Source organism: Pseudomonas sp. CROZ-RG-20F-R04-15, assembly GCF_022662375.1.
Taxonomy (GTDB): Bacteria; Pseudomonadota; Gammaproteobacteria; order Pseudomonadales; family Pseudomonadaceae; genus Aquipseudomonas.
On sequence record NZ_JAKNQL010000002.1, the window covers coordinates 227172 to 341731 of the forward strand.

105 protein-coding genes and 1 pseudogene (1 of these 106 only partly in view) are annotated in these 114560 nt (G+C 59.3%); 52 read left to right on the forward strand and 54 right to left on the reverse strand.

The features are described from left to right. Positions 1–88: 88 nt before the first annotated feature. A complete protein-coding gene (locus tag L8H52_RS05390; RefSeq protein WP_242205730.1) occupies positions 89–1069 on the reverse strand; it encodes a glycosyltransferase family 2 protein in 981 nt (326 codons plus the stop codon). Between the two features lie 266 nt (positions 1070–1335). Between L8H52_RS05390 and L8H52_RS05395 the strand changes: the two genes are divergently transcribed. From L8H52_RS05395 to fabF, 4 genes are all read left to right on the forward strand, one after another. Further along, positions 1336–3330, forward strand: coding sequence for a nucleoside-diphosphate sugar epimerase/dehydratase (locus L8H52_RS05395; RefSeq protein WP_242205728.1), 1995 nt, complete (start codon positions 1336–1338; stop codon positions 3328–3330). Between the two features lie 110 nt (positions 3331–3440). Continuing rightward, positions 3441–3776 carry a helix-hairpin-helix domain-containing protein gene (locus L8H52_RS05400; protein ID WP_242205726.1) on the forward strand — a complete coding sequence of 112 codons (336 nt, stop codon included), beginning with the start codon at positions 3441–3443 and terminating at the stop codon, positions 3774–3776. Positions 3777–3992: 216 nt separating this feature from the next. Further along, positions 3993–4796 carry an SDR family oxidoreductase gene (locus L8H52_RS05405; protein ID WP_242205724.1) on the forward strand — a complete coding sequence of 268 codons (804 nt, stop codon included), beginning with the start codon at positions 3993–3995 and terminating at the stop codon, positions 4794–4796. Between the two features lie 22 nt (positions 4797–4818). Further along, positions 4819–6093 (forward strand): beta-ketoacyl-ACP synthase II, encoded by a 1275-nt coding sequence (gene fabF, locus L8H52_RS05410; RefSeq protein WP_242205723.1) that lies wholly within the window; start codon positions 4819–4821, stop codon positions 6091–6093. Here the strand turns inward: fabF and L8H52_RS05415 are convergent. The 3 genes from L8H52_RS05415 to eat form a co-directional block, all read right to left on the reverse strand. Continuing rightward, the gene (locus tag L8H52_RS05415; RefSeq protein ID WP_150706475.1) at positions 6090–6644 is read right to left on the reverse strand and encodes a TetR/AcrR family transcriptional regulator; all 555 of its coding nucleotides are present in this window, start codon (positions 6642–6644) and stop codon (positions 6090–6092) included. The genes fabF and L8H52_RS05415 overlap by 4 nt on opposite strands. 137 nt (positions 6645–6781) lie before the next feature. Further along, positions 6782–6949 (reverse strand): DUF2897 family protein, encoded by a 168-nt coding sequence (locus L8H52_RS05420; protein WP_007908505.1) that lies wholly within the window; start codon positions 6947–6949, stop codon positions 6782–6784. A gap of 129 nt (positions 6950–7078) precedes the next feature. After that, positions 7079–8443 carry an ethanolamine permease gene (gene eat / locus L8H52_RS05425; RefSeq protein ID WP_007908507.1) on the reverse strand — a complete coding sequence of 455 codons (1365 nt, stop codon included), beginning with the start codon at positions 8441–8443 and terminating at the stop codon, positions 7079–7081. Between the two features lie 398 nt (positions 8444–8841). Between eat and kdpF the strand changes: the two genes are divergently transcribed. The 6 genes from kdpF (at position 8842) to L8H52_RS05455 (ending at position 17236) form a co-directional block, all read left to right on the forward strand. Then, complete coding sequence (gene kdpF, locus L8H52_RS05430; protein WP_007899818.1) at positions 8842–8931, forward strand: K(+)-transporting ATPase subunit F; 90 nt, start codon at positions 8842–8844, stop codon at positions 8929–8931. Between the two features lie 8 nt (positions 8932–8939). Beyond that, the gene (gene kdpA, locus L8H52_RS05435; RefSeq protein WP_242205720.1) at positions 8940–10634 is read left to right on the forward strand and encodes a potassium-transporting ATPase subunit KdpA; all 1695 of its coding nucleotides are present in this window, start codon (positions 8940–8942) and stop codon (positions 10632–10634) included. 10 nt (positions 10635–10644) lie between these two features. Then, positions 10645–12708, forward strand: a complete 2064-nt coding sequence (kdpB, locus tag L8H52_RS05440) for a potassium-transporting ATPase subunit KdpB (protein WP_242205719.1) — start codon at positions 10645–10647, stop codon at positions 12706–12708. A 456-nt stretch (positions 12709–13164) separates the two neighbouring features. Beyond that, entirely contained in the window at positions 13165–13710 is a 546-nt protein-coding gene (gene kdpC, locus L8H52_RS05445; protein ID WP_100847757.1) for a potassium-transporting ATPase subunit KdpC, read from the forward strand. A 130-nt stretch (positions 13711–13840) separates the two neighbouring features. After that, positions 13841–16492: a sensor histidine kinase KdpD gene (locus L8H52_RS05450; RefSeq protein WP_242205717.1), complete on the forward strand. Its 2652-nt coding sequence runs from the start codon at positions 13841–13843 to the stop codon at positions 16490–16492. Positions 16493–16540: 48 nt separating this feature from the next. After that, complete coding sequence (locus tag L8H52_RS05455) at positions 16541–17236, forward strand: response regulator (protein ID WP_242205715.1); 696 nt, start codon at positions 16541–16543, stop codon at positions 17234–17236. Between the two features lie 119 nt (positions 17237–17355). Here L8H52_RS05455 and L8H52_RS05460 read toward each other — a convergent pair whose 3' ends face one another. Further along, a complete protein-coding gene (locus L8H52_RS05460) occupies positions 17356–18393 on the reverse strand; it encodes a patatin-like phospholipase family protein (protein ID WP_242205713.1) in 1038 nt (345 codons plus the stop codon). A 217-nt stretch (positions 18394–18610) separates the two neighbouring features. Between L8H52_RS05460 and L8H52_RS05465 the strand changes: the two genes are divergently transcribed. The 3 genes from L8H52_RS05465 (at position 18611) to L8H52_RS05475 (ending at position 20767) form a co-directional block, all read left to right on the forward strand. Next, positions 18611–18889, forward strand: a complete 279-nt coding sequence (locus L8H52_RS05465) for a hypothetical protein (protein WP_064120270.1) — start codon at positions 18611–18613, stop codon at positions 18887–18889. 79 nt (positions 18890–18968) lie between these two features. Beyond that, positions 18969–19739, forward strand: a complete 771-nt coding sequence (locus L8H52_RS05470) for a CHAD domain-containing protein (protein ID WP_242205711.1) — start codon at positions 18969–18971, stop codon at positions 19737–19739. 233 nt (positions 19740–19972) lie between these two features. After that, a complete protein-coding gene (locus tag L8H52_RS05475) occupies positions 19973–20767 on the forward strand; it encodes an acyl-CoA thioesterase domain-containing protein (RefSeq protein WP_242205709.1) in 795 nt (264 codons plus the stop codon). Between the two features lies 1 nt (position 20768). Here L8H52_RS05475 and L8H52_RS05480 read toward each other — a convergent pair whose 3' ends face one another. From L8H52_RS05480 to L8H52_RS05490, 3 genes are all read right to left on the reverse strand, one after another. Beyond that, complete coding sequence (locus L8H52_RS05480) at positions 20769–21134, reverse strand: Mpo1-like protein (RefSeq protein ID WP_242205706.1); 366 nt, start codon at positions 21132–21134, stop codon at positions 20769–20771. Positions 21135–21347: 213 nt separating this feature from the next. After that, entirely contained in the window at positions 21348–22829 is a 1482-nt protein-coding gene (locus L8H52_RS05485) for a methyl-accepting chemotaxis protein (RefSeq protein WP_242205704.1), read from the reverse strand. 211 nt (positions 22830–23040) lie between these two features. Further along, on the reverse strand, positions 23041–23847 hold the full coding sequence (locus L8H52_RS05490) for a TatD family hydrolase (protein ID WP_242205703.1): 807 nt from the start codon (positions 23845–23847) through the stop codon (positions 23041–23043). A 236-nt stretch (positions 23848–24083) separates the two neighbouring features. Between L8H52_RS05490 and L8H52_RS05495 the strand changes: the two genes are divergently transcribed. The 3 genes from L8H52_RS05495 (at position 24084) to L8H52_RS05505 (ending at position 26610) form a co-directional block, all read left to right on the forward strand. Beyond that, on the forward strand, positions 24084–25505 hold the full coding sequence (locus tag L8H52_RS05495; protein ID WP_242205701.1) for a transglycosylase SLT domain-containing protein: 1422 nt from the start codon (positions 24084–24086) through the stop codon (positions 25503–25505). Positions 25506–25617: 112 nt separating this feature from the next. After that, positions 25618–26052, forward strand: coding sequence for a DoxX family protein (locus L8H52_RS05500; RefSeq protein ID WP_007908568.1), 435 nt, complete (start codon positions 25618–25620; stop codon positions 26050–26052). A gap of 249 nt (positions 26053–26301) precedes the next feature. Continuing rightward, positions 26302–26610, forward strand: a complete 309-nt coding sequence (locus L8H52_RS05505; RefSeq protein ID WP_242205699.1) for a class I SAM-dependent methyltransferase — start codon at positions 26302–26304, stop codon at positions 26608–26610. 6 nt (positions 26611–26616) lie between these two features. Here the strand turns inward: L8H52_RS05505 and greB are convergent, their stop codons facing one another. Genes greB through L8H52_RS05520 form a run of 3 tightly spaced genes read right to left on the reverse strand, consistent with a single transcriptional unit; the run spans position 26617 to position 30336 of the window. Further along, positions 26617–27114 carry a transcription elongation factor GreB gene (gene greB, locus L8H52_RS05510; RefSeq protein WP_003226818.1) on the reverse strand — a complete coding sequence of 166 codons (498 nt, stop codon included), beginning with the start codon at positions 27112–27114 and terminating at the stop codon, positions 26617–26619. 34 nt (positions 27115–27148) lie between these two features. Next, positions 27149–29653 (reverse strand): ABC transporter permease, encoded by a 2505-nt coding sequence (locus L8H52_RS05515; protein ID WP_242205697.1) that lies wholly within the window; start codon positions 29651–29653, stop codon positions 27149–27151. Next, entirely contained in the window at positions 29653–30336 is a 684-nt protein-coding gene (locus L8H52_RS05520; protein ID WP_007908572.1) for an ABC transporter ATP-binding protein, read from the reverse strand. The genes L8H52_RS05515 and L8H52_RS05520 overlap by 1 nt, the downstream gene beginning before the upstream one ends. Positions 30337–30346: 10 nt before the next feature. Between L8H52_RS05520 and L8H52_RS05525 the strand changes: the two genes are divergently transcribed. Next, positions 30347–30952 (forward strand): arylesterase, encoded by a 606-nt coding sequence (locus L8H52_RS05525; protein WP_150706461.1) that lies wholly within the window; start codon positions 30347–30349, stop codon positions 30950–30952. Between the two features lie 18 nt (positions 30953–30970). On the opposite strand, the gene hxsC is transcribed toward L8H52_RS05525, so the two are convergent. The 4 genes from hxsC to hxsA2 are packed head-to-tail and all read right to left on the reverse strand — an operon-like array spanning position 30971 to position 34166. Continuing rightward, entirely contained in the window at positions 30971–32134 is a 1164-nt protein-coding gene (hxsC, locus tag L8H52_RS05530; RefSeq protein WP_242206003.1) for a His-Xaa-Ser system radical SAM maturase HxsC, read from the reverse strand. Then, positions 32128–33585: a His-Xaa-Ser system radical SAM maturase HxsB gene (gene hxsB, locus L8H52_RS05535; protein WP_242205695.1), complete on the reverse strand. Its 1458-nt coding sequence runs from the start codon at positions 33583–33585 to the stop codon at positions 32128–32130. Before hxsB ends, hxsC begins: the two co-directional genes overlap by 7 nt. Then, entirely contained in the window at positions 33578–33880 is a 303-nt protein-coding gene (gene hxsD / locus L8H52_RS05540) for a His-Xaa-Ser system protein HxsD (protein ID WP_242205694.1), read from the reverse strand. Before hxsD ends, hxsB begins: the two co-directional genes overlap by 8 nt. Before the next feature lies 1 nt (position 33881). After that, positions 33882–34166, reverse strand: a complete 285-nt coding sequence (hxsA2, locus tag L8H52_RS05545) for a His-Xaa-Ser repeat protein HxsA2 (protein ID WP_242205692.1) — start codon at positions 34164–34166, stop codon at positions 33882–33884. A gap of 153 nt (positions 34167–34319) precedes the next feature. On the opposite strand from hxsA2, the pseudogene L8H52_RS05550 reads away from it, so the two are divergent. The 3 genes and pseudogenes from L8H52_RS05550 to L8H52_RS05560 all read left to right on the forward strand — a co-directional run. Then, positions 34320–34463, forward strand: a pseudogene (locus tag L8H52_RS05550) (arylesterase); the annotation flags it as partial. Positions 34464–34520: 57 nt separating this feature from the next. After that, positions 34521–34814 carry a hypothetical protein gene (locus L8H52_RS05555; protein ID WP_007908575.1) on the forward strand — a complete coding sequence of 98 codons (294 nt, stop codon included), beginning with the start codon at positions 34521–34523 and terminating at the stop codon, positions 34812–34814. A 198-nt stretch (positions 34815–35012) separates the two neighbouring features. After that, on the forward strand, positions 35013–35984 hold the full coding sequence (locus tag L8H52_RS05560) for a L,D-transpeptidase family protein (RefSeq protein ID WP_127929247.1): 972 nt from the start codon (positions 35013–35015) through the stop codon (positions 35982–35984). Between the two features lie 126 nt (positions 35985–36110). On the opposite strand, the gene oprI is transcribed toward L8H52_RS05560, so the two are convergent. Continuing rightward, entirely contained in the window at positions 36111–36362 is a 252-nt protein-coding gene (gene oprI / locus L8H52_RS05565; RefSeq protein WP_003199355.1) for an outer membrane lipoprotei OprI, read from the reverse strand. A 641-nt stretch (positions 36363–37003) separates the two neighbouring features. Between oprI and L8H52_RS05570 the strand changes: the two genes are divergently transcribed. Continuing rightward, positions 37004–37285 carry a GNAT family N-acetyltransferase gene (locus tag L8H52_RS05570; RefSeq protein WP_003226804.1) on the forward strand — a complete coding sequence of 94 codons (282 nt, stop codon included), beginning with the start codon at positions 37004–37006 and terminating at the stop codon, positions 37283–37285. A 60-nt stretch (positions 37286–37345) separates the two neighbouring features. Here L8H52_RS05570 and L8H52_RS05575 read toward each other — a convergent pair whose 3' ends face one another. Then, positions 37346–38422, reverse strand: coding sequence for a 3-deoxy-7-phosphoheptulonate synthase (locus tag L8H52_RS05575; protein WP_242205690.1), 1077 nt, complete (start codon positions 38420–38422; stop codon positions 37346–37348). A 143-nt stretch (positions 38423–38565) separates the two neighbouring features. Continuing rightward, positions 38566–39009, reverse strand: coding sequence for a PilZ domain-containing protein (locus L8H52_RS05580; RefSeq protein ID WP_034155250.1), 444 nt, complete (start codon positions 39007–39009; stop codon positions 38566–38568). On the opposite strand from L8H52_RS05580, the gene L8H52_RS05585 reads away from it, so the two are divergent. The 5 genes from L8H52_RS05585 (at position 39008) to cysB (ending at position 42980) form a co-directional block, all read left to right on the forward strand. Next, on the forward strand, positions 39008–39394 hold the full coding sequence (locus L8H52_RS05585) for a thioredoxin family protein (RefSeq protein WP_242205688.1): 387 nt from the start codon (positions 39008–39010) through the stop codon (positions 39392–39394). The genes L8H52_RS05580 and L8H52_RS05585 overlap by 2 nt on opposite strands. Beyond that, positions 39391–40362, forward strand: a complete 972-nt coding sequence (locus L8H52_RS05590) for a putative 2-dehydropantoate 2-reductase (protein WP_242205685.1) — start codon at positions 39391–39393, stop codon at positions 40360–40362. Before L8H52_RS05585 ends, L8H52_RS05590 begins: the two co-directional genes overlap by 4 nt. 22 nt (positions 40363–40384) lie before the next feature. Continuing rightward, complete coding sequence (locus tag L8H52_RS05595) at positions 40385–41290, forward strand: 5'-nucleotidase (protein ID WP_007908587.1); 906 nt, start codon at positions 40385–40387, stop codon at positions 41288–41290. 98 nt (positions 41291–41388) lie between these two features. Continuing rightward, positions 41389–41892 (forward strand): universal stress protein, encoded by a 504-nt coding sequence (locus L8H52_RS05600; RefSeq protein ID WP_242205683.1) that lies wholly within the window; start codon positions 41389–41391, stop codon positions 41890–41892. Positions 41893–42005: 113 nt separating this feature from the next. Beyond that, the gene (cysB, locus tag L8H52_RS05605; RefSeq protein WP_003183769.1) at positions 42006–42980 is read left to right on the forward strand and encodes an HTH-type transcriptional regulator CysB; all 975 of its coding nucleotides are present in this window, start codon (positions 42006–42008) and stop codon (positions 42978–42980) included. 9 nt (positions 42981–42989) lie between these two features. Here the strand turns inward: cysB and L8H52_RS05610 are convergent, their stop codons facing one another. Then, positions 42990–43472 carry a GreA/GreB family elongation factor gene (locus L8H52_RS05610; protein WP_137217767.1) on the reverse strand — a complete coding sequence of 161 codons (483 nt, stop codon included), beginning with the start codon at positions 43470–43472 and terminating at the stop codon, positions 42990–42992. 2 nt (positions 43473–43474) lie between these two features. Continuing rightward, entirely contained in the window at positions 43475–43885 is a 411-nt protein-coding gene (locus L8H52_RS05615; RefSeq protein WP_242205681.1) for a hypothetical protein, read from the reverse strand. Between the two features lie 124 nt (positions 43886–44009). Between L8H52_RS05615 and earP the strand changes: the two genes are divergently transcribed. Both earP and L8H52_RS05625 read left to right on the forward strand, forming a co-directional pair. Next, positions 44010–45152, forward strand: a complete 1143-nt coding sequence (gene earP / locus L8H52_RS05620; protein WP_242205679.1) for an elongation factor P maturation arginine rhamnosyltransferase EarP — start codon at positions 44010–44012, stop codon at positions 45150–45152. A 48-nt stretch (positions 45153–45200) separates the two neighbouring features. Continuing rightward, positions 45201–45770 carry an elongation factor P gene (locus L8H52_RS05625; RefSeq protein ID WP_007908599.1) on the forward strand — a complete coding sequence of 190 codons (570 nt, stop codon included), beginning with the start codon at positions 45201–45203 and terminating at the stop codon, positions 45768–45770. 189 nt (positions 45771–45959) lie between these two features. On the opposite strand, the gene L8H52_RS05630 is transcribed toward L8H52_RS05625, so the two are convergent. From L8H52_RS05630 to L8H52_RS05640, 3 genes are all read right to left on the reverse strand, one after another. Further along, entirely contained in the window at positions 45960–46379 is a 420-nt protein-coding gene (locus tag L8H52_RS05630) for an organic hydroperoxide resistance protein (RefSeq protein WP_242205677.1), read from the reverse strand. A 327-nt stretch (positions 46380–46706) separates the two neighbouring features. Next, the gene (locus tag L8H52_RS05635; RefSeq protein ID WP_242205676.1) at positions 46707–47162 is read right to left on the reverse strand and encodes a MarR family transcriptional regulator; all 456 of its coding nucleotides are present in this window, start codon (positions 47160–47162) and stop codon (positions 46707–46709) included. 73 nt (positions 47163–47235) lie between these two features. Then, the gene (locus L8H52_RS05640) at positions 47236–48192 is read right to left on the reverse strand and encodes a LysR family transcriptional regulator (protein WP_242205673.1); all 957 of its coding nucleotides are present in this window, start codon (positions 48190–48192) and stop codon (positions 47236–47238) included. A gap of 109 nt (positions 48193–48301) precedes the next feature. On the opposite strand from L8H52_RS05640, the gene L8H52_RS05645 reads away from it, so the two are divergent. Next, positions 48302–49051, forward strand: coding sequence for a sulfite exporter TauE/SafE family protein (locus tag L8H52_RS05645; protein ID WP_175553567.1), 750 nt, complete (start codon positions 48302–48304; stop codon positions 49049–49051). Here the strand turns inward: L8H52_RS05645 and L8H52_RS05650 are convergent. Then, entirely contained in the window at positions 49041–49895 is an 855-nt protein-coding gene (locus L8H52_RS05650) for a LysR substrate-binding domain-containing protein (RefSeq protein ID WP_007908606.1), read from the reverse strand. The genes L8H52_RS05645 and L8H52_RS05650 overlap by 11 nt on opposite strands. Positions 49896–49992: 97 nt before the next feature. Here L8H52_RS05650 and L8H52_RS05655 point away from each other — a divergent pair, with 97 nt between their 5' ends. After that, on the forward strand, positions 49993–50208 hold the full coding sequence (locus L8H52_RS05655) for a DUF1127 domain-containing protein (protein WP_242205671.1): 216 nt from the start codon (positions 49993–49995) through the stop codon (positions 50206–50208). A 79-nt stretch (positions 50209–50287) separates the two neighbouring features. After that, positions 50288–51514, forward strand: coding sequence for a winged helix-turn-helix domain-containing protein (locus tag L8H52_RS05660; protein ID WP_242205669.1), 1227 nt, complete (start codon positions 50288–50290; stop codon positions 51512–51514). Between the two features lie 98 nt (positions 51515–51612). Here L8H52_RS05660 and L8H52_RS05665 read toward each other — a convergent pair whose 3' ends face one another. Beyond that, a complete protein-coding gene (locus tag L8H52_RS05665) occupies positions 51613–52959 on the reverse strand; it encodes a 3-deoxy-7-phosphoheptulonate synthase class II (RefSeq protein WP_242205667.1) in 1347 nt (448 codons plus the stop codon). A 153-nt stretch (positions 52960–53112) separates the two neighbouring features. Between L8H52_RS05665 and L8H52_RS05670 the strand changes: the two genes are divergently transcribed. After that, complete coding sequence (locus tag L8H52_RS05670) at positions 53113–53868, forward strand: spermidine synthase (RefSeq protein ID WP_242205664.1); 756 nt, start codon at positions 53113–53115, stop codon at positions 53866–53868. Between the two features lie 107 nt (positions 53869–53975). Here the strand turns inward: L8H52_RS05670 and L8H52_RS05675 are convergent, their stop codons facing one another. Next, a complete protein-coding gene (locus tag L8H52_RS05675; protein WP_242205663.1) occupies positions 53976–54767 on the reverse strand; it encodes a crotonase/enoyl-CoA hydratase family protein in 792 nt (263 codons plus the stop codon). A 423-nt stretch (positions 54768–55190) separates the two neighbouring features. Between L8H52_RS05675 and L8H52_RS05680 the strand changes: the two genes are divergently transcribed. After that, positions 55191–56864 (forward strand): DEAD/DEAH box helicase, encoded by a 1674-nt coding sequence (locus L8H52_RS05680; protein ID WP_008088238.1) that lies wholly within the window; start codon positions 55191–55193, stop codon positions 56862–56864. A 105-nt stretch (positions 56865–56969) separates the two neighbouring features. Here the strand turns inward: L8H52_RS05680 and L8H52_RS05685 are convergent, their stop codons facing one another. Further along, on the reverse strand, positions 56970–57737 hold the full coding sequence (locus tag L8H52_RS05685) for a class III extradiol ring-cleavage dioxygenase (RefSeq protein WP_242205661.1): 768 nt from the start codon (positions 57735–57737) through the stop codon (positions 56970–56972). Positions 57738–57840: 103 nt separating this feature from the next. Here L8H52_RS05685 and L8H52_RS05690 point away from each other — a divergent pair, with 103 nt between their 5' ends. Continuing rightward, positions 57841–58488 (forward strand): thiopurine S-methyltransferase, encoded by a 648-nt coding sequence (locus tag L8H52_RS05690; RefSeq protein WP_242205659.1) that lies wholly within the window; start codon positions 57841–57843, stop codon positions 58486–58488. Between the two features lie 179 nt (positions 58489–58667). On the opposite strand, the gene htpX is transcribed toward L8H52_RS05690, so the two are convergent. Both htpX and L8H52_RS05700 read right to left on the reverse strand, forming a co-directional pair. Next, the gene (gene htpX / locus L8H52_RS05695) at positions 58668–59555 is read right to left on the reverse strand and encodes a protease HtpX (RefSeq protein ID WP_007908619.1); all 888 of its coding nucleotides are present in this window, start codon (positions 59553–59555) and stop codon (positions 58668–58670) included. 303 nt (positions 59556–59858) lie between these two features. Continuing rightward, positions 59859–61070, reverse strand: coding sequence for a pyridoxal phosphate-dependent aminotransferase (locus L8H52_RS05700; protein WP_007908620.1), 1212 nt, complete (start codon positions 61068–61070; stop codon positions 59859–59861). Between the two features lie 224 nt (positions 61071–61294). Here L8H52_RS05700 and msrB point away from each other — a divergent pair, with 224 nt between their 5' ends. The 3 genes from msrB to L8H52_RS05715 all read left to right on the forward strand — a co-directional run bounded on the left by msrB (position 61295) and on the right by L8H52_RS05715 (position 62742). Then, positions 61295–61690: a peptide-methionine (R)-S-oxide reductase MsrB gene (gene msrB, locus L8H52_RS05705; protein ID WP_242205657.1), complete on the forward strand. Its 396-nt coding sequence runs from the start codon at positions 61295–61297 to the stop codon at positions 61688–61690. Positions 61691–61798: 108 nt separating this feature from the next. After that, on the forward strand, positions 61799–62284 hold the full coding sequence (locus L8H52_RS05710) for a glutathione peroxidase (RefSeq protein WP_034155230.1): 486 nt from the start codon (positions 61799–61801) through the stop codon (positions 62282–62284). Further along, a complete protein-coding gene (locus tag L8H52_RS05715) occupies positions 62281–62742 on the forward strand; it encodes a MarR family transcriptional regulator (RefSeq protein WP_242205655.1) in 462 nt (153 codons plus the stop codon). Before L8H52_RS05710 ends, L8H52_RS05715 begins: the two co-directional genes overlap by 4 nt. Here the strand turns inward: L8H52_RS05715 and L8H52_RS05720 are convergent. Then, positions 62726–65047 carry a response regulator gene (locus tag L8H52_RS05720; RefSeq protein ID WP_242205653.1) on the reverse strand — a complete coding sequence of 774 codons (2322 nt, stop codon included), beginning with the start codon at positions 65045–65047 and terminating at the stop codon, positions 62726–62728. The two genes, L8H52_RS05715 and L8H52_RS05720, sit on opposite strands and share 17 nt — an antisense overlap. Positions 65048–65213: 166 nt before the next feature. Between L8H52_RS05720 and L8H52_RS05725 the strand changes: the two genes are divergently transcribed. Together L8H52_RS05725 and L8H52_RS05730 are read left to right on the forward strand one after the other, a co-directional pair. Further along, entirely contained in the window at positions 65214–66104 is an 891-nt protein-coding gene (locus L8H52_RS05725) for an ATP-binding protein (RefSeq protein WP_242205651.1), read from the forward strand. After that, the gene (locus L8H52_RS05730) at positions 66101–66583 is read left to right on the forward strand and encodes a GAF domain-containing protein (protein ID WP_242205649.1); all 483 of its coding nucleotides are present in this window, start codon (positions 66101–66103) and stop codon (positions 66581–66583) included. Before L8H52_RS05725 ends, L8H52_RS05730 begins: the two co-directional genes overlap by 4 nt. On the opposite strand, the gene L8H52_RS05735 is transcribed toward L8H52_RS05730, so the two are convergent. From L8H52_RS05735 to L8H52_RS05770, 8 genes are all read right to left on the reverse strand, one after another. Further along, complete coding sequence (locus L8H52_RS05735; RefSeq protein WP_242205647.1) at positions 66584–69529, reverse strand: HD domain-containing phosphohydrolase; 2946 nt, start codon at positions 69527–69529, stop codon at positions 66584–66586. It lies immediately after the preceding gene. 47 nt (positions 69530–69576) lie between these two features. Continuing rightward, positions 69577–73221 carry a transporter substrate-binding domain-containing protein gene (locus tag L8H52_RS05740; RefSeq protein WP_242205645.1) on the reverse strand — a complete coding sequence of 1215 codons (3645 nt, stop codon included), beginning with the start codon at positions 73219–73221 and terminating at the stop codon, positions 69577–69579. A gap of 8 nt (positions 73222–73229) precedes the next feature. Beyond that, positions 73230–73856: a response regulator transcription factor gene (locus L8H52_RS05745; protein ID WP_034155223.1), complete on the reverse strand. Its 627-nt coding sequence runs from the start codon at positions 73854–73856 to the stop codon at positions 73230–73232. 314 nt (positions 73857–74170) lie between these two features. Further along, entirely contained in the window at positions 74171–75499 is a 1329-nt protein-coding gene (locus L8H52_RS05750) for a deoxyguanosinetriphosphate triphosphohydrolase (RefSeq protein WP_127929223.1), read from the reverse strand. A gap of 76 nt (positions 75500–75575) precedes the next feature. Next, on the reverse strand, positions 75576–76739 hold the full coding sequence (locus L8H52_RS05755; RefSeq protein WP_242205643.1) for an EAL domain-containing protein: 1164 nt from the start codon (positions 76737–76739) through the stop codon (positions 75576–75578). 121 nt (positions 76740–76860) lie between these two features. Then, the gene (locus tag L8H52_RS05760; protein ID WP_242205641.1) at positions 76861–77199 is read right to left on the reverse strand and encodes a hypothetical protein; all 339 of its coding nucleotides are present in this window, start codon (positions 77197–77199) and stop codon (positions 76861–76863) included. Continuing rightward, the gene (locus tag L8H52_RS05765) at positions 77196–77582 is read right to left on the reverse strand and encodes a phage holin family protein (protein ID WP_016985474.1); all 387 of its coding nucleotides are present in this window, start codon (positions 77580–77582) and stop codon (positions 77196–77198) included. Before L8H52_RS05765 ends, L8H52_RS05760 begins: the two co-directional genes overlap by 4 nt. A gap of 3 nt (positions 77583–77585) precedes the next feature. Next, entirely contained in the window at positions 77586–77900 is a 315-nt protein-coding gene (locus L8H52_RS05770; protein ID WP_122591936.1) for a YqjD family protein, read from the reverse strand. Positions 77901–78205: 305 nt separating this feature from the next. Here L8H52_RS05770 and L8H52_RS05775 point away from each other — a divergent pair, with 305 nt between their 5' ends. Beyond that, positions 78206–79414, forward strand: coding sequence for an ammonium transporter (locus L8H52_RS05775; protein ID WP_242205640.1), 1209 nt, complete (start codon positions 78206–78208; stop codon positions 79412–79414). On the opposite strand, the gene L8H52_RS05780 is transcribed toward L8H52_RS05775, so the two are convergent. Next, on the reverse strand, positions 79411–81123 hold the full coding sequence (locus L8H52_RS05780; RefSeq protein WP_242205638.1) for a monovalent cation:proton antiporter-2 (CPA2) family protein: 1713 nt from the start codon (positions 81121–81123) through the stop codon (positions 79411–79413). The two genes, L8H52_RS05775 and L8H52_RS05780, sit on opposite strands and share 4 nt — an antisense overlap. A gap of 208 nt (positions 81124–81331) precedes the next feature. Between L8H52_RS05780 and L8H52_RS05785 the strand changes: the two genes are divergently transcribed. From L8H52_RS05785 to L8H52_RS05795, 3 genes are all read left to right on the forward strand, one after another. Next, positions 81332–81568, forward strand: a complete 237-nt coding sequence (locus L8H52_RS05785; protein WP_242205636.1) for a glutaredoxin family protein — start codon at positions 81332–81334, stop codon at positions 81566–81568. Between the two features lie 112 nt (positions 81569–81680). After that, complete coding sequence (locus L8H52_RS05790; protein ID WP_093435111.1) at positions 81681–81998, forward strand: transcriptional regulator; 318 nt, start codon at positions 81681–81683, stop codon at positions 81996–81998. Positions 81999–82068: 70 nt separating this feature from the next. Continuing rightward, positions 82069–82959, forward strand: coding sequence for a pseudouridine synthase (locus tag L8H52_RS05795; protein ID WP_242205634.1), 891 nt, complete (start codon positions 82069–82071; stop codon positions 82957–82959). A 79-nt stretch (positions 82960–83038) separates the two neighbouring features. Here the strand turns inward: L8H52_RS05795 and L8H52_RS05800 are convergent, their stop codons facing one another. Together L8H52_RS05800 and mobA are read right to left on the reverse strand one after the other, a co-directional pair. Beyond that, the gene (locus L8H52_RS05800; RefSeq protein WP_007908660.1) at positions 83039–83260 is read right to left on the reverse strand and encodes a YgdI/YgdR family lipoprotein; all 222 of its coding nucleotides are present in this window, start codon (positions 83258–83260) and stop codon (positions 83039–83041) included. 77 nt (positions 83261–83337) lie between these two features. After that, positions 83338–83940 carry a molybdenum cofactor guanylyltransferase MobA gene (gene mobA / locus L8H52_RS05805; protein WP_242205631.1) on the reverse strand — a complete coding sequence of 201 codons (603 nt, stop codon included), beginning with the start codon at positions 83938–83940 and terminating at the stop codon, positions 83338–83340. 81 nt (positions 83941–84021) lie between these two features. Between mobA and moaB the strand changes: the two genes are divergently transcribed. Further along, complete coding sequence (moaB, locus tag L8H52_RS05810) at positions 84022–84561, forward strand: molybdenum cofactor biosynthesis protein B (protein WP_242205629.1); 540 nt, start codon at positions 84022–84024, stop codon at positions 84559–84561. Then, positions 84545–85771 (forward strand): gephyrin-like molybdotransferase Glp, encoded by a 1227-nt coding sequence (glp, locus tag L8H52_RS05815; protein ID WP_242205627.1) that lies wholly within the window; start codon positions 84545–84547, stop codon positions 85769–85771. The genes moaB and glp overlap by 17 nt, the downstream gene beginning before the upstream one ends. Before the next feature lie 73 nt (positions 85772–85844). On the opposite strand, the gene L8H52_RS05820 is transcribed toward glp, so the two are convergent. Continuing rightward, complete coding sequence (locus L8H52_RS05820) at positions 85845–86153, reverse strand: hypothetical protein (protein ID WP_242206001.1); 309 nt, start codon at positions 86151–86153, stop codon at positions 85845–85847. A gap of 313 nt (positions 86154–86466) precedes the next feature. On the opposite strand from L8H52_RS05820, the gene yegS reads away from it, so the two are divergent. After that, entirely contained in the window at positions 86467–87384 is a 918-nt protein-coding gene (yegS, locus tag L8H52_RS05825; RefSeq protein WP_242205625.1) for a lipid kinase YegS, read from the forward strand. Here the strand turns inward: yegS and L8H52_RS05830 are convergent. The 3 genes from L8H52_RS05830 to L8H52_RS05840 form a co-directional block, all read right to left on the reverse strand. Next, on the reverse strand, positions 87368–88027 hold the full coding sequence (locus L8H52_RS05830; protein ID WP_116030550.1) for a response regulator transcription factor: 660 nt from the start codon (positions 88025–88027) through the stop codon (positions 87368–87370). The genes yegS and L8H52_RS05830 overlap by 17 nt on opposite strands. After that, positions 88024–88917 (reverse strand): sensor histidine kinase, encoded by an 894-nt coding sequence (locus L8H52_RS05835; protein WP_242205999.1) that lies wholly within the window; start codon positions 88915–88917, stop codon positions 88024–88026. The genes L8H52_RS05830 and L8H52_RS05835 overlap by 4 nt, the downstream gene beginning before the upstream one ends. Positions 88918–89405: 488 nt before the next feature. Further along, positions 89406–89873, reverse strand: a complete 468-nt coding sequence (locus L8H52_RS05840; RefSeq protein WP_242205623.1) for a hypothetical protein — start codon at positions 89871–89873, stop codon at positions 89406–89408. 454 nt (positions 89874–90327) lie between these two features. On the opposite strand from L8H52_RS05840, the gene L8H52_RS05845 reads away from it, so the two are divergent. Together L8H52_RS05845 and L8H52_RS05850 are read left to right on the forward strand one after the other, a co-directional pair. Next, on the forward strand, positions 90328–91263 hold the full coding sequence (locus tag L8H52_RS05845) for a chemotaxis protein CheV (RefSeq protein WP_007908676.1): 936 nt from the start codon (positions 90328–90330) through the stop codon (positions 91261–91263). Between the two features lie 194 nt (positions 91264–91457). Then, the gene (locus L8H52_RS05850; RefSeq protein ID WP_242205621.1) at positions 91458–92264 is read left to right on the forward strand and encodes an MOSC domain-containing protein; all 807 of its coding nucleotides are present in this window, start codon (positions 91458–91460) and stop codon (positions 92262–92264) included. 71 nt (positions 92265–92335) lie between these two features. Here L8H52_RS05850 and L8H52_RS05855 read toward each other — a convergent pair whose 3' ends face one another. From L8H52_RS05855 to L8H52_RS05890, 8 genes are all read right to left on the reverse strand, one after another. Then, positions 92336–92620 carry a pyrimidine/purine nucleoside phosphorylase gene (locus tag L8H52_RS05855; RefSeq protein ID WP_105227574.1) on the reverse strand — a complete coding sequence of 95 codons (285 nt, stop codon included), beginning with the start codon at positions 92618–92620 and terminating at the stop codon, positions 92336–92338. Between the two features lie 105 nt (positions 92621–92725). Then, positions 92726–93268: an exonuclease domain-containing protein gene (locus L8H52_RS05860; protein ID WP_242205619.1), complete on the reverse strand. Its 543-nt coding sequence runs from the start codon at positions 93266–93268 to the stop codon at positions 92726–92728. A gap of 70 nt (positions 93269–93338) precedes the next feature. Further along, positions 93339–95300, reverse strand: coding sequence for an acetyl/propionyl/methylcrotonyl-CoA carboxylase subunit alpha (locus L8H52_RS05865; protein WP_242205617.1), 1962 nt, complete (start codon positions 95298–95300; stop codon positions 93339–93341). 119 nt (positions 95301–95419) lie between these two features. Then, positions 95420–96217: an enoyl-CoA hydratase-related protein gene (locus L8H52_RS05870; protein WP_242205615.1), complete on the reverse strand. Its 798-nt coding sequence runs from the start codon at positions 96215–96217 to the stop codon at positions 95420–95422. Beyond that, positions 96214–97371, reverse strand: coding sequence for a citronellyl-CoA dehydrogenase (gene atuD, locus L8H52_RS05875; RefSeq protein ID WP_108562891.1), 1158 nt, complete (start codon positions 97369–97371; stop codon positions 96214–96216). Before atuD ends, L8H52_RS05870 begins: the two co-directional genes overlap by 4 nt. 30 nt (positions 97372–97401) lie before the next feature. After that, positions 97402–99018 carry an acyl-CoA carboxylase subunit beta gene (gene atuC, locus L8H52_RS05880; RefSeq protein WP_242205613.1) on the reverse strand — a complete coding sequence of 539 codons (1617 nt, stop codon included), beginning with the start codon at positions 99016–99018 and terminating at the stop codon, positions 97402–97404. A 3-nt stretch (positions 99019–99021) separates the two neighbouring features. Beyond that, positions 99022–99891, reverse strand: a complete 870-nt coding sequence (locus L8H52_RS05885) for an SDR family oxidoreductase (protein ID WP_242205611.1) — start codon at positions 99889–99891, stop codon at positions 99022–99024. A gap of 12 nt (positions 99892–99903) precedes the next feature. After that, complete coding sequence (locus L8H52_RS05890) at positions 99904–101688, reverse strand: acyclic terpene utilization AtuA family protein (protein ID WP_242205609.1); 1785 nt, start codon at positions 101686–101688, stop codon at positions 99904–99906. Positions 101689–101872: 184 nt separating this feature from the next. On the opposite strand from L8H52_RS05890, the gene L8H52_RS05895 reads away from it, so the two are divergent. From L8H52_RS05895 to L8H52_RS05905, 3 genes are all read left to right on the forward strand, one after another. After that, positions 101873–102496, forward strand: coding sequence for a TetR/AcrR family transcriptional regulator (locus L8H52_RS05895; protein ID WP_242205606.1), 624 nt, complete (start codon positions 101873–101875; stop codon positions 102494–102496). Between the two features lie 92 nt (positions 102497–102588). Continuing rightward, on the forward strand, positions 102589–103386 hold the full coding sequence (locus L8H52_RS05900) for a transporter substrate-binding domain-containing protein (RefSeq protein WP_242205604.1): 798 nt from the start codon (positions 102589–102591) through the stop codon (positions 103384–103386). A gap of 87 nt (positions 103387–103473) precedes the next feature. Next, positions 103474–104487 (forward strand): GNAT family N-acetyltransferase, encoded by a 1014-nt coding sequence (locus L8H52_RS05905; RefSeq protein WP_242205602.1) that lies wholly within the window; start codon positions 103474–103476, stop codon positions 104485–104487. Positions 104488–104622: 135 nt separating this feature from the next. Here the strand turns inward: L8H52_RS05905 and L8H52_RS05910 are convergent, their stop codons facing one another. Next, positions 104623–105177 carry an RNA polymerase factor sigma-70 gene (locus L8H52_RS05910; RefSeq protein WP_242205600.1) on the reverse strand — a complete coding sequence of 185 codons (555 nt, stop codon included), beginning with the start codon at positions 105175–105177 and terminating at the stop codon, positions 104623–104625. A 370-nt stretch (positions 105178–105547) separates the two neighbouring features. Between L8H52_RS05910 and L8H52_RS05915 the strand changes: the two genes are divergently transcribed. Then, positions 105548–114560, forward strand: the 5' portion of a protein-coding gene (locus L8H52_RS05915; protein WP_242205598.1) for a non-ribosomal peptide synthetase. Its footprint extends 3986 nt past the window's final position; the window shows 9013 of its 12999 coding nt (coding positions 1–9013); the start codon lies at positions 105548–105550; its stop codon lies off the right edge, out of view.

A 114560-nucleotide genomic window follows, 5' to 3' on the forward strand; every position in this document is an offset into this window, starting at 1 on the left:
CAGTCTGAGCGAAGGGTCGTCCATCAGTGAGTGTTTCTATTATCTTTAGGTGTATGCCAGTAAAAAGTTATTTGAGTTTTTCTTTGTATTATATTTTATTCAAGAGCACAGCCAAGAAAAGACTGATATTACCTTTTAACGTCTGGCGATAAATTCCAGATTTATTTGCGAGGCGCAATCGCGTCAGGATCGAGCTATTTCGACTTTGCGTGAATTCGTAAAGTGTCTTTTTACTCGTTTCTGTCAAATGATCCTGCAGATACTCAAGGATCGCGACGTTAGCATCGCTCCAAATTCTAAATTGCCCCTCGAACACTTTTCCAAGCCGCAAGATGCTATCTTTGAAGCCGATATTCGCGCCTATCACATTGGCACTATGCTGACGATAATCCAGCGTTGGCTGTACATCAAATACCACATTTCCGCCACATCCACTGGTTACTAAATAGGTAAGCCAGTCATGAGCAATAATATCCATATCTTGCGGTATGCAGCTCAATATATTTCGAGCGCGGCTGTTGATGAGCATGGTGTTTGCGCCTGCGATACTTTGAATTAGGGCATTCTGGAAAGTTGGCGGACGGGTGAATATTGGTGAGAAGCCAATGATGTTGTTTTCTTCATCAATAAGGCGAGTGCGGGAGCAGTACATCGCAGGTAGGTGTTGAGGTGATTCGTGTAATTGATGAATACTTCTTTCCAGCTTGTCTTTGAACCAAATATCATCTTGATCGCTGAATGCGTAGAAATCCGCATTTATCTCTGCGTTTCTGATCAGGGACATGAAGTTTTCCGCAAAACCTGCGCGTGGACCGGTAAATAGTCTGATTCGATTTTCTTCTATAAGCGCTTTGTATTCTTCCAGTATCGAAAGAGTGCCATCGGTGGAGCCGTCATCGGAAATATATAACGTCCATTTTTTGTGAGTCTGCTCCACGAAAGAGTCAATTTGCGACTTGAGAAATGCTTTTCCATTGTAGGTGCAAAGAAGGATTGCTACCTCGTATGCACAGGTCGGCTGTCTGGGTTGCTTGACGGAAAGTACCGCTTGTGCTTTTTGGTGCTCCATGCGTCCTCACATTGAAAAAAATTGAGTTGCAGATGGTAAACCGAAGCAGGGTGCTATCTATTAGCCATCTTTTGCGTGAAGAATACGCATAATGTGCTAATTTTATCCGCTTGGCCGATTATTTCTCTACTCTTTTGCGCTTTAATGGGGACCTGGTTAGCCCTAGTCTGATTCGGCAGTACCTATCGCATTGCCTCTTGCACAAGATGTAGTCCGATTGATCTGTCCGGTTCGGAGCAATAGAGGTAAAAATGGAACACCGAGCGATGGATAAATTACGACTATTCCTGCTGAGAATGCCGCGCCAAAGAAAGCGTCTGATTCAGGTAATCACGGACGTGTTTCTGGTATGGCTTTCGCTATGGGGATCCTTTGTGGTTCGCTTGGGGATCGAGGATGTACTTGATCCGTTTAAAACCCACCTATGGCTGTTTGTCTGTGCGCCGATAGTCGCAATACCTCTGTTCATCCGGTTTGGTATGTACCGCGCCGTCATGCGTTATTTTGGCAATGATGCGCTGATCGCCATCATAAAAGCTGTCAGCCTCTCTTCTCTTATCCTTGCTCTTGTCGTTTTCTGGTATAGCAATCACCAAGCAGTCGTCCCGCGTTCGATCATCTTTAACTATTGGTGGTTGAGCCTGGTCGTCATTGGGGGATTGCGTTTGTGCATGCGCCAGTACTTCATGGGCGACTGGTTTACGGCTGCCCAGCATGTTCCCTTTGCCAACCGCGACGACGGTTTCACCAAGGTAGCAATCTACGGTGCAGGCGTGGCCGGTAACCAGTTGGTAGCGGCGTTGCGTATGGGGCGCGTGATGCGACCGGTAGCGTTTATTGATGATGATCCAACTATTGCCGAGCGATCGATTTCCGGCCTTCAGGTTTATAAGCCTCAACACATTCAGCAGATGATTGATGAAACCGGTGCGCAGGAGATTCTGTTGGCACTGCCCTCTTCCACACGTGCCCGACGCAGAGAAATTTTGAATCTGCTGGAGGGCTTTCCTCTACATGTGCGAAGCGTCCCCAGTTTTAGTGATCTGGCCAGTGGCCGAGTCAAAGTTGAAGATATTCAAGAAGTCGATATCGCCGACTTGCTCGGTCGGGATGCAGTGCCTGCACAATCAGATCTTTTGGAACACTGTGTAAAAGGCAAGATTGTCTTGGTAACGGGAGCCGGTGGTTCGATTGGCTCTGAACTCTGCCGGCAAATTTTCGCATTGGCGCCAACAACTCTGATTTTGTTCGAACACAGTGAGTTTAACCTCTACACGATTGTATCGGAACTGGAGCGACGTGGATGTCGCGAATCGACCCCCGTGCGACTACTGCCGATGCTGGGTTCAGTTCGTCATCCGCAAAAATTGCTTGATGTGATGAAAACCTGGAAGGTTGATACGGTTTATCACGCGGCGGCTTACAAACACGTACCGATGGTCGAGCACAACATTGCCGAGGGCGTGTTGAACAACGTCATGGGTACGCTTAACACTGCTCAGGCTGCGCTGCAGGCGGGCGTGTCCAATTTTGTTCTGATTTCTACCGATAAGGCGGTGCGGCCGACTAATGTCATGGGGAGTACGAAGCGTCTGGCCGAGCTGACGCTGCAAGCGCTCAGTCGCGAAGTCGCTCCTGTATTATTCGGTGACAGAGCCAATGTTTCCAGAGTCAATAAAACCCGTTTCACCATGGTTCGTTTCGGCAACGTGTTGGGCTCTTCAGGTTCTGTCATTCCCTTGTTCCACAGTCAGATCAAATCCGGTGGCCCACTGACAGTCACCCATCCGAAAATAACCCGTTACTTCATGACAATTCCCGAAGCCGCACAGTTGGTGATCCAGGCCGGCTCGATGGGGCAGGGCGGCGATGTCTTCGTATTGGATATGGGCGAGCCGGTTAAAATTGTCGAGCTAGCGGAAAAAATGATTCATCTTTCCGGTTTGAGCATTCGTTCCGATCGTAATCCTCAGGGTGATATTTCCATTGAGTTCACTGGGTTGCGCCCCGGTGAAAAGCTCTACGAGGAACTGCTGATCGGCGATAACGTTGCCGCAACGCCACACCCCATGATCATGACGGCCAATGAAGATCATCTGCCTTGGGACGTCTTGAAAGTCAGGCTGAACGAGCTGCTCATTTCCGTTGAGAAAGATGACTATGCCCGAGTGCGCCAACTCCTGCGCGAAACCGTCTCCGGCTACACCCCCGATGGCGAAATCGTCGACTGGATCTACCAGCAACGCCGTCTCGAACCCTGATTGTTTCACATCCTGTAACGCTCGTATTTTTGACATACACCCACCATGACCTACGTTTGGAGAGCAGCTTCGGAAAAGCTGCTTTCTCAAACGATGATGGAGCGTCACAAATGCGTACTGGTTACTTCTACTCTCTGATCTTTGCTTTCCTCACCAGCGCCTCGATTGCCGCTATTGCTGCACCTGTTGGGCCAGCGGAGTCACCCAAAGCGCCGTTGGTGATGGACACAGCGGCAGCTTCCCAAAGTGCAAAAGTCGATCTCAACGATGCCGACGCGGCGACGCTGCAAAAGGAACTGGCTGGAGTCGGTGAGGCCAAGGCGAGAGCGATTGTTGCGTATCGTGAAACAAATGGGCCGTTTTCATCGGTAGATGAGCTGCTGGAAGTGAAGGGGATTGGCAAGGCGATCCTGGATCGCAATCGCGACAAGCTGGAAGTCAACTAAGCTGAGTGTTCAACGCCAAGAGGCCGGTCATTGACCGGCCTTTTTCATTTGGCGCAGTACTTGGCTGCGGGTAGCGGTGGAGAGGAAACCCGTCGGACGACTTAAAATTACGGCTATCATATTGCGCTTGGATTATGCCTATAATAATTTGCCGGTGCGTCGAGCCAGCAGGTCTCATCGGTAACTTCCTTCATCAAGCATTCCAGGAGCATTCACATGAATTCCGCACAATCCCAAGGTACTGCTCTGGTGACCGGCGCATCGTCGGGTATCGGTGCGATTTACGCTCAGCGCCTGGCGGCGCGTGGTTTCGATCTGCTGTTGGTAGCCCGTGACAAGGATCGTCTGGAAAGTGCTGCTAGCCGGTTGCGTGATGCCCATGGCGTTCAGGTCGAAGTGCTGAAAGCAGACCTGACGCAAAAGGATGATGTACTCAAACTCGAACAACGCCTGCGCAGCGATTCCAGCATCAGTTTGCTGGTCAATAACGCCGGTGTGGCGTCGGACGGTTTGCTGGCTAACGCTTATATGGACCAGTTGGAGCGATTGATCCAGTTGAACATCACCGCCGTCACCCGCTTGGCATCGGCGGCCGCCGCCAGTTTCGCCAAGGCCGGTCGTGGCACGATCATCAATATCGCCTCGGTCGTGGCGTTGTTTCCGGAACGCTTCAACGCAACCTACAGCGCCAGCAAAGCTTATGTACTGAGCCTGACCCAGTCGCTGAACACTGAACTCGAAGGCACCGGTGTGCAGATTCAGGCCGTTCTGCCGGGTGTGACCCGCACCGAAATCTGGGAGCGTTCCGGTATCGATGCCAGTGGCATTCCGGCAGAAATGGTCATGGACGCGGGCGAGATGGTCGATGCGGCGCTGGCCGGTCTGGATCAGGGCGAGTTGATCACCATTCCTTCGCTGCCTGACGCGGGCGAATGGCACGCCTTTGTTGCGGCTCGCCATGTCATGGCGCCGAACCTTTCCCGTAGTTCCGCAGCCCAACGTTACAAGTCCGGCAATTGAATTGATCAGAGGTCACCACGGTATGGATTCGCGTCGAATAGTCGTCACGGGCATGGGCCTGGTTTCACCCTTGGGCAGCGATCTTGAAGTCGTATGGCAGCGTTTGCTGGCCGGGCGGTCTGGTTTGCGTAACTTGCCTGAGGCAACGGTCGCTGATTTACCCACGCGAGTCGGTGGCGCAGTGCCGACGCTGGAAGAAGATGCTGAAGCAGGATTTGATCCGGATCGCGCCACGCCGCCCAAGGAACAGAAGAAGATGGACCGCTTCATTCTGTTCGCCATGGAGGCTGCGCGACAGGCGCTGGAACAGGCAGGCTGGCATCCGTCGGAGAGCGAAAGCCAAGAGCGTACCGCAACAATCATCGGTTCCGGTGTCGGTGGTTTCGGCGCGATTGCCGACGCCGTACGCACCACCGACAGTCGCGGTCCTCGGCGTTTGTCACCGTTCACTATTCCATCCTTCCTGGTCAATCTGGCTGCCGGGCATGTCTCGATCCAGCACGGTCTGAAGGGGCCACTGGGTGCTCCGGTGACGGCCTGTGCTGCTGGTGTTCAAGCGATAGGTGATGCCGCGCGTCTGATTCGAGCCGGTGAAGCCGACATCGCGGTGTGCGGCGGGGCGGAAGCCTGCATCGACCGGGTCAGTCTGGCCGGTTTTGCGGCAGCTCGAGCATTGTCGAGCGCTTACAACGACACCCCCGAGCGGGCCTCGCGTCCTTTCGACAGCGGTCGCGACGGCTTCGTGATGGGCGAGGGCGCGGGGCTGCTGGTGATCGAATCCCTGGAACATGCCTTGGCGCGTGGCGCGAAGCCTTTGGCTGAGCTGGTCGGTTATGGGACCAGCGCCGACGCCTACCACCTCACGGCCGGGCCTGAAGACGGCAGTGGTGCGCGGCGGGCGATGACGCTGGCACTGGCACAGGCGGGTATCAAGCCGGATCAGGTGCAGCACCTCAACGCCCATGCCACGTCGACCCCGGTCGGGGATCTGGGGGAGTTGGCGGCGATCAAAAGTGTTTTCGGCGAAGAGAATAAAATCGCCGTGACGTCGACAAAATCGGCCACAGGTCATCTGCTCGGCGCTGCCGGTGGGCTTGAAGCGATTTTCACGCTATTGGCGATTCGGGACCAGGTGGTGCCTCCGACGCTCAACTTCGACAATCCGGATCCGGCGAGTGCCGGTGTGGATATCGTCCATGGCGAGGCGCGGTCAATTCCGATCGAATATGCACTGTCCAACGGTTTTGGCTTTGGCGGGGTCAATGCCAGCGTATTGTTCAAGCGCTGGCAGGCTTAGTCCCGGTTCTTGAGGTGATCGCGGGTGACATCGAGGATGCGTTGCGCAAACCCGGCATCCGCGACGCTGCGTGACAGCAGCAGCGCACCGACCAGTGTCGACATGATGACGATGGCGCGGTCAGCGCTGTTTTCGCCTTCGAGGCTGTTTTCGATCTGTTCCAGCCGTGCGTTGAGGACCACGTCACTGGTGGGACTCGGTTGGCCGCGCAGGCCCAGCTCCGAAGAAATGGTCAGCAACGGGCAGCCTTCATGGGGCGACGTTTGATGCCATTCGGACAGGTACGTCTCGATAAAGGCATCAAGCGGATTATCCTGCGAAAAAATCTCGGCACATAACCCATCGACCTGGTTGCCGGCCTCCTGCAAGGCCTTCTCCACCAATTCGTCCTTGGACTTGAAATGCGAATAAAAACCGCCATGGGTCAGCCCCAGCGCTTTCATCAAGGGTTGCAGACCTGTAGCGCCGATGCCGTCCTTGCGAAAGCGTGCCGAAGCCTCCTTGATAATGCGCTGATGGGTTTGGGCTTTATGATCCTGCGAGTAACGCATCTGGAACTCTCCGCAACAATGTCCCCATCTTAACCACGGAAAATTAAATGGTGACTGTACTTCTACTTCTTAAAAGCGTGCAGATAGCTCCAATGGCTATAAAAAGCACAAACCCCGCCGATCAGGCGGGGTTGTGTTCAACGGTCTTGCGCGTCTTTGGCGTCCGCTTCGGCATTGCGTTGGGCAACGCGTCGGCGTTCTTCATCGGTCAGATCGACCTTGTTGGCGGTATCGCGCAGCATCATCAATCCGCCGACGATCGAGCCGATTGCAACCACCAGAATCAACCAGGCATACCAGGGCATAACGGCTCTCCTTAAGGACAGGTCGACGGGCGAGGATTTCGCCGCGCGACGCTGCATACCACGTTTGAGCGAAGTGACTTCGCAGTGGTTCCATTCTAGGCCGCTTGCACCGGGTTCACCCGAAATCCCTCAATTGCCCGTCAGCATCGCATCGGCCGGTGCGTTGGCACGTAGTTGCCCGGTCAACAGGAAGTACCCGAAACCCACCGCCATGAAGCCGAGGAAAATCAAGCCGATCAACGCATTGAACCACGCCATCGCCACGAGACACACCACCGCCAGCACCAAGGCAATCAGCGGAATCAGCGGATAGCACGGCGCGCGAAAGGTGCGCTCCAGATTCGGTTCTGATTTACGCAGTTTGAACAGGCTGAGCATGCTCATGATGTACATCACGATCGCACCGAACACGGCCATGGTGATCATCGCCGCAGTTAGGGTCATGCCACCGAGGTTGATCAGACCGTCGCTGTAGATCGCCGCTATGCCGATGATGCCGCCGACGATGATTGCCCGGTGCGGCGTCTGGAAGCGCGAGAGTTTCGCCAGTGATGCTGGAAGATAGCCGGCGCGGGCGAGGGCGAAGAACTGCCGTGAGTAGCCGAGGATGATCCCGTGGAAACTGGCGACCAGACCGAACAGGCCGATCCATACCAGCATGTGCAGCCAGCCGGAGTTGTCGCCGACCACGGTTTTCATCGCCTGCGGCAATGGGTCATTGATGTTGGCCAAGGTACGCCAGTCACCGACACCGCCGGCAAAGAACATCACACCCATTGCCAGCAGCACCAGAGTCAGAATGCCGCTGATGTAGGCCTTGGGAATCGTGCGCTTCGGGTCCTTGGCTTCTTCGGCGGCCATGGCGGCGCCTTCGATGGCGAGGAAGAACCAGATCGCAAACGGAATCGCGGCAAACATCCCGGCAATCGCCGGCGCTCCGAACACATCCGAACCGGCCCAGCCATTCAGGGCAAAGTTACTGAAGCTGAACGCCGGCGCGACCACACCCATGAACACCAGCAATTCGGCGACGGCGAGTACGCAGACGATCAATTCGAAAGTCGCCGCCAGTTTCACGCCCAGAATGTTCAAACCCATAAAGACGATATAGGCGCCGACTGCTGCGTGTTTCGGATCAAGCGCCGGAAACTGCACATTCAGGTAAGCGCCGATGGCCAAGGCAATGGCCGGGGGCGCGAAGACAAACTCGATCAGCGTTGCCAGGCCAGCAATCAATCCTCCTTTTTCACCGAAGGCCCGTCGGCTGTAGGCAAACGGCCCGCCAGCATGAGGAATCGCGGTGGTCAGCTCGGTGAAACTGAAGATAAAGCAGGTGTACATGGTGGCGACCATGAACGAGGTCACCAGAAACCCCAGCGTCCCGGCCACGCCCCAGCCGTAACTCCAGCCGAAGTATTCGCCGGAAATCACCAGCCCTACGGCGATGCCCCACAGGTGCAAGGTGCCCAGCGTGGGTTTGAGTTGTGTGTTCATGCGTTTGCTCCCTGAACGGTTTGGAAAGCTCAGGGGAGGGCGTTTGCAGTGGGCGTGCCAGTGCGCTGAAACAAGTCGTAATGAGTTGAAAGCTGTCGTATCGGGGATGTTCGCCGCTGGATGGGTGTTTTTTGTGCGCCAGTTGGGTGCGATGTTGTTAGTTATGCCGTCTTCGCGAGCAAGCTCGCTCCCACAGGGGATGCATTTCAAATTGTGGGAGCGAGCTTGCTCGCGAAGAGGCCCGGCCTGACGGCGCAAAAACCTGCTGTAACGCCCGCATAAACCCACTCTTTACGCTTTCTTTATGCCCAGCCAACACCCTCGCTCTCGTTCCTTTACAGCCTTCCTTCCGACAATGCCTGCACACACGGCAATACGCCGTAACACGGAGATCTTCCATGAGCGTTCTGGACGGGGTGTCACTGCTGTTGGCAGTGGGGCTGTTCATTTATCTGTTGGTTGCGCTGTTGCGCGCGGATCGGAACTAGGAGCGGCTATGCACAGTTATGACTATTGGCTGATCCTCGCATTCTTTGCGTTGGTCTTGCTGCCGGCGCCGTTCCTCGGGCGCTTCTACTACAAAGTGATGGAAGGCCAGCGCACTTGGCTGACCCCGATTCTCGGCCCGGTCGAGCGCGGTTGCTACCGTATCGCCGGGGTTGATCCGCAGACTGAACAGAGCTGGCAGAAGTACACGCTGGCGCTGCTCGCCTTCAACCTTGCCGGTTTCCTGCTGCTGTTCGCGATCCTGTTGTTTCAGGATCACTTGCCGCTGAACCCGCAGAACCTGCCGGGTCAGGAATGGACGCAGGCGTTCAACACCGCGGTCAGTTTCATGACCAACACCAACTGGCAGTCCTACAGCGGCGAGGCGACCCTCAGCTATCTGAGCCAGATGGTCGGTCTCACCGTACAGAACTTCGTCAGCGCCGCCACCGGCCTCGCCGTGCTGGTTGCGCTGTGCCGTGGCATCGGCCGCAAGTCGACGAAAACCCTCGGCAACTTCTGGGTCGACATGACCCGCGCTACCCTCTACGGGCTGCTGCCACTGTGCCTGTTGCTGGCGCTGTATCTGGTCTGGCAGGGCGTACCGCAAACCTTCGCGCAGTATGTGAATTCCGTGACGATGCAGGGCGTTGATCAAGTGATCCCGCTCGGCCCGGCCGCGAGTCAGATTGCGATCAAGCAACTGGGCACCAACGGCGGTGGCTTCTTCGGTGTCAACTCGGCGCACCCGTTCGAGAACCCGACCGCGTGGAGCAACCTGTTCGAAGTCGCTTCGATCATTCTGATCCCGGTGGCGCTGGTGTTCACCTTCGGCCACTACGTCAAGGACCTGCGTCAGAGCCGCGCGATCATCGCCTGCATGCTGGCGTTGTTCCTGATCGGCGGCGCGACCTCGATGTGGGCTGAATACCAACCGAACCCGACGCTGAACAACGCTGCCGTCGAACAGACCGCACCGCTGGAAGGTAAGGAAGCGCGCTTCGGCACCACCGCCACGGTGCTGTGGTCGGTGACGACGACGGCGGCTTCGAACGGCTCGGTCAACGGCATGCACGACAGTCTCAACCCGCTCAGCGGCATGGTCGCGCTGGTCAACATGATGGTCGGCGAAGTGATCTTCGGCGGTGTCGGTGCCGGGCTCTACGGCATGTTGCTCAACGTGCTGATCGCAGTGTTCCTTGCCGGTCTGATGATCGGCCGTACGCCGGAATACCTCGGCAAGAAACTTCAGGCGCGGGAAGTGCAATTGCTGGTGGTGACTTTGCTGGTGATGCCGGTTGGCGTGCTGGTGCTCGGTGCCATTGCCGCCGCAGTTCCCAGTGCCGCGGCGACCATCAGCAACCCCGGTCCGCACGGTTTCAGTCAGTTGCTTTATGCCTACACCTCGGCGAGCGCCAACAATGGCTCGGCGTTCGGTGGTCTGAGCGCGAATACGCCGTTCCACAATCTGATGCTGGGCCTGGGCATGTTGATCGGCCGCTTCGGCTACATCCTTCCCGTGCTGGCGCTGGCGGGCAGTCTGGCGATGAAGAAAACCGCACCGATCGGCCAGAACAGCTTCCCGACTCATGGCCCGCTGTTCGTGACCCTGTTGACCGTGACCATTTTGTTGGTGGGCGGCCTGACCTTTCTGCCGACTCTGGCGCTCGGCCCGATTGCCGAACATTTAAGTATGGGCTTCTAAGGAATCCATCATGAATATGCACGTTCCTGCAAAACCTGCAGAGCCGACCAAGTCGGCAGAAGCACCGAAAACCGCGATTTCGGCCCTGTGGCGGCCGGCGCTGGTGCAAGCTTTCGTCAAGCTCGACCCTCGGCAACTGAAGCGTTCGCCGGTGATGCTGGTGGTCGAACTGACCGCGATTTTCACCACCGTACTGTGCTTCATTCCCGATGCCGATGTGCCGACGTTTGTTGCCGCACAAATCGCCTTGTGGCTGTGGTTTACCGTGCTGTTCGCCAACTTCGCCGAAGCCCTCGCTGAAGGTCGCGGCAAGGCCCGCGCCGACAGCCTCAAGGCGGGCAGCGAAGGCCTCAGCGCCCGGCGCAAACTGGCCAACGGCAGCTTTCAAGTGGTGCCGGCAGCGAGTCTGCGCAAGGGCGATGTGGTGCGCGTCGAAGCGGGGGAGATGATCCCCGGTGACGGCGAAGTCATCGAAGGTATCGCGGCAGTCAACGAAGCGGCGATCACCGGTGAATCGGCGCCGGTGATTCGCGAATCCGGCGGCGACCGCTCGGCCGTCACCGGCAACACGCGGCTGGTCTCCGACTGGTTGCTGGTGCAGATCACCGCCAACCCGGGCGAGTCGACCCTTGACCGCATGATCGCACTGGTCGAAGGCGCCAAGCGTCAGAAGACGCCTAACGAAGTGGCGCTGGATATCCTGCTGATCGGCCTGACGTTGATCTTCCTGCTGGTGGTCGTGACCCTGCAACCGTTCGCCCATTTCGCCAACGGCAGCCTGCCGCTGGTGTTTTTGGTGGCGCTGCTGGTAACGCTGATTCCGACCACCATTGGCGGTTTGCTGTCGGCGATTGGTATTGCCGGCATGGATCGTCTGGTGCGTCTGAACGTGATCGCCAAATCCGGTCGCGCCGTGGAAGCGGCGGGCGACGTGCATGTGTTACTGCTCGACAAGACTGGCACCATCACTTTCGGTAACCGTCGTTGCAGCGCGGTGTATGCCGCGCCCGGTGTGAGTGGTCGTGATTTGGCTGAAGGTGCGCTGTTCGCTTCGCTGGCCGACGAAACCGCTGAAGGTAAATCCATCGTTGAGTACTTGCGCGGTCTGCATCCACAACCTGAGCCGGCGTCGGAAACCTTGACCGCTGTGCCGTTCAGCGCTGAAACCCGTTTGTCCGGCGTCGACTATCAGGGCCGTGTCTACCGCAAAGGGGCAGTGGATTCGCTGCTGAGTTTCCTTGGCCAGAAACGCTCGGATCTGGCCCCGGCGCTGTCGCGGGAAATCGACAAGATCGCGCAGAGCGGCGGTACGCCATTGCTGGTCTGTGCCGACGGTAAATTGCTCGGCGCGATCCACCTCAAGGACGTGGTCAAACCGGGCATTCGCGAGCGTTTCGCCGAACTGCGCAAACTCGGTATTCGCACTGTGATGGTCACTGGTGACAACCCGCTGACCGCTGCCGCGATTGCTGCTGAAGCGGGCGTCGATGACGTCCTCGCCGAGGCCACGCCAGAGAAAAAACTCGCGCGCATTCGTCACGAGCAGAACGACGGTCGTCTGGTCGCAATGTGCGGCGACGGCGCCAACGATGCCCCGGCGCTGGCTCAGGCTGACGTCGGCATGGCGATGAACGACGGCACGCAAGCAGCACGCGAAGCGGCAAACATGGTCGATCTCGACAGCGACCCGACCAAGCTGCTCGACGTGGTGCAGATCGGCAAGGAATTGCTGGTGACCCGTGGCGCGCTGACGACCTTTTCCATCGCCAACGACGTGGCCAAATACTTCGCGATTCTGCCGGCATTGTTCGCCTCGATTTATCCGCAACTGGGCGTGCTCAACATCATGCAACTGACCAGTCCGCAGAGCGCGATTCTCTCGGCGATCGTTTTCAACGCGTTGATCATCGTCGTGTTGATTCCGTTGGCGCTGCGCGGTGTGCGTGTGCAGGCGGCGAGTGCGGCGGCGTTGTTGCGACGCAATTTGTTGATCTATGGATTAGGCGGGATTCTGGTGCCGTTTGTGGGGATCAAGGCGATCGACATGTTGCTCACGGCGCTGCATCTGGTGTGAGGCCGGAAAGAGCCCCTCACCCTAACCCTCTCCCAGAGGGAGAGGGGACTGACCGAGGTGTTTGCGGGAGGTACATCGACCTGAAATACCGAGTCGAACTCAGGTTTTGAAAAGCACGAATATCGGCTCCCTGTCCCCTCGCGTTTTTAAGGGAGAGGGGACTGACCGAGGTGTTTACGAGAGCTACACCGACTTGAAATACCGAGCCGAACTCAGGTTTTGAACAGCACAAAGATCGGCTCCCTTTCCCTTCGCGAACTTAAGGGAGAGGGGACTGACCGAGGTGTTTACGAGAGCTACACCGACTTGAAATACCGAGCCGAACGCAAGTTCTGAAAAGCATAGAAATCGGCTCCCTTTCCCCCTCGCCCCCTTGGGGGAGAGGGCTGGGGTGAGGGGTAAAAGATCTCCCTGACACTCCACAAAAGTTTGCCCAACGAATTCGAGGATTATGAAATGTCCACAATGATACGTCCGGCCCTGAGCCTGCTGGTGCTGATGACCTTGGTCACCGGCGTCGCCTATCCACTGGTGGTAACCGGTGTCGCGCAAGTCGCGTTCCCCGCTCAGGCCAACGGCAGCCTGGTGCACGATGCCGACGGCAAAGTTCGTGGCTCGTCGCTGATCGCCCAGGATTTCGTCGGCGATGCGTGGTTCCATCCACGGCCATCCGCCGGCGCGTTTGCGACGGTTTCCAGCAGCGCCAGCAACCTGGCACCGAGCAATCCGGCACTCGCCACGCGGGTGATCGACGACGCCAACAAGTTGCAGGTTCCGGGGCAAGGTCCGGTGCCATTGGCCTTGCTGACCACCTCCGGCAGCGGCCTCGATCCACACTTGCCACCGGCAGCAATTGCCTATCAACTGGCGCGTGTCGCAGCGGCGCGAAATCTGCCGGTATCGACTGTGCAGCAATTGCTCGATGCGCACATCGAACAGCCGCTGGTGGGGCCGCCGGTGGTGAATGTGCTTGAGCTGAACATGGCATTGGAAAAATTGTAGATCGGCGGCGCGGCCATTCGCGAGCAGGCTCGCTCCCACAGGGATATGCGTTCCAAATGTGGGAGCGAGCCTGCTCGCGAAGAGGGCCGAAAGAACACCGCATAACTATCAGGAAGAGAGAGCATCAAGCATGAGCGACTCCGGCCGCGCCGACGCGCTGTTAGCAGATCTGCCCCGTGACGGCCGTGGCCGCCTGAAGGTTTTCCTCGGCGCCGCCCCCGGTGTCGGCAAAACTTACGCCATGCTTCAGGCCGCCCACACGCAGCTTCGCCAAGGCGTGAAAGTCCTCGCCGGCGTGGTCGAAACCCACGGCCGCGCCGAAACCGAAGCGTTGCTCGGTGGCTTGCCGCAGCAGCCGCTGGTGCGCTCCGAATACCGTGGCGTAATGCTCGAAGAAATGGACCTCGACGGCCTGCTCGCCGCCAAGCCAAAGCTTGTGCTGGTCGATGAACTGGCCCACAGCAACGCGCCCGGCAGCCGCCACGCGAAACGCTGGCAAGACATTCAGGAACTGCTCGCCGCCGGTATCGATGTGTTCACCACGGTCAACGTCCAGCACCTCGAAAGCCTCAACGACCAAGTGCGCGGCATTACCGGTGTGCAGGTCCGCGAAACCCTGCCGGACTGGGTGTTGCAAGAAGCCTATGAGCTGCTGCTGATCGACCTGCCGCCGCGTGAATTGCTTGAGCGCCTGCGCGAAGGCAAGGTCTACGTGCCGGAGCAGGCGCGCGCGGCGATCGATGCTTTCTTCACCCAGACCAACCTCACCGCATTGCGCGAACTGGCGATGCAAACCGCCGCCGCGCAGGTCGATAACGATCTCGCCCAAGGCTATCGCCAACTCGGTCAGGCCGCCCCGGCGGTGCGTGGCCGATTGCTGGTTGGCGTCGATGGCGATGCGCAGGCCGAACGCCTGGTTCGGCATGCCAGTCGAGTTGCTCAGCGCCGGCATCTGCCGTGGAGTCTGGTGCACGTCGATAACGGCGCGGTGCGCGACGAGCAATCGCGTTTGCGTCTGCAAAGTGCTCAGCAACTGGCGGAGCGCCTCGGGGGGGAAGTGGTTTTACTGCGCGCCGGTGAAGTCGCAAAAACCTTGGTCCAGCATGCCGCCGAGCGCCGTGCGAGTCTGGTGCTGGTCGGCCAGTCCCGGCCGAGTTGGCGGCGTCGACTGTTCGGCGGTGGCTTGGCCGCGCGTCTGTTGCGTCAGGCCCATGGCCTGGAAATCAACGTCCTCGACAATGATCATGAACGCCCGCAATCGCGGCCGCGCAACCCGCTGACACTGGTGTGGTTCGACTATGCGCTGGCGCTGCTCGCCACGGTGTTGGCCAGTGCCCTGGCGTGGGCGGTGTCGAGCGTGTTGCCGCTGCCGAACATCTCACTGGTGTTTCTCGCGGCGGTGTTGCTGGTGGCGGTGCGCAGCAGTCTCGGCCCGGCGCTGGCCTGTGCGGCGTTGTCGTTTCTGACCTACGATTTTCTGTTCATTCCGCCGAATTTCTCCTTCAGCATTCAGCGCGAAGAAGACGTGCTGACCTTGCTGTTTTTCCTGCTGATGGCAGCGCTCACCGGTAACTTGGCGGCGCGTCAGCGTCGGCAATTGCAGGCCTTGCGCGACACCCAGGAGGAAACCACCGAGCTGCTCGATCTGTCGCGCAAACTCACCGCCGCGACCGATCGCCAAGCGGTGGTCAGCGCCGCTGCACAGCACCTCAATGGCTGGAGCGATCTACAACTGTGCCTGCTCAATCGCGACGGCCAGGGTGGCTGGAAAGTCGAAACCGGCGGGCCGCTGCAGTTCACCGAGGCCGAGCGTGCCGCTGCCGATTGGGCCTGGCAACACGATCAGCCGGCGGGCATGGGCACCGGCACCTTGCCGTTCGGGCGTTGGTGGTGGTGGCCGCTGTCAGTCGAAGACGGGCCGCTGGCGCTGCTCGGTGTCTGCGCCAAAGAAGGCCAGACTTTGAGCGGCCAGCGTCGACGTCTGCTCACCGCGTTGAGCCAGCCACTCGCCCAAGCGCTGGCGCGCGCGCAGTTGGCCGATGATCTGGAAGCCGCGCGTCTGCACGGTGAAACCGAACAACTGCGCAGTGCGTTGCTGGCGTCGGTATCCCACGACTTGCGCACGCCGCTGACCGCCATGCGCGGCAGCATCGACAGTCTTTTGGCCCTCGGCGAAGCGATCCCGCTGGAAGACCGTCGTGAGCTGCTCGAAGGCACTCGCGATGAAGCCGAACGCCTCGACCGCTACATCCAGAATCTGCTCGACATGACGCGCCTTGGCCACGGTGCGCTGAAGCTGGCGCGGGACTGGGTGTCGCCCGCCGACATCGTCGGCAGTTCGCTCAATCGTCTGCGTGCAGTGCTGGCGCCGCTGCAGGTCAGCACCGATGTGCCGGCCGAGCTGCCGCTGCTGTTCGTGCATGCCGCGCTGATCGAGCAGGCGCTGGTCAACGTATTGGAAAACGCCGCGCGTTTCTCGCCAGGCAACGGTCGCCTGCAACTGAGCGCGGGAGCGAATGATGAAGAGATTTTCTTCTCGGTCAGCGACGAGGGACCGGGGATTCCCGAGGACGAGCGGGCGAAGATTTTCGACATGTTCTACACCGCTGCCCGAGGTGATCGCGGCGGTCAGGGCACCGGCCTCGGGCTGGCAATCTGTCAGGGTATGGTCGGCGCGCACGGCGGGCGCATCAGCGTCGCCGACGGCATCGACGGACGCGGCACCTGCATCACCTTGCACTTGCCCTTGCAGACGCAACCGGGGATGGACGATGAAGCCTGATGTCGACTGCGCTACTCTCTTGCCACTTCTTTGTGTTGATGTGAATTCATGAGCCAGACCGCGACTATTTTGGTCATCGACGACGAGCCGCAGATCCGCAAGTTCCTGCGCATCAGCCTCGCTTCCCAAGGCTACAAAGTGCTTGAAGCCGGCACCGGTGCCGAAGGGCTGGCGCAGGCGGCGCTGAACAAACCGGACTTGCTGGTGCTCGACCTCGGCTTGCCGGACATGGACGGCCAGCAAGTGCTGCGCGAGTTTCGCGAATGGGCCACGGCGCCGGTACTGGTGCTGTCGGTGCGCGCCAGCGAAGGGCAGAAGGTCGAGGCGCTGGATGGCGGCGCCAATGACTACGTGACCAAGCCGTTCGGTATTCAGGAATTTCTCGCGCGGGTTCGCGCCTTGTTGCGTCAGGCCCCGGCGGGGGAGGCCCAGCAAGCCGCGTTGAATTTCGGTCCGCTAACGGTGGATCTGGCCTATCGGCGGGTGTTGCTCGACGACGTCGAAGTGGCGCTGACGCGCAAGGAATACGCAGTGCTGGCGCAACTGGCGCGGCATCCGGGGCGAGTGATTACCCAGCAGCAGTTACTCAAGGATATCTGGGGGCCGACGCACACCGAGGACAGCCATTATCTGCGGATTGTGGTGGGGCATCTACGGCAGAAACTGGCGGATGACCCGACGCGGCCGCGGTTTATTGTGACCGAAGCCGGGGTTGGCTATCGGCTGTTGAGCGATATTGGCTGATCTGGCCCCTTCGCGAGCAGGCTCGCTCCCACACTGGATCTGCGTCGTTCACAAATCCCCTGTGGGAGCGAGCCTGCTCGCGAAGAGGCCATCAAACACACCCAAAAAATCAGGTCAGATCATCCCTGCTCACTGTCATACCGATCCAGCGTATCCCGGGCAATCTCGCGCCCCAACGCGATCAACTCCGGCGCCTTGTAGAACTCGAAAAACCGGCACACCCGCTTCGGCACGTTGATCAGGATATCCGGCGGATACCCGGCAATCTTGTACTGCGCCAGCGAGGTCTGCATTACCTCGAAACTCTGGTTGATCAGATCCAGCAACGAGGCCGGCCCGACGTTATCGATGATGAACGAACCGGTCGCCGATTTCGGCGCGCCTTCACGCTCGGGCGCGGCCGCTGGTTGCTGGCTCTCCGGCTCGGCGCCTTCCAGCCATGGGTTGATATCCGCCGCTTCGGCGCGCAGTGCTTCCTGTTCCAGCTTCAACAGCTGCTCAGCCTGTGTACGGCGGAACGGCATCTTCGACCCCAACGAATTGATCAGGCTGTCGAAGCGCGAGCGGAACGCCGGCGGGCGCTGGATCACCGGCAGTTTGTAATGGCGCTGGTTGGTCGAGTTGAGATTGACCGCAATGATCAGATCACAGTGACTCGACACCACGGGCACGATCGGCAGCGGGTTGAGAATACCGCCGTCGACCAGCATGCGATTGCCTTGCATCACCGGCGTGAACAGGCTCGGAATCGCCGCCGAGGCGCGCATCGCCTGATGCAGGCAGCCTTCCTGAAACCAGATCTCCTGCTGGTTGGTGAGGTCGGCGGCGACGGCGGTGTAGGGGATGCGCAAGTCTTCGATGTTGACCTCGCCGACGATCTTGCGAATCTGCCCGAAGACCTTTTCGCCGCGAATCGCGCCGAGACGAAAACTCACGTCGACCAGCCGCAGCACATCCAGATAGTCGAGACTTTCGATCCAGTTTTTGTAAACGTCGAGTTTGCCGGCGGCATAGATCCCGCCGACGACCGCGCCCATCGAACACCCGGCAATGCAGGCGATTTCGTAACCGCGTTTCTCGATCTCTTCGATGACCCCGATATGGGCATAGCCCCGGGCGCCGCCGGAGCCCAGCACCAGTGCGACACGCTTTTTCATCCAGCTTCCTCCCCGACAAGGTTCCACAATGCACCCATCGCCGGGCTGGCTCAATCGCCGTGGTCGTTGAGTGCGCCGGTGACGTCGTTTTTTCGATACTGCATGACCCTTCGGCGCTATCCTTCTCAGTTGCGCGGTTTCACCCGCCGGCAAGGCACTTTTTCGCAGCCTTACCGTCTTACCTGCACGACTGTTGACCTATTTTGAGGTGTGAGTGATGAAAGCCTGGATCTGTGTGCCGTTGATGGCTCTGGCATTGGCCGGTTGCGCCGGTAAAACCGCTTACCGCGACAGCTGTGGCAGTCAGCTCGATGCGGCGTGGCACGAGCTCGATCTGGCCAAGGCCGAAGGTTTTGCCGGCACTGTCAGCTACTCGAAAGCGCTGTCGCTGCTGACTGCCGCGAAGACCCAGCAACAATTCGAGGGCTTTGAAGGTTGCAGCAACAAAGCCGAAAAGGCGCGCTTCTACATTCGCGAATCCCGCGCCGGCCGCTAAGCTGCTGACGTGAAGCAAGGAAGCTGCGTTCACTGGGCAGCAGAATGATCTTCAAAGCCATTTGAATCAGGAGCAAGCGATGTCTGCGTTGGTTGACCGGTTGGTGGTTCATGTCCTGAGCCTGGAAGTACGGCTGCTGGCCTGTCAGGCGCGGCTCACTGCACGGACCGACCCCGAAGCGCTGCATGATCTGCGTACCACGGTGCGGCGCTTGCGTAGTCTGTTGCGGCCATTGCGCGGTTTGCCCGGTGTCGAACAACTGGAAGATGCCGCCTCGGCGGTCGGCCAATTGACCACCCCGTGGCGTGATCGCGAGGTGTTGGCGGCGTACTTGCTCCAGCATGATCAGCCTGAAGCTGCGCAACGGCGCATGGTGCAAATGGCCGAGGCCTATCCGGCGCTGGCGGCGAGTGCCGAGGTGGCTTCGTTGCTGATGATTCTCGACGCGTTCCCGCGATTCCTGCGGGCGTCGCAGCGTCAGGGCTTGCTCAAGGGGCTGGATAAACGCATCGAAAAACGTCTCGGCAAACAATGGCAGAAACTCGACCAGGCGCTGCACGATCCGGCCCACGACCGCCATCGCCTGCGCCTGTTGATCAAGCGTGTGCGCTACGGCATCGAAGCCTATCCCGAACTGGATCGCTTGCCCGCCCCAGCGTTGAAGCGATTGAAGGCTGCGCAAGGGGCGTTGGGCGACTGGCACGATTGCTGGCAGTGGCTGGCGAAAGCCGAGCTGGAGGCTGATCTGCAACCGTGCGTTGCAACCTGGCAGGCGACGATGGTCAACGCTGAAGTCGAGGCCGACCGAGTGCTTGAAAAACTCAGCGCTGCCTGCTTCAAAAAATCCTGAAATCACCACATCCCCTGTGGGAGCGAGCTTGCTCGCGAATGCGTTCTGTCAGGCGGTACATTTTTTCCTGACACACCGCTTTCGCGAGCAAGCTCGCTCCAACAGGGTGTTGTGTGTGTCGGGAAGTGCGCTAAGGCCTTTCTGTCAGCCCATTTGACCGGTATAGACGCTGCGGCGCTGTGCAGGTCTGGTTAAGATCCCTGCATTCCTTTCTCGTTTTCTGAGGTTGCCCCATGCGCTTTAGCGATCTGCTCGATGCGGTCCGTCGCCAACCGGAACTAACGATTCCTGCCGAATGGGGCCAGGGCCGTGCCAGTTTTGGTGGTCTGGTGGTCGCGCTGCAATACGAAGCCATGCGCGCGAAAGTATCGGCGGATCGCCCGGTGCGTTCACTGGCGATCACCTTTGTCGGCCCGGTCGAGCCTGAAGTCCCGGTGAGCTTCGAAGTGGATGTGCTGCGTGAAGGCAAAGCCGTCAGCCAGGTCATGGGCCGGGCGATGCAGAATGGTCAGGTGGTGACCATCGTTCAGGGCAGCTTCGGAGCTTCGCGGCCTTCGGAAGTCGCCGTTGAGGCGTATCCGGCGCCGGCAATGAAACACTGGGATGAATGCCAGGAGTTGCCCTACATCAAAGGCGTGACCCCGGAATTCATGCGCCATCTGGCGATGCGCTGGAGCGTCGGCGGCATGCCGTTCACCGGTAATCAATCGCGACTGATGGGCGGCTGGGTACGGTTACGCGGTGATGTCAAAGAAGAGCCGGTCAAAGAGGCGCATCTGCTGGCGTTGGTGGATGCATGGCCGCCGGCGCTGTTGCCGTATCTGAAAAAGCCCGCACCGGGCAGCACGTTGACCTGGACCATCGAATTCGTACAGCCGTTACGCGACTTGAGCACGCTGGACTGGTGCCAATATCTGGCCGATATCGAGTACGCCGCCGACGGCTACGGCCATGTCGCCGCCAAGCTGTGGAGCGCGGAAGGGGAGCTGATTGCGATGAGTCGCCAGACGGTGACGATCTTCGCCTGACTCAATGCCGACGGTGGCGCTCACGCCAGGCGCGCCACCAGCCGCCGCTGAGAAAGAAACGCGGAAAGGTCAGAAACTGCTCGACCAGCAATCGCGACATTGCATCTTTACGATCACTGAACGGCTCGGAGGCTTGCGCCTCCAGGCTATGGCCGTGACGCTGCAAACCCAGCGCCGCGACGATTCCGATCACGCCAATGGCCACGCTGGCCAGGCTCAGGCTGAACACCCCGGAGACAATCAGCAGAAACGCGACGATAAACAACGGCACGGCGATCAGGTGCAACACCAGATTGGTCGGGTGCTGATGATTGCCGGGGTACGCGCGCCATTGCCACGCGGGAAGATTGGGGTGACGTTTGCCCATGTTTTGTACTCCTCGATCCATGTTGAACTCATGGTGGAAGAATAGGCCCGGGCGGCGAGGGCGGCGAATCAAGGTTGGCTATTGAAGTGATAGGCGTCATCGCAGGATTCGATGCTGAATGGGCTGACGCCTTCGCGAGCAAGCTCGCTCCCACAGAGGATTTATGAGCACCCCAGATCCAATGTGGGAGCGAGCTTGCTAGCGAAGGGGCCCTCAGAGTTTCAGTTGTCCGATCGCCTTGCTCAACTCCCCAGCCAACGTCGCCAGCTCATTACTGGTCGTCGCCGAATCCACCGTCTGCTGCACCGTGTTTTCGGTCACATCCCGAATACTCACCACCGCCCGGTTCATCTCCTCGGCGACCTGACTCTGCTGCTCCGCCGCCACGGCAATCTGCGTGTTGCTTTCGCGCATCTGCGCCACCGCCCCGGTGATCTCCGCCAGCGCCGCGCCAGCCTCCTGCGCTTGCTGCACGCAGTCGTCGGCCTTGTACGAACTTTCCTGCATGAAATCCACCGCATCGCGAGTGCCGGCCTGCAACGCGGAGACCATTGTGGTGATCTCGTCGGTCGAGGTCTGTACGCGTTTGGCGAGGTTGCGCACCTCATCGGCGACCACCGCAAAACCGCGGCCCATCTCACCGGCGCGAGCGGCCTCGATGGCCGCGTTCAGGGCGAGCAGGTTGGTCTGCTCGGCAATGCTGTGAATCACGCTGACCACGCCATTGATCTTCTGACTGTCCTCGGCCAGGCGCTGGATCATCTCGGCCGTCTGCTGCACTCCGCTGGAGAGTCCGGCAATCGAATGCTGCACCCGAGCGACCACTTGCTGACCGCTGCCCGCGAGTCCGTCGGCGGTCTGCGACAGGTCGCGGGTGGCGCCGGCGTGCTGGGCGATGTGATAGACCGTGGCGGTCATTTCGTTGATCGCGGTAGCGGCCTGATCGGTTTCACTTTGCTGACCGAGCATGCCGTGGCGCACTTCGTTCATGCTCGACGCCAGTCGCGCCGCGCCGACATCCAGTTGCCGCGCCGTGTTGGCCACCGTGGTTACGACGCGTTGATAACCGGCCTGCATCGCGTTGAACGCATTGGCCATCTGCCCGACTTCGTCTTTGCCGGCCAGTGGCACGCGGGCCGAAAGATCACCGCTTTTTTCGACGTGGAGCATCACGTCTTTCAGGGTGTTGAGCTGGCTGAGCAGGAAGCGGATCAGCAGTTGCGAGGCACACAGCATGGCGAACATCAGAATGAACACCGCCACCGCATAGTTGGCGAAACGTTCGCTGAACACTTGGCTCAGGCTCGGACCATAGGCAATCACTGCGACCTGCTGACCATCGGAGCGGCTGAACACTTCGGCGCCCATCAACGGATTGTCGCCGAACAGCGGCAGGTGATTGATCTGGTTCCAGCCGTTGCTGTCAGTGATTTCCAGCAAGGGCTGATCATTCAGGCGCGGTGCTTCGCCGCGTTTGAAGGTCAACACCTGATCGGCTTTGGGCAATGGCTGACCGACCGGCCAGGCTTTGAGCAGTTGTGCCTGGGCTTGCGCCGAGGCCTGTGATGCGTGACTGCGCGCCTGTTGTTCGAGTTGCACGGCGTACAGCACCAACAGCAGGGTGGTGACGAAGGCGACCGCATTGACCGCCCAGAATTTGTATTTCAGCGAGATATTGCTAAGCCAGGCACCCATGGAGGTCTTCTCTGATAGCGGAAACAGTTTTGGCAAGGTGCCAGCATTGTGCCGCTATGCAGGTCTGCGGATCTTGATACACATCAAAAGAACACATCGACCCCCTGTGGGAGCGAGCCTGTTCGCGAAGAGGGCGTGTCAGCCAACATGATTGCCATCTGAACCAGCGCTTTCGCGAGCAGGCTCGCTCCCACAAGGAAATTGGGGGGTGTCAGGAGAGGGTGGGCAGGTTGTAGAACGCGCGGGCACATGCGGTGGTGTGTGCCGCCAGATCTTCCTCGGTTTCGCCTCGATGCAACGCCACTTCGCGCAGCACTTCAGTCAGATACGCCGGCTCATTGCGGCCGTTCTTCGGCTTCGGTCGAAGAGTGCGCGGCAGCAAATAAGGTGCATCGCTTTCCAGCATCAAGCGTCCACGTTTGATCTCTTTCACCAGTGGATGCAAATGCGTGCCACGGCGCTCATCGCAGATCCAGCCAGTAATGCCGATGTGCAGGTCCAGATCGAGGTAGCTGAACAACGCCTTTTGCTCGCCGGTGAAGCAGTGCACCACGGCGGCGGGCAGTTGATCACGGAAGTCTTTCAATATTTCCAGCAAACGCTGGCTGGCATCGCGCTCGTGCAGGAACACCGGCAATTGCAGTTCAACGGCCAGCGCCAGATGTTCTTCGAGGACTTTTTCCTGCTGCGGGCGTGGCGAGAAGTCACGGTTGAAATCCAGACCGCATTCACCCACGGCGACGACGCTTTTCTCTTGCAGCAGACTGCGCAAACGACGGGCACTGTCAGCGTTCCAGTCACTGGCCGAATGCGGGTGAATACCGGCGGTGGAGAATAGCCGTTGACCGCTCTCATCCAGCTGTTGGCAAAGCTCCAGCGCCTGCTCGCTGCCCTCGACGCTGGTGCCGGTCAGCACCAGTTGGCAGACCCCGGAGGCATAGGCGCGGTCGAGCACGGCCTGATGTTTGTCGGCGAAACTGGGGTTGGTCAGGTTGACGCCGATATCGATGAGTTGCATGGTTGCTACCTCGGGCCGAAGGCCGGAAAGCATACCAGAGCTGTAGATTCATAAGAAAAGCCAAGAACTACAACGAGTTATAGCTGTCTCTTGCTGCCGCGACGCAGCCCGGTTTGGCAGAAGTGCCATTACTGTGCCAGTCTCTCGCACTTTGCCAGCGCTCCAGGCGCTCTGTTTTCGTCGGTGATTTCGACTTCGTAGAGATGAAATCACCCCGTATTCTTTTCGGAGAGTGGATGGTTCGTCCCTCGGTTTTGCTGCTGTTGTGTGGATCGTTGCTGCTGCCGATGACGGCGGTTGCGCGCCTGCCCGGGCCGCTGCAAGCCGTGCCGGCGGCCAAGGTGCGAGATTTGTCCGAGATTCGCAGCAGCCGCGTGCTGCGCGTGCTGGTCAATCAGAGCCGCAACAGCTCCGGCGAAGTTCAGGGTCAGGCCATCGGCGTCGAATACCATCGTCTGCGCGCCTTCGAGCAATACCTCAACGGCCATGCCCGCGACGGCCAGGAAATCACCCTCAAGATCATTCCCAAAGCCAAGGATCAACTGCTCGGCGCCTTGCAGCGCGGCGAGGGCGATTTGGTCGCGCCGGGTGAATTGCTTGAGCTGCAATCGGGCTTTGCTGTGGCCAGCAGCGAACCGATTGCCAGCAACGTGCCGCTGGTGTTGGTCGGCATCAAGGGCGAGCGGCGCTACACCAAAGTCGAGCAGCTCTCCGGTAAAACGCTGGCGCTGCCTACCGGTAGCGCGGCGGGGGAGGCGGTCAGTCAGCTCAATCAGAAATTGTCGTTGCACAAACTGGCGCCGATCAAGATCGAATGGGTCGATCCGACCCTGGCGGTCGAAGATGTATTGGAGATGGTGCAGGGCGGGATTTTCCACCTGACCATCGTCGAGCAACCGATCGCCGAGCGCTGGGGCAAGATCCTGCCGAAGCTGCGCTTTGACCGGCAGTTGATGATCAGCGAGCCGGGCGAGGAATACTGGTTTGTGCGCCGTGATGCTTCGATGTTGCGCGCAAGCATTGACCGTTTCCTCGGCGGCTACAAGAAACCGTCGAATGAAGATGCCGCGTTTCTGCGCATCTATCGCCGCCTCTATCAAGTCCACTATCCATTGGCCAAGGCTGATCGCCAGCGTCTGGAAAAACTGCGCCCGACCCTGCAGAAGCACGCGCAGGCGCAGAACATGGATTGGCTGAATCTGGCCGCACTGGCGTTCAAGGAATCACGCCTGCAACCCAATGCCCGCAGCGGCAGTGGCCCGACCGGGCTGATGCAGATCACGCCTTCCGCCGCCCAGCGTGTCGGCGTGAGCAACATTCAGAATCTCGATGCAAACGTGCAGGCCGGAGCCAAGTACCTGGCGATGATTCGCCGCAAGTTCTTCAACAGCCCCAAGCTCAATGAACGCGAGCGCATGGCCTTCACGCTGGCGGCCTACAACATTGGCCCCGAACGTGTGCAGGGCATGCGCGCCGAGGCCCGGCGGCGTGGGCTGAACCCCAACCAGTGGTTCTTCCAGGTCGAGCGCATCGCCATGGAGCAGGTAGGAATGGGGCCGGTCAGCTATGTTAATAGCGTGAACAAGTATTACTTGGCGTTCGACCGGGAGCGGGAGTCGTTGGAGCCCGGGGCGCAAAAAGTCGTCTCACGAAAATGATCTAATAAATTGATTGTTATGGCGGAATATTTGCGCTTTTAACATGAAATTAACTGATTAATATAGCGGCCAACCAACACACATAACTCCTCGCAAAAACAAGGAACGCCCCATGAGCTCTCTGATCAACAAAGTATTGTTCACCCGCGCCGGCTACGGTCTGACCATCCTGCGCATTGCGGTCGGCGTGATCTTCGCTGCGCACGGTTCGCAAAAGCTTTTCGGTCTTTTCGGTGGTTACGGTCTGGCGGGCACCGCGCAGTACATGGACAGCATTGGTCTGCACCCGGGCTACCTGATGGCGACCCTGGCTGGCGGCACTGAGTTCTTCGCCGGCCTGGCCTTGATCATCGGCCTGCTGGTGCGTCCGGCGGCGTTGGGTCTGACCTTTCTGTCGCTGGTGGCGATCTTCACCGTACACATCAGCAACGGTTTGTTTATGGCCAACAACGGTTACGAGTTCGCTCTGGCCTTGCTTGGTGGCAGCCTTGCCGTACTGATCGAAGGCGCCGGCAAGCTCTCGGTGGACCGCGCCATCGCCGGTTAAGCGCTCTGGCTCAAGGAATAGGCCCGCATTGTGCGGGCCTTTTTTGTTGCCGCTGATTCTTGACACTGATCAGTCACGTTCTCTAGGATGTTGCCCATGCGCCGATTTAAACAGCTACTTGCGGGGCGCCAGGTGACTTTCAACAGTTGCCGTCAGAAGCCGGAACAGGGCTTCGAAATACCGCTAAAGCGCTGGTTCGGTGTTGCCTCTCACCTGCCATGCAGACTTTTGAGGCAGAGACACGACACGATGAATGCACTACGCCCTCCAGCACGTCCCGCGCCGATCACTGCGCATATCACTCAACGCAACCCGAAAATTCTCCTTGGCGGCAAACATCAGCCGACGCTGTTGCGTTATCTCGATGGCTGGCCACGTCGCAGCGGCGGCCCTGCCGCGTTCCTGATCCAGTTTGTCGAAGACGGCGAGTCGCTGGCGCGTTTTGCCAGTGACAGTTTTGATCTCGCGGTGATTCAGGCTCCGACTGGCGAAGATGCGCCGGAGATGATCAAGCAACTGGTCCGCGTTGCGCGGCAGGGCCTGATCACTCGTCGTTGATAGGCTTTACGGATAGTCGATAGCGACGATGTAAACGAATTGCTCGCCGGTTGGCGTCTGCACCCGCACCTCTGCATCCAGCGCCTTGCCGATCAAGGCGCGGGCCAGGGGTGAGTCGATGCTGATCAAACCCAGTTTCAGATCCAGTTCATCCGGGCCGACGATGCGGTAGCGCGATTGCTTGCCGTCTTCGTCTTCGATGGTCACCCAGGCGCCGAAGTAGACCTTGTTTGGATCACTGGGTTTTTCACTGACGACTTTCAACGCTTCCAGACGTTTGGTGAGAAAGCGCACGCGACTGTCGATCTCGCGCAGCATTTTCTTGCCGTAGGTGTATTCGGCGTTCTCCGAGCGATCACCCTGTGCCGCTGCCTCGCTGACCGATTGCGTCACCTGCGGGCGGCGCACATGCCACAACTCATGGAATTCGGCGCGCATCCGCGCTTCACCTTCGGGGGTGATCAGCGCGGTACCGGCGGTGCGGGGAGGGCGATAACGGCTCATGGCAACTTCTTGTGATTAAGACCGCTTGAGTCTATCAACCCTCACGCAACACTGTCAGTGGACTTGCGTTGAGTGCCCGACGCGTGCCGAACACGCCGGCACCACCAATCAGCGCCGCGCCAATCAAAGGCAGCACCAGCAACCACGGATGTGGGTGCCACGGCAGATCGAACGCATAGCGATACAACACCAGACTCACGACTTCCGAACCGATCGCCGCAAGCAGGCCGCTGACCGCACCGAGCAAACCGAACTCGATGCGCCGTGCCTTGATCAGCAATTGCCGCTCCGCCCCTAGCGCACGCAACAGCGCACCTTGACGGATACGTTCATCCAGCGTCGACTGCAAACCGGAAAACAGTACGGCCATGCCCGCTGCCAAAACAAACAACAACACGTATTCCACCGCCAGGGTGACCTGGGCGAGGATGCTGCGCAGTTGTTCAAGCAGTGCTTCGACCTGAAGAATGGTCACCGCCGGGAAGGTCCGCGACAGTTCGACGATCTGTTGATCATGACCCGGCGCCAGATAGAAGCTGGTCAGATACGTCGCCGGTAGATCCTTCAACGTACCAGGCTGGAAAATCATGAAGAAATTCGGCTGGAAGTTGTCCCAGTTGATTTCGCGCAGGCTGGTGACCTTCGCTTCGCGGTTGACGCCGCCGACGCTGAAGACCATGTGATCGCCAAGTTTGAGCTTGAGGCTTTCGGCGACTTTGCCTTCCACCGAGACACCGGGAACACCGTCGGTTGGCTGATCTTTCCACCATTCACCCGCCGTGAGCTTGTTGCCCGCTGGTAAATCAGCGGCCCAGGTCAGACTCAAATCTCTTTGAACCGCACGGTCGCCCGCCGAATCCTTGCTGACGATTTGCTGCACCGCTTCGCCATTGATGCTGATCAGTCGGCCGGGCACCACCGGATACAGTGGCGCCGCTTGTGCGGAGACCTTGATCAGGTGATCGGTGAAGGCCTGTTTGTCTGCCGGCAGAATATTCAGGGCAAAGTAGTTCGGCGCATTTTTCGGCAACTGGTTCTGCCAGGTGTCGAGCAGTTCGCCGCGCAGCAGGGCGATCAAAGCCATCGACAGCAGAATCAGGCCGAAGGCCAGCGACTGACCGGCCGCTGCCAACGGATGGCGCAACAACTGGCCCAGACCCAGGCGCCACGGCAGCGAAGCACGGGCGAGCATCCGCCGCAGGCTTTGCAGTAGCAACAACAGCAAGCTGCCCAGTACCAGTGCGGCGACCACGCCACCGCCGAGCAAGGCAAAGGTCAGCAGCAGATCCAGACTCAGGCGCCACATGATCAGGCCCAGCGCTCCGAGTGCCGCGCCGTAAACCATCCAGGTACTCGACGGGATCGGCAGCATGTCGCGGCGCAGCACGCGCAGCGGCGGCACGCGCCCCAGTGCAGCGAGCGGCGGCAAGGCGAAACCGGCCAATGCGACCAGCCCGGTGCCGATCCCGGCGATAGCGGGAAACAAACCGCCCGGTGGCACATCGCTTGGTAACAAATCATGCAGTAGTGCGAACAAGCCCAGTTGCGCCAGCCAACCCAGCAGCGCTCCACTGAGCGCTGCCAGCAAGCCGAGCACGGTCAACTGCAAGCTGAACAGCACCATGGTTTCCCGACGCGACAGACCGAGACAGCGCAGCAACGCACTGGCATCGAAACGCCGACTGGCGAAACGGTTGGCCGACAAGGCCACCGCCACCCCGGCCAACAGTACGGCGACCAGACTGGCCATGTTCAGATAACGTTCGGCCTTGCCCAGCGCACCGCCAATCTGCCGGTTGCCATCGCGGGCATCCTGAATCCGCTGGTTGGCCGCAAGCCCCGGTTTGATCAATTGCCGATAGGTTTCCAGTGCCTGCGGTTCACCGCGCCACAGTTCGCGGTAACTCACGCGGCTGCCGGGTTGCACCACACCGGTGGCGGCGAGGTCGTCGAGGTTGATCATCACCCGTGGCGTGAGGCTGTAGAAGTTGCCGGCGCGATCCGGTTCGTAGGTCAGCACGCGGGTCAGCTTCAAGGTCTTCATGCCGACATCGATGCTGTCGCCGATCTTCAGCTCCAGTGCGGTCAGCAGGCGTGCCTCGACCCAGGCTTCGCCCGGTTGCGGTTCGCCGCCGGTTTCTTCGGTGGCGAACGGCGCGGGTGCGCTCTTCAGTTCCCCGCGCAACGGATAGGCGCGGTCGACGGCTTTGATGCTCGACAGTTGAATGCCGTTGTCGGTGGCGATGACACTGGAGAACTCCACCACCTGCGCATGATTCAGGCGCAGTTCGGTGCCGCTGCGAATCTGTTCTTCACGGGCCGGAGAGCTGCCTTCGAGAACCAGATCGGCACCCAGAAACTCGGTCGCGCGCAACATCATGGCGCCGTTCAGGCGGGCGCCGAAATAACCAATTGCGGTACTCGCCGCCACCGCCACGACCAACGCGAAGAACAACACGCGCAATTCCCCGGCGCGGGCATCGCGCAGCAGTTGGCGAATGGCGAGACTGAACAGACGCAACAGCGGCAAACGTGCCATCAAGGCTCCAGAGGGGCGACCAGCAGCCCGGCTTCAAGACGGATCAGGCGCCGGCAACGATGGGCCAGACGTTCGTCGTGGGTCACCAGCACCAGGGTGGTGCCGCGCTCCTTGTTCAATTCGAAGAGCAAATCGCTGATGCGCTCACCGGTATGGCTATCGAGGTTGCCGGTGGGTTCATCGGCGAACAGCACGTCAGGCTCGGCAGCAAACGCTCGGGCAATCGCCACGCGCTGCTGTTCGCCACCCGAGAGCTGGCGCGGCGAATGGGTCAGGCGCTGACCGAGGCCGACGCGCTGGAGCAGTTCGGTCGCACGCTCACGCGCATCTTTGCGGCCATCGAGTTCCAGCGGCAGCATGACGTTTTCCAGCGCATTGAGACTGTCGAGCAACTGGAACGACTGAAAGACGAAACCGACATGCTCGGCACGAATGCGCGCGCGCTGGTCTTCATCGAGATTGCTCAAGCCTTGGCCGGCGAGGATGACTTCGCCGCTGCTTGGCAGGTCGAGGCCGGCGAGCAGGCCGAGGAGGGTGGATTTGCCGGAACCGGACGCGCCAACGATGGCCAGGCTGTCGCCCTTGTTCAGTTCCAGGCTGAGTTCGTGCAGGATAGTCAGTTCACCTTCCGCGCTGGGAACCACTTTGCTGAGGTTCTTCGCGGTGAGAATGCTTGCGCCCATGGAGAATCCGATGCGTGTGTGGTTTTTGAGTGCTGGCCTGGCCTTGATGTGCATGGCCCAGAACGCAGCGGCGGGTACTGTCCTGATCGTTGGCGATAGTATCAGCGCCGGTTTCGGACTGGATACCCGCTTGGGGTGGGTGTCGTTGCTCGAACAACGGCTCAAACAGGAGGGTTTCGACGACAAAGTGGTCAACGCCTCGATCAGCGGCGACACCAGTGCCGGAGGCCAGGCGCGGCTGCCCGCGCTGCTTGCAGAGCATAAGCCGGAACTGGTGATCCTCGAACTGGGTGGCAACGATGGCTTGCGCGGAATGCCGCCAACTCAATTGCAACAAAATCTTGCCTCGATGATCGACAGCTCCCGCCAGAGCGGCGCCAAGGTGCTGTTGCTCGGCATGCAATTGCCGCCCAACTACGGCAAGCGCTACACCGATGCTTTTGCCGAGGTCTACGGCAAACTCGCCAACGATAAAAAGATCCCGCTGGTGCCGTTTTTCCTCGACGGCGTGGGCGGTCATCCAGACTTGATGCAAGCCGATGGTCTGCACCCGGCAGCCGGGGCTCAGGGCAAGTTGCTGGAAAATGTCTGGCCGACGCTAAAACCCTTGCTTTGAATTTACCGCGCGGAGGCGTCAGAAGGGAGTGAGCTGTTTGCTGTATCCAAATTTGATCCCTGACGCGAAAAAACCTCCGCATTCGCTTTGCTTTCGGCAGGTCAGGCATTCCGGTGCAAACTCATTTTTCCAGTCACTGATTGATTTTCGGTAGTACGGAAGAATGTCTGGGTTAACCAGACACAACTGATGGTTGTAGACCGAAACGTTCATTCCATATTTGGTAAGAATCTGTACCGATTTGCTGAGAGTGTCTTTGTATTCGATGGGATCAATCCAAAGCTCATCAAGATTGGCGCGGGTAAACCCCATCATTTCAAGCCCCATCAAAGCAACCTGATCGACGAACAAGAGATTGCGCGCAATGAACTCACATAGCTGAGGAAGCCGCTGGATCGACAATTTGTGTAAGACGACCCGAATCTCGACCCTCTGCCCCAAGCGTTTCAGGTTCAGAATGCCTTGAATGGTTTCGTCGAATGCGCCTTGAGCCTGAACGATATAGTCATGAAGAGTTGGATCATCTGAATAGACGGGAATCCCGACCATTGCATCAGGTAATCCTATCTCCGCATATTTTTCAGCAAACCTTGGGTCTCTGAAGCTTCTTCCATTCGAAAGGATATGAATGGCGGTTCTTGGTAGGTAGCTTTTCGTCAGGCTAACTATTCTGAGAAAACGCTCCTTATTGGTGGTTGGCTCTCCACCAGTGAATCCTAGCTCGCGGGTTTCTTTTGGGATCAATGGGATCAAGCTTTCGATTTCATCGAGTATCCATGAGTCATCGGCTGCTTTAGGAGGCTGTGAGCACATCAGGCAATAGTTATTGCACTGCTCAGTTAGCAGAATGCTGTTGTTCGGCGACGAGGCCCGAAACAGAACCCGAATGCTTTGACGATCAGTGGAAAGCCGGACAATGTCATTGTTGCCAATGTAGTCGTAGTCATGTGGCAGGATCGAGTAGTCGGAGCCCTCGGGGAGTTCTTGAGCCAAATCCTGATGCTGTTCAGTCAGAAGATAGTGTGCAAATCCGAAGGGGATAGGGCATTCGGTCGCCAGATAGGCCATTTCTCTTCGTAGGATTTCGGGAAGGTTTCGGTTAGTGGAAACCTTGATGAGCGTGAGATCCTTGGAGACATCAACTGCATGGATACGGATTATTTTTCCGCTGAGCTTCAGCATCGATTCGCCCATCCCATAAAAATCCGCTTCGTATCTTCGTCGTTTTCCATCAATTCAATGAGGTGTTTGAAGATCGCCATGTTCCGTTTACAAAAGGAGGATTCTGGCTTTCTTCCTACCAGATCCTTATGCATGGCGTGATGGTAAACAGGTTCTGAGCCGCAGAAGGGTTCAAATGCGCAGTCTGAGCACATGGGAGAACTCAGTGTGAAGGAATCTTCCAGGGCATCTAAGAGCTGATCCGAGAGGATGATTTCCTCATAGGATTGTTCCAGAATATTGCCTAATCTGAAGGTCTGGTCGCCCATCTCAGCAAGCATGCGACTTTCATCCGAAGCATAGACTGAGCCATCGTAATTGAACACGATGGCAGCAATTCCAGCACCTGCGGGGTTCATCAGATCAACGAATCCGGGGTCTGTTGATGTGAGCATTTTTGCCAGCACAAGCGATGAGTACTGCTCCACAAATCGTATGCCGGACTTGTTCAGCTTGATGATGTATTCAAGACCTTCTTTGTAAAAGTCTAGCCAACGTTCAGTGTCATATGACAGGTATTTTTTGGTCTTGATTGCGAAGCCATACGGCGAGAGAGTTCGGAGAAATATCCCATCAAAACCTAGCCGCAGGTACTCATCAATGATCGCCCTAACGTGGGGTAGGCTCTTGTCGGTGGTTGTCATCAGAGCAGACACTTGATCGTACCCGAGTGCTGCGCGTGCTTTTGTTAACCCCTCTTCGAAACGTTGGTGACTGTTCCGTCCGGGGCGCGGACGATTGGCATTGTGGAGATTCATCGGTCCGTCGAGGGAGGATGAAAGGACAATGCGATGCTTTTTGCAGAAAATAAGCATTTCATCAGTTAACAGCGAAAGCGTGGTTGCAATCACGAACTGAAGGTCACGGTCCTCTTTGAGGTTGCGTTTTTCAGCCTCAAGGACAACGTATTTCACCATCTCAAAATTCAGCAGGGGCTCTCCGCCCTGAAATTCAATTTTGATGGCCGGATTCGGTGACATGAAAACGAAATCCAATGACCGGTCAGCCATCTCTGAGGTCATGTCGAATTCATCTCTGATTTCCGATTGCCGTGAGACTTGGCAATAGGGGCAGCTATGATCGCATCGAAGGGTCACTACAAAGATATGCAGATTGGTGAACTGAGCGAGCCTGGACAAGCGGGTGCGTATCTTGAGAGCGAGTAGCTGGAGAGGCGCTTGCTCCTCTGGAAATCGAATGAACTGCTTTGAACGGAGCGTTGGGATCAGCTCTGATGTAAGTGGTAGGGTTCTGTTGATCAGCGGTTCGAGTAACGGCGTCGGCAGGACATGGTACTCGCCCGCCATATTGGTAATGACGTATTCGCAGTCATTCAAACGGTCGAATTTGAACGGCAGCAGCTCGTAAGGGCGTTGCTGAGCGTAGAAATCCAGCTTCTGAAATTTACTCACTGATCAGTCCGGTTTTCGAGAAGGCCAGCCCAAGGATCAGATTTTTGATAGGCAACGTTTCAGTATTCAACTGGTGGCGCAGTTGGTAGTCGATCACGTCTTTCTTGAATTCTTGCACTGCGAGTAGGAATGAATGCTCTTCGACGCCGATATTCGAGGACAATACGCAGCTGAATTTTCCTTCAGCGCACGCAACATCAACCGTCAGCGAGTTCATTGCCCGATAAGCAGCTTTCTGCAGCACTTGTGCTTCGTAAAGCTGCTGGTCAAATACGAGCGTCACCTCCCGCTCCATGTCAGGAGCCCGAATGATGGGAGCTGTGTGAACTGTGCGACGAGTGCGAGCTGTGAGAGCTGTGATAGGCCATGAATTGACCTTGGTCTCCCCGTTTCAACACAAATGTGAACAAATCGTTGCCGCCGCGTACCGAAAGGTTTTCGCTCTGAGGAGGCGACTGGGTTGCGATTGTTTGGTCAATGGCGGGGTCGGTGATCTGGTGAGGTACTGATGCTGAAGCATGCTCTGTAGCAACTGCTGCTGCCAAAGTCGCCATCGGTACCAGAAAGGAGCGTTTTTTCATTATTGGATTTCCTTATCAGGGGTGGGGTTACTCGCTGAGTCTCTCCGTCAGATGAGCGTGATGTCAATATGGAATTAACTTGGCTGAGCGTTCCGCAGTCAAAATCCGACAGACGTTACAAAGAAGGTAAGTTTTCGAGCTGACGTGCCTATGAAAAGTCTGTCGCTGGTGCCGTTTTTCCTCGACGGCGTGGGCGGTCATCCAGACTTGATGCAAGCCGATGGTCTGCACCCGGCAGCCGGGGCTCAGGGCAAGTTGCTGGAAAATGTCTGGCCGACGCTAAAACCGCTGTTATGAGGCTTTTCTAAGGGCAGGCTTTCGGCTAATGTGGCGCCCCCTTATTTGGAGCCCCCGATGTCGCGTTCTGCCTGGTCCCTGTTTGCCTACCAACTGATCGAGCCTGACGAGCAGCTGGATCTGTTCGCCTGCCAGGAAGTGCGGGTACATCTGGTGACCCGTCAACTCGAACTCGGTGGCTCGGCCGATCGTACCCTGTGCGGCAGCCTGTTGCCGGCGCAACCGCGCTGGTCGAGCGTCGATCGTCGGGTGTTTCAGGATCAGCGCCTGTGTTCGCTGTGCCGGGCGATTCTGGAATCGCAAAAGCGTGGCACCTCGCCAATCTGGCCTGAGCTGCGTTTCGAGCTCTGATTCTGTGGGAGCCGAGCTTGCTCGCGAAGAGGCCATGTCAGTTAACATTTTTGGCGACTGACCCACCGCTTTCGCGAGCAAGCTCGCTCCCACCTGGAACACCTTGTCGCCTGCATAGGGGTGATCTCCCCGAATATTCAAAGTGCGGTGTACAATCGCGCTCTTATACCCTTGTTGATCATGCGAAGGATTTTCCGGATGTTGCCGCGCTTTCCTGCCGTCACCCGCTGCCTGTCACTTGCCGCCCTGTGTGTGGCCGGTCCCGTTGCTGCATTGGAGTTTCCCCTGCCTCCACCCGGTGAAGACATCATCGGCCAGGTCCAGGTGATCAAAGCCAAGTACGAAGACACCTTCGCCGATCTGGGCACGAAGTACGATCTGGGCTACTCGGAGATGGTCGCGGCCAACCCGGGCGTCGATGCCTGGTTGCCGGGCGCCGGCACCGAAATCGTCCTGCCGACGCGGTTCATCCTGCCGCCGGGCCCGCGCGAAGGCATCGTCATCAACCTCGCCGAATACCGCCTCTACTACTTCCCGAAAGGCCGCAACGTGGTTTACACGTTCCCGCTGGGTATCGGTCGTGAGGGTTGGGGTTCGCCGATTGCGCACACCTCGATCACCGCCAAGACACCAAACCCGACCTGGACGCCTCCAGCGTCGATCAAGGCTGAGCACGCTGCTGATGGCGATCCGCTGCCAAACGTAGTGCCGGCCGGCCCTGACAATCCGCTGGGGCCGTTCAAGTTTACTTTGGGCACGCCGGGCTACCTGATTCACGGTTCGAACAAGAAGTTCGGGATCGGCATGCGCACCAGCCACGGCTGCTTCCGCATGTTCAACAACAACGTGCTGGAAATGGCCGGCATGGTCCCGGTCGGCACGTCGGTGCGGATCCTCAACGATGCCTACAAGTTCGGCAGCAGTGGCGGCAAGGTCTATCTGGAAGCGCACACGCCGATCGACGACAAGGGCAATCCGTCGGTGGTCGACAAGCACACCGCAGTGATCAACGCGATGCTCAAGCGTGAAGATGTCACCAGCAACCTGCGCGTGAACTGGGATGTGGTGCGGGATGTGGTCGCGGCCGAAGATGGCCTGCCAACGGAAATCGGTACACCGAATACTTCGGCACCGATTGTTGCCAATACACCGATCGACCTGCAGCAGTAAGTCGTACTCCGGAACCCGTCGATGCGTGAAGCGTCGGCGGGTTTTTTATTGCCTGAACAAAACGATGGGCAATAAAAAAGCCGACCCGATAAATCGGGTCGGCTCGATAACAATCCCGAGGGATTATTACTTGCGGCTAGCTTTGTCCAGCATGCGCAGAGCACGCTCGTTAGCTTCGTCAGCAGTCTGTTGTGCTTTTTGAGCAGCAGCCAGAGCTTCATCAGCTTTACGGTAAGCTTCGTCTGCACGAGCCTGGGAGCGAGCAGCTGCGTCTTCAGTAGCGGTCAGACGTGCTTCGGTTTCTTTCGATGCGCTGCTGCAACCGGTAGCCAGAACTGCGGCCAGAGCCAGAGCAGAGAATTTCAGAACGTTGTTCATCGTGTTCCCCTTCAAGGACTTTCAAATTAAGTGGCTGTCTCCTCACGATTGAGGAAATAGCCGGCGTACATACTACCCATTAGTTGTAGTAAGTAAACTGACGTAAGGCAAGAAGCAAAAAAAATTGTAGGCGCTGATTCTTTTTCGAGCAACTTTTAACTGCGCTGTATAAAAAATACCCAGCTGCAAGCCCCGTGCAGAGCGAGTTATTGAGAAAAAGTTCCCGTTACGGCGTGCTGTTTTTGCGGTCTTGGCTAAAGTCTTTCTAGATGAATTCGTCCACACTTTTGTTCCGATTTTGCGTGCTGCTTCGCTTATCTTTGTCCATGTTGAGGTGACTTTAAAAAAGGCTGCACGTCTTAAGTCTCAACATCCGGCAATGTTCAGGTGAGTGGCACGGGAAGATCTTCTTCCCAATCACCTCTGCGTCCCTTGGAGCTACCCTCCCGCCAACTCGCTTGATGACGAGCGCACCTTGAGCATTTTTGCCAATGGTGCCTACTATTTATCAGGTGCCAGGTTGCGCGAGATCGGTGTGGTTCTTCTCGGTGTCCATCAGGCACGGGGTGGCGTAGTTGTTCCTTCGCCGGAAAAACATCGGTAAGGTAGGGGTCAGAATCCAAGACCCGCGAGGAGTAGTGATGAGCGAGGCGTTGTCCATCCACCATGACCAGGCTGGTCATCAGTTCGAGACCAATGTGGACGGTCATCGTGCCTACCTGACCTATATGGATCTGGGGAAACAGACCCTGGATATCTATCGCACGTTCGTGCCCAACGCCCTGCGTGGCCGTGGCATTGCTGCAGCGCTGACCGAAAGCGCGCTGCAGTACGCCGAAGAAATGGGCTACACGGTGATTCCGTCGTGCTCCTACGTCGAGCGCTACATGGAACGTCATCAGCGCCGCGCCGCCAAGATCTGAACCGCACACACAAAAACGCCGGGCAATGCCCGGCGTTTTTTTATGCCTGCAAAACGCCTGTCAGTCGCGCTGGCGTTTCGGCAGAACATCCTTGAGCTTGGCGTGCATGCTGCGCAGGGTGTTCTCGGTGGCAGACCAGTCGATGCAGGCATCGGTGATCGACACGCCGTATTGCAGGTCGGCGAGGTCTTTGGGAATCGCCTGGCAACCCCAGTTCAAATGACTCTCGACCATCAGGCCGATGATCGACTGGTTGCCTTCGAGGATCTGGTTGGCAACGTTCTCCATCACCAGCGGTTGCAGGGCCGGGTCCTTGTTGGAGTTGGCGTGGCTGCAATCGACCATGATGTTCGGCTTGATCTTCGCTTTGTTCAGCGCCTGCTCGCACAGGGCAACGCTGACCGAATCGTAGTTCGGCTTGCCGTTGCCGCCGCGCAGCACCACGTGACCGTAGGCGTTGCCTTTGGTGGTGACGATCGACACGCCACCTTCCTGGTTGATGCCGAGGAAGCGGTGCGGGCTGGATACCGATTGCAGGGCGTTGATCGCCACCGTCAGGCCGCCGTCGGTGCCGTTCTTGAAGCCGACAGCCGAGGACAGGCCGGAAGCCATTTCCCGGTGAGTCTGGGATTCGGTGGTGCGCGCGCCGATCGCCGACCAGCTGATCAGGTCCTGCAGATACTGCGGGGAGATCGGGTCGAGGGCTTCGGTCGCGGTCGGCAGGCCTTTTTCGGCCAGATCCAGCAGCAACTGACGACCGATGTGCAGACCGTCCTGGATCTTGAACGAGTCGTCCAGGTACGGATCGTTGATCAGGCCTTTCCAGCCGACGGTGGTCCGTGGCTTCTCGAAATACACGCGCATGACCAGATACAGAGTGTCGGAGACCTCCGCAGCCAGCACCTTGAGGCGATCGGCGTATTCGTGGGCAGCCTTGATGTCGTGGATCGAGCACGGGCCGATCACTACGAACAGACGGTGGTCGGTGCCATCAAGAATGTTGCGAATGACTTCGCGGCCCTTGGTGACGGTGCGCAGGGCAGCGTCGCTCAGAGGAATATCACGCTTGAGCTGATCGGGAGTGATCAGGGTCTCGTTAGAGGCGACGTTTAGGTCGTTGATCGGTAAATCAGCCATCGTTTACTCGTCAGGTCACGGGTGCCGGCCGCCAGCGATCCCCGCGCGGCGGAGCACAGCAGATTTAAGCGCGTCGGGGAGCGGAACCTTAGCGCGTAAAGCGCCTGCTCGACAATGGGCATGTAACTGTTTGGAGAAGACGGTCAGTCCAGCACTGGCTGGGCGAAAGCCTTGCGCACACTGTCATGAGAGAACTCGTCGGCGTGTTGCTCGACCCATTGCAGGGCCACCGCCTGAATTTCCTGCAGGTCATCGTGGGTGTCGTGCATGCGGCAATAGCGCTCGATCTGACACACTTGCTCACCCATTCGCGCACTGAACAGCGTCTGCTCATCGGTAAACGCGATGCCCACCAGATAGCCTTTTTTGCGCCGCAGGCACCACGCCACATAGCCCGGATAACAGATGTCGGCATTCAGTGATGGCATGCGCACTTGCAGCGCTGTGCCATGGCGCCAGGCACGGTGGTAATTGCAAGCGATGCCGCCGAGGCTGATAGTGTGCAGCTGTTGCCTGGAAATACACTCAGGCTTGAGCAAGGTTAATTCAACCGGCACCTCGTCCGGATGAGGAATGAAACGTCCCATGAGCACAGACTCCCTGTGTCGGCCATTTGACATTGTTTCCCCCAGTATAGTGGTCGAATCCGAACTGACCGATTTCGACGCCGACCAACGGCTGCTGGCGATGAACGGCGTTTCGCTGGTGATTTTCACCAGTGTCGGTTGCGCCAGTTGCCGTTATGCACGGGAAGTATTGCCGGGGTTCGATCTGGCCATCGATCGCCTGTGCTGGATCGATGCCGGCGACAACGGCGGGTTGGTGGAGCGCTATCAGGTCTTTCATTTGCCGGCGCTGTTTGCGGTGCGCGACGGCGAGTTCTTTGGGGCATTGCACACGCGCCTGACGGCCGCTGCGCTGAACGCAGCGCTGGCGCAGGCACTGGGTCGAATTGCAGAGGAGTTGCCATGATGGGGGCAGTGAATAAACCGGGCGTTGATAAACCGAAAGTGGGGATTATCGGCACCGGTGCAATTGGTGGTTTTTACGGGGTGATGCTGGCGCGTGCCGGTTTCGATGTGCACTTCCTGTTGCGCAGCGAGTTCTCGGCGGTGGCCGAGCGGGGATTACAGGTGAACAGCGCGGTGCATGGCCCGCTGACGCTGAATCCGGTGCAAGCCTATTCGGCTGCCGAAGACATGCCTAAGTGCGACTGGCTGTTGGTCGGGGCGAAAACCACCAGCAACGCAGGTCTCGCGCCTTCCATCATTCAAGCGGCCAAACCCGACGCGAAAGTGCTGGTCCTGCAAAACGGTCTCGACGTCGAAGACAGCTTGCGTGAGCTGCTCCCTGATTCCTTGCACTTGCTGGGCGGCTTGTGCCTGATTTGCGTCCACCGCGAAGGCCCCGGACAAGTCACCCATCAAGCTCTGGGCGCGGTCAATGTTGGTTATCACAGCGGCCCGTCCAGCGATAACGCCGCACGTATGGCAATTGTCGAGGAAGGCTCCGGTCTGTTCCGCGCTGCCGGTCTCGACTCCCAGGCCATGCCCAATCTGCAGCAGGCGCGCTGGCAGAAACTGGTTTGGAATATTCCCTACAACGGACTCTCGGTGTTGCTCGGTGCGAGCACCACACCGCTGATGGCCGATGCCGACAGCCGCGCGTTGATTCAGGCGTTGATGGCCGAAGTGGTGCAGGGCGCCAAGGCCTGCGGCCACGACGTGCCGCCGGGATACGCCGATTATCTGTTCATGATGACCGAGAAAATGCCCGACTACTGGCCGAGCATGCACCACGACTTTTTACATAGGCGACCGCTGGAGCTGGAGGCGATCTACGCTCGGCCATTGGCCGCGGCGAAGGCGGCGGGCTGTGAGCTGCCGCGCATCGAAGCGCTGTATCGCAATTTACGTTTTATCGACCGGCGCAACGTTTAAGCCGATCGAATTGGGGGAAGGCATGGCCAAGAACATCGATGACAAACTGGTGCTGGCGATTTCGTCGCGCGCCTTGTTCGACCTGAGCGAGAGCCACAAGGTCTACCTGTCGAGTGGCGTCGAAGCCTACCGGCAATATCAGATCGAGCACGAAGACGAAATTCTTGCGCCCGGCGATGCCTTCCCGTTGGTGGAAAAACTCCTCAGCCTGAACAGCCGCCTCGGCCGTGCGCGGGTCGAGGTGATTCTGGTCTCGCGCAATAGTGCCGACACCGGATTGCGCGTGTTCAATTCGATTCATCATTATGGGCTGGCGATTTCCCGCGCGGCGTTCGTCGGCGGGCGCAGTCCTTATCCGTATCTGAAAGCGTTCGGCTGCGATCTGTTTCTTTCCACCCATGCTGAAGACGTGCGCGCGGCGCTGGATGCCGGCTTCGCTGCGGCGACAATCCTGTCCGGAGGCGCCAGCCGCGCGGCCAGCGACGAATTGCGCATTGCTTTCGACGGTGACGCGGTGATTTTTTCCGACGAGTCGGAGCGCGTTTATCAGTCGGGCGGGCTGGAAGCATTTCAGGCCAAAGAGCGCGAAGCAGCTCGTGAGCCTTTGCGCGGTGGGCCGTTCAAAGGTTTTCTGGCGGCGCTCAATCTGTTGCAGCGCGAGTTTCCCGATGATGATTGCCCGATCCGCACGGCATTGGTCACCGCGCGTTCGGCGCCGGCCCATGAGCGGGTGATCCGCACCTTGCGCGAGTGGGATATTCGTCTCGACGAATCGCTGTTCCTCGGCGGCCTGACCAAATCGGCGTTCCTTGAAGCCTTCGCTGCCGACGTGTTTTTCGACGATCAGGCCGGCCACTGCGAACTCGCCCGCGAGGTGGTTGCCACCGGCCATGTCCCTCACGGAATCAGCAACGAACCGTCGGTCTAAAGCCTACGTGCTTCAAGACGTTGCGTCGCACGTCGTACTCGCCAAGGCACTGCTAAGCTGAATCAAATCTCCGCCATGTTGGCACGCGAGGAGGTCATATGATTCGTTCGATGCTGTATGCCACTGACCTCGGTCTGTACGCACCGTTAGTGATGCAGCATGCCCTGGCGCTGGCGCGGACGTTCAATGCCGATCTGTACGTGGTGCACGCGGTGGAGCCGATGGGGCTGTTTGCCGAATCGGTGTTGCAGAGTTACCTCGACGAACAGGCATTGAACGAATTTCACAGCCAGGGTCTGAAAACTGTCATTGCCAATATCGAGCAGCGGGTGCTGGAAAGCTTTCGCGAAGAACTCGGCGATGAAGGCGAGCAGGATCTGCAGCGCATCCGCGCCGTGCGTGTGCTGCAGGGTGATCCGTCGCAGGTGATTCTCGACCAGGTGCAGAAGCTTTCTGTCGATCTGCTGATCGTCGGCAGCCACAGCCACGGGGTGGGCGCGGAAACGCCGTTGGGGCGCACGGCGACGCGAGTCCTGCAACTGGCCAAAGTGCCGGTTTATCTGGTGCCGTTGGTGGAGCGTCGGCGGCGGGAGGATCGCTAAGGCAGGAATAATGGCGCTTTGATAAAAAAGTTCTAGATTTATTATTCAAACCATTAATATAGTTATATACCGTCGCTGATGCCCGTGGCGTCTACCTGCTTTGAGGGATTCATATGAAGCTTCAACAATTGCGCTACATCTGGGAAGTGGCGCACCACGACCTCAACGTTTCCGCTACAGCCCAAAGCCTTTACACCTCGCAACCGGGCATCAGTAAACAAATCCGCCTGCTGGAAGACGAACTCGGCGTCGAAGTGTTCGCCCGCAGCGGCAAGCACCTGACACGCGTGACCCCGGCCGGCGAGCGCATCATCACCACTGCCGGTGAGATTCTGCGCAAGGTCGAAAGCATCAAGCAGATCGCCCAGGAATTTTCCAACGAGAAAAAAGGCACCCTGTCGATCGCCACCACGCACACCCAGGCACGTTATGCGCTGCCACCGGTGATCAGCAATTTCATCAAGCAATACCCGGACGTGGCGCTGCACATGCATCAGGGTTCGCCGATGCAGATCGCCGAAATGGCCGCTGACGGCACCGTCGATTTCGCCATTGCCACCGAAGCGCTGGAACTGTTCGGCGATCTGGTGATGATGCCGTGCTACCGCTGGAACCGCTGCGTGGTCGTGCCGCAGGGCCACCCGCTGACCAAGCTGCCGAAGCTGACCCTCGAAGCCTTGGCCGAATACCCGATCGTGACTTACGTGTTCGGTTTCACCGGCCGTTCGAAACTCGACGAAGCTTTCAGCCATCGTGGCCTGACGCCGAAAGTGGTGTTCACCGCCGCCGACGCCGACGTGATCAAAACCTATGTGCGTCTGGGTCTGGGCGTGGGTATCGTCGCTAAAATGGCGGTCGACACCAAACTCGACAACGATCTGGTGGTGCTGGATGCCAGCGAACTGTTCGAGTCGAGCGTGACCAAGATCGGTTTCCGTCGCGGCACCTTCCTGCGTGGTTTCATGTGCGACTTCATCGAGAAGTTCGCCCCGCACCTGACCCGCGAAGTCATGGCCAAAGCCATTCAATGCCACAACAAGCAGGAACTGGAAGAACTGTTCGACGGCGTCGAACTGCCGGTTCACTGATCAGTTGTTTCAGAGCACCTCGGTGACAGCGAACTGTTGCCGGGTGCCCGCCACCAGAATCTCCACCTCATCGCCTTCGCACTTGCCCAGCAGACCTTTGCCCAGCGGTGAGCGCGGGGTGATGACGGTAATCGGCTGACCGACCACATCGACTTTCAGACCTGCCGCATCCGGCGCCAGAAACAGCCATTGTTCGCGACCCTTTTCGTCCTCCAGACCGAGCAGGGCGCCGACCTCGATACCGCGATTCTCGTCATAGGCCCGCAGCGTCAGGTTCTGGCACAGCGCCAGTGACTGACGGATTTCCTCGACCCTTTTTGCCTGACCCGCTGCCAGATACGACGCTTCCAGACCCAGCGTGTCGTACTTGTTTTCGGCGATGTTTTCCTCGTGGGTCGCGGTTTCGTAAGCGGTTTGCGCAGCGCGTTCGGCGATGTCGAGATCGACGCGCAATTTGTCGAGAATCAGTTGGTGAACCGTGTGTTTGTTCATGATCAATCGCAGAATTGCAGAACGTTGGCGCGGCTCTTTTCGCTCGGCGCGGTTTGATCCTGTTGCAGCCAGAACTGACACTTCGGATTCGACAGATTACGCGTGCTGCCACGCGCCTGGTCCAGCCGTGCCTGCTGCTCGTTCTTGCGCAGGTTTTCTTCGTATTGCTGGAACAATGGGCTCTGCGGTGGAATATCCGGCTGGACCTGAACAGCCGCCGGCGGATTGGCCAGTTGCTGCACCGCTTGGGCAACCGATGCCAGTTGTTCCTTGAACAGGAAATGCGAGAGCAGCCAGCAGGTCAGCGCAATGGCGAGAAAGCCCAGCCACATGCCCAGAGCAATGCTGCCGGTCAGATGCAGCGCGCTAAGCTGTACAGGCAACGGGCGGCGCGGGTTTGGGCGATAGGGCATGGCTGCCTCCTGGCGGATGATTGCGGGCAAGTGGCGATTGTCGCACGAAGATTAATCGCCGTCGGCTCTTCTGCGCGAGGTCATTTATGCGGACAATCGACGTTTTTGCCAACGGGAGTCTTGAATGCCGCAATTGAAAACCCGCTGGGATATTTTCTGCACCGTCGTCGACAACTTTGGTGACATCGGTGTGACCTGGCGTCTGGCCCGGCAACTGGCGGCCGAACAGGGTCTGGCGGTGCGCCTGTGGGTCGATGATCTACGCGCATTCGAGCGTATCTGCCCCGAGATCGATATCAGCGCGGCACAGCAATGCCAGCAGGGTGTCGAGGTGCGCCACTGGCCGGTCGAGTGGTCGCACACCGACGCCGCCGATGTGGTGATCGCCGCGTTTGCCTGTCAGTTGCCCACAGATTATATGGAGGCGATGGCCGCGCGCGAACGGCCGCCGCTGTGGATGAACCTCGACTATCTCAGCGCTGAAGACTGGGTGATTGGCTGTCACGGGTTGCCGTCGGTCAAATACAAAAACGTGCAGAAAATCTTCTTCTTTCCAGGCTTTCAGCCGGGCACTGGCGGGCTGTTGCGTGAGCGCGGATTGCTCGAGCAGCGTCGGCAGTTTCAGCAGGATGCCGAGGCTCAGCAGCGTTTTCTGCAAGGTTTGGGGGTCGATCGTGCAGCGGATGCGCAGCTGATTTCGCTGTTTGCCTACGAGAATGCCGGGCTGGCGAGTTGGCTTGATGTGCTGGCGGCCGATGCAGCGCCGACCCATCTGCTGGTGCCGGAAGGGCGGATTCTTGGCGATGTCGCACGCTGGCTCGGCGTGGAAACCCTGGCGGTCGGCGCGATACAGGTGCGCCAGTCGCTGACCGTGCAGGTATTGCCGTTTGTCCGTCAGGATCAATACGACCACTTGCTCTGGTGCTGTGACTTCAATGCCGTGCGCGGTGAAGACTCGTTCGTTCGCGCGCAATGGGCGGGGCGGCCGATGCTGTGGCACATCTATCAGCAGGACGAAGACATCCATCTGGACAAGCTCGACGCCTTCCTTGCGCTCTACACGAAAAGCCTGTCGCCGGCTGCTGCCGAGGCGATGAACGGTCTCTGGCGGGCCTGGAGTGCCGGTCAACCCATTGGCGAACACTGGCTCGCGGCCCGTAATCATTGGCCAGAACTGCAGGAAAATGCCGAAGCGTGGTGTCTGGAACAAGGCTTGCAGGCCGATCTTGCCGCAGCGCTGGTACAGTTTTACCTAAATTGGATATGATACGCGGCCTAGATTTTTGTAAATCCCATCCAAATTCGGATATTCGCAATGAAAACTGGTAAAGAACTGAAACCCGGTACCGTGATCCGTCTCGAAAACGATCCTTGGCTGGTTCAGAAAGCTGAATTCACCAAATCGGGCCGTAACAGCGCGATCATGAAGACCAAGCTGAAAAACCTGCTGACCGGTTACAAGACCGAGATCGTTTACAGCGCTGACGACAAACTGGACGACGTAATCCTCGACCGCAAAGAAGCGACCCTGTCCTTCATCAGCGGCGACACCTACACGTTCATGGACACCACTGACTACACCATGTACGAGCTGAACGCTGAAGACATCGAAGCCGTTCTGCCTTTCGTTGAAGAAGGCATGACCGATGTTTGCGAAGCGATCTTCTTCGAAGAGCGTCTGGTTTCCGTAGAGCTGCCGACCACCATCGTGCGCGTAGTTGACTACACCGAAGGTTCGGCTCGTGGCGACACTTCCGGCAAAGTCATGAAGCCAGCCAAGCTGGCCAACGGTACTGAGCTGCAAGTTGCTGACTTCATCGAAATCGGTGACAAGATCGAAATCGACACCCGCGAAGGCGGTTCCTACAAAGGCCGTGCCAAATAAGCACTGCTTTTTGCGGAAAGAAGAAGCCCGACCATTGCGTCGGGCTTTTTTGTGCCTGCGATTTGTGTCACGCCGCAGACCCTGTAGGAGTGAGCCTGCTCGCGAATGCGCCGTGTCATCCAATGAAGTGTTGTCTGACTGGACGCTTTCGCGAGCAGGCTCGCTCCCACAGGGGATTTGTGTGTGGTTTCAGACGGTGGTGTGCAGACGCACATCGACGTTGCCACGGGTGGCGTTGGAGTACGGGCAGACCTGGTGAGCGGCGTCGACCAGCGCTTGCGCGTCGGCTTGGTCCAGGCCAGGCAGGCTGATGTGCAGGTCGATGTCCAGACCGAAACCGCCGGGGATCTGGCCGATACCGACGTGGGCGGTGATCGAAGCGTCGTCAGGGATTTTGCGTTTGGTCTGGCTGGCGACGAATTTCAGTGCGCCGATGAAGCACGCCGAGTAGCCGGCCGCGAACAGTTGCTCCGGGTTGGTCGCCGCACCACCGGCACCGCCGAGCTCTTTCGGAGTGGCGAGTTTGACGTCGAGGACGTTGTCGCTGGAGATCGCACGACCGTCACGGCCGCCAGTGGAGGTTGCGATTGCGGTGTAGAGAGTTTGCATGGTGTGAGCCTCATCGGTTGTGTTTTTGTGCGCTAATTGCTTGCGCGCTAAGTAAGTACGAAATGAATGTATCGCGCGAATATTTAGCGCGCAAGATAAATTTTTGAGAAATCTGCGTTTCGGCGAAGAGATGTTTATTGGAGGCGGGCTGTAAGGCTTGATTTAGAGCGGATTGCGCGGGAGGCAGGTGTTGAAAATATTTTGCTGGCGATGAAATCAATGTGGGAGCGAGCCTGCTCGCGAATAGGATCTCTCATGCAACAAGTCAGTCGGCTGACAGACCGCATTCGCGAGCAGGCTCGCTCCCACAGGGGGACAGTATTGGCTTTAACTCAGGCTGTTCTGCAAATGGCTACGCAGCGCCTGCAACTCTGATTGCAGTCTCTGCAGACGTTCCAGAGAAAAGCCACTGGCGCCGAGGATGCATTGCGGGACCGTCTGGGCTTTTTCTTTCAACGCGCGGCCTTGTTCGGTCAGTTCAACAATCACCACCCGCTCATCCTCACGACTGCGTGTGCGGCTGAGCAACCCTTCGCCTTCGAGGCGTTTGAGCAGCGGAGTCAGCGAGCCGGGATCGGTCAGCAACCGCGAGCTGATTTCTCCGACGGTCAAACCGTCCTTCTCCCACAACACCATCATCGCCAGGTACTGCGGATAGGTCAGATTCAAGGCTTGCAGCAATGGTTTGTAGACCTTGGTCATCATCAGTGAAGTGGAATGCAGGGCGAAGCACGCCTGGTTATCCAGCAGCAGGTCGTCGCAGATGTCGCGTTCGGAAGTCATGTCAAAAGCCTTGTTCGGTAATGGACATGAATCTAGCGCTCGAATCTTTAATGCGCCAGATAATTCTCCAGTGCTAGTGCCGGCCCAGATCTCGCTGTAGCGCCAGATCCCATGGCGGCACCGGACTGAAGCGGGTCTTGAGATATTCGAGCAACAAGCGGCTGCGCGAATGGGTTTGCTGTTCCATGCGCAACGCGTAAATGCCGGTGGACTCCGGACTTGGCAGGCCGTTTTCGCAGAACAACGGCAGCAGTTCGCCGCGCAGCAGGTATTCGCTGGCCAGCCACGTCGGCAGATGCGCGATGCCCAAGCCAGCCAAGGCACCGCAGACCAGCGCCTCGGCATTGTTGGCGCTCATGCGGATGCGCGCCGGGCGGTGCAATTGCATCTGGCCGTCCTGCTCGAAGCGCCAGGCGAAGGGCGGTGCGAGGCCGTCCCAGTCGAGGCCGTCATGCTCGCTCAGTTGCCCCGGACTGCCAGGCACACCACGGCGCTTGAGGTAGTCAGGACTGGCGCAGGCAATGCGCACCATGCTCGCCAAGGGTGTGGCCACCAATCGAGTGTCAGCCATTTGTCCGGCGCGCAGCACCAGATCGACTTTGCCCAGGTTCGAGCCGCCCATGTCGACGAAGCTGTCGATCAGGTGCAGTTGCACATCCAGGCCCGGATACAGAACGAGAAAGTCAGCGATCACGGGGGCCAGATGCCGGCGCCCGAAAGCGGCCGGCGCATCGATGCGGATCAAGCCCTCGGGCGCACTGCTCAGTGACACCGCTTCCGCGCGGGCCAGTTGCAACTCGGCAACAATCCGTCGCGCGCGTTCGGCAAACGCCAGACCCGCTGGCGTTGCGCGCACAGCGTGAGTGCTGCGGACAAACAACTGGCTGCCAACGGCGCTTTCCAGGCTGTCGATACGTCGGGCGACGGCCGAAGGTGTCAGTGGATGACGACGCGAAGCGGCGGAAAAACTGCCACTCTCCAGTACATCGAGAAACAGCCCGAGTTGATCGGTCAATTGATTGGGATTCATGTTAGCAAACGCCTGTGCGAAATCGGCATAGCCATTGTGCGTTGCTGTGCGTTTCCCCGCCAGCCGTGACTGCGTAGGATGATTCTCCTGACGTGAGAGGAATTCGGCTGTGATGGAGTTTTTGTTGTACCTGTTGTTCGGCGCCGCCCTTGGCACACTGGGCGGCATCTTCGGCATTGGTGGCGGCTTGATCGCCATTCCGTTGCTCGGCGTGTGGTTTGGCCTTGATCAGCAGATCGCCCAAGGCACGGCGCTGGTCATGGTGGTGCCGAACGTGATGCTGGCGCTGTGGCGATATCACCAGCGCAATCGCATCGAGCTGCGGCATGCGCTGCCCTTGGCGGTGATGGGTTTCTGCTTTGCGTGGATCGGTTCGATCTGGGCGGTGGGCATTGATGCGCAAACCATGCGCATCGGTTTTGTCGCATTTCTGGTGGTGCTTTCGGCCTACAACCTGTTGAAGATGTTCGGCAAGCAACCCGCTGCGACTTCCGAAATGCGCTATTCCTGGCCATGGCTTGGCGTGCTTGGCGCGGCGTCCGGGACCATGGGTGGTTTGTTCGGTGTCGGCGGGGCGGTGGTGGCAACGCCAGTGCTGACCAGCCTGTTCGGCACCACGCAAGTGGTTGCTCAAGGTTTGTCGCTGGCGCTGGCCTTGCCGAGCACCGGCGTGACTCTGGTGACTTACGCGGTACACCACGAAGTCGACTGGATGATCGGTCTGCCACTGGCGATCGGCGGTCTGGCGAGCATCAGTTGGGGGGTGAAAGTCGCCCACGCCATGCCGGAAAAACTCCTGCGTGGGCTGTTTTGCGGTTTTCTGGTGCTGTGTGCGGTGATGCTCGCGTTTAAAGTTTAAAACCTTCGACGATATGCTCGGCCAGGCACTCGGTGATCGGCGACGGATTGTTCAGGTTGCGGATCAGCATGATGCTGGCCTCGGGCAACAGCGGCAGATCTTCGGCGGCGCCGAGAATGCGCATGTCCGGGGTAATCAGGCTTTCCAGCTGCGCGGTGATCGCCAGACCCGCGCTCACCACGGCCATCAACGCCGAGAGGCTGGTGCTGTTGTAAGCGATGCGGTATTCGCGGCCCATCGCATCCAGCGCATTGCACGCCCACAAGCGGCAGAAACAATCACTGTTGAACATCGCCAGCGGCAGCGGCGTTTGTTCGTGGGCACTGAAATTCTGCGCTTCGGCCCAGACGAAACGCTCCTTGCGCAGCAGTTGGCCGATCTCGTTGCCCGGCTCGCGGGTGACGATCGACAAGTCCAGGTCGGTGCGCTGCAACAGCTGTTTGGTCGATTCGCAATGCACTTCGATCTGGATCAGCGGATAGAACTGCGCGAACCGCGACAGGATTCCCGGCAGAAAGCGCATGACGTAATCGTCCGGCGTACCGATGCGCACTGTACCGACCATGTGCGGCTCACGCAGGGTGTTGAACACTTCACTGTGCAGTTTGAGGATGCGCCGCGCGTAACCGAGCAGTACCTGGCCTTCAGCAGTCAGGCGCACCTGACGGCCGTCGCGCTCGAACAACTGGCGCTGCAACACGTCTTCTTCCAGACGCTTCATCTGCATGCTCACTGCCGATTGCGTGCGGTTGACCATTTCTCCGGCACGGGTAAACCCGCCCTGATCAGCGATGGCGACAAAGGTGCGCAGGACATCGGTATCGATACTGGGGTAGGCCGACAATTGATGAATCTCCGTGATGCATGCCATCAGAAACATTCGTTGGATTGATCGTAGCGCGGGGCAGAGACTTGAGCCATCCCACAAGGAGGGCGATGCGATGAAAGGTCAAAAAGCTTATGTAAATGATGAAAACGTGCCGGTTCATCTTATTTCCGATCTGCTGCACAAGTTTAGCCGCTGGTACGAACTGCACCGTGAACGCGAACTGCTCGCCAGTCTGAGTGACGAAGCGTTGAAAGACATCGGGGTCAGTCGTGCCGACGTTGAACACGAAGCCGTGCGGCCGTTCTGGGATGACCCGATGCATAAATGACCGCTGCATAAATGATGAGCAGAGCGCTACACAAACCAACTTCAAGTGAGGTAGGTTGCGAGCAGACAAGGAGATGCTCATGCCCGCAACAGTATCCTTTTCCCTCAAACAGGCGCGACGACTGGCGCTGGCGGCCCAAGGGTTCAACGGGCGCCAGCCGCCGACTGTCAAAGCCGCTCACGTCAACCGGCTGATCGAACGGCTGGGTCTGCTGCAAATCGACTCCGTCAACGCCGTGGTGCGCTCGCACTACCTGCCGCTGTTTTCCCGTCTTGGTGCCTACTCTGCTGATTTGCTCGACCAGGCTGCCTGGAGTTCGGGGCGACGTCGCACGTTGTTCGAATACTGGGGGCATGAAGCGTCGTTGCTGCCACTGTCGATGTATCCGCTGATGGCGTGGCGCATGCAGCGCGCCAGGCGCGGCGAGGATATCTATCAGCAACTGGCGAAGTTCGGTCGCGAGCAGCAGGACGTGGTTCGCCGGGTGTTGAGTTCGGTTGAAGAGCAGGGCGCATTGGGCGCCGGCAGCCTGTCGACCCGCGAAGACAAGGCCGGGCCATGGTGGGACTGGAGCGCGGAAAAGCATGCGCTGGAGTGGTTGTTCGCCGCCGGTGAAGTCACGGTGGCGGGGCGTCGTGGTTTTGAGCGTTTGTACGATTTGCCGGAACGGGTAATTCCTTCGGCGATCCTGCAACAAGCGTTGCCTGATGAAGCCGAAGCGCAGCGCGGGCTGTTGTTGCATGCGGTACAGGCACTGGGCGTCGGCACTGAAAAAGACCTGCGTGATTACTTTCGCCTGAACCCGGCGGATGCGCGTCCGCGTCTCGCAGAACTGGTCGAAGCAGGGCAGCTGCAAATGTGCGAAGTCGCCGGTTGGCGGCAAATCGCCTATTGCCTGCCGGAGCCGAAAGTCCCACGCAAGGTGGCGGCCAGTGCGTTGTTGTCGCCCTTCGATTCATTGATCTGGGAACGCAGCCGGACTGAGCGCTTGTTCGATTTTCGCTATCGGCTGGAGATTTATACGCCGCAGGACAAGCGGGTCTACGGCTATTACGTGTTGCCGTTTCTGCACAACGAGCGGATTGCCGCGCGGGTTGATCTGCGTGCCGAGCGGGCGGCAGGGCAGTTGGCGGTGCATGCGGTGCACGAGGAAGAACCGGGGCTGGATGAGGAGGGGATGTTGGTGCTGGCGCTGAACTTGCGGCAGATGGCGGATTGGTTGGGGCTGGCGCGGGTGCAGTTGAATTGTCAGCGCGAGAGTGCGACGCGGTTGCGGGTGGCATTGGCGAAAATCGAGGGCGTCTGAGCGGACGCCTTCGCGAGCAGGCTCGCTCCCACATGGGTTGCGTATACGACACAAATCCAGTGTGGGAGCGAGCCTGCTCGCGAAAGAGGCGACGCGTTCTAGCGGCGAACCTGCTTCAGGGTTTCGGCAATCAGAAACGCCAACTCCAGCGACTGATCAGCATTCATCCGTGGATCACAATGGGTGTGATAGCGATCCGACAAGCCATCTTCAGTAATCGGCCGCGCGCCACCAATGCACTCGGTGACATTCTGTCCGGTCATCTCGATGTGAATGCCGCCGGCGTAACTGCCTTCCGCTTCGTGCACCTGGAAGAACTGTTTAACCTCACCGAGGATCTGCGCGAAGTCGCGGGTCTTGTAACCGCTGCTGGCCTTGATGGTGTTGCCGTGCATCGGGTCGGAACTCCACAGCACCTGCTTGCCTTCACGCTGCACCGCGCGAATCAGCGCCGGCAAGTGATCGCCGACCTTGTTCGCACCCATCCGCGCGATCAGGTTCAGGCGCCCCGGATCATTGTCCGGGTTGAGCACGTCGATCAGACGGATCAGATCCTCCGGATTCATGCTCGGGCCGACTTTCACGCCGATCGGGTTGTTCACGCCACGTAGGAATTCAACGTGCGCGCCGTCGAGCTGACGGGTGCGGTCGCCGATCCACAGCATGTGCGCCGAGCAATCGTAGTAATCGTTGGTCAGGCTGTCGCGCCGCACGAAGGCTTCTTCGTAGTTCAGCAGCAGCGCTTCGTGGGCGGTGAAGAAACTGGTTTCGCGCAGTTGCGGCGAGCTGTCCATGCCGCAGGCGCGCATGAACGCCAGGGTTTCATCGATGCGGTCGGCCAGGTGGCTGTATTTCTCGGCCAGCGCCGAGTTGGCGATGAAATCCAGGTTCCACTTGTGCACCTGATGCAGGTCGGCAAAACCGCCCTGAGCAAAGGCACGCAGCAGGTTCAGGGTTGCGGTGGACTGGTGGTAGGACTGCAGCAGACGTTCCGGATCCGGCACGCGGCTCTTTTCGTCGAAGCCGATGCCGTTGACGATGTCGCCACGGTAGGCCGGCAGGGTCACACCGTCGATGGTCTCGTCGTTGGCCGAACGCGGTTTCGCGAACTGACCGGCCATGCGCCCGACCTTGACCACCGGGCAACCGGCGGCGAAGGTCATGACGATCGCCATTTGCAGCAACACTTTAAAGGTGTCGCGAATCTTCGCGGCGGAGAACTCGGCGAAGCTTTCCGCGCAATCGCCGCCCTGCAGCAGGAATGCCCGGCCCTGAGTGACTTCGGCAAACTGACGACGCAGCTCGCGCGCTTCGCCGGCAAACACCAGTGGCGGATAGCTGGCCAGCGTCTGCTCGACCTGGTGCAGATGCGCAGCGTCAGGATATTGGGGTTGTTGCTGGATCGGCAGGGCGCGCCAGCTGTCAGGGCTCCACGGTTGGCTCATCACGGTCTCTAATTGGTTCTACGCACGGGAAGCCCATGGTAGCAGCAATTAGTGCGTGACCTGCTCCCGCCCCATCACCGACAATCGCCGCTTTGCCACGGCACCACAGCGGTGCCATCGCGTCACCGCGCCCGGTGACCATCAGGAGACGAAATGACTGAGGAGCGCGTCGAGCATCTGCTCGCCGAAGTACAGGATGAGTTCGGCGTGATTCGCGTGCTGGAAGTGGCCGATTACCGCTTTCTCGAGTTCGGCGATGCGATCGAGCAAAGCTGCGTGTTCACCGCTGATCCGAGCTGGCTGGAATACGACTACACCCGGGCGATGCTGATCGGTGCGTTGTGCCATGAACAGCCGGAGAGTGCGCTGTTTCTGGGGCTCGGTGCCGGTACGCTGACTCAGGCTTGCCTCAAGTTTCTGCCGCTGGAAGATGTCGAAGCCATTGAACTGCGCCCGGATGTGCCGCGTTTGGCTATCGAATACCTTGGGCTGGATGATGATCCTCGCCTGTACATCCGTGTCGGCGATGCGCTGGAGTTGTTGCCGACCGCAGAGCCTGCGGATCTGATCTTCGTCGACCTCTACACTGACGTCGGGCCGGGTGTCGGGCATCTGGCCTGGGGTTTTCTCGGTGATTGCCAGAAGCGTCTGAATCCGGGTGGCTGGCTGGTGATCAATCAGTGGGCTACCGATGATGGCCAACCGCTGGGCGCGGCGCTATTGCGCGGACTCTATCACCGGCATTATTGGGAGCTGCCGGTGAAGGAGGGCAATGTGATTCTGCTGGTGCCGGCGGACCTTGATCAGGAACTGGACATGCAAGCGTTGACCACGCGGGCCGCAGCGCTGGCGCCACGGTTGGGCTATTCGTTGCAGCCGTTGATCAACGCGATTCGCCCGGCGACTTGAGTCGTCAGTGATGGCCCCTTCGCGAGCAGGCTCGCTCCCACATTGGAATGCATTTCCCTGTGGGAGCGAGCCTGCTCGCGAAGAGGGCCTGATAGCCTGCGAAAATTTCAGATCCCTTTGAAAATGCCAGGACGCCGCTCCACCAACGACCTCACCCCCTCCCTGGCATCTTCACTGGCCAGCAACTTCTTCACCAGCGCCGGCAACCCCTGCGCCGCCGCTGTCTCACCTTCATACCTTGCCTGCCGCGCCGACATCAACGTCGCCTGCACCCCCAGCGGCGCTTGCCGGGCAATCCGCTCAGCCAATTCAATCGCCCTCGGCAACAGATCTTCACTGGCTATGACTTCCTGCACCAACCCCAGATGCAACGCATCGTGCGCATCAAACTCATCGCCGGTCAGCAACCAGCGCATGGCATTGCCCCAACCGGCAATCTGCTGAAAACGTAAAGTCGCGCCACCAAAAGGAAAAATCCCACGCTGCACTTCCATTTGCGCGAAGCGGGTATTGCTCGCACAGAGATTGATATCCGCCGCCAGCATCAGCTCGATGCCAATGGTCAGGCAGTAGCCCTGTGCGGCGACAATCACCGGTTTGCTCACCCGTGGCCCGACGAAAACGCCCCACGGATCGCAACCGCCGGGCGGAACCTGCCAGCCTTGCGCCAAAGCCGAACTGGCGTTGACCAGATCCAGACCGGCGGTAAAGTGTTCGCCATGACCGAACACCAAGGCTACCCGCGCCTCGCTGTCGGCTTCGAACTCGCCATAGGCCAGGCTCAGCTCGTTGAGCAGGTCGAGGTCGAAAGCGTTACGTTTGGCCGCTCGATCGAGGCCAATCAGGTGGACGTGACCACGACGTTCACGGCTGACGCGGCCGGGGCAGGGCTGATTCATGGCGAAATCCTCGAGCGGGAAGGGCGGGTGCAGCGACGGTATGCCGCACATCGATGAATCGTTTAAGCGTCATCGCCCGCAGGGCCGGGCCTTTGAAAAATAGACCTTGGCGCGATTATCCGCAAAACCCCGTTACACAGCGGTGACACACGCATTCAGCCAATAAAAAAAGCTCCCTTTTTGGGCAAAATCCGGTATAGTGCGCGCCGGCCTTTAACCGGGCCGCGTTTAGGTAGCGCAATTTCCCGAAGTCAGCTTCGGCTGCACGTCCGCATTGCGGGCTCTTCCCGGACGATTCTTTTTTTCATTCATTCGTTTTCGCAAATCCCCGCCGACAAAGCTGCCAGGGCGACTCTTGAGTCTCAACACGGCATGCGCAGCTTTGGAGCATGGGTCTTTGCGGATGCACTTAGAGGCAGACCCATGACCCAGGAAACCGGCGGATTCGCCGCTTTTAATCTTAACCCGAATATTCTTGCAGCCGTCGCAGCGACCGGCTACGAAGAGCCTTCGGCGATTCAGCAGCAATCGATCCCGATCATCATGGCCGGCCAGGACATGATTGGCCAGGCGCAAACCGGTACCGGTAAAACCGCCGCGTTCGCACTGCCTATCCTGCACCGCATCGATCCTGCCAAGCGCGAACCGCAAGCCCTGATCCTGGCGCCAACTCGTGAGTTGGCGCTGCAAGTAGCAACCGCTTTCGAAACCTACGCCAAGCAAATGCCGGGCGTTACTGTTGTGGCCGTTTACGGCGGCGCGCCGATGGGCCCGCAACTGAAAGCAATCCGTAATGGCGCACAGATCGTTGTCGCCACTCCGGGCCGTCTGTGCGACCACCTGCGTCGTGACGAAAAAGTGCTGTCGACCGTGAACCACCTGGTTCTCGACGAAGCTGACGAAATGTTGAAACTGGGCTTCATGGATGACCTGGAAGTCATCTTCAAGGCTCTGCCAGCGACCCGTCAGACCGTTTTGTTCTCGGCGACCCTGCCGCAGTCGATCCGCGCCATTGCCGAACGCCACCTGCGCGATCCGCAACACGTGAAGATCCAGACCAAGACCCAGACCGTTACCGCGATCGAACAGGCCCACCTGTTGGTTCACGCTGACCAGAAGACTTCGGCCGTTCTCAGCTTGCTGGAAGTGGAAGACTTCGACGCTCTGATCATGTTCGTGCGCACCAAGCAAGCGACCCTGGATCTGGCCAGCGCCCTCGACGCCAAAGGCTACAAAGCCGCGGCGCTGAACGGTGACATCGCCCAGAACCAGCGTGAGCGCGTCATCGACTCGCTGAAAGATGGCCGTCTGGACATCGTTGTTGCGACCGACGTAGCTGCTCGTGGTCTGGACGTTCCGCGCATCACTCACGTGTTCAACGTTGACATGCCGTACGACCCGGAATCCTACGTTCACCGTATCGGCCGTACCGGCCGTGCCGGTCGCGAAGGTCGTGCACTGCTGCTGGTGACTCCACGTGAGCGCCGCATGCTGCAAGTGATCGAGCGTGTAACCGGTCAGAAAGTCGCTGAAGTCCGTCTGCCGGACGCTCAGGCCGTTCTCGATGCGCGCATCAAGAAACTGACCAACAGCCTGTCGCCGCTGGTGGCTGATGCCGAATCGACTCACGGTGAGCTGCTTGATCGTCTGACTGCAGACATCGGCTGCACCCCGCGTGCTCTGGCTGCTGCGCTGCTGCGCAAAGCCACCAACGGTCAAGCGCTGAACCTGGCGGCGATCGAGAAGGAACGTCCACTGGTGCCGAACAATGCACCGCGTGGCGACCGTCCTGAGCGCACCGGTGACCGTCCTGATCGTGGTGACCGCGAGCGTCGCGCGCCAATGCCTTTGGGCGAAGGCCGTGCTCGTTGCCGTACCGCGCTGGGTGCGCGTGACGGTATCGCTGCGAAGAACCTGCTGGGCGCCATCCTCAACGAAGGCGGTCTGGCCCGTGAAGCGATCGGTCGCATCCAGGTGCGTGACAGCTTCAGCCTCGTCGAGCTGCCGGAAGATGGTCTGGACAAACTCCTGACCAAACTGAAGGACACTCGCGTTGCCGGTAAGCAGCTGAAACTGCGTCGCTATCGCGAAGATTGATCCGCCCTTGGGCTGATTGATCGAACATAAAAAATCCCCGACTGGTTCGGGGATTTTTTTTGCCTGCTTTTTGCCTTTGTGGGAGCGAGCCTGCTCGCGAAGGCGTCAACCGAAGCGGTAAATATCCATGCCCAGCGCACCCATCGTGAATCCTTTGTGCGCCACGCTGAACGCACCGCCCGCGCCCCGCGCGAAATACAGCGGCAACAAATGCTCATCACTCGGATGACTGCGCACCGCATGCGGCGCCTGCTGGCGATAATCATGCAGCGCAGCCTCATCGTCAGTCGCCAGTTTCTCGATCACCCAGTCACGGAAATCCCGCGCCCACGGCTCAACGCTTTCCGGGCCGGCGTGCCAGTCCAGTTCGCGCAGGTTGTGGGTGATGCTGCCGGAGCCGATCAGCAAAATGCCCTGATCACGCAGGCTCGCCAGCGCTCGGCCGACCCGGGTTTGCAACGCCGGGCCGCCCCGGCTCGGCAGCGAGACTTGCACCACCGGGATATCCGCCTGCGGGTACATCAACGACAGCGGCACCCAGACGCCGTGATCAAACGGGCGTTGCGGGTCGAGGCGTGCGGGCAGGTTGTTGGCATTCAGCAGATCGGCCACCTCAGCGGCCAACTGCGGATTGCCCGGCGCCGGGTACCGCACTTCAAACAGTGCGCGGGGAAAGCCGCCGAAGTCATGCCAGGTTTCCGGTTGCGCATGGCTGCTGACCAGCAGTTCGTGGCTCTCCCAGTGGGCGGAGACGATCACGATGGCTTTGGGTTTCGGCAATTCAGCGGCCAGACGCGCCAGCGCCGGGCCACTGGCACCGGGTTCCAGCGCGAGCATGGGTGAACCGTGGGAAATAAACAGGCTGGGAAACATGATGGGTTCCTGAGCGTTAAGATGAGCTCATCTTCAGTCAGATCATTGATCTAAATCTAATATAAGTTTTAACGCTTTTTGATCGAATTATTGGGAGTGATGCATGCAGCCGGAGTTTTGGCACAAGAAGTGGGCGTCAGGGCAGATCGGTTTTCACCTGCCCGAGGTGAATCCGTATCTGCAGCGGCACTGGTCGGTACCGGTAACGGCGCGAGTGCTCGTGCCTTTGTGTGGGAAAAGTCTGGATCTGGCGTGGCTGGCTGGGTGTGGTCATCAGGTACTCGGGGTCGAGCTGTCGGAGAAGGCGATTGAAGACTTTTTCACTGAGCATCAGGTACAGCCGCAGATCAGCCAGAAGGGCGCGTTCAAGGTCTATAGCAGTGACGCCATCGAACTGTGGTGCGGTGATTTCTTTGCGCTGACGCCGAGCGATGTAGCCGATTGCACGGCGTTGTACGACCGTGCTGCGTTGATCGCCTTGCCAGCGCCGATGCGTGAGCGTTACGCGGCGCATCTTCAGCAGATCCTGCCGCTGGGTGTGCAAGGGTTGTTGATTACGCTGGATTACGATCAGGCGCAGATGCCGGGGCCACCGTTTGCCGTCGCGGATGATGAAGTGCAGCGGTTGCTCGGGGATGTCTGGCGGGTGCAGGTGCAGGAGGAGCAGGATGTGCTGGCGGAGAGTGGAAGGTTCTTGCAGGCGGGTGTGACGCGGCTGGAGGAGCGGGTTTACCGGGTTTCTCCCCGATAGATTTTTGCTGACAGTGCTGGCCCCTTCGCGAGCAGGCTCGCTCCCACATTGGATGGGAGTTCGCAGGGCTCGTGTGGGAGCGAGCCTGCTCGCGAAGAGGCCATCAGCAACAATTCATTATTGGCAGGAACAAAAAAGGCCCGCATCACTGCGGGCCTCTTGTTTTTACGCCAATCTGATCAACCGCGACGACGCAGCGCGTCGATACGCTCTTCCAGCGGCGGGTGGCTCATGAACATGCGGGCGAAGCCCTGTTTGATGCCACCGTTGATGCCAAAGGCGTTCAGGGTGTCCGGCATATGCACCGGCAGGCCCTGTTCGGCGCGCAGGCGTTGCAGTGCGCCGATCATCGCGCTGGTGCCGGCCAGACGTGCGCCGGCTTCGTCAGCACGGAATTCGCGCTTGCGCGAGAACCACATGACGATCGCACTGGCGAGAATGCCCAGTACCAGTTCGGCGAAGATGGTCGCCACGTAGTAGGCGATGCCCTGGCCTTCTTCGTTCTTGAAGATCACCTTGTCGACGAAGTTGCCGATGATCCGCGCAAAGAACATCACGAAGGTGTTCACCACGCCCTGGATCAGCGCCAGCGTGACCATGTCGCCGTTGGCCACGTGGCCGATTTCGTGGGCCAGTACGGCTTTCACTTCATCGGGCGAGAAACGCTCGAGCAAGCCCTGGCTGACCGCGACCAGCGCGTCGTTCTTGTTCCAGCCGGTGGCGAAGGCGTTTGCTTCGTAGGCCGGGAAAATACCGACTTCGGGCATCTTGATCCCGGCTTCGCGGGACAGTTGCTCGACGGTTTGCAGCAGCCATTGCTCATGCCGGGTACGTGGCTGGCTGATGATCTGGGTGCCGGTACTCATCTTCGCCATCCACTTGGAGATGAACAGCGAGAACAGGGAGCCGGCGAAACCAAAGACCGCACAGAAAACCAGCAGCTGACTAAGGTCGAGATCAACCCCGTTGGCCGCCATGAACCCGTTGAAGCCGAACAGGCTCAGGGTGATGCTGGCTATCAGCACGACCGCCAGGTTAGTGGCCAAAAACAGCAGGATGCGCATCATGGTTGTAGAAATCTCCTCAAGCTAAAGATGTAGCGTACTGCGGGGTATATAAGGTGCTGCACCGGGCTATTCAACTGAGTGACTATTTCAAACTGTGTCCTACAGCGGATTCTTCGGTGCTTGGCACAATTCCCACGACAGATACCGATAGGGATGACAGCCAGCCGCGACCCGTCGCCATTACCTCAGGCGCAGGTGACTGATACGAATCGCAAGTGTAGAAGGCGTACGCAGAGCTGGAACGCAGAAGTGTTGCTGAATCAGACAGTGCGCAACGTTTGGCCGTTGCGCACTGCTGGCCAGTTACTGGCGGTACGACTTGAGGAAGTTGCCGATGCGGCCGATGGCCATTTCCAGATCGTCGACGCGGGGCAGGGTGACCACGCGGAAGTGATCCGGCCACGGCCAGTTGAACGCCGTACCTTGTACCACCAGCAGCTTCTCGGAAAGCAGCAGGTCGAGGACGAATTTCTCGTCGTTGTGGATCGGGCAGACCTTCGGATCGATTTTCGGGAACGCGTACAGCGCGCCCATCGGCTTGACGCAGCTCACGCCGGGAATGTCGTTGAGCAACTCCCAGGTACGGTTGCGCTGTTCGAGCAGGCGGCCCTGCGGCAGCACCAGATCATTGATGCTCTGATAGCCACCCAGTGCGGTCTGGATCGCATGCTGGCTCGGCACGTTGGCGCACAGGCGCATGTTGGCCAGCATGTCGATGCCTTCGATGTAGCTCTGAGCGTTGTGTTTCGGCCCGGAGATGGCGATCCAGCCAGAACGGAAACCGGCCACGCGGTAGGACTTCGACAGACCGTTGAAGGTCAGGCACAGCAGATCCGGCGCCAGCGAAGCCGTGCAGATGTGCACGGCATCGTCATACAGAATCTTGTCGTAGATCTCGTCGGAGAACACCACCAGGTTGTGCGCACGAGCGATTTCCAGCATGCCCAGCAGCACTTCCTTCGAATACACCGCGCCGGTCGGGTTGTTCGGGTTGATGATCACCATGGCTTTGGTGTTCGGCGTGATCTTGGCCTTGATGTCGGCCAGATCCGGGAACCAGTCAGCACCCTCGTCGCACAGGTAATGCACGGCGTTACCACCGGCGAGGCTGACGGCAGCGGTCCACAGCGGATAATCCGGGGCCGGCACCAGCACTTCGTCACCGTTGTTGAGCAGCGCCTGCAGCGACATCACGATCAGCTCGGAAACGCCGTTGCCCAGATAGATATCTTCGATGCCGACACCTTCGACATTCTTTTGCTGGTAGTACTGCATCACTGCCTTGCGCGCGCTGAACAGGCCTTTGGAGTCACTGTAGCCTTGCGCGGTCGGCAGGTTGCGGATCACATCCTGGAGGATTTCGTCCGGCGCTTCGAAACCAAACGGCGCCGGGTTGCCGATGTTCAGCTTGAGGATGCGCTGGCCTTCCTCTTCCAGTCGTTTGGCGTGCTTGAGCACCGGGCCGCGAATGTCGTAGCAGACGTTGGCGAGCTTGTTCGATTTGCTGAACTGCATGGCGATGTGATCCCGAAAATGAACGATCCAGGCGGCGAATGGACAACCGTGCTGGGATTCCTGTGTTTTCACACAGGCGGACGTCTTGAGCCGTGGCTCCCATAATCCGTTTGAATGCGCCCGGTCTGGCTGCCAGACTGGTGCGTGACGAGGCGCAATCATACGTGCCGCCCGATCCGTGGAAAAGGTACAGATCGGGCTTTTTCAGCCGCTGAGGTGTGATGATGGAAAAGTTGGAAAAAACCCTGGAAGAATGGCGTGAGATGCTCGACCCCGAGCAGTACAACGTTTGCCGTCTCAGTGCGACCGAGCGACCGTTCTCCGGCAAATACAACGACACCAAGACCGACGGTGTCTACCACTGCGTTTGCTGCAACGAGCCGCTGTTTGATTCCACGACCAAATTCGATTCCGGCTGCGGCTGGCCGAGCTTCTACGCGCCGATTGGCGAAAGCGCCATGACCGAAATACGTGACGTCAGCCACGGCATGATCCGCACCGAAGTGAAGTGCGCGCGCTGCGATGCGCACCTGGGTCATGTGTTTCCGGACGGTCCAGCACCAACCGGCCTGCGCTACTGCATCAATTCGGTGTGCCTGGACCTGGTACCCCGCGAATAAGCGAATAAAGGCGACTTTCGGGTCGCCTTGTTTTTGAATAATTAAATTGCACGCAATTTAATTGCTCGCTATGTTTGGTCTTTCCCGACCGTCTGCGGAGCCCGCCACATGAGCGACAACCTGCTGAACATCCCCTGCACCACGATCAAAGGTGAACAAAAGACCCTGGCCGATTTCGCCGGCAAGGCGGTACTGGTGGTCAACACCGCGAGCAAGTGCGGCTTCACCCCGCAATACAAAGGTCTCGAAGAGCTGTGGCAGACCTACAAGGATCAGGGCCTGGTGGTCTTGGGCTTTCCCTGCAATCAGTTCGGCAAGCAGGAGCCGGGTAACGAGGGTGCGATCAGCGAATTCTGCGAGCTGAACTTCGGTGTCAGCTTCCCCCTGTTCAAGAAGATCGAAGTCAACGGCGCCGGTGCTCATCCACTGTTCGTGCAGTTGAAGAAGCGCGCCCCAGGCGTACTGGGCTCCCAAGGCATCAAGTGGAATTTCACCAAGTTCCTCATTGGCAAGGACGGCCAGTTGGTCAAGCGCTTCGCCCCGGCCACCAAGCCGCAGGACCTGAGCCGCGAGATCGAAGCCCTGCTCAAATGAACAGCCTGCCGGTCGATTCGCTGAAGCTCGACAGTCAGTTGTGCTTCAAGTTGTACGCCGCCTCCCGGGCGGTGATTCGCGCCTACAAGCCGATGCTCGATCAGCTCGGCCTGACGTACCCGCAATATCTGGCGATGCTGGTGCTGTGGGAATGGCAGGACAGTGCGCCGGAGCAGCCGACCGTCAAGGCGTTGGGAGCGCGCCTGGCGCTTGACTCGGGCACGCTGACGCCGTTGCTCAAGCGTCTGGAGCAATTACATTGGGTGCAGCGCCAGCGTTCGACGCGCGACGAGCGCGAAGTTCATCTGAGCCTGACGCCGGCCGGGCAAGCCTTGCGTGAGCAGGTCGGGCCGCTCAAGGCCCGGCTGCTGTGCGACAGCGGGGTGGATCTGGACCGCCTCAATGAGCTGCGCGACGGTCTCGATCACTTGCTGGGGCAGATCAAGGCGCTGTCGTAGTCGGGATCCATTGATCGAGCAGTGCCGCGAGTTCTTCACGGCGGAACGGCTTGGCCAGGTAGTCGCTCATGCCTGCCGCGCGGCAGCGTTCGCGTTCCTCGGACATCGCGTTGGCGGTCAGGGCGACGATGGGCAGGTTCGGCCAGCGTCCGCTCTGGCGGATCTGCCGGCTGGCCTCGTAACCGTCCATGACGGGCATGTTGCAGTCCATCAGCACCAGATCGAATTCGTGATATTCCAGTTGATCCAGCGCTTCGGCACCATGGGCGGCGACGATGACCTCGCAGCCCAGTTTGCCGAGCATGCCTTTGGCCACCAGTTGATTGACCGGGTTGTCCTCGACCAGCAACACCCGTCCGCGTCGCACCGAGGGAGAGGTTTCGAGCTGCGCATCGTTGATCGCAACCACGTCCGGTTGCAGGGTGCGCCGCAGGTTCTGGTAGAGCGCATTGCGCGCCAACGGTCGCGCCTGCTGCTGCAGCGGAGCCAGGGCGGCCGCTTCTTCGCTCGGCAGGAAACTGCCGTAGGCGGTCACCAGCAAAATCGGCGCAACGAGCGTCGGGCGCAGGCCGAACAGACACTCCGGACAATCGGTGATCACCACGTCCGGGGTCAGGCCCAACAGCGAGTCATCAATGGTGCGCTGTTCATACGCAAGTCCCCAGACCGGCAGCAGACTCTGCAACAGCTCTGCCAGACCACTGCTGGCGGCGGTGATGGCGAGTATCTTGCCGTGCAGCGGCGCCGGTGCCAGTGCGCGGGTATGGCAGGGCAGCGGCAGCTCGGCACAGAACTGACTGCCGAAACCGGTCTCGGAACTGATGGTCAGGCGGCCCTGCATGGCTTCGCAGAGGTTGTACGTCAGCGCCAGTCCCAGCCCGGTGCCGCCATACTGACGGGTGATCCCGGCGCCCGCCTGGGTGAACGGCTGGAAGATTTTCAGCTGCGCGTCCTGGGCGATGCCGATGCCGGTGTCGCAGACCTCGATGCGCACGCCATCCCTGGAGGTCGACAAGCGCACATCCACCCGGCCGAACCGGGTGAATTTAAGCGCGTTGGACAGCAGGTTGCTGACGATCTGCCGGACCCGGGTCGGATCGCCCAGCACCAGGGCGGGGAAGTGCGGGTCGATCAGGCAGGTCAGCTCGACGCTCGGCGCGGCATTCTGCGAGAGCAGGTTGGCGGTGTCTTCGATCAGTGAGCCAAGATCGAAGGGGATGTGCTCGAGCTCCAGCTGCCCGGCATCGAATTTCGACAGGTCGAGAATATCGTTGAGCAACTCCACCAGCACCTTGCCCGAATCGTGGGCGATCGACAGCTGTTGCTGCTGCTCGGCGTTCAACGGGCCGTCGAGTGACAGCGCGATCATCCCCAGCAGGCCGTTGAGCGGTGTGCGGATCTCATGGCTCATGTTGGCGAGGAACGCCGAGCGGGCCTCGGCCATTTCAAGGGCTGTGCTGCGGGCCACTTCGAGTTCCTGATTGGACTGGCTGAGCCGCGCATTGATTGCCTTGAGTTCGGCGGTGCGCGCCGAGACGATGTTTTCCAGTTGTCCGAGATAGTCGGTCAGACGGTTTTCGGCGTTACGCCGCTGCTGGATCTCGGTGGCAATGTTCTCGAACTGTTGATTGGCGACCTTGACCAGCACGCCGATTTCATCGTTGGCATGGCCGGCCGGACATTCCAGCGTGGTCGGTTCGGCACTGCGCGGGTCGCGTCCACTGAGTTCGCGGATCACCCGCACCAGTGGTTTGGTCAGCATCACGTAGAACAGCGCCAGCAGAATGCCGGTCAGAATCAGGCTGCGGGCGAAGCCATTGAGCAGAGTCACTTCGGCCCGGCGCAGGAAGCGGCTGCCAAAGGCGAAAGTATCGACCTCAAGGCTCAGCACGCCCAGCGATTCGTTGGGCAGATGGTCGAGGTACAAACGATCCTCGAACTGGCGCTTGGCACCAAACAGGAAGTCGCTGATCACCCGATAGCCGCTTTGCAGTTCCGGGCGTTTGACGCTGGCCAGCACGGTGCTGTTGTTGTCGATCAGTTGCGCAGAAATGATCGCCGGTGAGCGCAACAGCCCCAAGGTCAGTTCCTGCGCCAGCTCGGCGTCGATGTTGTAGGCGATACGTGACGCCGGGTTATGACTGATTTCCAGTAAAGACAGGATTTCACGGTTGATAGAGGCGTCTTCACTGGCATAATCGATGCCGATTTGCAGCAGGCTGAGCAGCGTGCCCAGAATGAACCCGACCAGCACGGTAAGCCTGGCTTGCTTGTAAGACAGCCGGTGGGTGAATTTGATATCCATGGGGTGTTGAACCACTTCCGTTTCCCTTCGCTGCTCAAGCATAGTCGATCATGTATGGATACCGAGGTTCCCGAATCGCCTTGTAACAAGGCTTGGTAGGTGAATTTTGATCTGTGCGTCGTCGCTGGATCGTCATCATCACTGTGAACGTGCCCGAGGAGAAGACGTGGATTCCCGATTGAATGCTTTTCTTGAACGTGCCGAGTCGGTTCTGGCGCGGATCGAACCGCTGTTGCCGGCACCACGGCCGGTGATCGACTGGGGTACTTGTCTGGCTGCGCGCTGGCAGCGCGACGGGCGCAGCGGTTATCTGCTGCCGCTGGAAGTCAGCCTCGACATGCGTCTGTCCGACCTTATCGGTGTCGACCGTCAACTGGAGCAACTGGGGCGCAATACCCAGCAATTTCTCGATGGCATGCCGGCCAACCATGCGTTGCTCTGGGGCTCGCGCGGTACCGGCAAGTCTTCGCTGGTCCGCGCGTTGCTGGCGGAACACGCCGCCGCAGGCCTGCGCCTGATCGAGATCGAGCGCGATCATCTGGCGGATCTGCCACGAGTGGTCGAGCAGATCGGCAAGCTGCCACAACGTTTCGTGCTGTTTTGCGATGACTTGTCGTTCGAATCCGGTGAGGGTGACTATCGCGTGCTCAAAAGCGTGCTCGACGGCTCGCTGGAGCAGGCCCCGGACAACGTTTTGCTGTACGCCACTTCCAATCGCCGCCACCTGGTGCCGGAGAAGGAAAGCGACAACGAAAACTGGAAACGCGTCGACGGCGAGCTGCATCCCAGCGAAGCCGTTGAAGACAAGATCGCGCTGTCGGACCGTTTCGGTCTGTGGCTGTCGTTTTATCCGTTTACCCAAGAACACTTCCTTAACGTCGTCGAGCACTGGATCGGCCAGTTGGCCGCCAAGGCCGGCCTGAGCTGGCAACGCGACGAAGCGCTGGACATCCTTGCCGTGCGTTGGGCCACCGGCCGCGGTAATCGCAACGGACGTTGCGCGTACCAATTCGCCCGTTACTGGGTGGGACTGAAATTGCTGGAGCACAAGGCATGATTGATTTGCAACAAAGCGGCCAGGGCCTCGAAGGCTATGGCATGTTGGCCGCGCAACTGGAATCGCTGCTGGCGGATGAGCGCGATTTCATCGCCAACGCCGCGCAGTTTTCGGCGTTCCTGTTCAACCAGCTCGATGATCTGAACTGGGCGGGTTTTTACCTCAACCGCAACGAAGAGCTGGTGCTGGGTCCGTTCCAGGGCCAGATCGCCTGTGTACGCATTCCGTTCGGCCGTGGTGTGTGTGGCGCGGCGGCGGCCAGTCAGCAAACCCAGCGCGTTGAAGACGTGCATGCGTTCCCCGGGCATATCGCCTGCGACAGCGCTTCCAACAGTGAGCTGGTCGTGCCCTTGGTCAAGGACGGACGCCTGATCGGTGTGCTCGACCTCGACAGCCCGAAACTGGCGCGTTTCGGCGCGCAGGATCAGGCGGGTATCGAGCAACTGGCGGCGATTTTCCTGCGTCTGACCGACTGCTGATCACGCGGTGAGGCCAGCCTTGTGCAGCAGGCTGGCCGGATCCACGCTGTCGATCTGCGCGGAATCGAGAAAGCGCACGGCGTACTGCATGTAAACGCCTTCATTGATGAACAGTCCAAACAGTTGCGCATCGATATGTGCTTCGCGGCACATGGTCGCCATGATTGCCAACGCCTCACTCAAGGTCTTGGCTTTCTTGTACGGGCGATCGGCTGCGGTCAGCGCTTCGAAGATATCGGCAATTGCCATCATCCGCGCCGGCAGGCTCATTTCTTCGCGTTTCAGGCGTTTCGGGTAACCGGTACCGTCCATTTTTTCATGATGACCGCCGGCGATTTCGGCAATGCTGTCGAGGTGGCCGGGGAAGGGCAGGTGACTGAGCATCATGATGGTCTGGACCATGTGGTGATTGATCACGTAACGCTCTTCGCGGGTCAGGGTGCCACGGCTGATACTCAGGTTGTACAGCTCGCCGCGATTGTATTTGTAGCGCGGCACATCCAGTTTGAAGCCCCACGGATTGTCTTCGGGAATCAATTCGTTCGGGTCGCGTTCGAGCAAGTGTTCGGGCTTGTCTGCCAATAGCTGTTCACTGACCGGCAAGCTCGGCGCCGGCGTGCGCGACTGACGCCGGTTCTCTTCCCAGGACACACCCAGACGATCATCGAGAGTACGCATCCAGGTACGCCTGGCCAGATGATCAAGGCGTTGCAGATCCGCTTCAGCCATGGCCTCACTGCCCAGGTTACAGCGCGCGACAAACGCAAAGTCGTCGTCCAGCGCCATCAGTGTCGTGTCACGCAGCTCGGCCAGTGCGCTCTCATCACCGCCCAGCGCCCGCGCCTGCCAATAGCTGATCCAGGCATCACGCTTGAGCACTTCGAAGCGGGTTCGGATTTCATGAATACGGTCGTTGATGGTTTCCAGCTTGGTCGCCTTGTCGACCACGTATTCAGGTGTTGTGACCTTGCCACAATCGTGCAGCCACGCGGCAATGTGCAAGGCCTCCCACTCGTCTTCGCTGGGTTGATAGGCGCTGAAGGCCGGCGTCTGACTGGCTGCCGCTGCCTGAGCAAGCATCAGCGTCAGCTCCGGCACGCGCTGACAATGTCCGCCGGTATAAGGGCTCTTTGCATCGATGGCGCCGGCGAGCAATTGAATGAAGGCGTCGAGCAACTGCTTCTGGCGGGCTTGCAGGCGCTGGCTCTCGATACTCACCGCCGCCGCGCCGGACACCGCCTGGAGGAATGCGATGCGGTCGGGACGCAGTTTTTCCAGGTCGGCCGCCGTGCCGCTGTCGTGCACCAGCAGGATCAGCAGGCCGATGGTTTCGTCGTGGCGATTGTGCAGGCGGATGCCGATCAGATGGATGCGTGGCGATTGCATCGTCAGCAGGACTTTTTGCAGATCGCCGGCCTGATCGACGCCGAAGTTGCTCACCACATTGTTGGCGCTGACCAATTGCTCGAACCACGCCGGACCCTGATTGTGTTGCAGGTCATGGCCCTGAATGTCGAACGTCTCCAGGGGCTGAGGCGTGCCGTCGATGACCAGTCCGTAAGGCTCCATGCGACTGCTGTCGCTTTCACGCAGATAGATCAGCCCCGCCTGTGCCTGAGCAATCTGCACCGTTTCAAACAACACCCGTTGCAGCAGGGGAGCGAAGCGGGTTTCGGCACCGAGGGTGTCGGTAATGCGGAAAAAACTCGCCAAGGTGTCTTTCATCCGCGCCATCGACACACTCAATTGGTCGACTTCAAGCACTGGCGAGCGGCGTGCCAACGGAAAATTGAAATCGAAACTGCGGATGGCGTCGGCCTCCTTGACCAGCGCGTGCAACGGCTTGACCAGAATCCGCGAAATTACCCAGCCCAGTGGCAGGCACAGCAGCAAGGTCGCCAGGGTGATCAGCGCGCCTTGCCAGCGCAAGCGGTAGGCATCGACCAACAACTCGTCTTCCGGTACCAGTAGCGCCAGTTGCAAACCTTTCGGGCCGCCCTCCTGAATGCTGCTGCGGGCGACGATCCATTGCCGGCCATCCGCCTCCAGGCGATTGCCGGAATGCGCGCCGGACAGCAGCGCGTGCAGGCTTGGACTCAGGTCTGCGGCTTTTGCCAGATGCGCGGTGTTGCCATCGACGATCAGTTTCTGGCTGTCGGGGTAGGCCACAGCGTTGCCGTCAGCATCGAACAAGGCAATTTCGGTGGACGCGGTGACCACGTGCTTGCTCAGAGCGGCAGACAGTGCGACCAGCGTCAGGTCAGCGCCGATCACGGCGTTCGCGCCGCTGCGTCGGGCCAGCGTGGTGCCGACATTGTGCGTGGAGAAAAACACGTAGGGCTCGGTGGTGATCTGCTCGCTTTGCTGGCGGGCATCGGTGAACCACGCACGACTGCGCGGATCGTAGCGGTCTTCGGGGTTGTCCTGCCGGCCTGCCGGCGTCAGTGCCTGATCGAAAAACAGTGACTGTGAGTGTATGGCGCCCTGCGCGTCATGTTCGATGCTCCAGACCTGATAGGCCGCCGCTTCAGGGGCCTTGAGCAGTGTTTTCAGCGCGGCGCTGCGCAGTGGGCGCACCATGAAGAAATCGCCATTGGCATAACCCAGATACAACGACGCCAGATTCGGGTTGTCGGTGAGCGACTGGCTGAACGGTCTGAGCAAGGGCAAGCGCTGTTCAAGGCGCTCGGCCTGAGTGGCGGGGTTGTCCGCCAGCAGGCTCAGCAGATGCCGGATCGGCTGATAGGTGGCGGACATGTCCAGGCGCACGTCCTGTTCGATCCGCTCGAACAGCTTCTCGCTGCTCGAAAGGATGATCTGCGTGGTCTGGCGGTAATTGAACAATCCCAGCACGACCCCGGTGAGCAGCAGCAGGAAGGTGAACATGACGCTGATGTGCACATGCAGCGGGAAGCGGCGTTGTTCCGGGCGCAGTGGGCTGGGCATTTCTGGCTCTCCATGATGGTTAACTCACTGCTCAGCGCCAAGCATAGTTAAGGCACGCTCATTGTGCCTCGATCCGACAACGTCAATTGTTGCTGAAGGGCCTGCTCCAGTTCGAGCATCGCGCGGTTGCTCGCCTCACAATGGCGGGCGATCTCAGCGGTCGTCAGCGCCTCGGCGCAGGCCTGCTCGAGGGCATCGCAACATTCGATCACGCGCGTGGCCTGAGCAATGCGCGCGGCACCCTTGATCTTGTGTGCGACCACTGCCAGCGCGCCGCGATCATGTTCGGGCGACAGCGCGAGCAATTCCTGGCGGTCGAGACGGCTGCTTTTGAGTAATTCGGCCAGCAGTCGGCGCGACTGCGCCGGGTTGCCACCGGTGAGCATATTCATGTTTTGCAGATTGAATGCCGCAGGTGTTGACGCCGGCGTGATGCCATCGACCCACTGGCTGAGCAGGCTCAGGCTCAGGGGCTTGAACAGACAGTCGTTCATGCCGGCCTGTTTGCAACGCTGGATTTCCTCGGGTTGCGCATTGGCTGTAAAGCCCAGCACGGTGCACGGCGGGCAGCGTGTCTGCAGTTCATGCTGACGAATGGCGCGAGTCAGTTCATAACCATTCATCAAGGGCATGTTGCAGTCGACGATCACCAGATCGAAGTGGCCAGCCTTCCACAGTTCCAGACCACTGCAGCCGTTCTCGGCAATGCTGAAGTGATGGCCGAGAAACTCCAGTTGCTGGCACATCAACAGGCGATTGGCCGGATGGTCGTCTACCACCAGCACAAGCAGGGGCGAGCTTGATGTTTTGATTGTCGGTTCACTTTTGGCGGTATTCACCTGTATCGGCAGTGTTTCCAGCGCCAGCGAGAGGCAGACCTGGGTGCCGATGCCCGGCTGGCTGCTCAGTTGCAGTTGTCCGCCCATCATTTCGCACAGATTGCGACTGATCACCAGCCCCAGCCCGGCACCGCTTCTGCCTTGTTGAGTGCTGTTTTCGCTCTGGGCAAACGGTTCGAACAAGCGTTGTTGATCCTCCGCACTGATGCCGACACCGCTGTCCTGCACGGTCAGTTGTAGCAGGGCGCGCGCCGGCCCCTCGGTATTCATCAGATCGAGGGTAATGCGCACATGGCCTTGTTCGGTGAATTTGATCGCGTTGCTGACCAGATTCGACAGCACCTGTTTGAAACGCAAAGGGTCCAGATACACATCGACGGCCAGATCCGGCGGATTGAAGATGACTTGCAGGGAGAGATTCTTCTGTCGTGCGAGACCGTCGAAGATCCTCGCCACTGACGTCACGGTGTCGACCAGATTGACCCGTTCCGGGCAAAGACTCAGGCGTCCGGATTCGATCCGTGCGATATCGAGAATGTCACCGATCAAACCCAGCAGATCCTTGGCCGAATGATAGGCCGTGTCGATTGACGAGCGATCCGGATGCTGTTGATCCATACGTCTGAGTGTCAGCTCGAGCATGCCGATCACGGCATTCATCGGCGTGCGGATTTCATGACTCATGGTCGCCAGAAAGGTGCTTTTCGCCCGGTTGGCCTCATCCGCCCGCTCTTTGGCCGTGCGCAGTTCCTCGAACAGCTGCCGACGTTCGCTGATGTCGATCCAGCCGCCGATGATGCCTTTCACGTCGCCGCTGGAGTCGCGGTACGGCAGGATCCAGTGATAGATGGTCAGGCGCCGGTTGCCGATGTGCAAAGGCCGGTCGACGACCATCGGCGTGCCTTCGGCAACGACGCGCTGGTAATCGGCCTGAAAGGCCTGGGCTTCGAACGCGTTGCTCAGGGTGCCCTCGATGACGCTTTTGCCAATCACGTCTTCACGCTTGGCATTGAAGGCTTCGAGGTAGCTTTCGTTGCAACTTTGCAGCAGACCCTGGCGATCGCGAACATAAATCGGGTGCGGCGTGCCATCGACCAGTGAGCGCATGAATTCGAACTGGTCGTTCAGCGCACGTTCGGCGGCCTGGCGTTGTTTGATCTGGTGGCGCATGTAGGCATTCCAGGCCAGGAGCAACAGCAATACCAGGCAGGCGCCGATAATCACTTGATAAAACAGGCGCTGGTAGTTGTGCCAGATGTTTTGAGACGCCGTGGAGTAACCGCGCCAGCGGCCATTGATCACGCCCAGTTCATCGGGTGCGATGCTCAACAACGCCTTGTTGATGATCGAGGTCAGTTCCGTATTGTCCCGCGCGGTCGCCAGTGAAAAGGCCGCCTGACCGGTGCCGATGGTGGTGGTGATCTGCAATGGCTGGTTAAAGATCCGCGAGGAAATGAAGTAGTTGGCAATGACCAGCGAGTTCACAGCGCCATCGACGTGGCCTTCAGCGAGCAGCGAGACAGCGCTGAACGTGTCTGGTGTTTCAATCAGATGGATGCGCGGATAATCCCGGCGCAAGTACTCGACCATTGGGTTGCCTTGGGCAATCGCCAGTTGTTTGCCTTTGAGCTGGCCCAGATTGGTCGGGCCGTCGGCGCTCTTGCGGGTCAGCAGAACGTATGAGTTTTCCAGGTAAGGACGACTGAAGTTGAGCGTTTTTTCACGTTCCTCCGACGGTAGCAGTGCGGCGATCAGGTCGGCTTGATGACGGTCGATCTGCTGGATCATTTCCGCGTCGTTGCGGCTGCGGCGGATCTCGAAACGCAGGCCGGTGCGCAGGCGAATCAGCTCGAGCAAGTCGGCGCTGATGCCACGAAAATTGCCGTCGTTGTCAAAAAATGTCAGGGGCGCGAATGCTTCATTCACGACCACGCTGACCACCGGATGCTGTTTGAGCCAGGCTTCTTCGCGCTGGGTCAGCTGCAGTTTCTGATCGGTGAGCAGCAGATCGCTGCCGGCGCTCCAGCGTTTGGCGATGTTGTCACGCTCACTGGCCGGCACGGCCTTGATCACGCTGTCGATGATCGCCAGCAGTTGTGGGTTGTTGCGGCGTACGGCGAAGCTGAATCCCTGCGCTTCCTGTTTGCCGAAGTTGGCCATGCGCACGTTGTTCAGATAGCCCTTGTTGATCATGTAGTGAGTTGAAAGGGTGTCGCCGAGGAACACATCGGCCTGATCGAACGCTACGGCATTGATCGCATTCTGGTAGGAGGGGTAGCAGGTAATGAGCGCTTTGGGGTACAGCGCCTTGACTTCGGGCAGCGGCAAATAGTGATAGACCATGCTCAGCCGCAAGCCGGCCAGGCCTTCGGTGAGAGAGCGGGTTTCATCTTCGCGGGTAACCAGCACAGGCTGATCAATGGCATAGGGGGTCGATAACGCGAGGTTGGCATTGCTCGCTTCGAAGCCGTTCGCGGTACCGAGCAGATCGACCTGGCCGTCGACCAATGCGCGAATGGCAGCATCCCGCGAGGCAAAGCGCTGCACCCTGATCGGCAAACCGGTGGCCTGGCCGAGGAGCCCGGCGTAGTCGGCCGTGAGGCCTTCGTAGTCCTTGCCACTGACGGTCATGTCAAAAGGCGGATAGTCGGGCGCGGAGGTGCCCAGAACCAGTTCGCTACGTGCATGCAGCCATTGCCGTTGGGACTGTTCGAGCGTGACCTGCACCGGTTCGTTCGCCGACCGGCTGAGCAGGGCATAGTCCGGTGAAGTGCCGGGCATGGCGAATACGTTGGTGCTCAGGCACAGACCTGCACTCAACGCCATTAAATAGTCCTTTAAACGGCTGGGCATGCGGGCTCTCACACGAGTGCGTTTCGTTTGGCCATCTCGATAAGTTCTACAAGGGATTTGGCTTTGAGTTTTTGCATCAGGCGTTTTTTGTAGGTGCTGACAGTCTTGTTACTGAGAAACATGCCCTTGGCTATTTCCTTGTTAGTGCGACCTTGGGCAAACAGTTGCAATACCATCAATTCGCGGTCGTTGACGGATTTGAACAGTTCCAGTTCGGCAAAACGAACGTCGTCGCTGCGAACCGGATTCAATGCCTGACTGGGGAAATAGTTGTAACCGGAAAGTACCGCTTTGATCGCACTGACCAGTTCGCTCAAGTCTTCCTGTTTACAGACATAACCCGATGCACCGGATTGCATGCAACGAATGCCGAAGAGGGTCGGACACTGTGCCGTCAGAATCAGGATTTTCAGCGGAGAGCCCATGGCATTGAAGCGGGCCAGGACTTCCAGGCCGTCGAGCTTGGGGATGCTCACATCGAGAATCACCAGATCGGGCATGCATTCGCGCACCATTTGCATGGCATCGACCCCGTTATCGGTTTCACCGACGACCTTGTAACCTTCATGCTCCAGCAGCATTCGAACGGCGAGACGGATGACCGGGTGATCGTCGACAATAAAAACGGAGTTCATAATCAAATCCCATGCAAGCACGAATAAAGCGCGCACCTTAGCTCAGTTGAATGAGCGCTCGCATGAAGTGACATGGCTCTAGCCACGTTATCGGATTGTTCCTACAACTAATAAGGAAACGGACTACGGTCAAACTAGGTTTGACGTAAGGAAGTGCAGGATTTTAACAGGCTTATAGTTTGCCTTGAATGATTTGCAAGTGCTGGCTGTAAATGGTTTTTTATAGCTGTTTAAAGTTGCTGAATCATTGGCTGGCGGCAGTGCGTGCGGTGCCTGCGGGTGGCCAGTATCAATGGCCGCCCGCGTGCAATGGATCAGTGACTGGAGCGACCGGTCATTTCCAGCGCCATGTCACTGGCGTAGCTGTCGGTCATGCCGGCAATGAAGTCGATCATGCGCAGAAACGAGGTGTGTAACGAACCTTGCGGATCCGGTGCGTTACTGCCCAGCAGATCGAGAATGCGTCGGCTCTTGAACGACGGCGTGCGACCGTTGTGCTGTTCCAGCGCCGCGCCGCAGAACGAGTTGAGCAGGATCTCCAGCGTGGTATAGGCGCCGATCTCATGCAGGGTTTTGCGTTTGTCCTGAAAGATTTTCTTGCGGGCGATGTCCTTGGCATTCAACACGCAACGCTTGGCCGGACCGTGCATGTGTTCGACCAGATCGCCATGCAGCGTGCCCGCAAGCAATGCGTCCTGTTGCTCGACAAAGGCCCGCGCGGCGGCGTTGGTCAAATGCTCGATGGCCTTGCCGCGCAGAATCGCCAGTTTGCGTCGACGCGAATCCTGCGGGCCGAGCTGACGATAGGTTTCCGGCAGATCATCGCCCACCAGCCCGAGCAGCAGCGATTCGACTTCGGCATAGTCCAGCAGCTCCATTTCCAGGCCGTCTTCGAGATCGATCAGGGCGTAGCAAATGTCGTCGGCGGCTTCCATCAGGTAAACCAACGGGTGACGCGCCCAGCGTTGATCCTCGATTTGTGGCAGGCCCAGTTTGTGGGCGATCTGCTCGAGTAGCGGTAACTCGCTCTGATAACAGCCGAATTTGTGTTTCTTGTAGCCCAGGGAGTCGGCGTGGCGCGCGGTCCACGGGTATTTCAAGTAAGTGCCGAGAGTCGCGTAAGTCAGCCGTGTGCCGCCGTCGAACTGGTGGTACTCCAGCTGAGTCAGTACGCGAAAGCCTTGGGCATTGCCTTCGAAATTGAGGAAGTCAGCGCGTTCGGCTTCGCTCATGCCGTCGAGCCAGCCACGTCCGGCAGCCTGCTGAAACCAGTGGCGAATGGCATCTTCACCGGAGTGGCCGAACGGCGGATTGCCAATGTCGTGGGCCAGACACGCCGACTGCACGACCATACCGAGGTCGGCCGGATCGCACCATTCGGGCAGGGCACTGCGCAGGGTTTCGCCCACCCGCATGCCTAGCGAGCGGCCGACGCAACTGACTTCCAGCGAGTGGGTCAGGCGCGTGTGGATGTGGTCGTTGCTGGTGACCGGATGCACTTGGGTCTTGCGTCCGAGGCGGCGGAAGGCACCGGAGAAAATGATGCGGTCATGGTCTTTGTGGAAAGGGCTGCGGCCAAGTTCTTGCGGGCTGTGCAGCGGCTTGCCGAGACGTTCGCGGTTGAGCAGGGTTTGCCAATCCAAGGCTGATTCTCTCCATCAGATGACTGGGGGCGTTGGCCCCTAGCTTCCCGGTTCACGCCCGGCCCTGCAAGCGGAACTACAGTCCGGCGGCGTCAATGTCGATCAACAGCAAACGCTCACCGTTGTCGAAAAACTGCCCGGCCGTCAGGCAGTACTGGTTGCTGGTGGCATCGCGGTAGGTATTGGAAAGCGTCAAACGCCGCTCCTCCCAACCTTCGGCGAGCAAATGATAGAAGTACGGACGCCACGACCAGTTGTGCCCCAGATAACGATTGTCGGCGACCCAGGCGTGCTGGCGCCATTCGAGATTGGGCGTCAGTTGTGTGCCGTGGCGATCGCATTGATAAAAGCGCAGCAACCAGGGGAAGGCGTCCAGTTGTGGCAATGCGCTCAACGGTGCGTGCGCCTGAGCCCAGGCTTGCAGGATCGACATCAGTTCAGCGAGTTGCTGACGCATTTGCATCAGCCGACCGCGTTCCGCGAGTTTTTGCTGGACATAGCGCTGGCGCAGCTCGGCGAAGCGCTGGACGAACGCATCGGTGGCAAAGAACGCCTCCTGCGCTCGTGCGAAGAGGAATCCCTGCACGTAGCGCGAACCGCATTCCAGAGCGAAATTCAATTGTGCTTCGGTCTCGACGCCTTCGGCGATGATCCAGCAGCCGGTCTTTTCCGCCATCTGCGCCAGTGCCTTGACCACGTCACTGCTTGGCCCGCCCAATGCCGCAGCCTGGAACAGACGCATGTCGAGTTTGAGAATGTCCGGTTGCAGTGCCAGCACCCGATCCAGTTGCGAGTAGCCGGCGCCAAAGTCGTCGATGGCGATTCTTGCGCCCGCCTCGCGATAACGCGCGACCACTTCGGCCAGGCGTTGACCATTGCCGCCCAGCTCGGTGATTTCGAAAACAATACGTTGCGGATCGATGTTGTAGCGTGCCAATTGTTTGAGGCTGGGCAGGGCTTGATCGGCGCGCAGGCGACTGATCCAGCGCGGCGACATGTTCAGACTGAGAAACCAGTCTGCCGGGGCTTCGTGCAAGCGGCTCAAGGCGTTATCGCGGATTTGCCGGTCGAGACGGCGCAAGGCAATGGCGGGTGTACGCGAGTCGGCGAACAACGGCCCGACCGAAGTCAGTTGACCGTCGGCCTGACGCAGGCGACCCAATGCTTCGACGCCGGCAATACGTCCCGTGGCGGTATCGATGAAAGGCTGAAAGCAGGCGAGCGGTTGCCCGTCGATCACGGGGCCTCCTTGGTTCTTGTTTTGGTTGAACCCCGCCAGCCGGGTAGGCATACGGGATTGAACCTCCGGATAAAGAGGTTCATCCCGCCGCTATTGCAAGAATGTAGCCAGATAGATCTGCTTAGCGTTTTGCCGAACTCTGCATCACCAGTTTGATCAGCGGTCCGAGACTGGTGCCGAGGCGGATCAAGCGAGTCAATCCGCCAACGCCGCCGCTTTTCGCGCCTTTGCCGGTGATAAAGCCCAATAGCGTGACGGCAGCCACGCCCCACAAAGGCGCGTGTTTGATGCCGAAACCGCCTTGCAGATTCTGCGTCATGCCGCGAATGCGTTGCAGTGGTTGCAGGACTTGCCCGGTTTCATGGCGGATTTCCTGGCGATGCATTTCCATGCGCAGGCGGATCAACGCCTTGCGCATTTCCCGGCGCGAGCTGTTGTGTGGCAGTTCAGGCAGGCTCATGGCAGCAGGCGCTCCCGGTCGTTGGCCAGCTCTTCGAGCGTGCCGTGGAAAGGCGAGGATTCATCGAAGATCGCCGCTTTGAGGCGCAGTCCGCAGAAGATCGAGGCCAGGGTGTAGAAAACGCACAGGCCAATGATCGCCGCCAGGCGGTAAGTGTCCCAGAACACGATCATCACCAAGGTCGACAATCCCACCAGCAACAACAGGGCAAAAACCAGGGCCAGGCCGGCGAACAGCAACAGGCTGACGGTACGGGATTTCTGCTCCTGCAATTCGATGCCGAACAATTCGACATGGCTGTGCAGCAGACCAAGAACGGCGGCGCCCAAGCGTCGTGTGGAGGAGGCGGTGCCCGCAGTCGGGCCGGATTCACCGATCGACATAATTCAGCGCCGAGTGGCTAGCAGGCCAATCAGGAAGCCGACACCGGCGGCGATGCCGACCGACTGCCACGGATTGGCCGAGACGTAATCTTCAGTGGCGGTCACCGCTGCCTGACCACGTTCACGCAGGGTGTCTTCGGTCAGTTTCAGGGTTTCGCGGGCGCGCAGCAGGCTGTCGTGAATCTGCTCGCGCAGTTCATCAGCCTGATCGCCGGCCAGGGTGGCGGTGTGCTCGAGCAACCGTTCGGTGTCGGCGACCAAAGTCTGGAAGTCGTTCATGAGGATTTCTTGAGCGGTCTTTGCCTTGATGCTGGCCATGGGTGGATCTCCGTAAGTGACGTCTGAAGCGTTCGAGTATGAGCCTTGCGCGAAGGTTCAGTACAAATGACTGGTACAACTTTTGCTGTGTCGTGGTGCGTCGCTCGCCCGTTGTGCGCTGTTGCCGGGCGTGCGCCTCGAGAAACCTTATCCCAAACAAGCCCGGTTCGTGTCAGGACATCGACCTTGTGCGCCAAAGCAGTTCGCCGCATCTGCGGATCAGTGACTGCGCGGTCGCAACTTGGTGCATGAAATGTGCGCATGAACCGCTTTGGTGCCTTTTTCGCCTTTAGGTCTGCCTGCTCATGGAAAATCTGCTAAGCGCTGTGGACACGCTGGTTCACAGCTCCAATACCTTATTCATTCTGATCGGTGCGGTGATGGTGCTGGCGATGCACGCCGGCTTCGCCTTTCTGGAAGTCGGTACGGTCCGCCAGAAAAACCAGGTCAATGCGCTGTCGAAAATTCTCAGTGACTTCGCCGTCTCGACTTTGGCCTATTTCTTTATAGGCTATTGGATCTCCTATGGCGTGACGTTTATGCAGCCGGCGGCGGTGCTGAGTGCCGATCACGGTTATGGACTGGTGAAGTTTTTCTTCCTGCTGACCTTCGCAGCCGCGATCCCGGCGATCATTTCCGGTGGCATCGCCGAGCGCGCGCGTTTCGTGCCGCAGTTGTGCGCCACGGCATTGATCGTCGCGTTCATCTATCCGTTCTTCGAAGGCATGATCTGGAACGGCAACTACGGTCTGCAAGCGTGGCTGACGGCGCAGTTCGGTGCCGCTTTCCATGATTTCGCCGGGTCCGTCGTGGTGCATGCCATGGGCGGCTGGCTGGCGCTGGCGGCGGTGCTGTTGCTGGGGCCACGCAATGGTCGTTACCGCGACGGTCGCCTGGTCGCGTTCGCACCGTCGAGCATTCCCTTTCTGGCGCTGGGCTCGTGGATTCTGATTGTCGGCTGGTTCGGTTTCAACGTGATGAGCGCGCAGACGCTGCAAGGCGTCAGCGGTCTGGTGGCGGTCAATTCGTTGATGGCGATGGTCGGCGGCACCATGGCGGCACTGCTCGTCGGGCGCAATGACCCGGGCTTTCTGCACAATGGGCCACTGGCCGGGCTGGTGGCGATCTGTGCCGGCTCCGATCTGATGCATCCGGTCGGTGCGCTGGTGACCGGCGCGGTCGCTGGCGCGCTGTTTGTCTGGTGCTTTACCGCCGCGCAGGTGAATTGGCGCATCGACGATGTCTTGGGTGTCTGGCCATTGCACGGTTTGTGCGGTGTCTGGGGCGGGATTGCCTGCGGGATTTTCGGCCAGACCGCGCTCGGCGGGATCGGTGGCGTCAGCCTGATCAGTCAGTTGATCGGCACTGCACTCGGCGTTGCGGTGGCGCTGATCGGTGGCTTCGTCGTCTACGGCGTGATCAAGGCGCTGCACGGGCTGCGCCTGAGTCAGGAACAAGAGTATTACGGCGCCGATCTGTCGTTGCACAAGATCGGCGCGGTAAGTCAGGACTAGGTTTCGGCATCGTCGGTACCGGGATAAAAACCGTGGAGCAGGCGATAGCGGTCGATGCGCACCTGATCGACTTGTTCCTGTACCTGATGCGCCGGCAGGCCGAGCATGATCAAGGCGTGAGAGGCGAGCATCAGGCTCGACTCCAACAGTTCCGGCACCACTTCGGTGGCGCCGGCGGCTTTCAACTCGGCCCATTGGCTGTCGTCGCGGGTGCGCACCAGAATCGGCACGTGGGCGTTGAGCCGGCGCGCTTCCTTGAGGATGCGCAGGGCAATGTCGCTCTGATCCACGGCAACCACTAGCAGTCTGGCGCGCAGCAGGCCGACGGCGTTCAGCAGATCGCCGCGCGACGAGTCGCCGTAATGCACGTCGCTTTCTCCGCTGGCGGCTTCCTGTACCCGGACCGGGTCATTGTCCAGCGCGATATAAGGCTGTCTGGCATTGCGCATGAACCGCCCGATGGATTGGCCGACGCGGCCGTAGCCACAAATCACCACGTGCTGGTTGAGGTCGGCGTTGAGCGCGCTGATCTCTTCGATCTTTGCTTCTTGATTGGGTTTGCGATGCAGCACTGCCGCGATGCGTGGCGCTGCACGCAGCAACAGTGGCGTCAGCAGCATCGAGCAGAATGTTGCGGCGAGCAGCAGGTCACCCAGTGCCTCGGGCATCATGCTGTTCTGCTGCATCTGCGCCATCAGCGCGAAGCAGAACTCGCCGCCCTGAGCCAACGCCAGGCCACTGCGCCACGCCGTTTCGCTGTCACTGCCGCGCCACTTCACCAGCAGTGCCACGACGATGCCCTTGATCACCATCAATCCGACGGTGAGCCCGACGATCAGCAGGCTGTGACTGACGAACAGTTGCAGGTCGATGAGCATGCCTATGCTGACGAAAAACACTCCGAGCAGGATGTCGCGAAAGGGGCGGATGTCGGCCTCGATCTGGTGTCGATAGTGGCTTTCACCGAGCAACATGCCGGCCAGAAACGCACCGAGGGCAGGGGACAGGCCGAGCAGGTGAGTCAGCCACGCCGTCAATAGCACGATCACCAGCGCCAGCAGGACAAACAATTCTGCCGAGCGTGAGGCGGCCACTTCGTGGAACAGCCTCGGCAGCAACCAGCGACTGGCCAGCAGCAGACCGACAAACAGCACCACGGTCTTCGCCAGCGTCAGTGGCAGCGCCCAATACCACGCTTGCTCGCTGCTACCGGCGAACACTGGCACCAACGTCAGCAGCAATACCGCAACCACGTCCTGAAACAGCAGAACGCCAACGGCATTCTGGCCATGGCTGCTGAACACTTCGCCGAGGCTGCCCAGTTCTTTGGTCACAATGGCTGTTGATGACAGCGAAAGCCCGGCGCCGAGCAACAGTGCAGGCGTCATCGGCATGCCCAGCAGCATCAGCAGCAGACCTAGCAATGCCGTACTGATCAGTACTTGCTGACTGCCGAGCCGGAACACCACCTGGCGCAGGGCAATCATCTTCGACAGGGAGAATTCCAGACCCAGAGAAAACAACAGAAACACCACGCCCAGTTCCGCCACGTCAGGCAGGTGTTCGCTCTCGTTGACCCAGTCGAAGGCACTCGGCCCGACCAGCAGTCCCACGCACAGATAACCCAGAACCGGCGGCAGACGCAGCCGACGAAACAGGGCAATCACCACGAGGGACGAGGCGAGGATGATCAACAGATTGGCAAACACTGGACACTCCGATGTCAGATTCAGGCTTTTCAAGCGTAGAGGCAAAAAGACCGGGAGGATCGCGTAATTGGTTTTTCTGCGGACTGATTTGCGTCAGGGTTTTGCCTGTGGACCCTGTCTTCGGCGCTGGAGCCTTTGGGCGGCGGTGGCTCGACGGGTTTTGCGGTGCGGCCTAGAATAGGCCCACTCATTTTTTGGTTGAGCGCTCATGCTTCCTGAATGTCAGCTGTTCGGCACCCTCGGGTGTCATCTGTGTGAAGTCGCTGAGGCCGAGTTGATGCCTTTCGTTGAGCACGGCCTGCTGGTTGAACTGGTCGATATTGCTGACGACGAAAGGTGGTTTGAGGCTTACAGTCTAAAGATTCCGGTGTTGCGTCGCGTCGACACAGGGGCCGAATTAGGCTGGCCGTTCAGCTCCGATGAAGTAGTAGCGTTTCTAGGTTAATTAGTATTTTCCCGTTCATCCCGCCGGTCGCCGCTGCCATCCATTCCTTGGCATTTTGCGGTTTGCTCGGTTACTGTATGTTCATACAGTAAATGCGTCAGAGGGATGAACCGTGGTCAATGTCGAACAGTTGAAGAACAGCGTGAACCGGATGTCGGTTGACGTGGTGCGCGAGGCCGTTCTCGAATTGCGCCTGGACGGGCTGGTCACGGAAGGCAAGACGCCGTTCAACAAACTGCATTTCAACACCTGCTTTGCCGAGATCGAGGCCTTGTTTCAGCGTGCCGGTTATCACAAACAGTTGGATGTGGTCGGTTATCAGGGTTTGCTCTACGCCTTGTACGACCCGGGCCGCTGGGAGGCGGTCGATGTGTTGCGCTGGCTCAAGGAGTTCACCGACGCCGCGGCGCTGAAAACGATTCCGGCCTGAGCATTCTGCGCTAGGTTCGTTTCCCTCAGTGCTGGATAATGCCGCCCTGTATTGAGGGTTCGATTTCCGTATGTCCATATCTACATTCTCTGCTGCGCAGAATCAGGCGAGCACACTTTACCTGCCGCCCGGTACGTGGCTGACTGTACTCGATTGCCTGTGCGAGCATTTCCGCGCCATTAGCCGTGAGCAATGGCTGGATCGAATCGCCCGGGGGCGAGTGCTGGATGGTAATGGTCAGTCGATCCCGGTGGATTTGCCTTACAAGGAAGGCCTGCGAATTCATTATTTTCGCGAAGTGCCGGACGAGAAGCCGATCCCGGTGATCGAGTCGATCCTGTATGCCGACGAGCATCTGGTGGTGGCTGACAAACCACATTTTCTGCCCGTCACGCCTGCCGGCGAATACGTTGAGCAAACCTTGTTGCGCAGGCTGATTCGCCGCCTGGACAATCCCCACCTGGTGCCCTTGCACCGCATTGACCGGCATACAGCGGGACTGGTGATTTTCTCGGCCAACCCGCAAACCCGTTCGGCTTATCAGTCGCTGTTTCCGACGCGGCAGATCGACAAGCGCTATGAGGCCATCGCCCCGGCTCTACCTGATCTGAACTTCCCGCTGGTGCACAAGAGCCGTCTGGTGGATGGCGAACCGTTTTTCCGCATGCAGGAAGGCGAAGGTGCGAGCAATACCGAAACGGCGGTGCAGGTCCGGGAGAAAAACGGCGATCTGTGGCGCTATGGATTGTTTCCGGTGACCGGCAAGAAACATCAATTGCGCGTCCATATGACGGCGTTGGGAGCGAGCATCTGCAACGATCCGTTTTATCCGCATGTGTTGAAAGACATTGAAGACGACTATGCCAATCCGCTGAAGTTGCTGGCGCAAGGTCTGCGGTTTATCGACCCGGTGACCGGTGAAGTGCGCGAATTCGAGAGCCGGATTACCCTGCAATGGTGACGTAAAGTCACTTTTCGAGCGCCCATGAAAAAGCCCGCAATCAATGCGGGCTTTTCTGTATCCGGTGCCGACCCAGAGCTTACAGCTCTTTAACGGTACGAACCTGATCCTTGTTGATGCGGGTTTCTTTGCCGTCCAGCTGTTTGAACTCGTAGAAGCCCGAATCATCATCGTATTTCGGGGTGTCGACGGCCTGGATTTCGCGACCGTCATTCAAGGTGATCACTGTTGGCGAGGAGCAACCGGCGAGGGTGGCAAGGCCCAGTGCGAGCATGAAAGTGGCGAGGGTCCGTTGAGTCATGGTGTGTCTCCGAATGGGAATTCTTTTGGTTACTGAGCTTGAGACGTATACAAGGCGTGAGAGTTCCTTGAATGGTGTCAGTCTGACACAGTGTTGTGCGAATTTAACAGTTCGGGGGTATTGAGGTTGGCCAGGCGCGGGTCGTTGTCCGGGCATTGCAGGGCAGTGGCACCGAGACTGCGCATGACGCGGCCGGGGCTGCGCTCACCGGCGTTCCAGGCATCTTCGAAGGCCGATAGAAGGGCCACCGGAATCACGCACAGCAACGGTTCCCAATGTTCGTCATGGCGCAACATTAAAGGTTTTTCAGGATTCAGATTGGCAGTCTCACGCATGCTTTGCAGCAGTGCTGCGTCAATGCGCGGCACATCACAGGGCAAGACCAGCAGGTGCGTGTGGCGCGCCGCTTTCAGGCCGGCGCGAATGCCGGCCAATGGCCCTGGGAAATCGCTCTGGTCATCGACCACCAGTTGATCGGCGAAGGGTGCGTAACGCTCGCGATTGCGGTTGCAGGAAATGATCAGGTCGTCAGTCATTGCACGAACCTTGCGTTGCAAATGTGCAATCAACGGCTCACCCAGCCACTTGACCAATCCTTTGTCCTGACCGCCCATGCGTTGGCCGCGTCCGCCTGCCAGGAGCAGAATGGAGCAGGGTGGCAATTGCGTATTCAGGGGCATGGCAGCTCTCCAGAGAGGCGGCGAAAAAATGAGGCGCTGTGATATAACACCGGGCTGTTTCTCCTACAACTGGACGAGCCTATGAAAGCCAAGGCTGATGTACCTTTCGTGCCGCTCAATATTGCGGTGCTGACAGTCAGTGATACCCGAACTTTGGAAACCGACACCTCAGGTCAGGTCTTTGTCGACCGTTTGACGGCGGCTGGCCACCATCTGGCAGAGCGGGTCTTGCTCAAAGATGACCTCTACAAAATTCGTGCGCAAGTCGCCAACTGGATTGCCGACGATGTCGTGCAGGTGGTGCTGATCACCGGCGGTACCGGATTCACTGGCCGCGACAGCACACCCGAAGCGGTCACCTGCCTGCTCGACAAACAGGTCGACGGGTTTGGTGAGTTGTTCCGGCAGATCTCGGTGGCCGATATCGGCACTTCGACGGTGCAGTCCCGTGCTTTGGCCGGCCTGGCCAACGGCACGCTGGTTTGCTGCCTGCCGGGCTCGACCAATGCGGTGCGTACCGGCTGGGATGGCATTCTCGGTGAGCAGTTGGACGTTCGCCACCGCCCGTGCAATTTCGTCACCCATTTGAAGCAGGCGGCGCCTTGTGAATCCCGTGGGTAAGCCGGGCAAGACGGGGGCACTGATGCCGGTCGAGGTGGCGCTGGCGCGTCTGCTCGAAATGGCTGAAGCCTCGGCAATTGTCGAGCATGAGTATTTGCCGCTGGCCCAGGTTCAGGGCCGGGTGCTGAGCGAGGACCTGATTTCGACGCTGGATCTGCCACCCTGGCCTAACAGCGCCATGGACGGTTATGCATTGAATCTGGCTGACTGGAATGGCCAACCGATGCCGGTCAGTCAGAAAGTATTTGCCGGTCAATCCCCCGAACCGCTGGAGCCCGGCACTTGTGCGCGGATTTTTACCGGGGCTCCGGTGCCGGCAGGTGCTGACTGTGTAGAAATGCAGGAAAACGCTGAGGTTCAAGCCGACGCATTGGTGTGCTTCCTGGAACCGATGAAGGCCGGGCAGAACATCCGCCCGCAGGGCCAGGAAACCACCGTCGGGGAGCTGATTCTGCCTGCTGGCACTCGATTGGGTCCGATCGAGCAGGGATTGGCTGCATCGTTGGGCTGCGCCGGACTGAAGGTGGTGCGCAAAGTGCGAGTCGCGGTGATTTCCACCGGCGATGAGTTGGTCGAACCAGGCCAGGCACTGGGGCCGGGTCAGATATACAACAGCAATCGGGTGTTGCTGTGCAGTTGGTTGCAACGTCTGGGCTGCGAGGTGGTCGACGCCGGTATTCTTCCGGATGATCTGGCCGCTACGCGTGCCCGTCTGGGTGAATTGCAGGATGTTGATCTGATTCTTTCCACCGGTGGCGTCTCGGTGGGTGAGGCGGATTTTCTGGGGATCGCCTTGCGCGAAGAAGGTGAACTGGCCCTCTGGAAGCTGGCGATCAAGCCCGGCAAGCCGTTGACGTTTGGGCATTTCCGCGACGTGCCGGTCATTGGTTTGCCCGGGAATCCGGCGTCAACATTGGTGACCTTTGCGCTGCTCACTCGGCCTTACCTGTTACGCCGTCAGGGTGTGCGGGACGTCGAGCCGCTGAAGTTCACTGTGCCGGCCGGTTTTGTCTGGCCGGTGGCAGGCAATCGACGCGAATATCTGCGTGGTCGTCTGGAACAAGGACGGGCGACTGTTTATCGCAATCAGAGCTCAGGCGTACTGCGTAGCGCCGCGTGGGCAGATGGGTTGGTCGAAGTACTCGAAGGTCGCACGTTGAACGAAGGAGACGAAGTTGCCTTCATTCCGCTGAGTGATCTGCTGGACTGATCGCGGTCCCGCAAATGCAGGCGTCGGCTGACTCAGGCGGCGCCTGCGATGACTCATTCGTCAGTTGCTGATCTCAGTTGCTGATCAATGTCACAAGCTGGTCGAATCGGCTGTTGGCCACCCAACCCAGCAATCCCAGAATTACTGCCGTTGCGCCTGCCGAGTAGGCAAGCCGGTGTTTGATCGTTCTGACATCACCGCGGATTTCGTCCATGTCCCGTCGTAGATATTTGAGATGGGTTTCCAGCTCGGTTACTCGAGGTTCCATATCAACTTCTCCGGTAGCTCTGGCGCTGCTTTTGAATTCGGACTTTTGATTCGAGCGACTTTCGACGAGAGGGCCGACCGGGCTCACTGGCATTCTTGCTTCATGACTTGGCATGGAAGCATCCACCGGTTGTTTCGAATGTTCGCTTGCGACCTGTTCCAGCTCTTGAACTGACAAGAGCATTGGGGGTGTATCCGCTCATTACATGCACGTCCTTGTGTATTGGATTGAAGATTGATATCGCCAGCACACGGTGACCCAATGCTCGGACCGGGTCAATTAAGCCGTTTCCGCATGTTTTGTAAGAAAAAATACCGCTGTGTAGGACGGCCGCGCCAGAAGGCTGAATTAATTGTGATTTCCACGGCTTTTTTGTCTGCGGCAGCGGTCAAGATGTCTCAACTGATTCGATTTGTGGAGTGACGTAATGACTGAACGCCGAGCGCTATTGATTCTGCATGGCAAGCAGGCTCTCAACGAGGCGGTTAGAACTGCCGTCGAGGACAAGCGTAAACAGGGCTGGGAACTGGCCGTACGCCTGACCTGGGAGGCAGGGGATGCTCAGCGTTGGGTCGAACAGGCATTGGCGGACGGCTACACAAAGATCATTGCCGGTGGTGGAGATGGCACGTTGCGCGATATTGCCGAAGCGCTCGCGGCGCATCCGGGCAAAGCCAGCCTGGTGCTTTTACCCTTGGGCACCGCCAACGACTTTTCCCGCGCGGCCGGTGTGCCACTGGAGCCCTCCGAGGCACTCGAACTGCTTGATGTACCGCCGCGCGACATCGATTTGGGCGAGGTGGGCGGGCAGATTTTCCTCAACATGGCCACCGGTGGTTTCGGCAGCCAGGTTACGGCCAATACCTCTGAGGACCTGAAAAAGGTGCTCGGTGGTGCTGCCTATCTGTTCACCGGTTTGTCACGGTTCAGCGAGCTGCATGCCGCTTACGGTGAACTTCAGGGCCCGGACTTTCACTGGCGTGGCGAGTTGCTGGCGCTGGGCATCGGCAATGGTCGTCAGGCCGGTGGCGGGCACGTATTGTGTCCAGAGGCGCTGGCCGATGATGGTTTGCTTGATATCAGTATCCTGCCGGCACCACAGGAGCTGGTGGGCACATTGAAGACGCTGCTCAGCGATGGTTTCGGGATCGACAACATGTTTGTGCGAACCCGTTTGCCTTGGGTCGAAATCAAGGTCGCCGAGGGGCTCTGCATCAATCTTGATGGCGAACCGCTGGAGGGCGACAACATGCGGTTTGAAGCGCGTCCGGCAGCGTTGCGCGTGCATTTGCCGGAGCATTCTCCATTGTTGGGCGGCGCCGGATTGGTCAGTCGTCCAGGCTGATGATCTGTTCGCGCACGGCGAACAGCACCAGGCCGGCCACGTCGTAGATTTGCAGGCGCTTCATGATCTGTGAGCGATGGGTCTCGACAGTCTTGATGCTTAGCCCAAGGCCGTTGGCTATTTCCCTAGTGGATTTTCCGCGCACGATCAAGCGCAGGATCTCCAGTTGTCGGGCGGTCAGATTGTGCGAGTCGGCGATTTCCGGCTGCTGCTTCTGATTGCGCGTCAGAGCCTGATTGATCACGGTATGGGCGATGGCCGGGCTCAAATAGCGCTCGTTGTTGCGCAAGGCTTCCAGCGCATGTTCGAGTTCGGTGGCCGTCGTGTCCTTGAGCAGGTAGCCATGGGCGCCGGATTCCAGGGCCTGCATGATCAGCGCCGGATCGGTATGCATCGAGAGGATCAGCACCTTGCTCTGCGGACGCACTCGCTTGAGTCGTTGCAGGGCTTCCAGGCCACTGGTTTCTTTCATCGAGATATCCAGCAAGACGATGTCCGGACTCAATTGCTCGACCATTTCGAGCAGTTGCGAACCGTCATTGGCCTCGCCAATCACCGCGTAACCGGGAATATCCAGTACCAGAGCGCGCACGCCGGCCCTGATCAGCGAGTGGTCATCCACCAGAAGTAAGTTGCAAGTCAACGCATAACCTTATTCGTACTGGCCCGCTCGAGTGCGCGAGGCGCCCAGGGGAAGAGTGCTTCGATTTGAGTGCCTTTGCCCGGTTCGCTGATGACGTTCAGGGTGCCACCCAGTTGCTCGATTCGTTCGGCCATCCCGGCCATGCCTCGTTGTCCTTCACGACCCGGATTGGCGGCCGGGGCGAATCCCAGGCCGTCATCGCTGATCAGCAACGTCAGGCCTTCAGGCAGACGTTGCACGCGTATCACCAGGTTTTTCGCCTGTGCGTGACGCAGGATATTGGTAACAGCCTCCTGGGTGATGCGAAAGGCGGCCACCGCCATTTCTTCCGGGATACCGTTAAGGCGCTGCTGGCAATCAAGGCTCCAGTGCACGCTGCTGTTGGTCAGTGTCTTGAGCAGATGCGCACGCAGGCTGGCTTCAAGTCCCAGGCTGGTCAATTGACGTGGATTGAGAATGGCCGAGACGTCGCGCACTTTGTTAAGGGTTTCTTCCAGGGTGTCGCACAACACCGTGCATTGTTCCTGCAAGTCAGCCGGCATGCGTCGCTTGAGCCACTCGCTCTGCAGTTTGGCGGCCGTCAGCAACTGGCCGATATCGTCGTGCAGTTCGCGGCTGAGGCGATGGCGTTCGTTTTCCTGGACTTCCAGCAGACGGTCAGCGAGCTCCTGCGGCTGAAACTTGATCGATTTGCGCGACAGCCGATATTGCACCCAGACACACGCGGTAGCCGCAATGTCGAGCAACAGCAGTCCAAGGCAAAGTGGAGTTGAAAGACCGTAGGTCAGCAGGCTGCCAAGCGTTGCCGCGACACACAGTATGAGTGTGAACCGGCGTGCATTTTCCCGGGAGGGTGGCCATGTAGTGATTGACTTGAGGCTGGCGTACATAACGGATGGAGCCAATGGATGTTCGCTGCGGGCAGACCGGCCGGAGGCTGACGGGTCTCTGTCTGAAAATGCTGTCGATTATGTTATTGATTTCAACGCGGTTCAGTGAACGTATTGATCGCCTGCTTAAGCAGATAGCGCTATTTGAAGTCACTGTGCCATTAATTTGAAAGCAACTAGTGCGCGGCATAATACCACTTAAGATACCGTTGGTCGCGTTTGCTATATATGTCCATTGAGTCAGGAAACAGGCGATATTGGACTCAAGTTCCATAATGGAAAAAAGCCGGATTTATTGTGTGCGAGAGATGTCGGTGTTGCCTGAAAGTGTGCTTGTTTACACACAGGCAAACCCTGAGGCCGGCAGAAAATATTCGAGTCTGTCAAAGCTGATTATTTAATTTTGCTTGTCGCTGGCAGGTATGAACTATCCAATTACGACATCAACGTTTGAGTTCAAAATACCTGCGCGGGGTACAAGGGGCAGTTCAGGCTTGTCCCGAGTAGGGCAGTTGAGGCAAACGTTTGCCCGACAGCGGTGGCTGCAGCTGGCTCTGACCGACCTGGAAGGCGAATGCTTCAATCAGCGAAGTCTGTTCGCTTTCATCGAGGCTCAGTAGCCCGGTCTTCTGATCGACCAGTTCAAGCTGCCAGGCCATCAGCGTGAAGCAATCCTGCAATGCTTGCAGGGCTTGTTCGTGAAGGTCGACGTGATCCTGGTTCAGATTGAGCAGGCTGTAAATGTGCAGGGAAAACTCGGAAATCGCCTCCAGCGCAAGGGCTTCAGCGCGGCGTGCGAGCTTGAGGAGGGTATTGAGCATGCACTCGATGGCGTCCTTGTCATTGCTGATCAGTTGCAGATGGCTGAGGCATTCTTCGGACTTGGCCAGGAGTTGTTCGGCCTCGACCAGGAATTCGGGGAAGCGTTGTACCCACTCTTTGCGGTCCATTGGCATGCTTATCTCCACCACGTCATGTCTGATGAGGGAATGCCGTGTGTGGCGACGATCATGAATCGTCGGGAGATCGCGCCCAGACGTGCAGGTGCACAGGCTGAGGGGTTCCAGAGGGGTTGTTTCCACTGAACTGCGATCGCACACAATAGCCTGACTCCGTTCATGCAATGAGAATGGCGTCACATTAATGGCTATTGGATATTGCGAATATCAGGTTGGGCCTGATTGTTACTAGGGGAATCCCTTAGGCGCGGGAACCTAACGTGCAAACCGAGGTCGCGCCGCAGAGAATGTAGCAGATGAAAATCACTGCGCCAGTAAAGCATGATGTTAATGTGACATCAATGCCCGTTCATGGCATTTTTGAGCGGGTCTGGCATGGCAATCAAGAACCGCCATTTGCCGCCGATAACCTCACATAGTGAATTCATCAGAACAAGCCCAGGAGTCATTGATGGCCGGCATTCTCGACACGGTAGACCAACGCACGCAACTGGTGGGTGAGAATCGCCTGGAAATTCTCATGTTTCGACTGGCCGGGCGTCAGTTGTTCGCGATCAACGTGTTCAAGGTTCAGGAGGTGCTGCAACTGCCGAAGCTGACCTTGATGCCCCAGCGTCACCCGTTTGTCTGCGGTGTGGTCAATCTGCGCGGGCAGACCTTGCCGGTGATCGATCTGTCGCAAGCGATCGGCATGCGCCCATTGGTGCCGGGGCCGAACAGCACGATCATCGTCACCGAGTACAACCGCTCGGTGCAGGCCTTCCTCGTCGGCGGTGTGGACCGCATCGTCAACATGAACTGGGAAGCCATTCTGCCGCCGCCAACCAGCGCCGGGCGTCAGCATTATCTGACCGCGATCAGCAAAGTCGATGATCAACTGGTGGAAATCATCGACGTCGAAAAAGTTCTCGCTGAAATCGTCCCGTACAACGCCAAGGTCTCGCGGGAAAAGCTCGAAGACCCGGTGCTGGAACGTGCCCGTGGCCGCGAAGTGCTGCTGGTGGACGACTCCAACGTCGCGCTCTCGCAATTGCGTGACACCCTCGGCCAGCTCGGCGTGAAAATGCACATCGCCAGCGATGGTCTGAAGGCGCTGAACATGCTCAAGGCCTGGGCCGATACCGGCGTCAACATGACCGACAAGCTGCTGATGATTTTCACCGATGCGGAAATGCCGGAAATGGATGGCTATCGCCTGACCACCGAAATTCGCAACGACCCGCGTCTGCGTGGCCTGTACGTGGTGCTGCATACTTCGTTGTCCGGCAGTTTCAACGATTCGATGGTGAAGAAGGTCGGTTGCGACAACTTCCTCTCCAAGTTCCAGCCGGACAAACTGGTCGACGTGGTTCGCCAGCGTCTGATGCTCGACGAAGTTCCGGCCTGATCATTACCCCCGCAAATCCTGTGAGTGCGAGCCTGCTCGCGATGGTGGAATCAACGTCGACATCTTTGTTGAACGGAACACCGCTTTCGCGAGCAGGCTCGCTCCCACAGTGGATTGGCGTTGCACAAAACTCTGGCTTTGATTCCTGATCAAGCTCGTATAGGGTGGCGTTTTTATCCTCCAGGGAGCTGGCCATGCTGCGTCTGAGCGCGCTTTATCGTTACCCGTTGAAATCCGGCAAAGTCGATGTGCTGCAAAACGTCGACCTCGACAAGCTGGGGCTTGATGGCGACCGACGCTGGATGCTCGTGGACGAAGCGAGCGGCCGCTTCCTGACCCAGCGCGCCGAAGCAAAGATGAGTCAGTTGTCGGCCCTGTGGAATGCGCAGGGCGGCCTGACTCTGAGCGCACCGCAACAGTCCTCCATCGACATCGCCTTGCCGGGCAACGATGCGGAACTGCGCGGCGTGACGATCTGGCGCGATACCTTGCGTGTGCCGGATGCCGGTGATGAAGCGGCCCGTTGGATCAGTGATTTCATCGGCAAACCGACCCGTCTGGTGCAGGTGCCGCTGGATCGCGCGCGCACCACGCAAGCGGGCTATGGCAACGATGATGATCAGGTCGCCTTCGCCGACGGATTTCCTCTGCTGTTGATCGGCGAAGCCTCCTTGCAGGATCTCTCGCAAAAGGTTGGCCGATCACTGGAGATGTTGCGCTTTCGGCCGAACCTGGTGATTGAGGGCAGCGAGGCCTATGCCGAAGACAGTTGGAAGCGCATTCGCATTGGCGACGTCGAGTTCCGCGTGGTCAAGCCATGCTCACGCTGCATCCTCACCACCATCGACCCGCACACCGGCGAGCGCAGTGCCGATCGTGAACCGCTGGCAACCCTGCAAAAATACCGCGCTGAAGCCGATGGCGCGATGTTCGGCCAGAACCTGGTGAATGACAGCAATGGTCGACTCGAGGTTGGCATGCCGGTGGAGATTCTCGAGTAATCCGCCACCGTAACGAAAAATGCCCGTGTCCTTGGACACTGGCATTTTTTTGGTGCAGTGAAACCGCTGTTTTAGCCGCGGTATTCGCACAGGTAAGCGGTATCGACCGTCACCTTCAACTGAAACTTGCTGTTGGCCGGAACGTTGAACTGGCTGCCGGCGGCGAAGGTTTCCCAGTCGCTGCTGTCAGGCAGTTTGACGGTCAGCGCGCCAGACACCACGTGCATGATTTCACGCTGAGCGGTGCCGAATTCGTATTCGCCCGGGGCCATGACGCCGATGGTCGCCGGACCTTCAGCGGTGCCAAAGGCGATCGACTTGACGGTGCCGTCGAAGTACTCGTTGACTTTAAACATGGGCGATTCCTCAAAAGGGGCTGAAAAAGGGAGGCGGCCAGTATGCACAAGGCGTTCAACGCCGTCACCTGCCCGGCGTCTGTCCAGTGAGTTCTCGAATTGACCCTAGAGTGGCAATACCAGTGGCAACAGTCGCGCGGTGTTGCGCGCATCCTCCAGCGCCCGATGCTGTTGACCGCTGAACTGCATGCCGGCCAATTGCAGTGCGCCGTTAAGGCCCAGCGGCCGTTCGAGGCGCCGAGCCTTGGCGAAGCGTTGTTTGAGGTTCATGTGCGGCACTTTGCTCAAGCCACTGTCGATCTGCAGACGCTGCCACTCCTGCAACAACTGCTTGCGGTCGTAATCACCCCAACTGGCCCAGCCTTCGAGACGTGATTGATGCTGCGCGAGCCAGCGTTCGAACGCCGCCCAGACTTCGGTCAGCACTTGCGCCGAGTCGATATTGGCCTGAGTGATGTGCGTGAGTTCACGACAAAAAGGCGTCAGCAACGGCCGTCGCGTCGGTTTGACGAAGCGCTGGAAGTGATCCTGCTCGCGCCCGGCGCGATCGACCAACGTGGCGCCGATCTCGATAATTTCCATTTCGGTGACCGGCCAGCCACCCTCGTCGGTTGTGGCTTCCAGATCTATGACCAGCCAGTGGGGCATCGCAGGGTTCCTGATTTCCGCGTTCTGATAACTCAGAGCGTAGTCAAAACCCGCATGGGTGTGTGGGCGACTACTCGACCTGCAACAGAACCTGACGATTTTTTACCTGATCGCCGACCTTGACCTGCACCCGCTTGAGCACGCCGTCGATGCCGGCCTTGAGCGGATGCTCCATTTTCATTGCCTCCAGTACCACCAGCAACTGACCTTTGCTGACCGGGCTGCCTTCGCTGACCAATACGTCGACGATGGCGCCGTCCATCGGTGCTTTCAAGGTGCCGGAACTGACGCTGGTCTGACTGTCGATCACGGCGTGAGTTCGATCCTCCAGGCGCAGACTGCCGGGATGGGTGAACAGCCAGAGCTGCTCGCCAACCTGGCGAAAGGCATGGCGCTGGCGCAGACCGTCGATTTCCGCTGTCAGCGAATGTGCGTCGTGATCGATGATTCTCAACTCGATCGAGTGTTCGGCGACCTGCACCTTGAACGCACCTTGCGGCTTGGCGAGCAGTTGCACTGTCCAGTTCTGTTCGTCGCGGCCAAGGCGATAATGCAGTGGCACACTGGCGTTGTTGCGCCAGCCGGAAAGTGGCGCGCGATGGGTGAGGGCGGTGGTTTGATAGAACAGCACTGTGGCGATCGCCAGGTCTTCGACACTTGGCGAGTAACGGTGCAGGTTCGGATGCTCGCTGAAATGCTGTGCAATGAACGCGGTACTGAATTCAGCGCTGATGAACTGCGGATGCTGCAACAGGCTGGCGAGCAGGCGCTGATTACTTTGCATGCCCAATAAAACCGTGTCCTGTACCGCGCGCAACAGTTTGCGCCGGGCCTCTTCGCGGGTCGCGCCAAAGGCGATCAGTTTACCCAGCATCGGGTCATAGAACGGGCTGACCGTTTGCCCTTCGAACAAACCGTGATCGATGCGCACACCTTGCTGCAGCGCCGGCTCCCAGGCTTCGATACGGCCGGTTTGTGGCAGGAAGTCTTGCGCGGGATCTTCGGCATAGAGCCGCACTTCCATTGCATGCCCGTTGAGCTGAACCTGATCCTGAGTCAGCGTCAGTGGCTGCCCCTCGGCAACCCGCAATTGCAACGCCACCAGATCCAGTCCGGTGATCAATTCAGTCACCGGATGCTCGACTTGCAGGCGTGTATTCATCTCCAGAAAGTAGAATTGTCCGCGCGCATCGAGCAAGAACTCCACCGTGCCGGCACCGACGTAATTCACCGAACGGCCGGCCTTGAGCGCTGCTTCACCCATGGCTTGGCGCAGCTCGGCGGTCATCACCGGGCAAGGTGCCTCTTCGATGACTTTCTGGTGGCGACGCTGGATCGAACAGTCGCGTTCACCAAGGTAGATCAGGTTGCCGTGTTGGTCGCCGAACAGTTGCACTTCGACGTGCCGTGGTTCGAGCAACGCTTGTTCGAGGATCAATTCGTCGCTGCCGAAACCGTTCAATGCTTCGGAGCGTGCGGTACGCAGTTGCGCCGGCAGATCAGCGGCATCGTGCACCAGACGCATGCCGCGTCCGCCGCCGCCGGCGCTGGCCTTGATCATCAGTGGATAACCGATGCGTTCGGCCTCGCGCAGCAACGTTGCATCGTCCTGTTCAGCCCCCTGATAACCGGCGATGCACGGCACGCCAGCTTCGAGCATGGCGATTTTTGACTGGCGTTTGCTGCCCATCAATTCGATGGCTGCGACGCTGGGGCCGATGAAGATCAGCCCGGCTTGCTCGCAGGCGCGGGCGAATTCGGCATTTTCCGAGAGAAAGCCGTAGCCGGGGTGGATGGCGTCGGCGCCGCTGCGGCGGGCAGCGTCGAGGATCGCCGCGATGTTCAGGTAGGACTGCTGCACGGGGGCCGGACCGATGTTTACCGCTTGATCGGCCATTTTTACGTGTAGGGCATCGGCGTCGGCGTCGCTGAAAACGGCGACGGTGCGGTAGCCGAGGGCTTGGGCGGTGCGCTGAATGCGGCAAGCGATTTCACCGCGGTTGGCGATCAGGATTTTGTGGATGGCGGGCATGGGCTATTTCCTCGGAGGTTGCGTCGCAGGTGCTGGCCTCTTCGCGAGCAAGCTCGCTCCCACAGGGGATTTATGAGCGATCAAGATCCAATGTGGGAGCGAGCTTGCTCGCGAAGCTTTTAAGAGGCCCATCGAGGTTTCCGCTTTTGCACAAAAGCCATGGTTCCCTCCACACCTTCGTCGCCCGTCACCGCTTCGCTGAACCACTGCGCGGCCTCGTCCAGCAATTCGCTGGACGGCTGCCCGGCACTCGCCAACAACAATTTCTTGGTCATCGCATTCGCCTCCGGCGCACAACACAGCACATGCTGCAGCACCTCATCCAGGCGCTCGGCCAGCGCCTGCGGATCCTGCTCGACAAAGTGCACCAGCCCCAGACGCCGTGCCTGATGCCCGTCAAAACGCGCAGCCGTCAGCGCCAATCGACGGGTTTCAGTCAGACCGATGCGCTGCACCACAAACGGTGCGATCTGCGCCGGCAGTAAACCGAGGCTGGTTTCCGGCAGACCGAATTGCGCCTGATGATCGGCAATCGCGATATCGCTGACACATGCCAGACCGAAACCGCCGCCGAGTACCGCGCCTTGCAGTACCGTGATCAGCACTTGCGGCGCGTGCTGTGCCTCCTCCAGCAGGGCGCCGAACGCGCGATTCAAATCGCGGTAAGCCTCGGAACCCTGAGCACGAGCGCTGGCCATGTCCTTGATGTCTCCGCCGGCACAAAAATGCCCGCCGCTGCCGCTGAGCACCAACGCCCGAACCGCACGCTCATCGCGCACGGCCGCCAGCACCGCGCGCAGTTCGCTGACCATCTGCAGGCTCATCGCATTGCGACTGTCCGGCCGATGGAGGGTGATGTGCAGCACACCGCCATGCAGTTCCAGCAGCAGCGTCTGGCATTGCGGCAGGCTGTTCATTTCTTTTTCCCCGGCAGGATGCCCATCAGTTTGCAGATGATCCCCAGCATGATTTCGTCAGCACCACCACCAATCGACACCAGGCGCACATCGCGATAGGCGCGGGCTACCGGGTTGTCCCACATGAAACCCATGCCGCCCCAATATTGCAGGCAGCTGTCGCTGACTTCGCGGCCGAGGCGCCCGGCCTTGAGCTTGGCCATCGACGCCAGTCGCGTAACGTCCTGGCCTTTCACGTACTGCTCGGTGGCCTGATAAACCAGTGCGCGCAAGCATTCGATTTCGGTCTGCAATTCGGCGAGGCGGAAGTGGATCACCTGGTTGTCGATCAGTGCATTGCCGAAGGTCTTGCGCTCCTTGCAGTACTCGATGGTGCTGTCGACGCAGTATTCGAGACCTTTGATCATGTTCGCCGCACCGAACAGGCGTTCTTCCTGAAACTGCAGCATCTGCATCATGAACCCGGCGCCTTCATGGCCGATGCGGTTGCGCTGCGGCACGCGCACGTTGTCGAAAAACACCTGGGCGGTTTCCGAACTGCGCATGCCGAGCTTGTCCAGATGTGAACTGAGGCTGATCCCTGGTGTGTTCATCGGCACCATGATCAGCGATTTGTTGATGTGCGGTTTGTCGTCCGAGGTATTGGCCAGCAGGCAGATGAAGTCAGCACTCGGCGAGTTGGTGATCCACATCTTGCTGCCATTGATCACATAGTCGTCGCCGTCCTTGCGCGCGGTGGTTTTCAGTCCGGCAACATCGGAACCGGCGCCGACTTCGGATACACCGATGCAGCCGACCTGCTCGCCAGTGATTGCCGGACGCAGGAACTCTTCACGCAATTCATCGGAACCGAAGCGGGCGAGGGCGGGGGTGCACATGTCGGTCTGCACGCCGATCGACATCGGAATGCCGCCGCAATGAATGGTGCCAAACTCTTCGGCGGCGACAATCGAATAGCTGTAGTCGAGGCCCATGCCGCCGAATTTTTCCGGTTTGGAAATACCCAGCAAACCGAGGTCGCCGGCCTTGCGGAAAATCTCGTGGATGGGAAAGCGGCCGGCCTTTTCCCATTCTTCGACGTGCGGATTGATCTCGTGCTCGACGAACTGGCGGACGGTGCGGCGCAGGGCTTCGTGTTCCGGGGTGAAGATCATTGTTCTTGTTCTCCGTAGAATCCGTGGCGGTCAGAAGCGGCTGACGCCGAAGCTGTTGTGTTGCAGCGTGCGAATCTCGGCTTCGTGGCAGATGTCCAGCAGATAGCCGAGCAGGGTGCGCGTGTCGCGCGGATCGATCAGCCCGTCGTCCCACAGGTTGGCGCTGCCGTAGAGCGCGGTGGACTGGCTGTCGAGTTTCTGCGCGGTGACCTGTTCGAGCATGTCGAGCATCTTCGGGTCCGGCGTCAGGCCGTCCTTGAGCTGCTTGGCTTCGGTGACGATGCGCAAGACTTTGCCCGCCTGGGCGCCGCCCATCACCGCCGTGCGACTGTTCGGCCAGGCAAAGATAAAGCGCGGATCGAGGCCGCGTCCGCACATCGCATAGTTGCCAGCGCCGTAGGAACCGCCGACGACCATCGTCAGTTTAGGCACCCGCGCATTGGCCACCGCTTGAATCAGTTTCGAGCCGTGTTTGATCACGCCTTGCTGTTCCGATTCGGTGCCGACCATGAAGCCGGTGGTGTTGTGGAAGAACAGCAGTGGCGTCTGGCTCTGATCGCACAACTGGATGAACTGCGCAGCCTTGCTTGCTCCGTTCGGGGTGATCGGGCCGTTGTTGCCGATAAAGCCGCAGGCACGGCCCTGAATTTTCAATTGGCCGCAGACGGTCTGCTGATCGAACTCGCCTTTGAACTCGACGAAGTTCGATTCGTCGGCAATGCGCGCGATGATTTCGCGCACGTCATAGGGCTTTTTCGGATCGTCCGGAATCAGCCCGAGCAATTCATCGATGGGGTAGAGCGGTTCTTTGTATTGCGGCTCCGGCAACCACGGCAGTTGCTCGTTCCACGGCAGCATACGCAGAATGTCGCGGACCTGACGCACGCCGTCGGCATCGTTTTCCGCGAGGTATTCGGCGGTCCCCGCGACCTGCGCATGCATCTCGGCGCCACCGAGTTCTTCATCGGTGGCGACTTCGCCGGTGGCGGCTTTGAGCAGTGGCGGACCAGCGAGAAACAGCTTGGCCTTGCCGCGTACGACCACCACGTAATCCGACAGCCCCGGCTGATAAGCGCCGCCCGCCGTGGCCGAGCCGTGCACCACGGTGATCTGTGGCAAACCCATGGCGGACATTCGCGCCTGGTTGGCAAAACTGCGCGCGCCTTCGACGAAAATCTCGGCGGCGTAGTTGAGGTTGGCGCCACCGCTTTCGGCGAGGGTGATCACCGGGAGTTTGTTTTCCTGAGCGATCTGTTGCAGGCGCAGGGATTTTTTCAAACCGCTTGGCGAGATCGTGCCGCCCTTGATCGCGCTGTTGTTCGCCACCACCATCGCGCGGATGCCGCAGACATAACCAATGCCGGCGATCAATCCGCCACCGGCTGAGCTGCCGTCTTTGTCATCGTGCAATTTGTAGCCGGCGAGGCTGGCCAGTTCGAGAAACGGCGCACCGGGATCCAGCAGCAGGTTCAGGCGTTCGCGCGGCAGCAATTGCCCGCGCTTGTCGAACTTCTCCTTCGCTTGGGCTGCTTTATTCAGCAGGTTTTGTTCGAGCTGTTGCACTTGCTCAATGGCCGCGAGCATTGCCGAACGATTGCGGGCGAAGGCTTCACTGTGAGGGTCGAGTTGAGACTGGATCTGCGCCATGACCTACTCCTTGTCCTTCAGGACATCTGGCAGGTAGGCCCGGTGAAAACCATTGAACGACTCGCTGTGAGTCGCCTTGTGCAACGGCCATGCACGGCTGCCAAGGCTGGCCGCACCGTCAATCTTCAACGTGCTGCCGCTGATGAAAGCTGCTGCCGGGCTAAGTAGAAATACAATCGCCGCGCTGACTTCCGATTCGGTGCCGATGCGCTTGAGCGGCACATGTTCGCGCAGGGTTGGAATCACCGCTTTGAACGCGCCTTCATAGGTGTCCATGCCGCTGGAGGCGATCCAGCCCGGCGCGACCGCGTTGACCCGCACTCTGGCATAGCCCCATTCAAACGCGGCAGTCTTGGTGAAGTTGTCCATGCCCGAACGCGCCGCGCCCGAGTGGCCCATGCCGGGCATGCCGCCCCACATGTCGGCAAGCATGTTGACGATGTTGCCGCCGTGTTTGCTCATCGACTGGTTGAACACTTCCCGGGCCATCAGGAAACCGCCGATGAGGTTGGTGCGCAGCACGGTTTCGAAGCCTTTCTGATTGATCGAAGCCAGCGGCGACGGGTATTGGCCGCCGGCATTGTTGACCAGACCATGAATCGGCCCGTGCTCGGCGATCAGCTCTTTGACCAATTGCTTCACCGCTTCTTCATCGCGGATATCGCAGGCCTGCCAGTGGGCACGGCCACCGTCCTCGGCGATTTCAGCGGCGACCTTTTCCAGCTTTTCCGGCTTGCGCCCGACCAGCAGCACATTGGCGCCGAGGGCTGCCAGTTCATGGGCGGTGCAGCGGCCGATACCGCTGCCGCCACCGGTAACGATGATGGTCTGGCCGCTGAACAGATCGGCGTGGAAAATCGACGCGTAAGCCATGCAAACCATCCTCTAGTCGAGCTGTTTGGCGATGCTCTGCGGCACCGGGATCTGGATTTCCAAAAGTTGCTGGGCGAAGGCTTTGCCTTGCGGGTCGATGCGCAGGCTGGCCACGCCACCGCCGCCGAGGGCGTTTTCCAATAGAAAATTCAGGCTGTGGGTGCCCGGCAGATACCAGCGCTCGACCCGGCCGTGGATCGGATCGAGTACATGGCTCATCCAGTCGACGATCACGGCCGGGGTCAGCGCTTCGGCGATCCATGGCAGGTATTCGGGTTGGCGCGGCAACACGCCGATGTTGCTGTGATTGCCTTTGTCTCCGGAGCGCGCCACGGCCAGTTTTACCAGCGCGACGCTGGCATCGGCGCGACCTTGGGGTTTGGCTGGCTGGTGGGCAATCGGCAAATCGTCACTGTCGAGTGCGACCAGTGAGGGCAGGGGGCAAGGATGACTTTTACCGGCCATGTCGATTTGCAGGGTGCAGGCACTTTTATCGATCAGGAACGAGAACAGCCGAATCAGCGGATACACCGTGGGCCGCCCGCCGACGATACCGGTCAACCCCGGCGCCATACCGGTCGCGGCCTGGGCAATTTCCCGGGAAAACAGGATCAATGCCTGTTTGTTCGGGTGACGCACGGCGAGTTTGATCACCACTTCACGGCTGTCGTGACGCTGACCGTGGGGGCCATAGGTGGCCTCGCTGCCGAGCAGTTCGATGTCGGTTTCGCTGTAGGGCGCCCAGCCACGCTGGCTGAACATCTCCGCCGTTTTGGCGATGATCGCCTGGCTGACACGCCGTGCCTTGTCCACCGCATCAATGCCGGCAATCAGACAACTGGCGGTGCAGCGAAAACCGTCCGGGTAAGTGGCGCTGACCTTGTATTTGTCGCTCGGCGGCAGACCTTTGGCGCCGTGCACGTGCACCACGTTTTTGCCTTGCTGCTGAAGTTTGACCTCGCTGAAATCGCAAACCACGTCGGGCAACAGATAAGCCTGAGGATCACCGATTTCGTACAGCATTTGCTCGCCAACGGTCAGCGGCGTGACCAGTCCGCCGGAGCCTTCAGGCTTGCTGACGATAAATTGGCCGTCGACGCTGACTTCCACGATCGGAAAGCCGATGTGTTCGTAGTCCGGCACCTCGCGCCAATCGGTGAAATTGCCGCCGGTGCATTGCGCGCCGCATTCGATGATGTGCCCGGCCAGCGCGGCCTGGGCGAGTTTGTCGTAGTCGTGCCACGACCAGCCGAATTCGTGCACCAGGGCGGCACTGACCACGGCGCTGTCGACCACGCGACCGGTGATGACAATGTCGGCGCCCAGGCGCAAGGCCTCGACAATGCCCGGTGCGCCAAGGTAGGCGTTGGTCGACACACACATCGGTGGCAGCGGGGCGCCGCTGAACATTTCGCTGATGGCGCTTAACTGTTTGAGTTGTGGTTGCAGGTCATCGCCCAGTAACACGGCGATTTTCAGCGCAATGCCGGCCTTGTCGCACGCCGCTTGCAGAGCGGCGGCGCAGGCTTGCGGATTGACTCCGCCGGCGTTGCTGATCACGCGGATGTTCTGCTCGGCCAATTGCGGTAGCAGGGGCGTGAGGATTTCGATGAAGTCACTGGCGAAGCCCGCCTGCGGGTCCTTCATGCGTGCGCCGGCCATGATCGACATGGTGATCTCGGCGAGGTAGTCGAACACCAGATAGTCCAGTTCGCCGCCTTCCACCAACTGCGCGGCGGCGGTGGACGTATCTCCCCAGAATGCACTGGCGCATCCGATGCGAACGGTGGTGGGCATTTTTATCTCCGACTCAGCAACCTGCGACAGAAGTGTCTGGAGGCTACCAAGCAAGCGCTTGGTTTGTAAACAGTTGAAACTATCTTCTGCCCAAGCGCTTGCTTGGTTGCCGCTGGCGGCTTAAATTGCGCGCAACCCTGCGGTTTCAGGGGGCAACAGACTGATCGACTGTAGGAGAGAACGGGTGGACGAGCAAAAAGCCCTGAGGGTCATGCGTGATTTGGTCGACGAAGGCCAGTTGACTGACCCCGACAGCGCCCGTGGCAAATTGCTGCAAGTGGCGGCTCACCTGTTTCGCAACAAAGGCTACGAGCGCACCACGGTGCGCGATCTGGCCGGCGCCGTCGGCATCCAGTCCGGGAGCATTTTTCATCACTTCAAAAGCAAGGATGAAATCCTCCGCGCGGTGATGGAAGAAACCATCCGCTACAACACGGCACTGATGCGCGCGGCGCTGGCCGACGCCGCTGACGTGCGCGAGCGCGTGCTGGCACTGATTCGCTGCGAATTGCAGTCGATCATGGGCGGCAGCGGTGAAGCCATGGCGGTGTTGGTCTATGAGTGGCGTTCGCTGTCCGAAGAGGGGCAGGCCCAAGTGCTGGCGCTGCGCGATGTTTACGAAGAGATCTGGCTGCAAGTGCTGGGTGAGGCCAAGGACGCCGGATTTATCCGTGGCGATGTATTTATTACTCGACGTTTCCTCACTGGCGCACTGTCATGGACGACCACATGGTTCCGTGCCGGCGGCAGTTTGAGCCTTGATCAACTGGCCGACGAGGCGTTGATTCTGGTCCTCGAAGAACGTTGAAGCACTTTCTATCCAGCCGGGAAACTGGCTAACTGGGCGAAACCGCCTAGCTTGAATGCATTGGTCGGTATTTTTTCGGGGAGTGGGGTGTTTTGAAGTCTTTGCCAATTCGGACGGCCGCGGGGTTGATGCTCGCAGCGCTGGCTGCATTCTGGGTATTGCCCGCTCAGGCAGCGCAATTGGTTCGGGTCGGCGCGGCGCATTTTCCGCCTTACACCATTCGCCCGGAAAGCGGTGCCGACACCGGCCTCTTGCCGCAACTGGTCGAGGCCCTCAATCGCCTGCAAAGCGACTATCAGTTCGTCCTTGTGCCCACTTCGATCCCCCGGCGTTTCGGCGACTTCAAGCAAGGCCGGATCGACATGGCGATTTTCGAGAATCCCGATTGGGGCTGGAAAGACATCCCGCACACCGACGTCGACATGGGTCTTGAAGACGCGGAAATTTTCGTCGCGCAACGCGAAGACGGTCGTCAGCAGAACTACTTTGCCGACCTCACCGGCAAGCGCCTGGCGCTGTTCAGCGGTTATCACTATGAATTCGCCAACTTCAACGCCGACCCCAAGTATCTGGCTCAGAATTACGACGCCACGCTGACCTATTCCCACGACAGCAATCTGCTGATGGTCCTGCGTTCGCGAGCGGATATCGCCCTGGTGACGCGTTCCTATCTGTTCGATTACCTGCTGCGTAACGAAAAGGTGCGCGATGAGTTGCTGGTCTCGCAGCGCATCGATCAGGTCTATCACCACTACGCGATTCTTCGCCCGACGGCGCCGATCAGCGGCGCAGCGTTTGGCAAGCTGCTGCAAGGGCTGCGCGACAATGGTGAAATGCTGAAAATATTCGATCCGTACAAGATTGCGGTGGTGCCGGTGCCTCATCACTGAGGCGCTGATTTCTCGGTAAAGCCTAAATTTCCTTTCTCGGCTCACGTCCCATCGTTGAACTGTCGACGATTATCGTGAGCCCGACCCATGTCCAATCTGAATGAACTGACTGCCCTGGCCTTGCCTTCGGGCAGTCAACTGATCGCTGATGCCACTGAAAGCCGTCTGAGCCTGAGCCTGGACGGGCAACCGCTGATTCGCTTGCGCCTTGATCGGGAGGCCAAGGGGTCGATCCAGCTCGATGAGCGCTTTGCACTGCCACCCGGGCAGGCGTTGTGGGCAGCCTGTTACTGGCTGTTCGCGCGGGATCCGGCATGCCAGCAATTGACCTGGCAACTGGATCAGCCGCCGACCGAAGCCTTGCGCAGTGGCTTGCTGGTGAGCACCGAAGTGGCTGGCGAATATCGCTGCGAACGCACGCTGTTCTGGCAGCTGCCGCAACCGTGGCTTGGCACCTCGTTGGCCGGCAGCTATCCACAGCAAATGGTCATCAGCCAAGGCAAGCGTCATCCGCTACGCCCGGTGAAGCCGCGCGGAGAGGTCTATCGGCGTTTCGATGCGCGTCTGGGTGCGTGGATTTCCCTGCGCACCGTCGAAATCGAAGAAGACCTGCCGCGCTTCAACCGCTGGCAGAACAGCCCGCGCGTGGCCAGTTTCTGGCAGGAAGAGGGCAGTCTCGAGAAGCACCGCGAATACCTGAGCAAGCTCGATGCCGACCCGCACACGCTGACCTTGATCGGCTGCTTCGATGATCAGCCGTTCGCCTATTTCGAAGCCTACTGGGCCAAGGAAGATCGCATTGCGCCGTTCTACGATGCCGACAATTACGATCGTGGCATTCACATGCTGGTCGGCGAGGAAGATCATCGCGGCCCGCACAAAGTGGCGAGCTGGTTATCGGCGCTGGTGCATTACCTGTTTCTGGATGATCCGCGCACGCAACGCGTAGTTGCCGAACCTCGCGCCGACAACGCGAAGATGATCGGCCATATGCAGAATCAGTGCTTTCACTGTGAGAAAGAGTTCGACTTTCCGCACAAGCGCGCGGCGCTGATGATTCTGGGGCGTGAGCGGTTTTTTGATCGGTGCAGGTTGGCCTGAGGTCGCAGGGCTTGAGATCTATGGCGGATTCAAGTCCGCCTTCGCGAGCAAGCTCGCTCCCACATTGGATCTGTGTACGCAGAACCCATGTGGGAGCGAGCTTGCTCGCGAATGGCTTGACGCCGAATTCAGATCTTAGCGACGACCCGCAATCACCGCATCCCGACGACTGCCCGAGACCTTGCGGCAGTGCACCAGTGCATCACGGATCATGAAGTTGACCAGGGTCGGCGACACGCCGAGTTCCTTGGCGATGTCCTTTTGCGGCACGCCGTGCAGGCGGTACATCTCGAACGCATAACGGGTGCGGCCAGGCAGCTCGGTCAGTGCGTCGGCGATGTTTTCCAGGGTCGAAAAGTTGATGTGCGAGGTTTCCGGCGAAGCACCTTGAATAACCACGTTCAGCCCTTCCTCTTCAGGGCCGGAGTACTTCTGCTCAAGCGCCTGCTTGCGGTAGTGATCGATGGCGAGGTTGCGCACGATCTGGAACAGATAGCTCAGTTGCGCTTTGATCGACGACGTGATCGGTGGCGCCGATTGCAATCGGAAAAACGCATCCTGCACCACATCTTCGGCGCGTGACCGGCAGCCGGTAATGCGGGCTGCAATCTTGACCAGAATCAGTCGATTGTCGACGAATGCCTGAAGTAGCGGTGAATCGCACTTGCTTGTGGATACTTGTTCCGTCATGGAAATCACCTTGCTGCCAAATAGGTTAGTGGGACGCCTTCGGGGACGGGGCCGTCCTACACATCGAGCGACAAATTATGTTGAATGATAATGATTGTCAATTGAGAAAGAAAATTAATGATCCAAATCGGTGCAATGTGAGAACTGCGACACGCCGCCACACCCCAGCCCCGTTGGCGATCCAGCCTGCCGACTAATTATTTCAAGACGTCATCCGTTCTCATTGGTGAATGGTTCCGGGTAAAGCACCCGGCCAGACAGCATTCCAATGCCTTGCGCGGTCGGCACAGACCGCGCCCTGCACGCCCTGTGAGGGGCGTGACGCAGCAACCCGATTCCACTAGCAAGCCGAATTCAGGCAGGAAACCTCATGACCGACGCGTTCGAACTCCCCAGCACCCTGGTCCAGGCCCTTCAGCGCCGTGCGGCCCTGACGCCGGATCAACTGGCCTTGCGTTTTCTTGCCGAAAACCCAGAGCAGGCTGTGGTGCTCAGCTATCGCGAACTGGATGAGCGCGCGCGCACCATCGCCGCCGCATTGCAGGCTGACGCAGAATTCGGTGATCGCGCGGTGCTGCTGTTTCCGAGCGGTCCGGATTACGTCGCGGCGTTTTTTGGTTGCCTGTACGCAGGGGTGATCGCGGTGCCGGCCTATCCGCCGGAATCCGCGCGTCGTCACCATCAGGAGCGTTTGCTGTCGATCATTGCCGACGCCGAACCGCGTCTGCTGCTGACCAGCGCCGACCTGCGCGACGCCTTGCAGCAAATCGAAGGCGCGCCGCCGTTGCTGTGTGTCGACAACCTCAACAGCGCCTTGGCGCAAAACTGGGTTGAGCCGAACCTGCCGCCAGACCACATCGCCTTCCTGCAATACACCTCCGGCTCCACCGCGTTGCCCAAAGGCGTGCAAGTCAGTCACGGCAATCTGGTCGCCAACGAACTGCTGATCCGTCACGGTTTTGGCATCGATGTGAACCCTGATGACGTGATCGTCAGCTGGCTACCGCTGTATCACGACATGGGTTTGATCGGCGGTCTGCTGCAGCCGATTTTCAGCGGCGTGCCGTGCATCCTGATGTCGCCTGCTTACTTCCTCGGCCGGCCATTGCGCTGGCTCGAAGCGATCAGCCAATACGGTGGCACCATCAGCGGCGGGCCGGACTTCGCTTATCGCTTGTGCAGCGAACGGGTCAGTGAGTCGGCCCTCGAACGTCTCGATCTGAGCCGTTGGCGCGTGGCGTACTCCGGCTCCGAACCGATCCGTCTCGACACCCTTGAACGCTTCGCCGAGAAGTTCACCGCGAGCGGTTTCAGCGCAGACAGCTTCATGGCCTCGTACGGTCTGGCCGAGGCTACGCTGTTTGTCGCCGGCACCCCGCGCGGCACCGGCATCCCGGCACTGTGCGTCGACGATCAGGCTTTGGCGCAAAATCGCGCCGAGCCGGGCGAAGGCAGCCCGATCATGAGTTGCGGCATCAGCCAACCGGAACACGCGGTGCTGATCGTCGAGCCGAGCAGCCTCGATGAACTGGCCGACAACGCGGTCGGTGAAGTCTGGGCCACCGGCCCGAGCATTGCCCTCGGTTACTGGCGCAACCCCGAAGCCAGCGCCAAGACTTTCGTTCAGCACGCCGGCCGTACCTGGTTGCGCACCGGTGACCTCGGCTTCATGCGCAACGGTGAGTTATTCATCACCGGTCGCCTGAAAGACATGCTGATCGTGCGTGGCCACAACCTGTATCCGCAGGACATCGAGAAGACCGTCGAGAACGAAGTGGAAGTGGTGCGCAAGGGCCGCGTCGCCGCATTTGCCGTTAGTCAGGACGGTGAAGAGGGCATCGGCATTGCCGCAGAAATCAGCCGCAGCGTGCAGAAAATCCTCCCCCCGGAAGCCTTGATCAAAGCCATTCGCCAAGCGGTAGCCGAGGCGTATCAGGAGGCACCAAGCGTGGTGGTGCTGCTCAATCCGGGTGCGCTGCCGAAAACCTCCAGCGGCAAATTGCAGCGTTCGGCGTGTCGCAATCGCCTGGCCGATGGCAGTCTCGACAGCTACGCAGTGTTCCCTTCGACGGCGTCCGAAAGCCAAGAGTCGACCACCAGCGCATCCGAGCTCGAAGCACTGATCGGCAAAATCTGGGCCGAGCAACTCAACGTCAAGCAAGTCAACGCCGACGATCACTTCTTCCTGCTTGGCGGCAACTCGATCGCCGCCACCCAGGTCATCGCCCGCGTCCGCGAAAAACTCGCGCTCGAGCTGAACCTGCGCCTGCTCTTCGAAGCGCCAACGCTGGCCGCGTTCGCCGCTGCTGTCGCGCAACAACAGCAGGACGGCGGCAGCGCGCAAGGTGCAATCACCGCACTGTCGCGCAGCGAGCCGATGCCGCAATCGCTGGCACAAAACCGTCTGTGGATTACCTGGCAACTCGACCCGCAGAGCAGCGCCTACAACATTCCCGGTGCCCTGCGTTTGCGCGGCGAACTGGACGAAGACGCCTTGCGCGCCAGCTTCCAGCAACTGATCGAACGCCACGAATCTCTGCGTACACGCTTCTTCGAGCGCGACGGCGTGGCCCTGCAACAAGTCGATGCCGCCGCCGAATTCAATCTGCAACTGATCGACATCAGCGACCTGTCGGCCCATGAGCGTGAAGCCCGCGCGCAGCAAATCCGCGAAGACGAAGCACGCACTCAGTTCGACCTGGAAAAAGGCCCGCTGCTGTGGGTGACGCTGGTACGTCTCGACGACGAAGATCACCAACTGCTGGTGACCCTGCACCACATCATCGCCGACGGCTGGTCGCTGAACGTGTTGATCGACGAGTTCTCGCGCCTGTACGCCGCCGCTACGCAAGGCGCAACAGCGACCCTTGCGCCGCTGCCAACCCAGTACGCCGACTACGGCAGTTGGCAGCGCCAATGGCTGGCGCAAGGCGAGGGCGAGCGGCAACTGGCGTACTGGAAAGCGCAGTTGGGCGACGAGCATCCGACCCTCGAGCTGGCCACTGACTCCCCGCGTTCGGCACAGCATGTTCACAGTGCCGAGCGTCACACCGTGCGGCTGGACGCCAGCCTCAGCGAGGCGATCCGCAACACGGCTCAGGCGCATCAATCGACGCCATTCATGTTGCTGCTCTCGGCATTCCAGAGCTTGCTGCATCGCTACAGCGGTCAGCGCGACATCCGCATCGGCGTGCCGAATGCCAACCGTCCGCGTCTGGAAACTCAAGGCCTGATCGGCTTCTTCATCAACACCCAGGTGCTGCGCGCCGAGATCGATTCGCGCCTGCCGTTTGTTGAGCTGTTAGCCCAGACACGCCAAGCCGCACTCGGTGCGCAAGCGAATCAGGATCTGCCCTTTGAACAACTGCTCGAAGCCTTCCCGCAGGCCCGCGAACAAGGCCTGTTCCAGGTCATGTTCAACCACCAGCAGCGCGATCTGAGTGCACTCAAGCGCCTGCCGGGACTGCTCGCCGAAGAACTGCCGTGGCACAGCCGCGAAGCCAAGTTCGATCTGCAATTGCATAGCGAAGAAGACCGCAACGGGCGGCTGACCTTGTCGTTCGACTATGCCAGCGAACTGTTCGCTGCCACGACCATTGCGCGTCTGGCCGAGCACTTCAGCAACCTGTTGCGCGAAGTCTGCGAACGTCCGGAGCAAGCCATCGGCGATCTGCAACTGCTCACCGCCAGCGAGCACGCTCAGCAAAAAGACTGGGGCGTTGCCCCCTGCACCCCGGCGCAACAATGGCTGCCGGAACTGCTCAACGAACAAGCGCGGCTGACCCCGGAGCGCATCGCGCTGGTATGGGACGGCGGTAGTCTCGACTTCGCCGAACTGCACACCCAGGCCAACCGCCTCGCCCATTATCTGCGCGACAAAGGCGTCGGCCCGGATGTCTGCGTGGCCATTGCCGCCGAGCGTTCGCCACAACTGTTGATCGGCCTGTTGGCGATCATCAAGGCTGGCGGCGCTTATGTGCCGCTCGACCCGGATTACCCGGCCGATCGACTGGCCTACATGCTCAGCGACAGCGGCGTCGAATTGCTCCTGACGCAAACGGAGTTGCTTGAGCGCTTGCCGGCCAGCGACGGCGTCAGCGTGATCGCCATGGACGCTTTGCACCTGGAAAACTGGCCGAGCCAGGCACCAGGCCTGCACTTGCACGGCGACAACCTCGCTTACGTGATTTACACCTCGGGTTCCACCGGCCAACCGAAAGGCGTCGGCAACACCCACGCGGCACTGGCCGAACGTTTGCAATGGATGCAGAACGCATACGCTCTCAATGAAACCGATGTGCTGATGCAAAAGGCCCCGATCAGTTTCGACGTGTCGGTGTGGGAATGCTTCTGGCCGTTGATCACCGGTGCTCGTCTGCTGATCGCCGGTCCCGGTGAACACCGCGATCCGCATCGCATTGCGCAGCTTGTTCAAGAGCATGGCGTGACCACGCTGCACTTTGTGCCGCCGCTGCTCTCGCTGTTCATCGACGAGCCGTTGAGCGCCGAATGCACCAGCCTGCGCCGCGTGTTCTCCGGCGGTGAAGCGCTGCCGGCCGAACTGCGCAATCGCGTAATCGCGCAACTGCCCGCCGTGCAATTGCACAACCGTTATGGCCCGACCGAAACCGCGATCAACGTCACCCATTGGCATTGCACCACTGCCGATGGCGAGCGCTCGCCGATTGGCCGGCCGCTGGGTAACGTGATCTGCCGTGTGCTCGATGCCGAGCTCAATCCAGTGCCGGCCGGTGTACCGGGTGAACTGTGCATCAGCGGCGTCGGTCTGGCTCGTGGTTACCTCGGCCGTCCATCGTTGACCGCTGAACGCTTTGTGGTCGATCCATTGGGCGAGCAAGGCGCGCGGTTGTACCGCACCGGTGACCGCGCACGTTGGACATCCGATGGCGTGATCGAATACCTCGGCCGCCTCGATCAGCAGGTCAAACTGCGTGGCTTCCGCGTCGAACCGGAAGAGATCGAAGCGCGCCTGCTCGCCCAGGACGGCGTCGCCCAAGCCGTGGTGCTGGTACGCGAAACTGCTGGCGGTGCGCAACTGATCGGCTACTTCACCGCGACCGATACCCACGAAGATCACGATGGGCAAATCACTCGACTGAAAACTGCTCTGGCCGCCGAGCTGCCCGAATACATGGTCCCGGCGCAACTGATGCGTCTGGACGAAATGCCCCTGAGCCCCAGCGGCAAACTGGACCGCCGCGCCTTGCCCGAACCGCAATGGCAAGTGCGTGAACACGTCGAACCGGTGACCGAACTGGAACAACAGATTGCCGCGATCTGGCGCGAAGTACTTGGCCTGAGCCAGGTTGGTCTGCGCGACGACTTCTTCGCCCTCGGCGGTCATTCGTTGCTGGCCACGCAAATCATCTCGCGCAGCCGTCAGGCCTGTGACGTCGAACTGCCGTTGCGTGCGTTGTTCGAGCACAGCGAACTCGGAGATTTCGCCGAGCAAATCCGCTTGATCCAGGTCAGCGGCCGCACCAATAAACAGCCGCCAATCGACAAGGTCGACCGCAGCCAACCGGTACCGTTGTCTTACTCGCAACAGCGCATGTGGTTTCTCTGGCAGATGGAACCGGACAGCCCGGCGTACAACGTCGGCGGCATGGCGCGTCTGCGTGGCGTCCTGCATGTCGAGCGTTTCGAGGCCGCACTGCAAGCGCTGATCCTGCGCCATGAAACCCTGCGCACCACGTTCCCGAGTGTCGACGGCGTTGCCCGTCAGCAGGTGCATGCCGAAACCGGCGTGCGCATGGGCTGGAAGGATTTCTCAAAACTTGCCGCCGATGTGCGTGAGCAACAGGTTCAGCAACTGGCCGATGAAGAAGCGCATCTGCCGTTCGATCTGGAAACCGGTCCGCTGCTGCGCGCCTGTCTGGTCAAGACTGCCGAACACGAGCATTACTTCGTGCTGACCCTGCACCACATCGTCACTGAAGGCTGGGCGATGGACATCTTCGCCCGCGAACTCAGTGCGTTGTACGAAGCGTTTGTCGATGACCGCGATTCGCCGCTCGAACCCTTGCCGGTGCAGTACCTCGACTACAGCGTCTGGCAGCGTAACTGGCTGGAATCCGGCGAGCGTCAGCGTCAGCTCGACTACTGGACCGCACAACTCGGCCGCGAACATCCATTGCTGGAATTGCCGGGCGATCGGCCGCGTCCGCCAGTGCAAAGCCATCAGGGCGAACTGTTCCGCTTCGACCTGAGCGATGACCTCGCCGCACGGGTTCGTGCGTTCAATGCGCAAAACGGTCTGACCCTGTTCATGACCATGACCGCCGCGCTCGCCACGCTGCTTTACCGCTACAGCGGCCAGACCGATCTGCGCATCGGCGCGCCGGTGGCCAACCGCATCCGCCCGGAAAGCGAAGGGCTGATCGGTGCGTTCCTCAATACACAGGTGCTGCGTTGCCAGCTCGACGGCATGATGTCGGTCGGCGAATTGTTCGAGCAGGTGCGTCACACCGTGATCGAAGGCCAGTCGCATCAGGATCTGCCTTTCGATCATTTGGTCGAAGCCTTGCAACCGCCGCGCAGCGCCGCGTACAACCCGCTGTTCCAGGTGATGTGCAACGTGCAGCGCTGGGAATTCCAGCAGAGCCGCATGCTCGCCGGCATGACCGTCGAGTACCTGGCCAACGATGCGCGGGCGACCAAGTTCGACCTCAATCTGGAAGTCACCGACCTCGACCATCGCCTCGGTTGCTGCCTGACTTACAGCACCGATCTGTTCGACGAGCCGACCATCGCGCGCATGGCCAGACATTGGCGCAATCTGCTCGAAGCGCTGATCGCCGATCCGCAACAACGTCTCAGCGAATTGCCGCTGCTCGATCAACCTGAACAACAACAGCTGCTCGAAAGCCTCGGCATCGAGCCGGGCGAGCACCGTCTCGACCAGTGCATTCATCACCTGTTCGCCGAACAGGCGCTGGCGCGTAAAGACGCGCCGGCCCTGACCTTCGCCGGGCAGACCCTGAGCTACGCCGAACTCGATGCCCGTGCCAATCGTCTGGCCTGGGCTTTGCGTGAGCGTGGCGTCGGCCCGCAAGTGCGCGTGGGTCTGGCGCTGGAGCGTTCGCTGGAGATGGTCGTTGGCCTGCTGGCGATTCTCAAGGCTGGCGGCGCGTATGTGCCGTTGGACCCGGAATACCCGCTCGACCGTCTGCATTACATGATCGAAGACAGCCGCATTGGTTTGCTGCTCAGCGATCGAGCGATGTTCAAAGCCCTCGGCGATCTGCCGCCAAATGTGGTGCGCTGGTGCCTGGAAGATGACAGCGCGGCACTCGCCGCTTACCCGGCCAGCGAGCTGCCATTTATCAGCCTGCCGCAGCATCAGGCCTACTTGATTTACACCTCGGGTTCGACCGGCAAGCCGAAAGGCGTGGTGGTTTCCCACGGCGAAATCGCCATGCACTGCCAAGCCGTGATCGAACGGTTTGCCATGCGTCCGGATGACTGCGAACTGCACTTCTATTCGATCAACTTCGACGCCGCGACCGAGCGTCTGTTGGTGCCGCTGCTCAGCGGCGCGCAAGTGGTATTGCGAGCACAAGGTCAGTGGGACGCAGAAGAAATCTGCGGTCTGATCCGTGCGCATAAAATCAACGTGCTCGGCTTCACCCCGAGCTATGGCAGCCAGTTGGCGCAGTTCCTCTCGACGCAAAACGAAATTTTGCCGGTGCGCATGATCATCACCGGTGGCGAAGCGCTGACCGGCGAGCATCTGCAACGGATTCGCGCGGCGTTCAAACCGTCGATGTTTTTCAACGCTTACGGCCCGACGGAAACCGTGGTCATGCCCTTGGCCAGTCTGGCGCCAGAGGTGCTGGAAGAGGGCGCCGGCAGTGTGCCGATCGGCAGCGTGATTGGCGCGCGTGTCGCCTACATTCTCGACGCCGATCTGGCGTTGGTGCCGCAAGGCGCGACCGGTGAACTGTTCGTCGGCGGCGCCGGTCTGGCGCAGGCCTATCACGACCGTCCGGGCATCACCGCCGAGCGTTTTGTCGCTGACCCGTTCGCCACCGACGGCGGGCGCATGTACCGCACCGGCGACCTGGTGCGCCAACGTGCCAATGGCCTGGTGGAATACCTTGGGCGGATCGACCATCAGGTGAAAATCCGCGGTTTCCGCATCGAACTGGGCGAAATCGAAACGCGCCTGCTCGATCACGACTCGATCCGCGAAGCCGTGGTGCTCGCCCTCGATGCGCCAAGCGGCAAACAATTGGTGGGTTACCTCGTCACCGAAATCGCCGAGCAAAGCGAAACGAAACAGGCTGAGCTACGTGAGGCGCTGAAATCGCACCTCAAGGTGCAATTGCCGGATTACATGGTGCCGACGCACCTGATTCTGCTGGCGAGCATGCCGCTGACTGCCAACGGCAAACTCGACCGTCGCGCCTTGCCGGCGCCGGACCCTGAGTTGAATCGTCAGGACTACGTTGCCCCGAGCAACGAACTGGAAATCACTCTGGCGCAGATCTGGTGCGAAGTGCTCAACGTCGAACAGGTCGGTCTCAACGACAACTTCTTCGAACTTGGTGGCGACTCGATTCTGTCGATTCAAGTGGTCAGCCGTGCACGCCAGCAGGGCATTCATTTCAGCCCGCGTGATCTGTTCCAGCATCAGACCGTGCAAACCCTCGCCGCTGTGGCCAGCCGCACCGAACAAGTGACGGCCGAGCAAGGTCTGGTGACCGGTGAAACGCGTCTGACGCCGATTCAGCACTGGTTCTTCGACACTGAAATTCCTGAGCGTCAGCACTGGAACCAGGCGCTGTTGCTGGAACCGACCGTGCCGCTGGAACCGCATCGTCTGGAGCAGGCGCTGCTGGCGGTGATCGAGCAGCATGACGCCTTGCGCCTGCGCTTCAGCGAGGCCGACGGCCAATGGCAAGCGACGCATCAACCGGTTTCCGATGCGGTGGTGTTGTGGCAAGTGCGCGTCACTTCGATGGACAAGTGCGAAGCGCTGTTCGCTGATGCCCAGCGCAGTCTCGATCTTGAACAAGGACCGTTGGTGCGTGCCGTGCTGGTCGATGGCCCTGAAGGTCAACAACGCCTGTTTATCGCCATCCATCACTTGGTCGTAGACGGCGTGTCGTGGCGCGTTCTGCTCGACGATCTGCAAACGGTGTATCGCCAACTCAACGCCGGACAAACGGTGAAACTGCCGGCGAAAACCAGTGCCTTCAAGGACTGGACGGCACGCCTGCAGGCCTACGCCGGCAGCGAGTCCCTGCGCGAAGAACTCGACTGGTGGCAGACCCAACTGGCCGGTCAGAACGCCGATTTGCCTTGCGAAAATCCGCAGGGCGGCCAGCAGAATCGTCATGCACAAACCGTCAGCGTGC

Coding starts and splice junctions, on each gene's coding strand:
- L8H52_RS05390 (WP_242205730.1), bottom strand. CDS start 1,069: ATGGAGCACCAAAAAGCACAAGCGGTACTTTCCGTCAAGCAACCCAGA.
- L8H52_RS05395 (WP_242205728.1), top strand. CDS start 1,336: ATGGATAAATTACGACTATTCCTGCTGAGAATGCCGCGCCAAAGAAAG.
- L8H52_RS05400 (WP_242205726.1), top strand. CDS start 3,441: ATGCGTACTGGTTACTTCTACTCTCTGATCTTTGCTTTCCTCACCAGC.
- L8H52_RS05405 (WP_242205724.1), top strand. CDS start 3,993: ATGAATTCCGCACAATCCCAAGGTACTGCTCTGGTGACCGGCGCATCG.
- fabF (WP_242205723.1), top strand. CDS start 4,819: ATGGATTCGCGTCGAATAGTCGTCACGGGCATGGGCCTGGTTTCACCC.
- L8H52_RS05415 (WP_150706475.1), bottom strand. CDS start 6,644: ATGCGTTACTCGCAGGATCATAAAGCCCAAACCCATCAGCGCATTATC.
- L8H52_RS05420 (WP_007908505.1), bottom strand. CDS start 6,949: ATGCCCTGGTATGCCTGGTTGATTCTGGTGGTTGCAATCGGCTCGATC.
- eat (WP_007908507.1), bottom strand. CDS start 8,443: ATGAACACACAACTCAAACCCACGCTGGGCACCTTGCACCTGTGGGGC.
- kdpF (WP_007899818.1), top strand. CDS start 8,842: ATGAGCGTTCTGGACGGGGTGTCACTGCTGTTGGCAGTGGGGCTGTTC.
- kdpA (WP_242205720.1), top strand. CDS start 8,940: ATGCACAGTTATGACTATTGGCTGATCCTCGCATTCTTTGCGTTGGTC.
- kdpB (WP_242205719.1), top strand. CDS start 10,645: ATGAATATGCACGTTCCTGCAAAACCTGCAGAGCCGACCAAGTCGGCA.
- kdpC (WP_100847757.1), top strand. CDS start 13,165: ATGTCCACAATGATACGTCCGGCCCTGAGCCTGCTGGTGCTGATGACC.
- L8H52_RS05450 (WP_242205717.1), top strand. CDS start 13,841: ATGAGCGACTCCGGCCGCGCCGACGCGCTGTTAGCAGATCTGCCCCGT.
- L8H52_RS05455 (WP_242205715.1), top strand. CDS start 16,541: ATGAGCCAGACCGCGACTATTTTGGTCATCGACGACGAGCCGCAGATC.
- L8H52_RS05460 (WP_242205713.1), bottom strand. CDS start 18,393: ATGAAAAAGCGTGTCGCACTGGTGCTGGGCTCCGGCGGCGCCCGGGGC.
- L8H52_RS05465 (WP_064120270.1), top strand. CDS start 18,611: ATGAAAGCCTGGATCTGTGTGCCGTTGATGGCTCTGGCATTGGCCGGT.
- L8H52_RS05470 (WP_242205711.1), top strand. CDS start 18,969: ATGTCTGCGTTGGTTGACCGGTTGGTGGTTCATGTCCTGAGCCTGGAA.
- L8H52_RS05475 (WP_242205709.1), top strand. CDS start 19,973: ATGCGCTTTAGCGATCTGCTCGATGCGGTCCGTCGCCAACCGGAACTA.
- L8H52_RS05480 (WP_242205706.1), bottom strand. CDS start 21,134: ATGGGCAAACGTCACCCCAATCTTCCCGCGTGGCAATGGCGCGCGTAC.
- L8H52_RS05485 (WP_242205704.1), bottom strand. CDS start 22,829: ATGGGTGCCTGGCTTAGCAATATCTCGCTGAAATACAAATTCTGGGCG.
- L8H52_RS05490 (WP_242205703.1), bottom strand. CDS start 23,847: ATGCAACTCATCGATATCGGCGTCAACCTGACCAACCCCAGTTTCGCC.
- L8H52_RS05495 (WP_242205701.1), top strand. CDS start 24,084: ATGGTTCGTCCCTCGGTTTTGCTGCTGTTGTGTGGATCGTTGCTGCTG.
- L8H52_RS05500 (WP_007908568.1), top strand. CDS start 25,618: ATGAGCTCTCTGATCAACAAAGTATTGTTCACCCGCGCCGGCTACGGT.
- L8H52_RS05505 (WP_242205699.1), top strand. CDS start 26,302: ATGAATGCACTACGCCCTCCAGCACGTCCCGCGCCGATCACTGCGCAT.
- greB (WP_003226818.1), bottom strand. CDS start 27,114: ATGAGCCGTTATCGCCCTCCCCGCACCGCCGGTACCGCGCTGATCACC.
- L8H52_RS05515 (WP_242205697.1), bottom strand. CDS start 29,653: ATGGCACGTTTGCCGCTGTTGCGTCTGTTCAGTCTCGCCATTCGCCAA.
- L8H52_RS05520 (WP_007908572.1), bottom strand. CDS start 30,336: ATGGGCGCAAGCATTCTCACCGCGAAGAACCTCAGCAAAGTGGTTCCC.
- L8H52_RS05525 (WP_150706461.1), top strand. CDS start 30,347: ATGCGTGTGTGGTTTTTGAGTGCTGGCCTGGCCTTGATGTGCATGGCC.
- hxsC (WP_242206003.1), bottom strand. CDS start 32,134: ATGCTGAAGCTCAGCGGAAAAATAATCCGTATCCATGCAGTTGATGTC.
- hxsD (WP_242205694.1), bottom strand. CDS start 33,880: ATGGAGCGGGAGGTGACGCTCGTATTTGACCAGCAGCTTTACGAAGCA.
- hxsA2 (WP_242205692.1), bottom strand. CDS start 34,166: ATGAAAAAACGCTCCTTTCTGGTACCGATGGCGACTTTGGCAGCAGCA.
- L8H52_RS05555 (WP_007908575.1), top strand. CDS start 34,521: ATGTCGCGTTCTGCCTGGTCCCTGTTTGCCTACCAACTGATCGAGCCT.
- L8H52_RS05560 (WP_127929247.1), top strand. CDS start 35,013: ATGTTGCCGCGCTTTCCTGCCGTCACCCGCTGCCTGTCACTTGCCGCC.
- oprI (WP_003199355.1), bottom strand. CDS start 36,362: ATGAACAACGTTCTGAAATTCTCTGCTCTGGCTCTGGCCGCAGTTCTG.
- L8H52_RS05570 (WP_003226804.1), top strand. CDS start 37,004: ATGAGCGAGGCGTTGTCCATCCACCATGACCAGGCTGGTCATCAGTTC.
- L8H52_RS05575 (WP_242205690.1), bottom strand. CDS start 38,422: ATGGCTGATTTACCGATCAACGACCTAAACGTCGCCTCTAACGAGACC.
- L8H52_RS05585 (WP_242205688.1), top strand. CDS start 39,008: ATGAGCACAGACTCCCTGTGTCGGCCATTTGACATTGTTTCCCCCAGT.
- L8H52_RS05580 (WP_034155250.1), bottom strand. CDS start 39,009: ATGGGACGTTTCATTCCTCATCCGGACGAGGTGCCGGTTGAATTAACC.
- L8H52_RS05590 (WP_242205685.1), top strand. CDS start 39,391: ATGATGGGGGCAGTGAATAAACCGGGCGTTGATAAACCGAAAGTGGGG.
- L8H52_RS05595 (WP_007908587.1), top strand. CDS start 40,385: ATGGCCAAGAACATCGATGACAAACTGGTGCTGGCGATTTCGTCGCGC.
- L8H52_RS05600 (WP_242205683.1), top strand. CDS start 41,389: ATGATTCGTTCGATGCTGTATGCCACTGACCTCGGTCTGTACGCACCG.
- cysB (WP_003183769.1), top strand. CDS start 42,006: ATGAAGCTTCAACAATTGCGCTACATCTGGGAAGTGGCGCACCACGAC.
- L8H52_RS05610 (WP_137217767.1), bottom strand. CDS start 43,472: ATGAACAAACACACGGTTCACCAACTGATTCTCGACAAATTGCGCGTC.
- L8H52_RS05615 (WP_242205681.1), bottom strand. CDS start 43,885: ATGCCCTATCGCCCAAACCCGCGCCGCCCGTTGCCTGTACAGCTTAGC.
- earP (WP_242205679.1), top strand. CDS start 44,010: ATGCCGCAATTGAAAACCCGCTGGGATATTTTCTGCACCGTCGTCGAC.
- L8H52_RS05625 (WP_007908599.1), top strand. CDS start 45,201: ATGAAAACTGGTAAAGAACTGAAACCCGGTACCGTGATCCGTCTCGAA.
- L8H52_RS05630 (WP_242205677.1), bottom strand. CDS start 46,379: ATGCAAACTCTCTACACCGCAATCGCAACCTCCACTGGCGGCCGTGAC.
- L8H52_RS05635 (WP_242205676.1), bottom strand. CDS start 47,162: ATGACTTCCGAACGCGACATCTGCGACGACCTGCTGCTGGATAACCAG.
- L8H52_RS05640 (WP_242205673.1), bottom strand. CDS start 48,192: ATGAATCCCAATCAATTGACCGATCAACTCGGGCTGTTTCTCGATGTA.
- L8H52_RS05655 (WP_242205671.1), top strand. CDS start 49,993: ATGAAAGGTCAAAAAGCTTATGTAAATGATGAAAACGTGCCGGTTCAT.
- L8H52_RS05660 (WP_242205669.1), top strand. CDS start 50,288: ATGCCCGCAACAGTATCCTTTTCCCTCAAACAGGCGCGACGACTGGCG.
- L8H52_RS05665 (WP_242205667.1), bottom strand. CDS start 52,959: ATGAGCCAACCGTGGAGCCCTGACAGCTGGCGCGCCCTGCCGATCCAG.
- L8H52_RS05670 (WP_242205664.1), top strand. CDS start 53,113: ATGACTGAGGAGCGCGTCGAGCATCTGCTCGCCGAAGTACAGGATGAG.
- L8H52_RS05675 (WP_242205663.1), bottom strand. CDS start 54,767: ATGAATCAGCCCTGCCCCGGCCGCGTCAGCCGTGAACGTCGTGGTCAC.
- L8H52_RS05680 (WP_008088238.1), top strand. CDS start 55,191: ATGACCCAGGAAACCGGCGGATTCGCCGCTTTTAATCTTAACCCGAAT.
- L8H52_RS05685 (WP_242205661.1), bottom strand. CDS start 57,737: ATGTTTCCCAGCCTGTTTATTTCCCACGGTTCACCCATGCTCGCGCTG.
- L8H52_RS05690 (WP_242205659.1), top strand. CDS start 57,841: ATGCAGCCGGAGTTTTGGCACAAGAAGTGGGCGTCAGGGCAGATCGGT.
- htpX (WP_007908619.1), bottom strand. CDS start 59,555: ATGATGCGCATCCTGCTGTTTTTGGCCACTAACCTGGCGGTCGTGCTG.
- L8H52_RS05700 (WP_007908620.1), bottom strand. CDS start 61,070: ATGCAGTTCAGCAAATCGAACAAGCTCGCCAACGTCTGCTACGACATT.
- msrB (WP_242205657.1), top strand. CDS start 61,295: ATGGAAAAGTTGGAAAAAACCCTGGAAGAATGGCGTGAGATGCTCGAC.
- L8H52_RS05710 (WP_034155230.1), top strand. CDS start 61,799: ATGAGCGACAACCTGCTGAACATCCCCTGCACCACGATCAAAGGTGAA.
- L8H52_RS05715 (WP_242205655.1), top strand. CDS start 62,281: ATGAACAGCCTGCCGGTCGATTCGCTGAAGCTCGACAGTCAGTTGTGC.
- L8H52_RS05720 (WP_242205653.1), bottom strand. CDS start 65,047: ATGGATATCAAATTCACCCACCGGCTGTCTTACAAGCAAGCCAGGCTT.
- L8H52_RS05730 (WP_242205649.1), top strand. CDS start 66,101: ATGATTGATTTGCAACAAAGCGGCCAGGGCCTCGAAGGCTATGGCATG.
- L8H52_RS05735 (WP_242205647.1), bottom strand. CDS start 69,529: ATGCCCAGCCCACTGCGCCCGGAACAACGCCGCTTCCCGCTGCATGTG.
- L8H52_RS05740 (WP_242205645.1), bottom strand. CDS start 73,221: ATGCCCAGCCGTTTAAAGGACTATTTAATGGCGTTGAGTGCAGGTCTG.
- L8H52_RS05745 (WP_034155223.1), bottom strand. CDS start 73,856: ATGAACTCCGTTTTTATTGTCGACGATCACCCGGTCATCCGTCTCGCC.
- L8H52_RS05760 (WP_242205641.1), bottom strand. CDS start 77,199: ATGAGCCTGCCTGAACTGCCACACAACAGCTCGCGCCGGGAAATGCGC.
- L8H52_RS05765 (WP_016985474.1), bottom strand. CDS start 77,582: ATGTCGATCGGTGAATCCGGCCCGACTGCGGGCACCGCCTCCTCCACA.
- L8H52_RS05770 (WP_122591936.1), bottom strand. CDS start 77,900: ATGGCCAGCATCAAGGCAAAGACCGCTCAAGAAATCCTCATGAACGAC.
- L8H52_RS05775 (WP_242205640.1), top strand. CDS start 78,206: ATGGAAAATCTGCTAAGCGCTGTGGACACGCTGGTTCACAGCTCCAAT.
- L8H52_RS05785 (WP_242205636.1), top strand. CDS start 81,332: ATGCTTCCTGAATGTCAGCTGTTCGGCACCCTCGGGTGTCATCTGTGT.
- L8H52_RS05795 (WP_242205634.1), top strand. CDS start 82,069: ATGTCCATATCTACATTCTCTGCTGCGCAGAATCAGGCGAGCACACTT.
- L8H52_RS05800 (WP_007908660.1), bottom strand. CDS start 83,260: ATGACTCAACGGACCCTCGCCACTTTCATGCTCGCACTGGGCCTTGCC.
- mobA (WP_242205631.1), bottom strand. CDS start 83,940: ATGCCCCTGAATACGCAATTGCCACCCTGCTCCATTCTGCTCCTGGCA.
- moaB (WP_242205629.1), top strand. CDS start 84,022: ATGAAAGCCAAGGCTGATGTACCTTTCGTGCCGCTCAATATTGCGGTG.
- L8H52_RS05820 (WP_242206001.1), bottom strand. CDS start 86,153: ATGCCAAGTCATGAAGCAAGAATGCCAGTGAGCCCGGTCGGCCCTCTC.
- yegS (WP_242205625.1), top strand. CDS start 86,467: ATGACTGAACGCCGAGCGCTATTGATTCTGCATGGCAAGCAGGCTCTC.
- L8H52_RS05835 (WP_242205999.1), bottom strand. CDS start 88,917: ATGTACGCCAGCCTCAAGTCAATCACTACATGGCCACCCTCCCGGGAA.
- L8H52_RS05840 (WP_242205623.1), bottom strand. CDS start 89,873: ATGCCAATGGACCGCAAAGAGTGGGTACAACGCTTCCCCGAATTCCTG.
- L8H52_RS05845 (WP_007908676.1), top strand. CDS start 90,328: ATGGCCGGCATTCTCGACACGGTAGACCAACGCACGCAACTGGTGGGT.
- L8H52_RS05850 (WP_242205621.1), top strand. CDS start 91,458: ATGCTGCGTCTGAGCGCGCTTTATCGTTACCCGTTGAAATCCGGCAAA.
- L8H52_RS05855 (WP_105227574.1), bottom strand. CDS start 92,620: ATGTTTAAAGTCAACGAGTACTTCGACGGCACCGTCAAGTCGATCGCC.
- L8H52_RS05860 (WP_242205619.1), bottom strand. CDS start 93,268: ATGCCCCACTGGCTGGTCATAGATCTGGAAGCCACAACCGACGAGGGT.
- L8H52_RS05865 (WP_242205617.1), bottom strand. CDS start 95,300: ATGCCCGCCATCCACAAAATCCTGATCGCCAACCGCGGTGAAATCGCT.
- L8H52_RS05870 (WP_242205615.1), bottom strand. CDS start 96,217: ATGAACAGCCTGCCGCAATGCCAGACGCTGCTGCTGGAACTGCATGGC.
- atuD (WP_108562891.1), bottom strand. CDS start 97,371: ATGATCTTCACCCCGGAACACGAAGCCCTGCGCCGCACCGTCCGCCAG.
- atuC (WP_242205613.1), bottom strand. CDS start 99,018: ATGGCGCAGATCCAGTCTCAACTCGACCCTCACAGTGAAGCCTTCGCC.
- L8H52_RS05885 (WP_242205611.1), bottom strand. CDS start 99,891: ATGGCTTACGCGTCGATTTTCCACGCCGATCTGTTCAGCGGCCAGACC.
- L8H52_RS05890 (WP_242205609.1), bottom strand. CDS start 101,688: ATGCCCACCACCGTTCGCATCGGATGCGCCAGTGCATTCTGGGGAGAT.
- L8H52_RS05905 (WP_242205602.1), top strand. CDS start 103,474: ATGTCCAATCTGAATGAACTGACTGCCCTGGCCTTGCCTTCGGGCAGT.
- L8H52_RS05910 (WP_242205600.1), bottom strand. CDS start 105,177: ATGACGGAACAAGTATCCACAAGCAAGTGCGATTCACCGCTACTTCAG.